This window comes from Pseudomonas carassii (assembly GCF_036324045.1).
Taxonomy (GTDB): Bacteria; Pseudomonadota; Gammaproteobacteria; order Pseudomonadales; family Pseudomonadaceae; genus Aquipseudomonas; species Aquipseudomonas peradeniyensis.
Map to the genome: position 1 here is coordinate 115344 of NZ_JAZDCT010000002.1, position 115343 is coordinate 230686.

Annotated in this window: 92 protein-coding genes and 1 pseudogene (2 of these 93 cut by a window edge); 47 read left to right on the plus strand and 46 right to left on the minus strand. The window is 64.8% G+C overall.

Annotation, left to right across the window (positions count from 1 at the left end; genetic code table 11):
- The 5 genes in view from V0R62_RS01955 to V0R62_RS01975 are tightly spaced (each overlapping or abutting the next) and all read left to right on the plus strand, a layout consistent with a single transcriptional unit that may run on beyond the window.
- Positions 1-6146, plus strand: the 3' portion of a protein-coding gene (locus tag V0R62_RS01955) for a non-ribosomal peptide synthetase (RefSeq protein WP_330102491.1). The gene continues 2830 nt to the left of window position 1, outside the view; the window shows 6146 of its 8976 coding nt (coding positions 2831-8976); its start codon lies beyond the left edge, outside the window; it ends in the stop codon at positions 6144-6146.
- Positions 6143-10258 carry an amino acid adenylation domain-containing protein gene (locus V0R62_RS01960; protein WP_330102492.1) on the plus strand — a complete coding sequence of 1372 codons (4116 nt, stop codon included), beginning with the start codon at positions 6143-6145 and terminating at the stop codon, positions 10256-10258. Before V0R62_RS01955 ends, V0R62_RS01960 begins: the two co-directional genes overlap by 4 nt.
- Entirely contained in the window at positions 10258-19275 is a 9018-nt protein-coding gene (locus tag V0R62_RS01965; protein ID WP_330102493.1) for an amino acid adenylation domain-containing protein, read from the plus strand. Before V0R62_RS01960 ends, V0R62_RS01965 begins: the two co-directional genes overlap by 1 nt.
- The gene (locus V0R62_RS01970; protein ID WP_330102494.1) at positions 19265-19948 is read left to right on the plus strand and encodes a hypothetical protein; all 684 of its coding nucleotides are present in this window, start codon (positions 19265-19267) and stop codon (positions 19946-19948) included. Before V0R62_RS01965 ends, V0R62_RS01970 begins: the two co-directional genes overlap by 11 nt.
- On the plus strand, positions 19930-20799 hold the full coding sequence (locus V0R62_RS01975) for a TauD/TfdA dioxygenase family protein (RefSeq protein ID WP_330102495.1): 870 nt from the start codon (positions 19930-19932) through the stop codon (positions 20797-20799). Before V0R62_RS01970 ends, V0R62_RS01975 begins: the two co-directional genes overlap by 19 nt.
- Here V0R62_RS01975 and V0R62_RS01980 read toward each other — a convergent pair.
- From V0R62_RS01980 to V0R62_RS02050, 15 genes are all read right to left on the minus strand, one after another.
- Positions 20796-21485, minus strand: coding sequence for a hypothetical protein (locus V0R62_RS01980; protein ID WP_330102496.1), 690 nt, complete (start codon positions 21483-21485; stop codon positions 20796-20798). The genes V0R62_RS01975 and V0R62_RS01980 overlap by 4 nt on opposite strands.
- On the minus strand, positions 21454-22488 hold the full coding sequence (locus V0R62_RS01985) for a GSCFA domain-containing protein (RefSeq protein WP_330102497.1): 1035 nt from the start codon (positions 22486-22488) through the stop codon (positions 21454-21456). The genes V0R62_RS01980 and V0R62_RS01985 overlap by 32 nt, the downstream gene beginning before the upstream one ends.
- Before the next feature lie 3 nt (positions 22489-22491).
- Complete coding sequence (locus V0R62_RS01990; protein WP_330102498.1) at positions 22492-23010, minus strand: GNAT family N-acetyltransferase; 519 nt, start codon at positions 23008-23010, stop codon at positions 22492-22494.
- Between the two features lie 76 nt (positions 23011-23086).
- Positions 23087-24136 carry a hypothetical protein gene (locus V0R62_RS01995; protein WP_330102499.1) on the minus strand — a complete coding sequence of 350 codons (1050 nt, stop codon included), beginning with the start codon at positions 24134-24136 and terminating at the stop codon, positions 23087-23089.
- A 29-nt stretch (positions 24137-24165) separates the two neighbouring features.
- Complete coding sequence (locus V0R62_RS02000; protein WP_330102500.1) at positions 24166-25977, minus strand: hypothetical protein; 1812 nt, start codon at positions 25975-25977, stop codon at positions 24166-24168.
- Positions 25978-25980: 3 nt separating this feature from the next.
- The gene (locus V0R62_RS02005; RefSeq protein ID WP_330102501.1) at positions 25981-27273 is read right to left on the minus strand and encodes a hypothetical protein; all 1293 of its coding nucleotides are present in this window, start codon (positions 27271-27273) and stop codon (positions 25981-25983) included.
- Positions 27274-27291: 18 nt separating this feature from the next.
- Positions 27292-28215: a hypothetical protein gene (locus V0R62_RS02010; RefSeq protein WP_330102502.1), complete on the minus strand. Its 924-nt coding sequence runs from the start codon at positions 28213-28215 to the stop codon at positions 27292-27294.
- Between the two features lie 57 nt (positions 28216-28272).
- Positions 28273-30660, minus strand: coding sequence for an Ig-like domain-containing protein (locus V0R62_RS02015; RefSeq protein ID WP_330102503.1), 2388 nt, complete (start codon positions 30658-30660; stop codon positions 28273-28275).
- A 10-nt stretch (positions 30661-30670) separates the two neighbouring features.
- Complete coding sequence (locus V0R62_RS02020) at positions 30671-31813, minus strand: hypothetical protein (protein ID WP_330102504.1); 1143 nt, start codon at positions 31811-31813, stop codon at positions 30671-30673.
- Positions 31792-33237 (minus strand): alkaline phosphatase family protein, encoded by a 1446-nt coding sequence (locus tag V0R62_RS02025; RefSeq protein ID WP_330102617.1) that lies wholly within the window; start codon positions 33235-33237, stop codon positions 31792-31794. Before V0R62_RS02025 ends, V0R62_RS02020 begins: the two co-directional genes overlap by 22 nt.
- Positions 33227-34459, minus strand: coding sequence for a metabolite traffic protein EboE (gene eboE, locus V0R62_RS02030; protein WP_330102505.1), 1233 nt, complete (start codon positions 34457-34459; stop codon positions 33227-33229). The genes V0R62_RS02025 and eboE overlap by 11 nt, the downstream gene beginning before the upstream one ends.
- Positions 34456-35340 carry a TatD family hydrolase gene (locus V0R62_RS02035; RefSeq protein WP_330102506.1) on the minus strand — a complete coding sequence of 295 codons (885 nt, stop codon included), beginning with the start codon at positions 35338-35340 and terminating at the stop codon, positions 34456-34458. The genes eboE and V0R62_RS02035 overlap by 4 nt, the downstream gene beginning before the upstream one ends.
- Before the next feature lie 25 nt (positions 35341-35365).
- On the minus strand, positions 35366-36139 hold the full coding sequence (locus tag V0R62_RS02040; RefSeq protein WP_330102507.1) for an EboA domain-containing protein: 774 nt from the start codon (positions 36137-36139) through the stop codon (positions 35366-35368).
- Positions 36136-37005, minus strand: a complete 870-nt coding sequence (locus tag V0R62_RS02045) for a UbiA family prenyltransferase (protein WP_408005619.1) — start codon at positions 37003-37005, stop codon at positions 36136-36138. Before V0R62_RS02045 ends, V0R62_RS02040 begins: the two co-directional genes overlap by 4 nt.
- 5 nt (positions 37006-37010) lie before the next feature.
- Entirely contained in the window at positions 37011-38885 is a 1875-nt protein-coding gene (locus tag V0R62_RS02050) for a 3-dehydroquinate synthase (protein WP_330102509.1), read from the minus strand.
- Positions 38886-39492: 607 nt separating this feature from the next.
- Here V0R62_RS02050 and V0R62_RS02055 point away from each other — a divergent pair.
- Complete coding sequence (locus V0R62_RS02055; protein ID WP_198743157.1) at positions 39493-39978, plus strand: DUF2846 domain-containing protein; 486 nt, start codon at positions 39493-39495, stop codon at positions 39976-39978.
- 43 nt (positions 39979-40021) lie between these two features.
- On the opposite strand, the gene V0R62_RS02060 is transcribed toward V0R62_RS02055, so the two are convergent.
- Positions 40022-40216 carry a hypothetical protein gene (locus V0R62_RS02060; RefSeq protein ID WP_198743158.1) on the minus strand — a complete coding sequence of 65 codons (195 nt, stop codon included), beginning with the start codon at positions 40214-40216 and terminating at the stop codon, positions 40022-40024.
- Between the two features lie 242 nt (positions 40217-40458).
- On the minus strand, positions 40459-43917 hold the full coding sequence (locus V0R62_RS02065; RefSeq protein ID WP_330102510.1) for an alkaline phosphatase family protein: 3459 nt from the start codon (positions 43915-43917) through the stop codon (positions 40459-40461).
- A gap of 315 nt (positions 43918-44232) precedes the next feature.
- Between V0R62_RS02065 and V0R62_RS02070 the strand changes: the two genes are divergently transcribed.
- Both V0R62_RS02070 and V0R62_RS02075 read left to right on the plus strand, forming a co-directional pair.
- A complete protein-coding gene (locus tag V0R62_RS02070; protein ID WP_408005620.1) occupies positions 44233-45426 on the plus strand; it encodes a DUF3142 domain-containing protein in 1194 nt (397 codons plus the stop codon).
- Complete coding sequence (locus V0R62_RS02075) at positions 45413-47560, plus strand: hypothetical protein (protein ID WP_330102512.1); 2148 nt, start codon at positions 45413-45415, stop codon at positions 47558-47560. The genes V0R62_RS02070 and V0R62_RS02075 overlap by 14 nt, the downstream gene beginning before the upstream one ends.
- Positions 47561-47603: 43 nt before the next feature.
- On the opposite strand, the gene V0R62_RS02080 is transcribed toward V0R62_RS02075, so the two are convergent.
- The 6 genes from V0R62_RS02080 to V0R62_RS02105 are packed head-to-tail and all read right to left on the minus strand — an operon-like array spanning position 47604 to position 53820.
- Positions 47604-49145 carry an ABC transporter substrate-binding protein gene (locus V0R62_RS02080; protein WP_330102513.1) on the minus strand — a complete coding sequence of 514 codons (1542 nt, stop codon included), beginning with the start codon at positions 49143-49145 and terminating at the stop codon, positions 47604-47606.
- A gap of 34 nt (positions 49146-49179) precedes the next feature.
- Positions 49180-50154, minus strand: a complete 975-nt coding sequence (locus V0R62_RS02085; RefSeq protein ID WP_330102514.1) for an ABC transporter ATP-binding protein — start codon at positions 50152-50154, stop codon at positions 49180-49182.
- Complete coding sequence (locus tag V0R62_RS02090; RefSeq protein ID WP_330102515.1) at positions 50151-51137, minus strand: ABC transporter ATP-binding protein; 987 nt, start codon at positions 51135-51137, stop codon at positions 50151-50153. The genes V0R62_RS02085 and V0R62_RS02090 overlap by 4 nt, the downstream gene beginning before the upstream one ends.
- Entirely contained in the window at positions 51134-51982 is an 849-nt protein-coding gene (locus V0R62_RS02095; RefSeq protein ID WP_330102516.1) for an ABC transporter permease, read from the minus strand. The genes V0R62_RS02090 and V0R62_RS02095 overlap by 4 nt, the downstream gene beginning before the upstream one ends.
- Complete coding sequence (locus V0R62_RS02100; RefSeq protein ID WP_330102517.1) at positions 51979-52926, minus strand: ABC transporter permease; 948 nt, start codon at positions 52924-52926, stop codon at positions 51979-51981. The genes V0R62_RS02095 and V0R62_RS02100 overlap by 4 nt, the downstream gene beginning before the upstream one ends.
- Positions 52927-52929: 3 nt before the next feature.
- Positions 52930-53820 carry a proline iminopeptidase-family hydrolase gene (locus tag V0R62_RS02105; RefSeq protein WP_330102518.1) on the minus strand — a complete coding sequence of 297 codons (891 nt, stop codon included), beginning with the start codon at positions 53818-53820 and terminating at the stop codon, positions 52930-52932.
- Positions 53821-53992: 172 nt separating this feature from the next.
- On the opposite strand from V0R62_RS02105, the gene V0R62_RS02110 reads away from it, so the two are divergent.
- The 4 genes from V0R62_RS02110 to V0R62_RS02125 all read left to right on the plus strand — a co-directional run bounded on the left by V0R62_RS02110 (position 53993) and on the right by V0R62_RS02125 (position 57025).
- Complete coding sequence (locus V0R62_RS02110; protein ID WP_330102519.1) at positions 53993-54754, plus strand: LuxR family transcriptional regulator; 762 nt, start codon at positions 53993-53995, stop codon at positions 54752-54754.
- Positions 54755-54852: 98 nt separating this feature from the next.
- Positions 54853-55752 carry a proline iminopeptidase-family hydrolase gene (locus V0R62_RS02115; RefSeq protein WP_330102520.1) on the plus strand — a complete coding sequence of 300 codons (900 nt, stop codon included), beginning with the start codon at positions 54853-54855 and terminating at the stop codon, positions 55750-55752.
- Between the two features lie 190 nt (positions 55753-55942).
- Positions 55943-56365: a PA0061/PA0062 family lipoprotein gene (locus tag V0R62_RS02120; protein ID WP_330102521.1), complete on the plus strand. Its 423-nt coding sequence runs from the start codon at positions 55943-55945 to the stop codon at positions 56363-56365.
- A 42-nt stretch (positions 56366-56407) separates the two neighbouring features.
- On the plus strand, positions 56408-57025 hold the full coding sequence (locus V0R62_RS02125) for a dTMP kinase (protein ID WP_330102522.1): 618 nt from the start codon (positions 56408-56410) through the stop codon (positions 57023-57025).
- Here the strand turns inward: V0R62_RS02125 and V0R62_RS02130 are convergent, their stop codons facing one another.
- Entirely contained in the window at positions 57026-57916 is an 891-nt protein-coding gene (locus V0R62_RS02130; RefSeq protein WP_330102523.1) for a LysR family transcriptional regulator, read from the minus strand.
- A gap of 106 nt (positions 57917-58022) precedes the next feature.
- On the opposite strand from V0R62_RS02130, the gene V0R62_RS02135 reads away from it, so the two are divergent.
- Both V0R62_RS02135 and V0R62_RS02140 read left to right on the plus strand, forming a co-directional pair.
- Positions 58023-59030 carry a zinc-binding alcohol dehydrogenase family protein gene (locus V0R62_RS02135; protein ID WP_330102524.1) on the plus strand — a complete coding sequence of 336 codons (1008 nt, stop codon included), beginning with the start codon at positions 58023-58025 and terminating at the stop codon, positions 59028-59030.
- A gap of 43 nt (positions 59031-59073) precedes the next feature.
- On the plus strand, positions 59074-59400 hold the full coding sequence (locus V0R62_RS02140; protein WP_330102525.1) for a putative quinol monooxygenase: 327 nt from the start codon (positions 59074-59076) through the stop codon (positions 59398-59400).
- Positions 59401-59414: 14 nt separating this feature from the next.
- Here V0R62_RS02140 and V0R62_RS02145 read toward each other — a convergent pair whose 3' ends face one another.
- A complete protein-coding gene (locus V0R62_RS02145) occupies positions 59415-60185 on the minus strand; it encodes an SDR family NAD(P)-dependent oxidoreductase (RefSeq protein WP_330102526.1) in 771 nt (256 codons plus the stop codon).
- Positions 60186-60293: 108 nt separating this feature from the next.
- Between V0R62_RS02145 and V0R62_RS02150 the strand changes: the two genes are divergently transcribed.
- The 3 genes from V0R62_RS02150 to V0R62_RS02160 are packed head-to-tail and all read left to right on the plus strand — an operon-like array spanning position 60294 to position 61533.
- The gene (locus tag V0R62_RS02150; protein ID WP_330102527.1) at positions 60294-60836 is read left to right on the plus strand and encodes a chalcone isomerase family protein; all 543 of its coding nucleotides are present in this window, start codon (positions 60294-60296) and stop codon (positions 60834-60836) included.
- A 2-nt stretch (positions 60837-60838) separates the two neighbouring features.
- Positions 60839-61375 carry a DUF3833 domain-containing protein gene (locus tag V0R62_RS02155; protein WP_330102618.1) on the plus strand — a complete coding sequence of 179 codons (537 nt, stop codon included), beginning with the start codon at positions 60839-60841 and terminating at the stop codon, positions 61373-61375.
- Complete coding sequence (locus V0R62_RS02160) at positions 61372-61533, plus strand: DUF2256 domain-containing protein (RefSeq protein ID WP_330102528.1); 162 nt, start codon at positions 61372-61374, stop codon at positions 61531-61533. Before V0R62_RS02155 ends, V0R62_RS02160 begins: the two co-directional genes overlap by 4 nt.
- Before the next feature lie 38 nt (positions 61534-61571).
- On the opposite strand, the gene V0R62_RS02165 is transcribed toward V0R62_RS02160, so the two are convergent.
- Entirely contained in the window at positions 61572-61790 is a 219-nt protein-coding gene (locus tag V0R62_RS02165) for a hypothetical protein (RefSeq protein ID WP_186713361.1), read from the minus strand.
- Between the two features lie 297 nt (positions 61791-62087).
- Here V0R62_RS02165 and V0R62_RS02170 point away from each other — a divergent pair, with 297 nt between their 5' ends.
- Positions 62088-62948: an RNA ligase family protein gene (locus V0R62_RS02170; RefSeq protein WP_330102529.1), complete on the plus strand. Its 861-nt coding sequence runs from the start codon at positions 62088-62090 to the stop codon at positions 62946-62948.
- A gap of 14 nt (positions 62949-62962) precedes the next feature.
- A complete protein-coding gene (locus V0R62_RS02175) occupies positions 62963-64108 on the plus strand; it encodes an AAA family ATPase (protein ID WP_330102530.1) in 1146 nt (381 codons plus the stop codon).
- 15 nt (positions 64109-64123) lie between these two features.
- On the opposite strand, the gene V0R62_RS02180 is transcribed toward V0R62_RS02175, so the two are convergent.
- Positions 64124-64693 (minus strand): hypothetical protein, encoded by a 570-nt coding sequence (locus V0R62_RS02180; RefSeq protein WP_330102531.1) that lies wholly within the window; start codon positions 64691-64693, stop codon positions 64124-64126.
- Between the two features lie 288 nt (positions 64694-64981).
- On the opposite strand from V0R62_RS02180, the gene V0R62_RS02185 reads away from it, so the two are divergent.
- Together V0R62_RS02185 and V0R62_RS02190 are read left to right on the plus strand one after the other, a co-directional pair.
- Positions 64982-66115 (plus strand): alanine--glyoxylate aminotransferase family protein, encoded by a 1134-nt coding sequence (locus tag V0R62_RS02185; protein ID WP_330102532.1) that lies wholly within the window; start codon positions 64982-64984, stop codon positions 66113-66115.
- 22 nt (positions 66116-66137) lie between these two features.
- Positions 66138-66689: a YdeI/OmpD-associated family protein gene (locus tag V0R62_RS02190; RefSeq protein ID WP_330102533.1), complete on the plus strand. Its 552-nt coding sequence runs from the start codon at positions 66138-66140 to the stop codon at positions 66687-66689.
- A gap of 40 nt (positions 66690-66729) precedes the next feature.
- On the opposite strand, the pseudogene V0R62_RS26705 reads toward V0R62_RS02190, so the two are convergent.
- Both V0R62_RS26705 and V0R62_RS02195 read right to left on the minus strand, forming a co-directional pair.
- Positions 66730-66849, minus strand: a pseudogene (locus V0R62_RS26705) (hypothetical protein); the annotation flags it as partial.
- 279 nt (positions 66850-67128) lie between these two features.
- Positions 67129-69402, minus strand: a complete 2274-nt coding sequence (locus V0R62_RS02195) for an FdhF/YdeP family oxidoreductase (protein ID WP_330102534.1) — start codon at positions 69400-69402, stop codon at positions 67129-67131.
- 324 nt (positions 69403-69726) lie between these two features.
- Here V0R62_RS02195 and V0R62_RS02200 point away from each other — a divergent pair, with 324 nt between their 5' ends.
- The 4 genes from V0R62_RS02200 to V0R62_RS02215 all read left to right on the plus strand — a co-directional run bounded on the left by V0R62_RS02200 (position 69727) and on the right by V0R62_RS02215 (position 74293).
- Entirely contained in the window at positions 69727-71133 is a 1407-nt protein-coding gene (locus V0R62_RS02200; protein ID WP_186732838.1) for a cytochrome ubiquinol oxidase subunit I, read from the plus strand.
- Positions 71134-71171: 38 nt separating this feature from the next.
- A complete protein-coding gene (cydB, locus tag V0R62_RS02205; protein ID WP_186732837.1) occupies positions 71172-72179 on the plus strand; it encodes a cytochrome d ubiquinol oxidase subunit II in 1008 nt (335 codons plus the stop codon).
- A 190-nt stretch (positions 72180-72369) separates the two neighbouring features.
- Positions 72370-73374: a GTP 3',8-cyclase MoaA gene (gene moaA, locus V0R62_RS02210; RefSeq protein WP_330102535.1), complete on the plus strand. Its 1005-nt coding sequence runs from the start codon at positions 72370-72372 to the stop codon at positions 73372-73374.
- Positions 73375-73393: 19 nt separating this feature from the next.
- Complete coding sequence (locus V0R62_RS02215) at positions 73394-74293, plus strand: bestrophin family protein (RefSeq protein ID WP_330102536.1); 900 nt, start codon at positions 73394-73396, stop codon at positions 74291-74293.
- A gap of 23 nt (positions 74294-74316) precedes the next feature.
- On the opposite strand, the gene V0R62_RS02220 is transcribed toward V0R62_RS02215, so the two are convergent.
- Genes V0R62_RS02220 through V0R62_RS02230 form a run of 3 tightly spaced genes read right to left on the minus strand, consistent with a single transcriptional unit; the run spans position 74317 to position 75985 of the window.
- Positions 74317-74568, minus strand: a complete 252-nt coding sequence (locus tag V0R62_RS02220) for a MoaD/ThiS family protein (protein WP_330102537.1) — start codon at positions 74566-74568, stop codon at positions 74317-74319.
- Entirely contained in the window at positions 74565-75068 is a 504-nt protein-coding gene (gene moaC, locus V0R62_RS02225) for a cyclic pyranopterin monophosphate synthase MoaC (RefSeq protein WP_330102538.1), read from the minus strand. The genes V0R62_RS02220 and moaC overlap by 4 nt, the downstream gene beginning before the upstream one ends.
- Positions 75065-75985, minus strand: a complete 921-nt coding sequence (locus V0R62_RS02230) for a LysR family transcriptional regulator (protein WP_186732834.1) — start codon at positions 75983-75985, stop codon at positions 75065-75067. The genes moaC and V0R62_RS02230 overlap by 4 nt, the downstream gene beginning before the upstream one ends.
- A 265-nt stretch (positions 75986-76250) precedes the next feature.
- Between V0R62_RS02230 and moaB the strand changes: the two genes are divergently transcribed.
- Both moaB and V0R62_RS02240 read left to right on the plus strand, forming a co-directional pair.
- Positions 76251-76790, plus strand: a complete 540-nt coding sequence (moaB, locus tag V0R62_RS02235) for a molybdenum cofactor biosynthesis protein B (protein WP_186732833.1) — start codon at positions 76251-76253, stop codon at positions 76788-76790.
- Positions 76772-77986, plus strand: a complete 1215-nt coding sequence (locus tag V0R62_RS02240; protein WP_330102539.1) for a molybdopterin molybdotransferase MoeA — start codon at positions 76772-76774, stop codon at positions 77984-77986. The genes moaB and V0R62_RS02240 overlap by 19 nt, the downstream gene beginning before the upstream one ends.
- 152 nt (positions 77987-78138) lie before the next feature.
- Here V0R62_RS02240 and V0R62_RS02245 read toward each other — a convergent pair whose 3' ends face one another.
- Together V0R62_RS02245 and V0R62_RS02250 are read right to left on the minus strand one after the other, a co-directional pair.
- Positions 78139-79515: an OprD family porin gene (locus V0R62_RS02245; RefSeq protein WP_186732832.1), complete on the minus strand. Its 1377-nt coding sequence runs from the start codon at positions 79513-79515 to the stop codon at positions 78139-78141.
- Between the two features lie 90 nt (positions 79516-79605).
- A complete protein-coding gene (locus V0R62_RS02250; RefSeq protein WP_330102540.1) occupies positions 79606-80505 on the minus strand; it encodes a bestrophin family protein in 900 nt (299 codons plus the stop codon).
- Positions 80506-80779: 274 nt separating this feature from the next.
- On the opposite strand from V0R62_RS02250, the gene V0R62_RS02255 reads away from it, so the two are divergent.
- The 7 genes from V0R62_RS02255 to V0R62_RS02285 all read left to right on the plus strand — a co-directional run bounded on the left by V0R62_RS02255 (position 80780) and on the right by V0R62_RS02285 (position 87860).
- Positions 80780-83104 carry an FdhF/YdeP family oxidoreductase gene (locus tag V0R62_RS02255; protein WP_330102541.1) on the plus strand — a complete coding sequence of 775 codons (2325 nt, stop codon included), beginning with the start codon at positions 80780-80782 and terminating at the stop codon, positions 83102-83104.
- 99 nt (positions 83105-83203) lie between these two features.
- Positions 83204-84595: a cytochrome ubiquinol oxidase subunit I gene (locus V0R62_RS02260; protein WP_330102542.1), complete on the plus strand. Its 1392-nt coding sequence runs from the start codon at positions 83204-83206 to the stop codon at positions 84593-84595.
- 14 nt (positions 84596-84609) lie between these two features.
- A complete protein-coding gene (gene cydB, locus V0R62_RS02265) occupies positions 84610-85626 on the plus strand; it encodes a cytochrome d ubiquinol oxidase subunit II (RefSeq protein ID WP_330102543.1) in 1017 nt (338 codons plus the stop codon).
- Between the two features lie 316 nt (positions 85627-85942).
- Positions 85943-86251, plus strand: coding sequence for a DUF3077 domain-containing protein (locus tag V0R62_RS02270; RefSeq protein ID WP_330102544.1), 309 nt, complete (start codon positions 85943-85945; stop codon positions 86249-86251).
- A gap of 145 nt (positions 86252-86396) precedes the next feature.
- The gene (locus V0R62_RS02275) at positions 86397-86648 is read left to right on the plus strand and encodes a hypothetical protein (protein WP_330102545.1); all 252 of its coding nucleotides are present in this window, start codon (positions 86397-86399) and stop codon (positions 86646-86648) included.
- 251 nt (positions 86649-86899) lie between these two features.
- A complete protein-coding gene (locus tag V0R62_RS02280) occupies positions 86900-87454 on the plus strand; it encodes a hypothetical protein (protein WP_330102546.1) in 555 nt (184 codons plus the stop codon).
- 34 nt (positions 87455-87488) lie between these two features.
- A complete protein-coding gene (locus V0R62_RS02285; RefSeq protein ID WP_330102547.1) occupies positions 87489-87860 on the plus strand; it encodes a hypothetical protein in 372 nt (123 codons plus the stop codon).
- Positions 87861-88036: 176 nt separating this feature from the next.
- On the opposite strand, the gene V0R62_RS02290 is transcribed toward V0R62_RS02285, so the two are convergent.
- Positions 88037-88774 carry a PA3715 family protein gene (locus tag V0R62_RS02290; RefSeq protein WP_330102548.1) on the minus strand — a complete coding sequence of 246 codons (738 nt, stop codon included), beginning with the start codon at positions 88772-88774 and terminating at the stop codon, positions 88037-88039.
- A 321-nt stretch (positions 88775-89095) separates the two neighbouring features.
- Here V0R62_RS02290 and V0R62_RS02295 point away from each other — a divergent pair, with 321 nt between their 5' ends.
- The 11 genes from V0R62_RS02295 to V0R62_RS02345 all read left to right on the plus strand — a co-directional run bounded on the left by V0R62_RS02295 (position 89096) and on the right by V0R62_RS02345 (position 100097).
- A complete protein-coding gene (locus V0R62_RS02295; RefSeq protein WP_330102549.1) occupies positions 89096-89386 on the plus strand; it encodes a c-type cytochrome in 291 nt (96 codons plus the stop codon).
- A gap of 56 nt (positions 89387-89442) precedes the next feature.
- Entirely contained in the window at positions 89443-89589 is a 147-nt protein-coding gene (locus V0R62_RS02300) for a hypothetical protein (RefSeq protein WP_330102550.1), read from the plus strand.
- Positions 89590-89696: 107 nt separating this feature from the next.
- Entirely contained in the window at positions 89697-90530 is an 834-nt protein-coding gene (locus V0R62_RS02305) for a phytanoyl-CoA dioxygenase family protein (RefSeq protein ID WP_330102551.1), read from the plus strand.
- A 12-nt stretch (positions 90531-90542) separates the two neighbouring features.
- Positions 90543-90959, plus strand: coding sequence for a RidA family protein (locus V0R62_RS02310; protein WP_330102552.1), 417 nt, complete (start codon positions 90543-90545; stop codon positions 90957-90959).
- Positions 90960-91082: 123 nt separating this feature from the next.
- Entirely contained in the window at positions 91083-91751 is a 669-nt protein-coding gene (locus V0R62_RS02315; RefSeq protein ID WP_330102553.1) for a TetR/AcrR family transcriptional regulator, read from the plus strand.
- Between the two features lie 185 nt (positions 91752-91936).
- On the plus strand, positions 91937-93412 hold the full coding sequence (locus V0R62_RS02320) for a flavin monoamine oxidase family protein (protein ID WP_330102554.1): 1476 nt from the start codon (positions 91937-91939) through the stop codon (positions 93410-93412).
- Entirely contained in the window at positions 93409-94077 is a 669-nt protein-coding gene (locus V0R62_RS02325; RefSeq protein ID WP_330102555.1) for a c-type cytochrome, read from the plus strand. The genes V0R62_RS02320 and V0R62_RS02325 overlap by 4 nt, the downstream gene beginning before the upstream one ends.
- Positions 94078-94233: 156 nt before the next feature.
- Complete coding sequence (locus V0R62_RS02330) at positions 94234-95814, plus strand: flavin-containing monooxygenase (RefSeq protein ID WP_330102556.1); 1581 nt, start codon at positions 94234-94236, stop codon at positions 95812-95814.
- A 42-nt stretch (positions 95815-95856) separates the two neighbouring features.
- Positions 95857-97503, plus strand: coding sequence for a 3-(methylthio)propionyl-CoA ligase (locus tag V0R62_RS02335; protein ID WP_330102557.1), 1647 nt, complete (start codon positions 95857-95859; stop codon positions 97501-97503).
- Entirely contained in the window at positions 97500-98462 is a 963-nt protein-coding gene (locus V0R62_RS02340) for an alpha/beta hydrolase (RefSeq protein ID WP_330102558.1), read from the plus strand. The genes V0R62_RS02335 and V0R62_RS02340 overlap by 4 nt, the downstream gene beginning before the upstream one ends.
- Before the next feature lie 54 nt (positions 98463-98516).
- Positions 98517-100097 (plus strand): GMC family oxidoreductase, encoded by a 1581-nt coding sequence (locus V0R62_RS02345; RefSeq protein WP_330102559.1) that lies wholly within the window; start codon positions 98517-98519, stop codon positions 100095-100097.
- Positions 100098-100355: 258 nt separating this feature from the next.
- Here V0R62_RS02345 and V0R62_RS02350 read toward each other — a convergent pair whose 3' ends face one another.
- The 9 genes from V0R62_RS02350 to V0R62_RS02390 form a co-directional block, all read right to left on the minus strand.
- Entirely contained in the window at positions 100356-101006 is a 651-nt protein-coding gene (locus V0R62_RS02350) for a hypothetical protein (protein WP_330102560.1), read from the minus strand.
- Positions 101007-101046: 40 nt separating this feature from the next.
- The gene (locus tag V0R62_RS02355; RefSeq protein ID WP_330102561.1) at positions 101047-101700 is read right to left on the minus strand and encodes a c-type cytochrome; all 654 of its coding nucleotides are present in this window, start codon (positions 101698-101700) and stop codon (positions 101047-101049) included.
- A gap of 10 nt (positions 101701-101710) precedes the next feature.
- Positions 101711-103204, minus strand: coding sequence for a flavin monoamine oxidase family protein (locus V0R62_RS02360; protein ID WP_330102562.1), 1494 nt, complete (start codon positions 103202-103204; stop codon positions 101711-101713).
- 37 nt (positions 103205-103241) lie between these two features.
- Complete coding sequence (locus tag V0R62_RS02365; protein ID WP_330102563.1) at positions 103242-103964, minus strand: hypothetical protein; 723 nt, start codon at positions 103962-103964, stop codon at positions 103242-103244.
- A 73-nt stretch (positions 103965-104037) separates the two neighbouring features.
- Positions 104038-105399: an NAD(P)/FAD-dependent oxidoreductase gene (locus V0R62_RS02370; RefSeq protein WP_330102564.1), complete on the minus strand. Its 1362-nt coding sequence runs from the start codon at positions 105397-105399 to the stop codon at positions 104038-104040.
- A 233-nt stretch (positions 105400-105632) separates the two neighbouring features.
- Positions 105633-106595, minus strand: coding sequence for a WD40/YVTN/BNR-like repeat-containing protein (locus V0R62_RS02375; protein WP_330102565.1), 963 nt, complete (start codon positions 106593-106595; stop codon positions 105633-105635).
- A 10-nt stretch (positions 106596-106605) separates the two neighbouring features.
- Positions 106606-109011: an efflux RND transporter permease subunit gene (locus tag V0R62_RS02380; protein WP_330102566.1), complete on the minus strand. Its 2406-nt coding sequence runs from the start codon at positions 109009-109011 to the stop codon at positions 106606-106608.
- Positions 109012-109019: 8 nt separating this feature from the next.
- Positions 109020-110666, minus strand: coding sequence for a DUF1302 domain-containing protein (locus V0R62_RS02385; protein WP_330102567.1), 1647 nt, complete (start codon positions 110664-110666; stop codon positions 109020-109022).
- A gap of 25 nt (positions 110667-110691) precedes the next feature.
- On the minus strand, positions 110692-112116 hold the full coding sequence (locus tag V0R62_RS02390; protein ID WP_330102568.1) for a DUF1329 domain-containing protein: 1425 nt from the start codon (positions 112114-112116) through the stop codon (positions 110692-110694).
- Between the two features lie 363 nt (positions 112117-112479).
- Here V0R62_RS02390 and V0R62_RS02395 point away from each other — a divergent pair, with 363 nt between their 5' ends.
- Positions 112480-113061, plus strand: coding sequence for a TetR/AcrR family transcriptional regulator (locus V0R62_RS02395; RefSeq protein WP_330102569.1), 582 nt, complete (start codon positions 112480-112482; stop codon positions 113059-113061).
- Here V0R62_RS02395 and V0R62_RS02400 read toward each other — a convergent pair.
- A complete protein-coding gene (locus V0R62_RS02400) occupies positions 113058-113930 on the minus strand; it encodes a crotonase/enoyl-CoA hydratase family protein (RefSeq protein ID WP_330102570.1) in 873 nt (290 codons plus the stop codon). The two genes, V0R62_RS02395 and V0R62_RS02400, sit on opposite strands and share 4 nt — an antisense overlap.
- On the minus strand, positions 113930-114907 hold the full coding sequence (locus tag V0R62_RS02405; RefSeq protein WP_186713324.1) for an NAD(P)H-dependent flavin oxidoreductase: 978 nt from the start codon (positions 114905-114907) through the stop codon (positions 113930-113932). The genes V0R62_RS02400 and V0R62_RS02405 overlap by 1 nt, the downstream gene beginning before the upstream one ends.
- 146 nt (positions 114908-115053) lie before the next feature.
- On the opposite strand from V0R62_RS02405, the gene V0R62_RS02410 reads away from it, so the two are divergent.
- A protein-coding gene (locus V0R62_RS02410; RefSeq protein WP_330102571.1) for a methyl-accepting chemotaxis protein crosses the window boundary here: on the plus strand, positions 115054-115343 show its start. The gene runs 1318 nt beyond the window's last position; only the first 290 of its 1608 coding nucleotides appear in the window; it begins with the start codon at positions 115054-115056; the stop codon falls past the right edge of the window.

Here is a 115343-nt window from a genome sequence, read left to right on the forward strand (position 1 = left end):
GCCAGGCCCGCGAGGTGACCGTGCAGGCCCAGGCTCACCAGGACCTGCCGTTCGAGCAACTGGTGGAGTTGCTCAATCCGCCGCGCAGCCTGGCCTACAGCCCGGTGTTCCAGGTGCTGTTCGCCTGGGAGCAGGACCAGGGCCAGACCCTGGCCTTGCCCGGGCTGGACATCAGCCCCTTGCCGTGCAGCCAGCCGGTGGCGAAATTCGACCTGCAACTGGCCCTGAGCGAATGTGATGGCCAGATTGTCGGTGGGCTGGAGTACGCCAGTGGGTTGTTCGAACGCGCCACCGTGGCGCGTATCGGCGAGTACCTGCGCCGCTTGCTGGAAGGCATGGTCGACAACCCCGGACAGTCCATTGCCACCCTAGAGCTGCTCGATGCCGCGCAGCGCGAGCAAGTGTTGGACCGCTTCAACCGCACAGTCCTCGACACCGCCAGTCAGCCGAATTGCATGGCGCGCCTGGCGGCCATCGCCCGTCAGAGGCCGGATGCCTTGGCGCTGGTCGCCGACGGGCAGTCGCTGAGTTATGCCGAGCTGGACCGCGCCGCCAACCGCCTGGCCCAGCACCTGGTCGCCCTGGGCATCGGCCCCGAGCAGCGGGTGGGCCTGTGCCTGGAGCGTTCGGCGCAGATGGTCGTCGGCCTGCTGGCGATCCTCAAGGCCGGCGCCGCCTATGTGCCGTTCGACCCGGCGTATCCGGCCGAGCGGCTGGCCTTCATGCTCGCCGACGCAGCGCCCAGCCTGGTGCTGACCCAGGCCTCGCTGCGTCCGAGCCTGCCGCAGGCGGTCGAGCTGCTGTGCCTGGACGCCGACGCCGCGCGCTGGGCCGACTGCCCGGACAGCGAACCGCAGGTGACGGTCCATCCCGAGCACCTCGGCTATGTGCTCTACACCTCCGGCTCGACCGGCCGCCCCAAGGGCGTGGCCCACAGCCGTCGGGCCCTGGACAACCTGATTGCCTGGCAACTGGAGGACGCACCAACGCCTTGTCGCGTACTGCAGTTCGCCTCGCTGAACTTCGACGTGTCGTTCCAGGAGATCTGCAGCACCCTGTGCCAGGGCGGCACCTTGCAGTTGATGAGCGAGGCCGAACGCAAGGATCTGGCCACCTTGCGTCCGACCCTGGTGGCCGAGAAGGTGGGGCGTGCGTTCCTGCCGTTCGCCGTGCTGCAACAACTGGCCGCCTTGACCGAGGCCGACGCGCCGATGCCGTCCGGCGGCTGCGAGATCGTTACCGCCGGCGAGGCGCTGCAGGTCAATGACGCGCTGCGCGCCTTCGTCCGTGGCTTGGGCGGTGCGCGCCTGCGCAACCAGTACGGGCCGACCGAGACCCATGTGGTCAGCCAGTTCAGCCTCGATTGCGCCGATGCCGAGCATTGGCCGGAGTTGCCGGCCATCGGCAAGCCGATTGCCAATGCCCGGCTCTACGTGCTGGACGGCGACCTGAATCCATTGCCGATGGGTGTACCGGGCGAGCTGTACATTGCGGGCGACTGCCTGGCGCGTGGCTACCTTAACCGCCCACTCCTGAGCGCCGAGCGCTTCCTGCCCGACCCGTTCAACCCACAGCCCGGCGCACGCATGTATCGCAGCGGCGACCTGGCCCGGCTGCAGGCCGATGGCAATGTGCAGTACCTCGGGCGCGTGGACCAGCAGGTCAAGCTGCGCGGTTTCCGTATCGAGCTGGGCGAGATCGACAGCCTGTTGCGCCAGCAGCCGGGCGTGCAGGATGTCGCCGTGCTGCTGCGCGAAGACATCCCCGGCGACCCGCGCCTGGTCGCCTACGTGGTGGGCAGCGGCGATCCGCAGACCCTGCGCGCCACCTTGCAACGGCAACTGCCCGAGCACATGCTGCCCAGCGCCTGGGTCAGCCTCGCGCAGCTGCCGCTGACCCGCAACGGCAAGCTCGACCGCCAGGCGCTGCCGGCGCCCGAGCGTGGTGGTGCGGCGCATTTTGAGCCACCACGCAACGAGACCGAACGGCGCATGGCCCAGGTGTGGGCCGAGGTGCTCAAGTGCGAGCGGGTCGGCATCCATGACAACTTCTTCGACCTGGGCGGCCATTCGCTGCTGGCCACGCGCCTGGTCTACGCGATCAACCAGCGCCTGGGCGCGCAGCTGTCGCTGAGCAGCCTGTTCCAGGCACCGGTACTAATGGATCTGGCCGCGCAGGTCGGGGTGACGCAAGAGGCACATGGCGAATCCCAGGGGCAGGCTCTGCAAGCCGACCCGGCCGGGCGCCATGCGCCGTTCCCGCTCACCGACATCCAGCAGGCCTACTGGTTCGGCCGTGAGGCCAGCGTCAGCCTCGGCGGGGTCAGCGCCCATGGTTACGAGGAGTGGCGCATTCCCGATTTCGATGTGCCGCGCTTCGAGGCGGCGCTGAACCGGATGATCCAGCGTCACGACATGCTGCGCGTGGTGTTCCTCGGCGACGGTACCCAGCAGGTGCTGGAACAGGTGCCGGTTTACCAGCTGGCCCGCCACGACCTGCGCGGCATGAGCGGCGAGGATGCCCAAAGTGCCCTGAGGGCCATCCGCGAGCGCCAGTCGCACCAGGTCCTCGACGCCAGCCGCTGGCCGTTGTTCGACTTCAGCGTGTCGCTGCTCGACGACGGCATCAGCCACCTGCACATCAGCCTCGACGCCCTGGTGGTCGATGCCGCCAGCACGCAGATCCTGGCCCGTGAGCTGATGGGGTACTACCACGAGCCCGAGCTGGAACGGCCCGAGCCGGGCGTGACCTTCCGTGACTATGTGCTGGCCGAGCGCCGCTTGCGCGCCGACTCCTCCTATGAACGCGCCCTGGACTACTGGCGCGGGCGGATCGAGACCTTGGCTCCGGCCCCGGACCTGCCACGGGTGTGCCAGCCAGAAAGCATCGCCAACCCGCACTTCACCCGCCGCGACCGCGACATGCCGGCGGCGCAGTGGGGCCGGCTCAAGGCCATGGCCCGACAGTTCGGCGTCACCCCGTCGGTAATGCTACTGACCGCGTTCAGCGAAGTGCTGGCGCTGTGGAGCCGACAGCCGCGCTTCACCCTCAGCCTGCCCCTGTTCAACCGCTTGCCGCTGCACCCGCAGGTGGATGCGATCATCGGCGACTTCACCTCCCTGGTGCTGCTGGAAGTGGCCATCGACGGCAACGCCAGCTTCACCGACAAGGCCCGCGCCGTGCAGGCGCGCCTGTGGCAGGACATCGACCACTCGCTGGTCAGTGGCGTGCGTGTGCTGCGCGAGCTGTCCCAGGCCCGCGGCGTGCAGCAGACGGCGATGCCGATCGTGTTCAACAGCACCCTGTCGGAAGCGGCGCCGGAGCTGGCCGAGTTCAACCTGGGCGACGCTCTTGGCGCGACGCTGGAACACAGCATCACCCAGACCCCGCATGTGTGGCTCGACCACACCCTGCTCGAACTCGAAGGCCGCCTGCTGTTCAACTGGGACAGCATCGACGCGCTGTTCCCCGAGGGCATGATCGGGCAGATGTTCGCCGCCTACAACGCGCTGCTCGACCGCCTGCTCGCCCCTGAAGCCTGGGCCGCCAGCACGCCGCAGTTGCTGCCTCAAGCGCGCCTGCCGCAGGCGCCGCCAGCGCCACATGATCTGCCGTTGCTGCACGCGCTGTTCGAGCGCCAGGCCCTGGCCACGCCAGAGGCCGTCGCGGTGCTGGGTGCCCGTGAACTGAGCTACGGTCAGTTGCGCCAGGAGGCCCGTCAGCTGGCCGTGCAGTTGCAATCCCGTGGCGTTCAGCCCAACCGGCTGGTTGCCGTGGTGATGGAGCGCGGCTGGGAGCAGGTGGTGGCGACGCTGGCGATCCTCTATGCCGGCGGTGCTTACCTGCCCATCGACCCGAGCCTGCCCGGCGCGCGCCTGCGCCATATCCTCGAACGCGCCGAGGCCAGCCTGGCGCTGACCCAGCCGTGCCTGCTGGAGCGGGTGGCGTGGCCGACGCAGGTCACCGTACTGCCGGTCAGCGACCAGATAGACAGCCCGGGTGAACCACTGCGCGACGTGCAGGTGCGCCCCGACGACCTGGCCTACGTGATCTACACCTCCGGCTCCACCGGCACGCCCAAGGGCGTGGTGATCGACCACCAGGGCGCGGTGAACACCTTGCTCGACATCAACCGCCGCTTCGCCGTGGGCCCGCAGGACCGGGTGCTGGCCATCTCGTCGCTGAGTTTCGACCTGTCGGTGTATGACTTCTTCGGCACCCTGGCGGCGGGCGCAGCGGTGGTCATGCTCGAACCGCAACTGAGCCTGGATCCCGCGCACTGGACCGCGTTGGTCGAACAGCACCGGGTCAGCCTGTGGAACTCGGTGCCGGCGCTGCTGGGCATGCTGGTGGAATACCTGGAGGGCGAGGGCAGGGCGATGCCGGCGAGCCTGCGCCTGGCCATGCTCTCCGGCGACTGGATCCCGCTGGCACTGCCCGAGCGCGCGCGGGTGTTGCGTCCAGGCTTGCAAATGATGAGCCTGGGTGGGGCCACCGAAGCGTCGATCTGGTCGATCGGCTACCCGATCGACCAGGTCGATCCGGCCTGGCGCAGCATTCCCTATGGCCAGGCGCTGGATCACCAGCGTTTCCATGTACTGGACGAGGCGCTGCAAGTGCGCCCGACCTGGGTCACCGGCCACCTGTACATCGGTGGCATCGGCCTGGCCAAGGGCTACTGGCGCGACGAGACGCTGAGCGCCAGGAGCTTCTTCGACCATCCGCTGACCGGTGAGCGCCTGTACCGCACCGGTGACCTGGGGCGCCTGCTGCCGGATGGCAACATCGAGTTCCTCGGTCGTGACGACAACCAGGTCAAGGTCCAGGGTTATCGGATCGAGCTGGGCGAGATCGAGGCGGTGCTCAACCGTCACCCCGGCGTGCACAGCGCGGTGGTGCGCATCCTCGGCGAGGCCCAGGCGCAGAAGCGCTTGGCCGGCTACGTGCTCAAGGCCGACCCGGCGCTGCAGGCCGGCGACTTTGCTGGCTACCTGGCCGACAAACTGCCGGCGTACATGGTGCCGTCGTCCTTCACCTTCGTGGAGGCCTGGCCGCTGTCGGCCAATGGCAAGGTCGACAAGGGCCGCCTGCCCGAACCCGAACAGGTCCAGGCCGGCGGCCTAGCGCTGGAACTCGAAGGGCCGCAGGAGCAGCGCCTGGTGGCCATCGTCGAGCAGGTGCTGGGCAGGGTGGATATTGCCGCCGACGCCAACCTGCTGAGCCTGGGCGCCACCTCCATCGACATCGTGCGCATCAGCAACGCGCTGTCGAGCGAGCTGCGCTTCCGCCCCCATGTGGCGAACCTGCTGGCGCAGCCGACCTTGCTAAACCTGTTGGCGCTGTACCGCCAGCGCCAGGAGCAGAGCGAGTCACCGAGTATCAGTGTCGACGCCGTGCTGGACGATCCGCAGCAGCGGGCGGCGTTCAAGGCCGAGCAGCGCGCACGGCGACACTTTGCCAGCGACACGCCGCAGGTGGCCCTGGCGCTGCCGGCCGATCCTGCTTTCGCCCGGCGCTACCGCGACTATCGCTCGGTGCGTCAGTACCTGGAACAGCCCATTGCCGAGCAGGCGTTCGCCGAACTGCTGGCGGTGCTGGCCCAGGGGCAGCTGGACGGTGAGGCGAAGTACCTGTTCCCGTCGGCGGGCGGCGCGTACCCGATCCAGACCTACCTCTACATCAAACACGGCCGGGTGCTGGGCGTGCCGGGCGGCGCCTACTACCACGATCCGCTCGGGCACCGCCTGGTGGCCACGGGCGCGGGCGAGCTCGATCCGGACATCTACGACTTCTTCGTCAACCGCCCGGTCTACGAGGGCGCAGCGTTTGCGCTGTTCTTCGTCGCCGACCTGGCGGCGATCCGTCCGCTGTACGGCGAGGGCAGCCATGACTTCTGCCTGATCGAGACCGGTGCCATGGCGCAATTGCTGACCATGGCCGCTGCCGACCTTGAACTGGGCCTGTGCGGCGTGGGGGCGGTGGAGGAGCGCCAGCTGGCCTCGCTGTTCGGCCTGGGGAGCAGCCATGCGCTGGTCTACTCGATGGTCGGCGGCCTGCGCGGGGGGCATGCGCCCCATCGCACGCAAACTGAAGTGCTCGCCTTCCCGGCGCAGGACGACAACGACATGGAGGAATTCGAAGTATGAACGCCCATCAACTGCTGGCGTTGTTCGATCGTCATGGCGTGGCCCTCGAGGTGGAGGGCGACAAACTGCGCTGCAAGGCGCCCAAGGGGTTCCTCGACGAAACCCTGATGCAGGCGTTGAAGACCCACAAGCAAGCACTGATCACCTTGCTCGCCGGATCCGACGACAACGCGCCGATCCCGCGTCGCCCCGATGACCAGGCCCGTTGCCCGTTGTCGTTCTCGCAACGACAGCTGTGGTTCCTCGACCAGCTGGAACCGGGCAATCCGTTCTATAACGTGCCCACGGCGGTACGCCTCAAGGGTCGGCTGGACGTGGCCGCGCTGGAACGTGCCCTGAACGCGCTGATCGAGCGCCACGCGATGTTGCGCACCACCTTCGCCAGCGTCGATGGCGAACCGCAGCAGGTGGTGCACGCCAGCAGGCCGCTGAGCCTGGCCGTGCTCGACCTGCGCGAGTTGCCCGAGCCCGAGCGTCAGGCCCGCCTGGCCGAAGCGGTCGATGCCGAGGCCCGCGCCCCGTTCGACCTGGCAAGTGGCCCGCTACTGCGGGCACGGCTGGTGCGGCTGGCCGACGAGGACCATGTGTGGCTGTACAGCGTGCACCATATCGTCGCCGATGGCTGGTCGATGGGAGTGATCCAGCACGAGATCGCCAGCCTTTACAGCGACTTCCTGCGCGGCCAGCCGCCGAGCCTGGTACCGCTGCCGGTGCAGTACGCCGACTACGCCTGCTGGCAGCGGCAACGCCTGGACGGCGAGGCGCTGCAGGGCCAGCTCGACTACTGGCGCCGTGCCCTGGCCGATGCGCCGACGCTGCTGGATCTGCCCAGCGATCGCCCGCGTCCACGGGTACAGCGTTTTGTCGGTGCCACTTTCAGTTCGACGGTGGACGGCGACACCCTGGTCGAGCTGGAGGCGCTGGCCCGGCATACCCAGGGTACGCTGTTCAATGTGTTGCTCGCCGCCCTGGACGTGCTGCTGTGGCGCTACAGCGGCCAACGCGACCTGTGCGTGGGCACGCCGTTCGCCAACCGGGGCAGGGCGGAGCTGGAGCCGCTGATCGGACACTTCGTCAACACCCTGGTGATCCGTCAGCGACTCGACCCGCAACAGACCTTCGCCGAGCTGCTGCGCGAGGTGCGGGCGAACATGCTGGAGGTCCATGGGCACCACGATGCGCCGTTCGACCGGGTGGTCGAGGCGCTCAACCCGCCCCGCGACCCGGGCTATTCGCCGCTGTTCCAGGTGATGATGGTGTTGCAGAACACACCCGGTTCCACGCTGGCCATGCCCGGCCTGGAACTGTCGCCTCATGGCACCGGCAGCGCCACGGCCAAGTTCGACCTGGCCATCGAGTGGGTGGTGCGCGACGGTGCCTTGCACCTGCTGGTCGAGTACAACACCGACCTGTTCGACCAAACCACCATCGAGCGCCTCAGCCGCCACTATCGTCAGTTGCTCGCCCAGGTGGCCGCCGAACCCAAGCAGCCGCTGCATGCGCTGTCGCTGATGGATGCCGGCGAGCGTGAAACGGTGCTGCATGCCTGGAACCAGGCGCCCGCCCTGCAGGCACCGATCGACTGCGTGCATCGCCTGGTCGAGACGCAGGCGGCGCGGCAACCGCAAGCCTGCGCGGTGGATTTCGAGGGCCAAACCCTCAGCTATGCCGAGCTCAATGCCCAGGCCAACCGCCTGGCCCGCCACCTGCGCACCCTGGGCGTTGGCCCGGATGTTCGCGTGGCCGTGTGCATGGAGCGCTCGCTGGAACTGCCGGTGGCACTGCTGGCGGTGCTCAAGGCCGGTGGCGCCTATGTGCCGCTGGATCCGGACTATCCGGTCGGGCGCCTGGCTCACATGCTCGGCGACAGCACCCCCGTGGCGCTGCTGACCCTGGGGGCGGCCCGGGCGACCCTGCACCAGGCCATGCAGGCCTGTGGCTGGGAGGCGCCGATGATCGACCTGCAGGCCGACGCGCCCGGCTGGGCTGAGCTGGCCGGCGACAACCTGGCGCCCCATGAGGTGGGCGTGACGCCCGAGCACCTGGCCTACGTGATCTACACCTCTGGCACTACCGGCCTGCCCAAGGGCGTGATGGTTGCGCACCGTGGGCTGGCCAACTTGCTGGTCTGGTGCCTGGGCGTCTGTGGCGAGGCCGGGACGATGCTGCACAAGATCCCGTTCGGCTTCGACGCCTCGGCTTGGGAGACCTTCTGGCCGCTGGCCAGCGGTGGCCGGCTGGTGATCGCCCGGCCCGGCGGGCATTTCGAACCGGGCTACCTGGCGCGGCTGGTCCGCGAGCAGCAGGTCACGGCGATGGTCTTCGTGCCGGCAATGCTGCAGCTGTTCCTGGAGGTGGAGGCGGCCAGCCAGTGCCACAGCCTGACCGACGTGTTCTGCGGCGGCGGCGAGCTGACGCCGGCCCTGGCGCGGCTGCTGCGCGCTCGCCTGCCGCAGGCGCGGCTGCACAATGTCTATGGTCCCACCGAGACCACGGTGATCAACAGCATCTGGACCCTGGCGCCGGGCGATGAAATCCCGGCGTTGCGCCTGCCGATCGGCAGGCCCATCGCCAACAACCGTTTCCATGTGCTCGACGCCTTCGATGCGCCGGTGCCGGCCGGTGTCACCGGCCACCTGCATATCGGCGGTGTGGGTGTGGCCCGCGGCTACCTGGGGCTGCCGGCGCTGACCGCCGAGCGCTTTATCGACAGCCCGTTCGTGGCGGGCGAGCGCCTGTACCGCAGTGGTGACCTGGCGCGCTACCGCGCCGACGGCCAACTGGAGTTCCTCGGCCGCGACGACTTTCAGGTCAAGCTGCGTGGCGTGCGCCTGGAACTGGGCGAGATCGAGACGCGGCTGCAGGCCTTTCCCGGCATCGCCTCCAGTGTGGTGCTGATGCTCGGCGAGCAGGCCCAGCACCAGCGCCTGGTGGCCTGCTGCGTGACGAGCGCCGCGCTGGACGAGCAGGCGGTACGCGCGCACCTGGCCGAAACCCTGCCCAGTGCCGTGCTGCCCAGTGCCTACCTGTGGCTCGACGGCATGCCGCTCACCGCCAACGGCAAGGTCGACCGCCAGGCCCTGGCCGAGCGCGCGGACCTTGACCTGGCGGCGCGCCAGGTCAACCTGAGCAGTCCCCGCGACCCTATCGAGCTGGCCCTCTACCAGATCTGGAAAAGCCTGCTGCTGGCGCCGCAGATCGGCATCCGCGACAACTTCTTCGCCGTCGGCGGCACCTCCATCGCGGCGATCAAGATGGCCTACCAGATCGGCCAGGCGTTCAATGTCGAGGTACCGGCCCGGGTGGTACTCGGCCATCCTACCATCGAAGCCCTGGGCGGTTGGCTGCGGGCCGGGTCCAGTATCCAGGTGGACAATGGCAACCTGATTACCTTCCGCAGTGGAGACGGGGAGCGCAACGTGGTGTGCATCCACCCGGCCGGCGGCACCGCGTTCTGCTACTTGTCCCTGGCCAAGGTGCTGCCCGAGGCGGTCGGCGTGTACGGCGTGCAGTCGCCAGGGCTCAACCCCGGGGAGGCCACCGAACCCACGGTCGAGGCGATGGCCGAGGCCTACCTGCGCCAGATCGAGCCATTGCTGGAGCGGCCGCTGGTGCTCACCGGGCTGTCGTTCGGCGGCCTGGTGGCCTACGAGATGGCCCGGCGCCTGCGCGAGGTCGGGCGGGCGTCGGTCAGCGTGGTGCTGCTCGATACCCAGGGCTCGGACGATCCGGCGTTCCGCGAGCAGATCAGCACCGTCGACATGGCCGAGTTCCGCGACAAGCTGGTGCGCTTCAACGGCATGTACCCCGGTATCGAGGACGCCCAGGTCGAGCGCTATTTCCACCTGTACAACCACAATCGCCTGGCCATGGCCGCCTACACCTGTCCGCCGCAGGCCGGGCGGGTGGTGCTGGTGCAGGCCCGTGAAGACCTGCCGCGTGGCCAGCTGCGCGCCTTGCGCGGGTTCTGGCGGCGTCGCGCCGCCGACGGCTACCTGGCCACCCTGGTGCAGGGCGGTCATTGGGACATGCTCGAAAGCGCCGAGATTCATCGGGTCTCACGGACGATCCAGCGCGAACTGCAACGTTTCGATGCCCAGGAGGGGAAATAATGAGCGTGCTCCAGGAAACCGTGCTCGCGCGTTTTGCCGCCCAGGTGCAACGAGATCCGCAGGCCCTGGCGGTGATCGATCAGCAGATGCACATGACTTACGCCGAGCTGGCCAGTGCCAGTGAGCGTATCGCCCGGGGGCTGCAGGCGCGGGGCGTATTGCCGGGCCAGGCCCTGGCGTTGTACCTGCCGCGCGGCTGGCAATGGCTGGCGGCACTGCTTGGCGCGCTCAAGGCCGGGGCCGTGGTGATGCCGCTGGACCGGGCCAGCCCCGCCGAGCGCCGCGGGCTGATGCTGGCCGATGCCGACTGCGTGGGCGTGCTCAGCCTCGCCGATGCGCCCCAGGGCCTGCCGGGATCGTGGGAGGCCAGTGTCGAGGCGTTGCTGGACCACCCGGACCAACCGGCCCAGCCGTTGCCGGAGCGCTTTGCCGAGGTCATGTGGCTGTTCTACACCTCCGGCACCACCGGGGTACCCAAGGGCGTGGAGGTCGGCGAGCGCGGGCTGCTGCGCCTGGCGCAGGCCGGCAGCTATATCGACATCCGCCCCGGCCAGCGCTTCGCCTGCCTGTCCAACCCGGCTTTCGATGCCTGCAGCTTCGAGTTGTGGGTACCCTTGCTCAATGGTGGTTGCGTCGTGATGGTCGCCGACGAGGACGTGCTCGACGCCCGCCGGCTGGCCCGGCTGCTGCAGGTACAGCAAGTCGATACCCTGTTCATCACGGTGTCGCTGTTCAACACCCTGAACGCGCAGTACCCGGCGTGCTTTGCCAGCTTGCGCCAGGTGCTGACCGGTGGCGAGCAGGTCAGCCCGGTGGCGGTGCGTGCCTGGTACCAGGCCAACCCGGACAGCGCCTGCCGCCTGTTCAACGTCTATGGCCCCACCGAGTGCACCACCTTCGCCCTCTGTCACCCCATCCCGCGCGACTTCAGCGGCGACAGCGTGCCCATCGGCCTGCCGCTGCCGGACACCGGCATGTTGGTGCTCGACCCACGGCAGCAGCCGGTGGCGCCGGGAGAAGTCGGCGAGCTGTACCTCAGCGGCAGCGGCGTGGCCCGTGGCTACCGCAACCGCCCCGAGGAGACCGCGCGCGCTTTCGTGCGCCTGCCGGCGCTGGATGGCGGGCGGCAGGTGCACTACCGCACCGGCGACCTGGTGCGGGTCAATGCCCAGGGGCGGGTCGAATGCCTGGGGCGGGTCGACCGGCAGATCAAGGTTCGCGGTTTTCGCATCGAGCCGGGCGAGGTGGAGCAGCGCCTGCTCGAACACCCCCAGGTGGCCCAGGCCTACGTCTGCAGCCGCCGGCAGGCCGCTGAGGACCATCAACTGCTGGCGTTCCTGGTGCCGTGCGGGGAACTGGACTATCGCGGGTTCGACGCCTACCTGCGTGCCCACCTGGCGTCCTGGATGCGCCCGCACCAGTTGTTCCGGGTGCCAGGCCTGCCGTTGACTGCCAATGGCAAGATCGACCAGGAGAGCCTGCTTGCCCAGGCCGACACGCCCTGGCGACCGCCTGTCGAGGCAGGCGAGCACTCGCCGGCACTGGACTGGCTGTTGCAACAGGCGCGCACGCTGCTCGGACAACCCGCCCTGGGTGGCCAGGACGACTGGCTCGGCAGCGGCGGCGATTCGCTCAGGGCCATGCGCCTGAGGTCGGCGATCCGTGACCGCTGGCAGCAGGAAATCAGCATGGCGACGTTGCTCGGCGAGCCGTTCGCGGCCTTGGCCGAGCGTCTGCAGAGCGGGCAGGGCAGGGCGTCGGCCTATCCCCCCGCGCCGGCCGCGCAAGGCGCCCGTCGCGGTCCGGCCAGCGCCGAGCAGCGCCGGCTGTGGCTGGAGCAGCAGCGCGTGCCCGACTCGACCGCGTACAACGTGCCCATGGTCCTGCACCTGGCCGCAGGCGCTGATCCGCAGGCCCTGGCCGAGGCGGTGAGGCGACTGGTGGCCAGGCACCCCGCGCTGCGCACGGCTTTCGTGGCGGGCGCCGACGGTCCGGAGCAGGTCGTCGCCGAGCAGGCGGCGGTGTGCCGGGTGCTGGCAGCGGGCGCGCTGGACGACAGCACCTGGCCAGCCTTCGCCAGCCTGGTGTTCGACACCCCGTTCGAGCTGGCAAGCCCCACACTGCTGCATGCCTGGGTGGCGCCACACGCCGACGGCAGCTGCCGCCTGCTGTTGAACCTGCACCATATCGTCACCGACGGCTGGTCGATGAACCTGCTGTTCGACGACCTGGCCAGCCTGTATCAGGATGTCCAACAGGGGCGGGAAACCACAGCAGCCACGCCGGCACTGGACACCCTGGACTTCGCCTTGTGGCAGCGGCAGTGGAGCGTCAGCCCGCACTACCGGGAGCAGCGCCGCGCCTTGGCCACGCTGCACGCCCGTCACGGCGAGGCGACCCCGCCGCGGCCAGCGAGGTACCCCGGACAAACAGGAGGTCAACTGTATCGCCAGCCCCTGGGCGAACGGCGCAGCGCCGCGCTTGATCGTTTTTGCAGCGAGCAGCGCCTGACCCGCTTCGACGTGCTGTTCAGCGTCTTTACCTGGAGCCTGCACGCCGTGGTCGGCTGCGAGCGCCCACGGATCGCCAGCCCGGTGGCCAACCGCCCGCTGGCCGAGTTCGAGGCCAGCGTGGGCATGTTCGCCAACACGGTGCTGATCCCGACCGATCTGCAAGGCACGCAAGCGCTGGGCGAGCAGCTGCGCCGACAGACCGCCACCGTGCGTGACGTGCTGGCCTTGCAGGATGTGGCCCTGGCCGATCTGGTCGAGGACCTGCGGTTGTCCTCCGACCAGGCCCTGTTCGACTATCTGTTCGTACTGGAGAACACCGACTACGCCAAGCTCGCTGCCGCCCCCCTGCGCGCCAGCCTGGAACCGTACCCGACACCCCAGGCCAAGTGTCCGCTGACCTTGCTGGTGGTGGGCGGCGAGGGGCCGCTGGAGTGCTGGTGGGAATACCAGCGCAGCCATTTCGACGCTCATGAGGTGGCCGCGCTGGACCAACTGCTGCAGCGGGGGCTGGATTTGCTGCTGGAAGACCCTCGGGCTACCCTCGACAGCCTGGTGGCGCCTTATCGGCAAAGCCTGCCGCCGACCAGCGAAGGCCTGGCCGCCACGCTGCCGTTCGCCACGCTGGCCGACTGGTTCGAGCATCAGGCGCAGCAGACCCCCGAGGTCACCGCGCTGGTGGCCGGACAGCGGCAGTTGAGCTACGCGCAACTGAATGCGCTGGCCGACACCCTGGCGACGACCTTGTCCAGCCAGCACCCACGCGACGAGTCGGCGACCATGGTGCTGTTCCTGGCGCCGTCGCTGGAGCATGTGGTGGCCTTGCTGGCCCTGGCCAAGCTCAATATCACCGCCGTGCCGCTGGACCCGAACTACCCTGTGGCGGTGCAGCGCCAGGTGCTGGCCCAGGCGCGCCCGGACTGCGTGCTGTTCAGCAGCGCCACCGAAACGGCCCTGGCCGCGCTGGACGTCGAGTTCCTCAGTCGTCACCGGGTGGACCTCGAGGCGCCGGCACAGGCCCTGGAGCGCCTGCGCCACAACGGCGAGCGGCCGCTATACACCTTGTTCACCTCGGGCTCGACCGGCACGCCGAAGGGGGTGCAGGTGGCCGACCGTACCCTGTGCAACCTGCTGCACTGGCAGCGCCACACCGGCCAGTTGCCGGCCCGCTCGGTAACCTTGCAATTCTCCATGCTGTCGTTCGACGTGGCGTTCCAGGAGCTGTTCGGCACCCTGTGTGGCGGCGGTTGCTACCACCTGATCGAGCCCCACTGGCGCCAGGACGCCCAGGCGCTGCTGGCGTACCTGCAGCAGGCACGCATCGAGCGGCTGTTCCTGCCCTGCGTGGCCTTGCAGCACCTGGCGCAGACCGCCGTCGCCCAGGGCATCTACCCTGCGGCCCTGCGCGAGGTGGTGACGGCCGGCGAGCAGTTGCTGTGCAGCGAAGCGTTGCGCAGTTGGTTCGGCGGCATGCCGAAGGCCCGCCTGTTCAACCACTATGGCCCCACCGAAACCCATGTGGTCAGCGCCTACCGCTTGCCAGCGCAGGTGAGCGACTGGCCGCTGCGCGCGCCAATCGGGCAGGCGGTCGACAATGCCCGGCTGCTGCTGGTAGACGCCTATGACCGTCCCGTACCCCCTGGCAACCAGGGCTACCTGCTGGTGGCAGGGGCGATGGTCGCCCGCTGCTACCTGGCAGATGCGGCGCTCAACGCCGAGCGTTTCGTCGAACTGCCCCAGGCCGACGGCAAATGCTGCCTGTATTACCGCACCGGCGACCTGGCCTGGGTCGATGCCCAGGGCTGCCTGCACTACGTGGGTCGCGACGATCAGCAGGTCAAGCTCAGTGGCCATCGCCTGGAACTGGGGCAGGTCGAGGCGGCACTGATGGCGGTGGCCGGGGTGGCCAACGCGGTGGTGACGGTGCAGGCCGAGCCAGCACGCCTCACCGCCTATCTGCAACTGACCGGCATGCCGCCCTCGGCGCAGGACCTCGATCGCCAGGTGGCGCGGCACTTGCCGGCCCATGTGCGCATCGACCAGTACCGGCGCCTCGACAGCTGGCCGCGCACGCCCAGCAACAAGGTCGACCGCAAGGCGCTGGCCGGGCAGGGCGAGGCCCTGGAGCGGCGGCGCGTGCAGGCAGCCATCTTGACCCCGCTGGAAAGCCAGCTGGCCGCGCTGTTCCGTGAGGTGATCGGCCACGACATCGAGCCGACGCAGACCTTCTTCGAGGCCGGCGCCACCAGCCTCGGCCTGATGCGCCTGCAGGCGCGCTACGCCCAGGCCTTGCCCGGCGCGCCGAGCATGGCCGAGCTGTTCGAGCACGTGACGATCCGTCGCCTGGCTGCGCACCTGACCCGTGCCGAGACCGCACCGGAATGCCGTGAGCGCGCCTCCACCCCAGGCGAACAGCCGATGGCGATCATCGGCATGGCGGTCAACGTGGCCGGTGCCCGCGATCTGGGCGAGTTCTGGACGATGGTCCAGGCCAACGCGCTGGGCATCGAGCACTTCCAGGCCGGCGAAGGCCTGGTTGGCGCACGCAGCCAACTGCAGGGCATGCTCGACTTCGACCCTGAGTACTTCGGCATCAACCGCCAGGAAGCGCGGCTGATGGACCCGCAGCAACGCCACCTGCTGATGGCCTGTGTGCAGGCCCTGCAGCACGCCGCCATCGTGCCGGCGGCAGGTGGTCCGCGCATCGGCCTGGTGGCCAGTTGCGGCGAGACCACCTACTTCCAGCAGCTGCTGCGCGACAACGGCGAGGGCGAGCTGCCGGATGGCTTCCAGCTGGCCCTGCACCACGACAAGGACTTCCTCGCCACCAAGGCCGCCTACCACCTGGACCTCACCGGGCCGGCGCTGAGCGTGCAGGCCGCCTGCGGCAGTTCGCTGATCGGCGTGCACCTGGCCTGCAACCTGCTGCGCCAGGGCGACAGCGACGTGATGCTGGCGGCCGGCGTGCTGATCGACCCGACCCTCAGCGACGGCTACCGCCACCGTTCGCAGCACATCTTCTCCCGCGACGGGCTGTGCCGGCCGTTCAGCGAGGATGCCAGCGGCACCCTCGGCGCCAGTGGCTACGGGGTGGTGGTGCTCAAGCCCCTGGCCCGCGCCCGTGCCGACGGCGACCGCATCTACGCGCTGGTGGAGGGCTCGGCGCTGAACAACGATGGCCGCGGCAAGATGAGCTACACCGCGCCGTCGGTAGCCGGGCAGGGCGCGGTGATTGCCCAGGCCCTGGAAAGGGCCGGGGTCGCAGGTGCCGACATCGGCTATGTCGAGGCCCACGGCACCGGCACCTTGCTCGGCGATCCGGTCGAGGTCGCCGCGTTGGCCCAGGCCTTCGGCGAGGCGCCGGCGGGCAGTTGCGCCCTGGCCTCGGTGAAGAGCCAGATCGGCCACCTGGGCGCGGCGGCCGGCGTGGTCGGGCTGATCCGCGCCACGCTGGCGGTGTACCACGGGGTGATCCCGCCGAACCTGGGCTTTTCCCGGATCAATCCGCAGATCGACCTGACGCGTTCGCCGTTCCATATCCCGACCACGGCACGTCCCTGGCCGGCGGGGCGGCGACGCATGGCCGGGGTCAGCAGCTTCGGCATCGGCGGTACCAATGCCCATGTGATCGTCGGTGCCGTGCAGGCGGAGCCACAGGACCCTGAAGATGCAACACCGTTGTTGCTGCTGTCCGCCCATAGCCGTGAGGCACTGGAACGCGACATCGCCGCCACCGGCACCTGGTTGCGCGCTAACCCCGGGCAGGCACATGCGGTGCTGCGCCACCTGCAGGCCGGTCGCCGGCAGGGGCGTTGGCGCTTTGCGACGCCGTACCGGGCGGGGGATGCCTTGCCGTTGTCGGCAATCCGCGAGGTCACGCCAACGCAGGCGCGGCTCAAGGCCAGCGAACACGTACCTGATGACCTGCTGAAGGCTTGGTACGAGGGCGCGCAGATCGAATGGCCGGGTCATTCGGCGCCGCCGCCCTGGAACCTGCCGCCTGCGTCATTCGATCTGCAGACCTTCCGCTTCCAAGGTCAAGCGGCAGCAGAACGCCAGCCACTGGCCGACTGGTTCCATCAACGACAATGGCAACGGGTGCGACGCTTGGGTACATCCATGGCGCAGGGTGCCCGGCAGACCCTGGTGGTGTGCGTCCGCGAGGCCGTCGATGACGCATTGCTCGCAACCCTGGGCCGTGCCTACCGGCGGGTCGTGCAGGTGCAGGCAGGCCAGGGTTACCGCCAGCTCGCCACGGACCGGTTTGAGCTCGATGTGCTCGACGTCCAGGCGCTGGGGCGGTTGCTCGAAGCACTGCCGGGTGAACTGGATTGGCTGCACGCCTTGCCTTTGTCGGTGACCGGCGCAGTCGAGGAACAGAGCCTGGCGGTGGCCCAGTGGGCCTGCCTCGACACGCCCAGCAGCCTGTTGCAGGCCTGGGGTCAGGCACCGCGAGACGCCGACCTGCGCCTGTGGCTGCTGTCCTGGCAAGCGTGCCCGGTGCAGGGCGCGGTGGCGCGTCCGGAGCTGGCGGCCCTGGCCGGGGTGACCGAAGTGGCGCCGCAGGAGTACCCGCTGCGCTGCCACTGGCTGGATTGCCCAAGCCCATCGCTGGGTGAGCATGCCAACGCCCTGGCCACGTTGTTGGCCGAGCCCGAGGCGTTGCCCCGGCGCATGGCGCTGCGCGAAGGCTACCTGTGGCAGCCGCGCCTGGTGCCAAGCCCGCTGCCGTCGCCCACAGCGCCAGGCCTGGCCGAGCGCGGCACGTACCTGATCCTGGGGGCTGGCGGCATCGGTCGCACCCTGTGCCAGCACCTGCTGCGCGCTGCGGACCGGCGCGTGGTGCTGCTGTCGCGTTCGCCGGTGCCGGACCTGGACCACGAGCGGGTCGATTGGGTGCAGGCTGATCTTGCCGATCTGCAGCGCTGGCCCCAGGTCCTCGAGGCACTGGCCCAACGCTACGGGCGTTTCGACGGGGTGATCCACGCCGCCGGCATCGGCGCTGGCAGCCTGATTCGGCAGCGCGATGCTCGGCAGATGGCGATCACCATGGCCGCCAAGACCCACGGCTTGCTTGCCGTGGAGGCGCTGATCGCACGGATGGCACCGGATTTCGTGCTGTACTGCTCGTCGATGTCTGCGCTGTTCGGCGGTGCCGGTCATCTCGACTACGCCGCCGCCAACGCCGTGCTCGATGGCTTCAGCCATTACCGCGCACCGGGCGACGAAGGCTGCCTGCGGCTGGGCATCAACTGGGATATCTGGCGAGATACCGGGATGGCCACGCGCGGCAACGGCAACGATGCGGCGCACCAGCAGCACCTGAAGGTCGGCCTGTCGGCGCAGGAGGGCTGCGAAGTGTTCGAGCGCGCCATGGCGGCGCAATTGCCCCAGGTGCTGGTCTCGACCACGGCACTGCACAGCGCCCGGCGTTTCTATCCGCGCCGTCATGGTGCCGTGGCCACACCGGTCGACGTGCAGCCGAGCCAGGACGATCTGGCGAAACGCCTGCGCGACTGCCTGTGTCAGTGGCTGGGCGTGGACTCGCTGGAGGAGGATGCCTCCTTGTATGACCTCGGCGCCGATTCCCTGACCCTGCTGGACCTGATCGACGAACTGCAGCGCGCCACTGGCGTGGTCGTGCAGCTGTCGCAGTTCAGCCCTCATGTGAGCCTGCGCGAGGTGCTGGCCCTGGTTCACGCCGACCCAGGCCAGGCCGAGTGCGGCAGCGACCCGTGGCGCGAGGCGCTGCGCATCGATCCGTGGCAACAGGGCGATGGTCGCCAATACCTGTACCTGATCCATCCGGTCGGTGGCGATGTCCAGGCCTACCGCGAGCTGGCCGCTACGCTGCACCCGGACCTGGGCGTGCGGGTGATCGCCGACCCGGTGCTGCGCCAGCCCGAATTGGCCAACCTTTCACTGACAGCACGGGCGCAGCTGTACCTGGAGGCGATACAGGCCGATCTGCCCGATGGCGCAAGCTGGGGGCTGCTCGGCTGGTCCTTCGGCGCCTGGGTGGCCCAGGCCATGTGCGCCTTGGCCCGCGAAGCCGGGCACGAGCCAGCGATGCTTTACCTGGTCGATCCACCCGCGCCGGACGCCGGGACGGAGTTGCAGCAGATCGACGAAGAGCAGATCCAGCAGGTGTTCGAACGGGAGTTCGCCCTGCGCAACGGCGAGTCGGACGGCGCGCGCTATCTGGAGCGCCTGGTGAGCTGCTGTCGCAACAACCTGGCAAGCATGCTGGGGCATGTACCGGCAACGCTGGCGGGCCCGACCGGGCGCCTGTTCATCGCCATGCACCCCAATCCCTATGGCATCGGCAGTGGCTGGCAGACCCAGGACTTGCGCCAGGCCTGGCAGGCCTTGCTGCCGGACCTGGACAGCTGGGCGGCGCTGGATACCGACCACTATGGCATCGTCACCGGCCCCTGGGCGCGGCAGATTGCCGAGGCGATCAATGCCGACCTGCTCCGGCAGGAGGAGGGTGTCCATGGTGCCTGAACACGCCACGCCACCAGCGTGGCTGAGCCTGCTGCTGCGGGTATTGGGGGCCGAGCCCTTGCCACAGCCGCAGGACCGTGAGGCTTACTGGCGCCTGCTGCACTTGTGGCAGGCCGAGGTGGTGCTGCCACGGCTCGCCGAGGCGCTCCCTGAACACGCCCCGGCAGTGCTCACGCTGCAACGCCTGCACCAACGTGCGAGCCTGGGCCTGCGTGGGCGCACCGGTGAGTGGCGGGCTGCGCTCAGGCCGGTGCTGTTGCCGACGTTTCGTCGGACCTACGACTTCGAGAGCGCCCATGCCCAGGCCTATGACAGCGCCCTGGCCTACGGCCAGGCGCCGTCCAACCAGGCCATGATCGCCGGGCAGTTCGGCGACGCCGAGGCATTCGCCCGACACTATGCACAGCTGAGTACCGAGGCCAACGCCCAGGCATTTGCCACGGCCAACGCGGCGGCCAGCAGTGAGGTCGCTGCCCGCGCCTATGCCAACGCTGACGAACAGGCGTGCGCCAGTGTCGTCGGCGCCTTGGCGCGGGTCTGCAGTTGGGCCTGCGCGAGCTCGACCGAGCAACGCATGACGCTAGTGACACAACTGGCGGCGGGGCTTCAGCGCCTGGCCAGCCAACTCAATCAACACACATCAGGGACGGAAGCATGGATCAACAGGGATTGAACGCCATCGAGCGGATTGCCGGCGCCCAACGCGCGCCGTACCGCAGTATCAACGTGGAACGACTGACGCCGATCATCGGCGCCGAGATCGGCGGGGTCGACCTGTCGCGCAGCTTGCCGCCGGAGCAGCTGGCGGAAATCCGTCGGGCGTTCCTGGAAAATCACGTGCTGGTGTTCCGTGACCAGCAACTGAGCGTCGAACAGCACAAGGCCTTCGGTCGCTTGTTCGGCCAGCTGCGTGCCTTGCCGCTGGAGGACATCGACGGCGACGACCCGGAACTGGTGGTGATCCGCGCCAACGCCCAGTCGCGCTTCGTCGCCGGTGAAACCTGGCACACCGACGGCACCGCCGACCCGGAACCGTCCATGGGCTCGATGCTGTATGTGAAGGAAACACCGGCCATCGGCACGGGCGGCGACACCCTGTTCGCCAACATGCACCTGGCGCTGGAGATGCTGTCGCCGGCGATGCAGGAGTTTCTCGGCACCTTGACGGCCATTCATGACGGCGAGATCCCCTGGAAGGGCTACACGCCGCCGCCGGGCCTGCCCAAGACCGAACACCCGGTGGTGGTGCGTCACCCCGAGACCGGACGACCTTCGCTGTTCATCAACTCGGGTTTCACCTCGCATATCGTGCAGTTGTCCGCCAGCGAGAGCCAGGTGCTGCTGGGGATGTTGTTCGACCTGGTGGCCCGCGAGCCGGTGCTCAGTTGCCGGGTACGCTGGGCACCCGGCACCCTGGTGTTCTGGGACAACCGCTGTACCCAGCACCATGCGGTGTGGGACTACTTCCCGCATTCGCGGTATGGCGAGCGGGTGACGATTCTTGGCGGGCGGCCGCAGGCCTAAACCATCTGCCGCAACAACTGGTCGAGCACCAGCTCGCCAAAGGCCAGGTTGCCATGCAGCGGGTCGTCGACTTCACAGAACTCGATCCGCTGCAGTCCCCTGTCGTCATTGGCAGCCTGCCGCACATCGACCAGCTCGACGCCCAGACCGCGCAGGCGCTCGACCAGCCGGGCCTGGGCGGCCATGAACACCCGCGCGTCGGACATCGGCGGCACCCGTTGCGGCGGCAGCACGGCGTATACCTTCAAGCCCAGGACTAGCGCCTGCTCGTAGAACGCCAGGGCAGGGCGCGACAGGGTGTCGATGATCGTGGCGAACAACGGGCCTTCGAGAAAACCGGGGTCGAACTCGCCGTCCGGTCCCTGGTAGCACAACCAGTTCTGGGTGGTGGCCAGGTAATGCACGCTCAGGCCGATGCTGGACACCAGCGGCCCGGGAATCCGCCCGAGGTTGGGGGCGTCGAGCTGGGCGAGGGCCTGGCGGTACAGGTGCTCGAGCTCGGGGTCGCGCATTGCCACGTCGTCCACCGTCAGGTGGAAGAAGTCGACGCCGAAATCGCGTCCGGCACCCAGCGGCCCACCACCGAACGCCAGTCCTCGCGCCCTGGCGGCCAGGCCGACGACACCGACATGGGAGTCGCCCAGCAGCAGGAAGCTAGGCGTAGTAGTCGAGTCTGGCGTCTTCACAGACAAGGTCCTCGCTGGCCAGGGATGGAGTGGCGGCGGGTGCTGCCGATAGGGTCTCGCCATCCAGGCCGGCAAAGAACTGGCGCATCACGAAGGCCACGCCCTCTGGCGTCACCTCGCGCTGGTTGGGGTGGTAGAACGCGCCCTTGAACGGCGTGCCGGTGATGATTTCGTAGGAGGGGAAGTAGTCCACCCCGGGGAGGTCCTGGCACAGCTGGCCGGCCACGGCGCGCAGCACCGACTTGGAATAGGTGGTGGCACTGAGCACATGTTCGCCAGTGGCGCTGGCGGTCAACGGCACCGGCGAGACGGTGAGCAGCAACTTCAGGTCCGGGTTCACCGTGCGCATCAGCGTGATGGCGTCGGCCATGGCCTGGCAGCTGTCGTTGAAGCCGAAGTTGCGGAACTCGTGAACGCGAGGGTTGAATTCACCGCGGACGGTGCCTGGGCACACCGGGTACAGCACGCCCGTGTCGCGGTTGGCCCAGGACTCGGTCAGGCCCAGGGTGAAGACGAACACCTTGGCGCGGTGCAGCGCCAGGCGAATGGCCGCCAGGGTCTGCTCCCGGGAGTCGAACAGGGCCTGCTCGCTGGCAAATCCGGTCGGGTCCAGCGCCGGTCGGAACGGGTCGAAGAAGCGCCCGTCGTGCTGCCAGGTTTCGCCTGACTGTGGCTGTCGGCCCAGCGCCCACTTCAGCCACTGGTGCAGCATCGCCGGGGTATAAAGGTTGCCGGTGCGGAACGAAAATACGCCGTACTGTTGTGCCGTGCGTGCCTGCTCGGCCATGGCGGCCGGCGCCGGCTCCGCGTCGAGCCAGTTCATCCCACGTGCCACCAGGGCCCGGCCGATATGTTGGGCGAAGCAGGAACCGGCGGTGACGATGGCGTCCTTGGCGCCGATCTCGAAGGCGGGCGACCACAGCTCAGCGATTTGCTCGACGGGCCGCTCGGCGATCGCCGTGCGCCAGAAGGCGCGGGGCGGCAGGCATTGGTAGGGGTTCATGGGCTATCCGTGCAGCTCGAGGCCGTAGATGAGGTCGTCGTGCCAGCGGCCACCGAGCCGGTAGGCTTCCGGCTCACGGCGGGCGAGGGTGAAACCGCACTTTTCCAGGACACGGCAGGAGGCCGTGTTGCCGTCGGTGACGGTGGCCTCGAGCGAGGTGAGGCCGGTGGCGCTGGCGAAATCCATGACAACCCGCAGCGATTCACTGCCCAGGCCCAGGCCGTGCCACTCGGGCAGCAGCAGATAGCCGCACTCGGCATGCCCTGGGCGCAGCACGCGCAGGCCGGTGACACCGACGTCCCGGCCGTTGGCCTTGTCGGTCATCACCAGGCACAGCCAGTGTTCCGCGTCGGGTGACCAATCCGGCAGGCGATGCTCGAACCCCCGGCGCACTTCACTTTCCGGCAGCTCGTCGAACACATGGCGCATGGTGTCTGGCTCGCGGTGGAGCCTGAGGAACAGCGGCCAGTCGGCTTCGGTCAGGGTGCGCAGGTACAACCGATCAGTGTGCAGCTCCAGCATCCGGTGCTCCTTGCGGGATTGGGAGGGCTGGAGGATTTGTACGCCGGGTTGCCGGGATGTTCAAGCCTGCAGTCACTCACAACTGCACCCGCCGAAGCTTGCCAGTCAACGGCACCATCTCGCCCCCTGGCGTCGGCAGTGCCCGCCCCACCAGCCCCATGCCTTCGCTCACCAATACCGCATCCTCTACCAGGCACAGGTTGGAAGGAGTGTCCAGGCCACGGGCGAGCACCGTCACCTGCTGCGTTTGCAGGTTGCAATGCAGGAGCCGTCCGCTGAAGCGGGTGAACCCGCCATGCCGCGGCTCGCCTTGCCAGTCAGGCGTCAAGGGTTGCTGCAGGCTGTCGCAGAGTTCCAGCACCAGTAGATTGCCTTGCCGGTCCAGTGCCAGGCCGGTGGGCAACTGCAGCCCAGCGATCACGATTTCGATCCGGCCACTGTCCGGCCAAACCCGGATCACCCGGCCGGCCTTGTCGGCGAAGTCGATGCCCCGGCGACCCGGGTCACCGTGCAGCTCGCCGGAGAACAGGCTGATCAGCACCGCGTCCGTGGCCGGCTCGTACACCAGCGTGACAGGCACGGCTTCCTGACCTTGGGCCAGTTCGGGCAACGCCACCAGTACACGCTCCTGCTGGCCGTCGGCGAATTCCACCAGCTGGTTGCTATCGGGCTTCACCGCCAGCCAGCTGCGGCGGGTCGGGTGATAGCACAACGCATTGAGGTTGCCGTGGCTGTGAAACACCGGCTCGGGCGGCGTGAACTGCAGGTCCAGCAAGCGCGAACCGCCGACGTAGTCGGTCTGGCTGGCCAGGCAACGGCCATCACCGCAGGCGATGTCCGACAGGCCCATGATCTCGTCGCGCCACATGCGTACCTGCATGTTCATGGCGCGAAAGCCCTGGGCCACGGATTCCCGGGACAGGTAGGCGCCGGGGACGCGCGGGTCCGGTCGCAGTCGGCTGATGCGGCCGCTGAAGGCCTGCTCGACCAGGCCTGAGCCGGCCTCGGCCAGCAGCAGGCTGCCATCGTCCTGCAGGCAGACGCCCCGGGGGTTGAGCAGTCCTTCGGCGATGAAGGTACTTGGACGAAGGTTTTCGTCAGGGTGTGTCGGAACAAGCACAGGCATGGGAACTCTCCGTGAACAAGGGATCGGCGCTACTGTGGCGGCTGCCAGGGCTCGCCGGTGAGATAGGCACGCAGCAGCGCCCGCTGGCTGGGCGACATCGAGCGCACCACCGGCATGAACAGCGTGGTGTTCTTGTAGGCATCCGCGGTGCGGGCGAGGATCGGCGCCTTGGTGGCCATGATCGCGTCGGGCTGGTTCAGCGGGACGTAGCGGGACATGGCGGGGAAGGCCAGGTAGTGGAACCGCAGCACGTTCGGGTACACCTGCTGCCAGGTGACACGGCTGCCCCTGGGGATGCCGAAGTCGGTCTGGGCGAACTTGCGGAAATTGGTGAAGTAGCTGCCAGCGGCCAGGCCGTTGACGCTGTAGCTCAGGGCGACGAAACCGGCCTGCGGGGCTATTGTGGGTCTGAACGTGATGGGTACGCTGACCGCCAGCTGGCCGGGGTTGACGTCCAGCGGTTTGGGTACCTCGATGAAGTCCCAGTTTTCTGGTGAGCCATATACCGGTCCTGAGGGGCCGGTGTCCAGGTAGATCGTGGTGGGGGTGGTCACCGGGCCACCCAGGTAACGGACCTGCAGCGTGATCGTCAGGCCGTTGGGGTAGTCCTCGGTGTAGACGTTGCGCTGGTCGGCGTAGACCCGATAGACCGACTCGCACGCATGCAGCAGGGTGCCGGCGACCGCGCCGGGCGCGTCGACGTGCAGGACCGAGGATTTCGCTGCCTGCTGCTGGCTGGGATTGAGCGGCAGGTCGACGATACCGCCATACACGTAGTAATTGAACAGTGGGTTGCTGTTCGGGTCGAGGGTGGCCAGGGGAACGGAGCCGGCGGTGAGGGTGACCGGTCCGTAGTTGGCGTTGGGTCCGATGGGGCTTTTGATGTCATCGCGCACGGCCCTGAAGGTCTGCTTCGGAATCAGGTTGACCATGTCGATGCTCAGCATGCCGTTGCCGCCCAGCTCGGCATAGGCCGTACTGCCGGTGCTCTGGTTGACCAGCTGGCGACCGGGCTGGCAGTTCAGCGGCTCGTTGGCGAAGGCCGGGGCCAGGGTGCCAATGACCCGGCCGATGCTCGGGTTGGGGGTATAGCGGCCCGCGGCGTAGTCGGCGTCCAGTTGCTCGGTGGTCATGGCCGGGCACATCTCGAACATCACGAAACGCAGCACGATCCCGGTCGCCCCGGGCGCCTGGATGATCGCGCGCAAGCCGGGGCTGTTGCGGTTCCAGCTGACGATGCTGCTGAGCGGGAAGGTCAGCTGGAAGGTGCCGCTCAGGCGGAACGAGCCTGGTGCGTCCATCTTCGCGGGCAGCAGCACACGTTTTTTCACGTCCAGGCTGCTGCAGACGGTGTTGCCGTGGATCAGCAGCTGGATATTGCTGTTGCCGCCGATCTGCAGGCCACCGACGAAGATCTGCGTGGTGGTGGTCGAGGTCGGGTCCAGGTCCACCATCATCGGCCCGGACACCGGCGCCTGCCTGGTCACCGGGTCAACCGAGCCGAGCAGGTAGACCGGTTGCCCCACCAGGTCACCGGTGGTGCCGACGTTGCCCGGACTACCCTGGGAACTGATCACGGCGTTCTGCAGGTCGACGACATGTTGCCCGTAGTGGTTCCAGCCGCCAGCGGTGTAGTAGTCACCTGTCGGCGCATTGAGCATCGCGTTCAACTGGTCGTCGGTGAAGGACTGGGCCCCCGGGGCCAGGGTCGATGTGGTCAGGTCAAATATCGGCCACGCCTTGTTGTTCTCGTAGGGGATGGTGGGCGAGTTGTTCGGCAGGCTGACATCGGTGCGGATGCCACCCCAGAAGTTCAGGCGCGGGCCATTCAGGATGCTCATGGTTCAATCCTCGTCCTTGATGGGTTTGCCCAGGGGCGAATGGGCGAATTTGAACAGGTAGGAGTAGTCGGACTTGTAGGGGCTCTTCACTGGCGTCGCCATGGAATGGCAGTTCATGCAGCTGCTGTTGGGCTGGATGTAGCTTTCCATGGTGACGTTGGCCGACAACGCGGGCGTCGGCTGGCCCAGCGGGTTGCCGGGGTTGTCGGGCATCAGCGGACGCTGGGTGGTGATCAGCTGGTAGTACTTCAGCACGCTGCGTTGCAGGCCCGGGGCGGCGCGGTAGCTGGCATTGACCTGCTGGGTGACGTCGGCGATCGGGGTGACCCGGTTCAGCGGGTTCGGGGTCTTGAAGGTGGTCCCGGGCCGGGGCACGCAGACCAGTTGCGTGCCCTGGGTCTGCCAGTTGCAGGGCGACTGGTTGAGGCTGGCGGCGGGCGCTGCGGGGTTGAAGTAGGCGTAGGCGGTGCCAGGGACCGGCTGGTCGACCCACTGGCCGTTCACCAGCGCCTTGGGCGGCACGTTGTCGACCTGCTCGAAGGTCGACCAGATCCATTGCGGATAACCGTTGGCCTTGGTGATGACATGCAGGCCCACCAGCCCGAGGAAGGCTTCGGTGACCCCGTTGCGCCGGCCCTGGTCGTCGAACGTGGCGATCCGCGCCAGCATGGTCAGGTAGCGGCTGGCGTTGTCCCGAGGGCCGAGAATGCGCCAGCTCGACTTGATCTCGATGACCCCGTAGGGGAACTGGATGTTGCGGGCCCTGGAGACAATATCGGCATTGTAGAAACGGTTGCCGACGATGTAGTTGTAGGACGCCTCGTTGGCCGAGATGTCGTAGTAGGTCGGGTTGCCGGCCTGGTCGATCAGCCAGCCGCCGACGGCCTGGTCGATGGCGTTGACCAGCGAGCTGTTCTTCAGCGCGGCGATGTTGATGATGCCCAGGCTTCGAGGGCCCAGCGGACTGTTCCAGGGGCCTGGATTGGCGCCGCCCGGCAGGAAGATCTCATCGACGGTCTTGTAGGTCTGCCAGACGGTGTAGCCGCCGTCCCCGGGCTGCCGGGTGCAGTCCGGATTGCCGCGCCTACGGTCCTGGGCGGGCCAGTTCAGGGCAATGAACAGCTGCCAGCTGTACTGGTCGAACTGCGCCTGGCCGGCTGTTGGGGCCGGCGCACTGGCAGGTGGCTGGCAGTTGAGCTGGGTGGCCAGGGGCGCTGGCAGGGCCTGTTCCCTGGCCAGCGCCGGCAGGCAGGCCATGCCCAGCAACATCACGGAAAAACGCATTATCGGTTTCATGGCGATCCCTCGCAGGACTCAAGGTTTGCGTTGCATCAGCTGGTTCCATTGCGCCTTGTGGCCGTTGCTTTGCGCGGCGGGTGGCTCGAACAGCTGGCAGGGCGGCGGGTTTGCCGGGCACATGGCGGCGACCCGCGCCCAGGTCTGGGCCGGGTCGGGCTTGACCATGCGAAAACCGGTGTAGTTCTGGCTGACGATCGGCGCATTGGCGACGCTGGCGTCTCCGGAAAAGTAGAATGACTGCGGTAGCCGGTAGGGCGGTTGGCCCGAGGCTTTGCGGTAGAAGGCGTAACCGAACAGGATCGGGCCCTGGGGCGAGTCCAGGTCCAGGGCGTAGGCCTGCACACTGGCGTCCAGGTGCTGACTGCGTGCGGCGCTGTAGGGCAGGTGCTTGATGAAATCCTGGCGCGGCGGATGGTTCATCGGCGAGAACAGGCAGCAGGCCGGCATGTCCTTGGGGCGGTCCTGCGGGTAGGTGAGGAAGTACGCTTTGTTGCCCAGCGAGACGAACGAGCAGGTGTAGTTGTTGTTGCGAATCGGGAAGATCGGCAGGCAGTACTTCTCGTAGTGCTCCATCATGGCGCCGAAGCCGTCGCCGTCCGGCGGGATGTAGGTGGTGTCGTAGTAGCTGGTACCGCGAGAGACCGTGTAGTCCGCCGGGCTCAGGGTGGCGGGCGGGTTGCTGTAGGGTGGCGGGTTCTTCTGGTAGTTGCGCATGACCCGGTACATGGTCCAGTCGCTGATCCAATAAGCTGGAAAGAACGGATCGGACGGGTCGCTCGCCGCGCGCTTGGCGATGCAGTTGCCGTTGCTCGCGTCGCATCCCTGGGTGTTGTGCACCCCCATCGTGAAGTAGACGGCGCTGTCGTCCGCCTGGGCGTAGAGTGAGGGGCACAGCAGCAGGATCAGCAGTAACAGTCGGTCGAGGATGCGCTTGTTCATTGGACACTCCTGTGAAGTGTGCCGGGTGACAGTCTCGTCACCCGGCGCTCCTGCCGGTCAGCCCTGCGGGTAGTCGCTCATGCTTAGCTGGATCGGTGGGTAGTTGCGTTTCACCAAGGCCTGCGCCCAGAGCTCCAGCACCGCCCGGCGGCTTTGCGGCATGTCCCGGGTGATCGGCATCGCCAGGGTGCTTTCCTCCTGGTACTGCTTGCTGATCAGCACGATGAGCTGGTCCACGGCGCCCTCTATGCGTGCCAGCGAGTTCAACGGCATGTACTTGTTCATGATCGGGTACATGTAGAAGAACGGCTGCAGGATGAGCGGGTAGATGAAGCGCTGCCAGATCTGCTGGCCGGCGTCCTGCTGCTGGTAGACCAGGTTCCAGGCGTCGACAAACGCCTGCTGCAGGTCCGGCTCCTGCGGCAGCACGCGCAGTGGCGCCAGGAAGTCGGTATAGGCCTGCGACAACTTGAAGCTGAACGGAACCTGCGGCGCCTGTCCGGCCTCATGGACGAAGAAGCGCAGGGTCGGGAAGCCCGGCGCCACGGCCTTGACGGTTAGCAGGGCAACCCCGTTGGCGTCGGTGGTGATCTGCGTGGTGCTGTACTGCACGTTGCCCTTCGGCTCATCCTTCAGTGTGCCCTGGCCCTGGATGGGGTTGGCGAACGCCAGGCTGGGGCTCAGGGCCACCGAGCCTGGTGTGGGCAGGTACTGCTGGTAGCTCACCGGGCTCATGCCGGCGGTCGAGCCGGCGAGGTGGGTTGCCGTGAGCCGGCGGCCCGTGCCTTCGCTCACCTGGCGGGTGAGCGAAGGGGTACCGACGAACTGCGGCAGGTTGGGGGTGTTGTTGGCGCGGTTGTCCGGATCGTCGAGAAACAGCGTGAAGTCAGCCGGGTTGCTGAACGCCAGGTAGTAGTCGGTGGTGCACATCATGTAGGCGTTGTTGTACTCGGCCACCGTCAGCACGGTGCCGGCCGGCGCGGGTAGACCGTCGTACTGCACCATGATCTGCAAGGTCTTGCTGTCACCGACGTCGATGAAGCTGGCGCTCTCGACCACCTCGGCGGTCCACATCTGCTGGGTCGCCGCCAGCACAGGCGTCGTGCCTTGTTGCTGCAGCTCCAGCGATCCGCTTTGCAGCTGTTTCTGCGCCTCGGCGCTCAGCGGCAGGTCGAGGATCCCCGAGCGTTGGTCGAAGGCCGCCTGCTGGTAGTCGTCATAGCCGAAACTGGCCAATGGCGTGAATTGCTCGCCCTGGCGTACCCCCAGCTGGTAGCTGCCGGCGTCGAACTTCGCCGCCACCGGTATCTGGGCTTTCGCGTCGGGCGCATAACTGGGGAACCCGTTGAGCAGGTCCAGTGACAGGGTGTTGTCATGCACCTGCGCCGAGATGACCCCCAGCGTCATCGGGCCTGCGTCTGCCCCGTTCTTTTTCAGCTGCACTGCCTTGCAAGGGACCAGCCGCCGCCCGGCCGGCGCCGTGGGAAACTCGTCGTCGAACCACAGGCCCAGGGTGCCGGCGGTGCGACTGTAGGCGGGGTTGAAGAAGATGCTGCCGACATTGTCCAGGCCTTTCTGGTACATCGCCTGCACATTGGCCAGATCCGCCGCTTCGGTGGAGTGGGTGTTGATGGGGGGTTGGTCGTTGAAGATGCCGTTCTTGTCGTAGCAAGTCAGGTAGGTGGAGAAGCGGAACATCAGCCCTTTGGCGTTTTGCTGTTCCATCTGTTGCTGCAGGTTCTGCAGCAGTTGCGAGTTGCCGATTGCCCAGCTCAGGTTCTCCTTCGGGAAACAGGTCTGCCAAGTGGTGGTCACGTAGATCAGCCCACCGAGGTTGGCCCAGTTGAAGTTCAGGAAGCGGTCGAGCATGCGGTGCTGGCGCTTGAGGGTCAGACCGCACTGGGCGTCCCCGAGCACCAGCCGGTCGAAATACAGCGCCGTGAAGGTGTTCTGCCAGGGACTGACGTCGACGAAGCGCGCCGGGGTGGGGGCGTCGCTACCGAACGGGTTGCCGAACAGATTATAGGTCTGGTTGATCAGCGGGTCCTGGCTGACGTAACCCCCACCGGGCAGTTCGCCACCGGTGATGACCGAGGCCGTCGCCGGGATGCTGGAGTCTGTCGGTGTGTAGTTGACGGTGCCACAGGCGTTGTCACCGAACAGGTTCCACTCACCGGGGATCATCACGCTGGGGTTCTGCGCAACGTTGCCCGGCACCTGGGTGACATAGGTCGGCGCCTCGAGCAGCACCTGCGGGGCGATCACCCAGGGCATAAGCTTGCTGGTGGCATTCGCCGGGTTGATCCCGTAGTACTCGAGGAAACGCCAGTTCAGGCGCATCTTCGAGGCATCGTAGAGTGGGAACATGTCGTTGTTGTTGGCGGTCGGCGGGCTCCAGTACATGTGGCCGCCCAGGTAGATGCGCGGAAAGTTCAGTACGCTCATGTCATGCTCCTTAGCGTTGCCACTGGGCGCGTTTCAGCGACCAGACAAAGTCCAGTTTGTTGTACCCGGCGAATTCGGACGCCGGCACCGGGGCGGTTGGGTAGACGATGCCGTCCTGCTGCTTCTGGGCGAAATTGAAGTAGCCCTTGGTCTTGGAGTACGCCGCCGTGCCGTGACAGGCGAAGCAGGACGACTGGCTCTGGAAGGCCGACTCGAGCTGGGAGTTGGCGAGCAGGGTCGGATTGGTCTCGGACTGGGTGCCGATCAGCTCGTATTGCGCCAGGTTCGGGTACATGGCCTGGAAGGTGGTGTTGGCCGTCTGCGCCGCCGGGGTCGGCCCGGTGCTGTTGCTCATCGGGGTGGGCGGAATCGCATTGGTCACGGTGTACTTGCCGTTGTTGCGATTCTCGAAGGTGGTCCAGACCCATTGCGGATTCAGCTTGTTGACCACGTGCAGGCCGCTGAGCGCGGCATAGCCGACCTGGTACTGGCCGTTGTCCTGCTGGTAGTAGGCCTGGGCGATGTAGTAACCATCGTCTTGCAGTTGCTGCTGGTAGCTCGGGTCGTTGCCGATCCACAGCCAGGCGGCCTTGAGCTCCCAGGCGGTGGAGGGAAAGTCCAGGTTGCTGGTCAAGGCGGCCTGGCCGTTCACGTTGTACACCTGTTTCTGCACGATGTAGTCGAAGGTGTCCTCGCCCATCAACAGCTGGAAGCGCACCGGCTGGCCCTGTTGCGCGGTCGGTACCGCGCCGCCCATCTCGAGGATCAGGCCATCCACCTGCTGGACGGCGTTCAGGTTGTGGAGCGTGCGGCTGAGGTCCAGGCCCTGTGCCTGGGCCGCCAGCAACACCGGAGCCGGCACCGGCTGGCTCTGGCCCCAGGGCAGCGGCGCGGCGCCATTGCTCAGGTAGACCTGATCCGAAGGCTTGAGGGTTTCCCAGACCCGGTTGGGGCTGTTGGACTCGACCGGCTGGTTCAGACAGACGAACCAGTTCCAGCTCATGGATTCGGGCCCCTGGGCGAACGCCTGGCGGGCCTGGTCGACGTTGCCGCCGAACTGCATGAACTGGTTGCAATCGAAGCTGTTGGTGCCCTCGGCCTGGGCCAGTCCGGCCAGTGCGCTGAGGACGGTTATTGAGATGGCTCGCCGCATGTATGCTCCTTGGCATTGGCCAGGTCGGTGTAGGGGTGCCCCAGGAAATGCTGCAGGAGCAGTTGTTTCACCGCCGTTGCCGCAAGGCGCTGCGGCAACGGCAGGTCACAATTGGTGATGAGCAGCGGACCCTCCCGGTCGCTGGCGGGCAGCCGGCCATGGCTGCCGCGCACCAGCGAGGTATCCAGCGGGATGAGGTCCATGTAGTAGCGAAAGCCGAGTTTTTTCTGCAGCAGGCGGCGCGCCACCCTCAAGCGGGGGAAACGGATGGCCGGGTCGATGAACAGCTCCAGCGGGTCGTAACCGGGCTTGCGATGGATGTCCACGGTGCGGGCGAAGTCCGGTGCCTTGCGCGCGTCGAACCAGTAGTGATAGTCGAACCAGTGGCCGGCGGCGGCCACGGCCACCAGCTCGCCGCTGCGCGGATGGTCCAGCTGCCAGGCCCGCTGCTCGGTCTTGTCCAGTACCCGCTCGATGCCGGGTTGGCGTTGCAACAGGGCCTTGACCCTGGCGATGTCCACGGGCTGGCGCACATAGATGTGGGCGATCTGGTGATCGACGACGGCGAAGGCATCGCTGGCACCCGGGTCGAGCAGTTCCCAGGTCAACGACTGACGCACCTGCAGCAGCCCTTCGGCGCGCAGCAGGCGATTGATGGACACCGATTGGCTGACCGCCTCGATGCCGTACTCGGACAGCAGCATCACCGCCGCGCCTTGTTCCTCGGCAAAGCGCAGCAGGCGCCCGACTTCGTGGTCGATGGCCCGCACCTCGTCGGCGATCGACGGATGACCCGGCCCCAGCCGTTGCAGGCAGTAGTCCAGGTGCGGCAGGTAGACCAGCTGCAGGTCCGGGTGATCGAGTTGGAACTCGGCGATGGCGCAGTCGACGATCCAGCGGCTGGAGGCAATGCCGGCGGCCGGCCCCCAGAACGCAGGGAACGGAAACTCGCCGATCTGCGCCTCGATCCGCGCATGCAAGGTTGCCGGTGACGAGTACAGCCCGAAAAGCTTGCGGCCATCGGCCGGGTAGTGCGGGCGCGGGGTGATGGCGGCGTCCACGTCCGCGTACATGTTGTACCACCAGAACAACTGGCTGCAGCGAAAGCCCGGCAGCTCGCGCTTGAGCGTCTGCCAGACCTTCTCGCCCTGGATCAGGGCATTGGGTTGTAGCCAGAAGCGCACCTCGGCCTGGTCGCGAAAATACCAGCCGTTGCCGACGATGCCGTGCTCGGCCGGTGACAGGCCGGTGAGGATCGAGGCCTGCACGGTGGAGGTGACGGCGGGAAACGTCGGTTGCAGGCTGGCCATCCTGGCCGATTGCAGTAACCGGTTGATGTGCGGCGTTGCCGCGCCGAGCAGCGCGGGCGTCAGGCCGACCACGTTGATCAGCAGCAACGGTTGACGTGGCGAGTCAGAGGGCATCGGCATGCACCTCCCGCGCCTGGGGTTGCAGGAGGCGGCGCTGGCGCAGCTGCTCCTCGACCCAACGCAGCTCGTCGCGGATGCCCCGGTGCTGGGCCTCTTCGTCGCAGGGTCGCAGTGGCGCGGGCAGTACGCCCCAGCTGTAGGTCTCCACCTCCAGCACTGGTCGCACATCCTCGTGCGCGGCCAGGAAATCGAAGGTCTGCGCCAGGGCCATCTGGCTGCCGCCGAGCTCGGGTAGCAGCAGGTGTTCGCTGAACAGCGGAATGTGGAAATGCACCCGCAGCTCCAGGTAGCGCGCAGGCTGCGCCGCACAGGCGACGAGCGCGGCCGGCAGGTCCGCCCAGCACTGGATGCGGCCCTGCACATCGCGCGCCTGCACCTGGTGCAGGTAGGTGGCTTCGGCGAAGCTGCCCAGCACCTCCAGGACCTGCGCGTAGCGGCTCGGATCCCGGGTCGGCAGGCGGCAGATCATCGCGTTGGACAGCTGGATCTTGCCGATGGGCACCCCGGCCTGGCGCAGGCTTTCCAGGGACTGCCGGCAGTCCTCGAACATTACCGCCTGGTGGCAGACGTCGAAACACAGCGCCAGGTAGTCATGATGCGGGTCGCTGGCCTGCCAGTGGCGGAAGAAGGCGATGGCCTGGTCGGTGCTCTGCAGCACGCAGTCCGGCTCCATTTCCAGGCATATCCCGATCTTCTTGCCGGTCTCCTGGTGCAGCCGGGCCAGTGCCGCCGTGAGCTGGCGCAGGTGTTCCTCGGCCTGTTGCTGCAGCGTCGGGTTCCAGTGGGCGGCGTAGCCCAGCGGCACGCTGGAGATCGCCCCCTGCGGGCACTCCGGCGGCAGGGCCTCGGCCAGCAGCCGCGCCAGGTCCAGGCTGTACGCCAGCCGTTGCGGCTCGGCCCAGCTGGGCAGGTAGACGGCGGCTTTTACCGTGCCCTCATGGAACTGCCCATAGGGAAAGCCGTTGAGCGAGGTCAGGCGCAGCCCGCTGCGCCGCAGCAGATCGAAAAACGCCCGGCGTTTCGGCGGCTCCCGCAGTTCGGTTGCGGCTGCGGCGCTGATCCACAGCCCGCTGTCCTGCTGGTCGAGCCCGCGCAGCCTGCGCACGCCCTGGAAGTGCCGGTCGATGGCGACACGCAGCGCGGCCAGGTCGCGGGCCGGGTGCACATTGGCGCAGTAGCCGAGCTGCGCGGCGGTCCAACCAAGGCCCAAGGTCATTTGATCACCGGATCCTGGCCACGCAGGGCCGAGTTCTCCTGCCAGCGGCGGCGCTGGTCGATGGGCAACGGCGTGGCGACCTGGGCCTTGTCCAGCTGGCCGCTCTGGGCGAAGAAGTCCACCGGGTTGTGGAACAGCACCTGCTCCACCTGGGCCTCGCTGAAACCGGCGGCCAGCATGGCCTGGCCGGTCTTGGGCACCTTCAGCGGATCGCTGATGCCCCAGTCGGCGGCGCTGTTGACCACCATTTTTTCGGTGCCGTACTCCTTGAGCAGGGCCACCATGCGCTGCTCCGACATCTTTGTGTTGGGGTAGATGGAGTGGCCGCGCCAGCAGTCGCTGTCCAGCACCAGCGGCAGGGTCAGTTCGTTGAGGTGGTCGATGATCACCAGATGCTCGGCGATCCCCACTTCGCGAATCACCGCCAAGGTGCGCTTGGTACCACCGATCTTGTCGCGGTGCGGGGTGTGCACCAGCACCGGCAGGTTGAACTGGCGGGCCAGTTCCAGTTGCAGGGCGAGAAAGCGGTCTTCTTCCGGTGTGATGTCGTCGTAGCCGATCTCGCCGACGGCGACCACGCCGTCCTTGACCAGGTAGCGCGGCAGAATCTCCAGCACTTCGTTGGCCACCGACAGGTCGTTGGCTTCCTTGGGATTCAGGCCGATGGTGCAGAAATGATGGATGCCGAACATGCTGGCGCGAAAACGCTCCCAGCCCAGCAGGATATCGAAGTAGTCGACGAAACTGCCAACGCTGGTACGCGCCTGGCCTTGCCAGAACGCCGGCTCGATCACCCCGGTGATACCGGCGGCGGCCATGTTCTGGTAGTCGTCGGTGGTGCGGCTGACCATATGGATATGCGGGTCGAAATACTTGGGCATGGTGAATCCTCGTCAGGGGAAGGCATCAGGTCTCGCGGCGCTCGGTCAGGTGGTCATGCCACGCCGGCGGCAGGCGTTTTTGCTGGTGAAGGCCGAGCAGGCGCTGGCGTTGCGCCGGGCTCAGCAGGTCGAAGGCGATGGCCAAGTGCAAACCGGGCGATACCGTGCGTGCGGCCGCAAGCTGTTCGTCCAGCAGGTCGAGGGCCAGCTGGTTCAAAGAGACGCCGTGACGCTGCACCAGGCCTTCCAGCCGCCGCACGTCCAGCCCCATGCCGAGCGCCTTCAGCACCAACTGATGGAAGGCCCGCTCCGGGTAGTGGCGGGACGGGTAGGGGGTGTCGAGGGCGAGGGCGGCAAACACTTCGCTGTTGCTGGTCCGCCCGGCCTGCAAGGCCAGCGGGACGCACAGCCCCGAGCTGTCGATCCAGTCGAGGGCCTTGAGCAGGGCGACCTTTTCCTGGTCGTCGCCCCACAGGAACAGTTGGCGCAGCAAGGGCAACTGAGCGGCCTGGGGCTGCTCCCCAAGGACCTGGGCCAGCAGCAGGGCGCGCGCCAGTTGCAGCTGACTCCACCCCTCATCGTCGAGCATGGCCCGCTCGTGAATACGCCGCTTGCACTGGCTGCTCAGCAGTGCCGCAGTGTTGGCATTTGGCGACTGTCCGAGGTGATCTTGAGCCTCATTCCACCATTGCAACTCGGCCGGTTCGAGCTGCGCGGCCAGGGCCTGGTGACGTGCGGCCAGGCAATCGTGGCGCATCTTAAGCGCCGCCGTTGTCGACGTAGCGATATCACTGTTCATGTCGGTTTGATCCAGCGCTGTAGATGTGGAAGCAGGAAGAACACCAGGACGCACAGCAGGCTGCCCATGGGCTGGTCGGCGACCGCCAGCACCAGGGCATCGAACAGCGGCAGGGCCGCCAGCCCCGCGCCGATGAAAGCGCGCACCTGCCGCCGGCTCGGGTCGGCCAGGTGCAGCCAGTAATGCCAGCCCAGCCAGCCCAGCCACAGCAGCAGCACCGGCCAGAACCACAGGGTGTCGGCGTAGGCCGCCAGGGCCAGCGGACTCAGCATCAGCACCAGGGGCAGGCGGCTGAGCAGCAGGTTGAGGTGCTCCTGGCGCGCCAGGTAGGTCAGGCCGCTGATGTACACGCCAAGCAGCAAGGCGCACAGCCAGATGGGCTGGGCCGGCATCGCCAGGCTGGCCGCCGCGGTGAGGTAGAGTGCAGAGCGGCAGGCGCCCATCAACCAGACGCTGTGGGCGTATTTCTTGTGCAGCAGGTTGTAGCCGAGGATGCAGCCCACCAGCAGGGTGACGCTGGCCAGCAGCCAATGCGGCTGCTCGATCAGCCGGCTCAGCCCAAGGGCCGCGGCGGCCGCCAGCAGTAACGCCAGCCAGGTCGCCAGGCGTACCTGCCGGCGGCTGACCAGGCCCAGGGTGATGGGCCGAGGGTTGTGATGCTGCTGGTCCCAGTCGGCATCCAGCAGGTCGTTGAGCAGCATGCCGGCCAGGTACAGCAGCGACAGCATGGCCAGCAGCAGGACCCACACCAGTGACGAGGGCGGTGCCAGGGCCCCGGCGCTGCTGGCCAACAGTGAGGCGGCCAGGGTGTTGGTCCATACCGTGGGCAGGTTGGAGACGCGGCCGACGGTCATCCAGGTCTTCATCTGGCTCATTGCGCGAAGCCTTCGCCGAGGGCGAGCGGGTTGCCGCGATAGCTGCCGAGGCGCAGCAGCGCCTGTTCCATCAGTCCATCATCGATCTCATGCAGGTCGACCGACGCGCCGATGCCGCTGAGCATGGGGATGGACAGCTGACCGCCCAGGTGCTGGCGAAACTCTTCAAGCCCGAGCAGCACCCGCGAGCGTCCCTGGCCATCCTTCAGGTCCAGCTCCGGCGGGCACAGATTGAAGCCGAGCCTGAGCAACAGGCTCAAGATCCGCTCGCTGTCAGCATCGCTCAGCAGCCCCAGGGCATTGGCATACAACCCGTCCAGGGCCATGCCCACCGCCACGGCCTCGCCATGGCGCAGCCGATGCTGGCTGAGGTTCTCCAGCCGGTGGGCGGCCCAGTGGCCGTAGTCCAGCGGGCGGCCATTGCCGCGTTCGAAAGGGTCGCCGGCGCCGGTGATATGCCCCAGGTGCAGCTCGGCGCAGCGGCGGATGGCATGACGGCTGGCCGGGTGGTCGAAGCGGGCGAGGGCGTCGGCCTGGCGCTCCATCCACTCGAAGAAGGCGCGGTCCTTGATCAGCGCCACCTTGACCGCCTCGGCCAGCCCGGCGATCTGGTCGCGATGGCCCAGGGTGGTCAGCAACTGGAAGTCGTTGATCACCGCGGAGGCGGGGTAGAAGGCGCCCAGCAGGTTCTTCTGGCCGAAGGCATTGATGCCGTTCTTCACCCCGATACCGGCGTCGTTCTGCGCCAGCACCGTGCTCGGCAGGCGAATCAGACGCATGCCGCGATGGAAGGTGGCGCAGGCATAGCCCACCGAGTCCAGCACCGCGCCACCGCCCAGGGCGATGACGCAGCAGTGGCGGTCCAGCCCATGGGCCAGCATGTCTGCATACAGCTGTTGCAGCACCTGGGCGTCCTTGCTCAGCTCGCCGGCCGGCACGGCGATCGGCGCCGCCTTCAGGTGCAGGTCGTCACCATGGGCGGCGAAGTACGCGTCGATCTGGCCCGGCAGGTGCGGTGCGCAACGCAGCAGTTGCTCATCGGCGAAAATCAGCACCGTCACCCGGCCATTGCGCTGGACGGTGAGCTGGTGATGCAGGCAGGGATTGAGCGGGTCGAACAGGTGGTCGGTGAACAGCACCGGATAGTCGTAGCTGACCGTGAAGCGCCCGCGCAGTGGCCGTGAGGGTTCGCGCCTGCGCAAGGCCTTGACCAGGCTGTACCCGGCGATGAACAGGCCGGGCAGGATCATGCTGGCGAGAATCGTCACCAGCAGTGCGTTCTGCTCGACGAGGAAGCTGCCGATGGCGCTGTAGGCCAACGCCAGGCCCGCGTTGGCCAAGGTGGTGACCAGCACGAAGGCGCGCAACGGATAGCGCTGCATGCCGGCGGCCACCACCGAGGTCTCCGCCAGCACCGGCACGCCGCGCAGGCAGACCAGCGACAGCGTGCCCAGGCGGTACCCCAGTTGCCCCGGCTGGCGTTGGTGCAGGCCAAGTCGACTGGACAGCACCCGCAGATACCCGGCACCCAGCGCGTAGCCCAGCCCGGCGCCCAGGCACAGGCCGATGAAAATCGTCAGGTAGCCGCCGACGCTGCCCAGGGTGGCCACGGCCAGCAGCGCCACCATGCTCGACGGCACGGGCAGTACCACGTCCAGGGCCAGCAACACGACCAGCAGCAGCGCCAGGTTGAGCATCTGGACAGGCGTCGAAGGGCGGTACAGGTCAAGGTGGGTGAGGAAACCCTGGATCTGCTGTTCGAACAACAGGAAGCTGGCAATTACCAGGCCAGAGAAACACAGCAGTGACAACCAGAAATGTGCGGCCGGCCCTTTTTCAAAGAGCGCGCGATAGCCATGGCTGCGCTTCATCAAGCGTCCCTCTTGTTGTTATGACTGAGTTCCGTTTCAGCAGTGACACGCAGCGGCGGGCGTCACCCGGAAGAATAAAGCCTCCTGCTCTGAGGGGAGGTCGTGTTGTAGTTATAGTGTCGGCAAAGACAATCACAAAACTAGTCGGTTGCTTCGCTTTTGCAAGGGTGAGCCCCCTTGAATCATTAGATGAAACGCATGTGTCTCGCGTTGTCATTAGAATGAATATGAATTATTAAATAAGGTTAGAACTTTATAAATAGTCAAATTGTCTATGGCTCAGAATGGCGGCTCAGGGTAAATGAAAATTAATAAGATTTGAGGTCTTCTATTTAATTTCCGAATATCCATAATTGAAATAACAAGATGCTTGCTTCGCTATTGATGGCATGTTTCGCGTAAATCAACTTTGCCCATGGGTGCGTCGACTTGATTTATATAAAATCAAGGCCGGCAGGTCGAGTGCGAGTCAATGGCGGATATCCCCTGGTTGGCATATTGAAAGGTGCTGATCCATGTTCTGCCAAGGCAGCCTGATTTGTGGCGATGGATGACTAATGTTAGATTGCCACCCCTTCGAAGGACCGCCAGATCGCCCAGGAGCCCCATGTCCCGCCTGCCAACCATCACCCTTGCCGCTGCCACCCTGTTGCTGGGGGCCTGCACGACCTTGCACAGCGGTGCCGAGTTCGCCCAGGTCGCGCCCATCAGGCAGGACGCCGCGCTTGTCTACCTGTACCGCTCCGGCATCCCCCCGTACTGGCGCAGCCCGACACTGGTCATCGACGGTAATGACGTCAGCGAAGTAAAGAACAGTTCCTTCACTTACTTCTACCTGCCCCAGGGGCAGCACAAGATCGCCACCCGCTGGGCTCTGGATCTGTACCCGTTGAATGCCGAAGGGACCCTGGACCTGCGCAACGGCCAGGCTTACTACCTCAAGCTCGGAGGCGGCATGCAGTTCACCCCGGGTATTGGTTCAGGCGGCCTGAATGTCGGCGTGTCCTCGAACCTGGGCCAGGTACCAGCGGTGACTGCAGTCCGGGAAATGCACGGCAGCATGTTTATTGGCAACACATTGCAGGCACAGTGAAACGGGGGCAAGGGACTGATTTACAGCCCTTGCTGTATCACGCTCAGAGTTCCCCTTTAGGTTGCTTGCTCCGCCCACCAAAGTAAAAACCGGTAATGCTTCCGATGATCGTCCCAGCAAAGGTCAATATCTTGTCCAAGTGCTCGGGAAAGAAAAATCCTGATAGCAACACAGCAAGAAATGCGCCGCCTGAACATATGATCGTCACCCAGGCGCCCATCAGCTTGTTGGTCTTCACCTCATTGGGGGCACTGCATCCATGGCCAGAGCATATCGAGCACGGAAGACCATATCTCTCGCTCTGTGAATCCTCCTCATCTGCATGTTTATTGCAGCTATAGCAACTATTACCATTCCTCCCTGCGCTGCAGGTGCCATGCCCCATACAGTGCCCACACAGGCGCCATCCCTCGAAAGGTGCGGGAATCTCTCGCGTTTCTTGATGCATAGGTACTCCTGCGTTGGTGAAAGCCAACAGCGCTAGGCTCTCAGCCATGGACAGGGCAAGCTGCGAATACTCTTTGGCCCCACAAGTTCGGGAGTCTGACCGGGGGATCGCGCTGCCAGTGCCACGCTGACGCTATCGAGCAACTTGTCAAAAGTAGGGGGGTGTGCAGAACCCCTGACCCTACGCAACTGCTCGACAAGAGAATAGGTAAAGGCACCATAGCTGGCCGCACCGGCTTCGTACTCACTCGCCTTCTGATTTTCCATCGCGGCAAAGAGCAGCAAGGGCAGGTACGGACCATGATGACCATAGAGACGCCCTTGACGCTGGAGCAGCCTTACATCATCAGAGCGCAGATCGATGGCGCTGCCTTGGGAGCGTCGCTGGCGCTGAAGCAGATGCCCCGCCTTGTCGGTCTGCTGAGTGAAGTCCCGATAACCTTCATCCCAGGCGTAGGGACGTTCATCCCATTCCCTGGATCCCTCGTCCCATTGCAGTGCGCGATGGCGGATATCGTTGGGCGCCGTGATGCCGCGCACGCGGCCATTGCCACGGGTCATACCACTGGCGTAGCAGCAGTCGAAAATCACGCTAAGTCGAGCCCCATTGCCATCAGGCGAGAAGGGCAAGTGGCTGTAGAACTGACGGAAGCGTTTGTCGGTGAAGTAGCTGGAAGGATCATTCCAGTCGAAATCGTACAGGACCAATGTTTCATCCATGCGGTCCGCTTCGCGGCTGGTGTTGCTAGCCGGCAGACGAGCGCCATGACCGGAGTAGAAGATGAGGCGTTCATCACCGGAGCGAGTGCCTTCAACCAGCCACTCGAGGCGCTCCTCGAAATTGGCGCGAGTGGCGCGGTTGTCATGCAGCAGACGAATATCGGCGGCGTCATAACCGCTCTCCTGGAGCATGCTGCTGATCAGATACGTATCGTTGATGCAGCCGTTGAGTCGCATCTCAGGGTCTGGATATTCATTGATCCCGACGATCAACGCCCGACGTTTGCGCTGGCCACTACGGGAAAGGAACACCGGCATTTCCAGAGCCCTGGTCGCCACGGATCCACGAGCAAGCTGAGGCCACAAGTCTTTCTGGCTGGTGTCATCGGCAAGATAAGCAGCGCCAGCATGATCGAGATCAAGCAAGTCGCTGCGCAGTGGAATTTCGAACTCCGTGGTCAGATCTATCCGCGCGGAGTCCGGCGAAGTGACACGACGAGTGAAAACACGATCATTGGGGTTGTACAGATGGTACCAGCGGCGGATGCCTCGACCGTTCTCATGCAAACGCATGACACGGCCGCCCCAGACTTCGCGCATGACGATCGGATGAGCGATCTGCGAGCCGAAACTCACGAAAACCCGACCATCGATGGTATCCAGCTTGGCGCCAGGCTTGGCGACGGCACGTCGAAAAGCGTCATAGCAGATCAGACTGCCCAGGCTATGGGCAAGAATGATCTGGGGCTGGACCTGCTCTATGCAGTCCAGCAAGCGTTCACACAGTTGTGTGCGTAATGTCGCATCCTCCAGCCACTGGACCGTCATACCGACAGTCCAGCGCAGTATGTTGTTGACGGAGATACCCCAAGAACGCGTTTGCGCACCTCTCCATTCACTGGTCTCGTCCAGCAGCATGGCCAGTCCGCGAGCAATCTGGGCGCTGTCCGGCCCTTTTCCAAACAGGTCGTCGTAACGCATGAACACAATGTCTTCAGCTGCGATGCCACGGCCATTACGCTCAAGGTTGACACTGATCGCGGAGCGCCACTGCCCTTGCCAACCGGGCTCGGAAGTCCACTCGTCCTGGGTGGCGTCACCATGGCCGACCCCATGCAGGCAAAGCACTCGCAATCGCCCGCTCTCGCCCCTGAACTGCCCATCCCGAGTGTCTCTGCGTCCGGTCGACATGAAAGGCGGATGGCTCGCGTTGAGCATCAGGTCCTGCAAGCGACGAAGCTTGGCCTCCAGCCGGTCCGGGCTCGACAATGCCCGCTCGCCACGGGCAAGGGTTGGCCTGGCTGGCTTGGCGCTGTCTTTCCAGGTCTGCTCCAGATTTTGGCCATCGAAATAGGCCAGGGTGGTATCCAGCACTTGACGGATGCTGGTGGCAAGGCCGGTCTCCACCTTGGGGGGAACGGTGTAGGTAGGGTCGGGGGTTATGGCGAGCTTGAACGACTTGTTGACCACTGGCGCCTTTCGCCAGATTGGCGCCTGACCAAAATGCTTCGCCTGGGTGACGCGGGCACCCAATCTCTGGCGCGGCAACTTGAAATGATCACACAGGAAGGCCAGCAAACTGGTGTGGTCGTAGTGTTCATCCTGGATGCCGGCACTCCAAGGCACCAGTCCGGGCTGCAGCCAGGGAGAGGCCAGAATCGCTGGCACGCGTACACCCAGTCGAGTGAATGGAGACATGCCAGTCCAGGATACATCCGCAGGCTGGTCATCCGGAGCGAGCGTCTGAGGCGGTATCACATGATCGTAGAATCCACCGTGCTCGTCATAAAGCAGCACGAACAGGGTCTTTTCCCAGACTTTCGGCTTGTCCAGCAATGCGTTGAACACCTCTGCAATGAACTGATCGCCAATACGCAAGTCTTCGGAAGGGTGATGCGAGTTGTTCGGTCCCAAAGTGTCGTAAAGGAGCCCGTAGCTTGGCTCGATCCATGCCAGTGCTGGCAGATCGTCTGCCTCGATCTCTTGCTTGAAACGTGTAATAGAGGCGTGGCGCAGTCCCTCCTTGACCAGGGTCGCGAGTGGAACCTTGCCGTTCGAGTAGATGCGTGCATCGTGACCATGCTCCTTGAGCAGGGAAAAGATGCTGTCCTCGCCAAACTGGGCGATCAGGCTCTTGATGCCGGCAAGCATGGTTCCCTCGCCGGGCATGAGGACGCGTCCATGGCAACTGCCGAGCATGGCAAAAAAGCGATTGGGCCAGGTCGGCCCCGGTACGGAGCAGAACCAGCGGTCACATACGGTGAAGTTCCGGGCCAGTCCCTGAATGGCAGGCAGCGGATCGTTGATTGGATTGGTAGCGAAGGGTATGAAGTTCATCGCCCGCTCGGCCATGGAATGTGCATGGACTTTGTAAACCTTGAGATCTTTCCTGGCCTTCTCATAGGCGTTCTGGGCAAAACCATGCATGGCCGGAGCTGAAAGATCGAGTGAGTACCCGTCGGTGAGTTGTTTGACCACATCCTCGTATTCATGGCCGAGGTCCACACCTTCGCGTTTCGCACCTTCAGCGACAGGTAGATAGGGCGGCGGTGCCCAAAGACTGAAGTCATTGGGCTGTTCTGCGGCCTGGGTAATGGTCATCGGAGCCCCACCGCTCGCCGGCAGCAGCTCATTGCTTCGCAAAGCCTTGCGGTCCACGCCTTCGCAAAGCGGATTGATGGACTTGAAATCCCCCAGCAGATGATCGAACGAGCGGTTCTCCATCATCAGCACAACGATGTGCTTGATCTGGCTTGGCCATGAGTTCGCCATGAGTCCTTTCCTCAATGAGTGGATAACATTGACGGGCGATGCATCTCGGTAGGGCGTGCATGTATGGTGCGCCCTCGGCTGATCAGTCGGCGTAGAGGTACGATGCATGGCATAACGCTAGTAACGCATGATTACCTTGTCCAGGCAGGACTCTCTGGTACCCGTTGATATCCATGTATCCGCCATGACTTCGCTCCATTCGCTTGAGCGGTGGTTTTCCTCTGCGGGAATGTGTCGTCGAGGTACTCTACTCAGGTAGAATCTGCCCTTTGCAAGGGCACCCCGTAGTGCTGAACAAAGGACTGTATGCCCGCCATCTCGCTCCTGCGCCGCCTTTTCGCCGGTTTCGCTCTCGCAACGCTAACCGGCTGCCAGCCCGAACCTGCACCGCCTCTCGACCAGCAGCTCTACATCTGGCAACGCCAGTGGCGACCGGCCCATGAACAGGCCCTGGCCGAAAGTCGCGCCGACTTCTCCACCCTGCGAGTGCTGGCCTTGCAGGCCCAGCCCAAGGCCGGCTGGAGCAGGGCGCTGGTCGGCCTGCCCAAGCTCAGGACCGATGGTCGCCCGGTGATCGCCGTGGTGCGTCTTGACGGTCAGCTACCCGCGCTCGACCTGCAGCAGGCCGGCACCCAGATCGCCCAATTGCTGGCCGACTGGCAGGCTGCTGGCTTGGCCCCAAGCGGGCTCGAAATCGACCACGACAGCGGCAGCGCCCGCCTGCCGGGCTACACAGAATTCCTCCTGAAACTGCGCGAGCAACTGCCGCCGGGCGTGAAACTGAGCATCACCGCGCTGCCGGCCTGGCTCGACAGCCCGCACCTGCCGGCGCTGTTGCAGGCGGTGGACAGCAGCGTGCTGCAGGTGCATGCGGTGAGCGATCCACGGCGGGGTCTGTTCGATCCGAACCAAGCAAAGAGCTGGGCCGAGCGCTGGAGTCGCGTCAGCGACAGACCGTTCTACCTGGCCTTGCCCGCCTACGGCGTCGCGCTGCTGCCGGACACCGGCGGTACGCCGGTGGTGGAAAGCGAAACCCCGCTTAACCGTGCCGGCGAGCGCCGCGAGCTGCTGGCCGATCCGCAGCAACTGGCGGACCTGGGCAGGCAACTGCGGGACAAGCCGCCCGCGCACTTGGCCGGGCTTATCTGGTTCCGCCTGCCGTTGCCCGGCGACCGCCGGGCCTGGAGCCTGACCACCCTGAAGGCGGTGGCGCGCGGCGACGCGCTCGCCAGTCAGTGGCGTGTCGAGCTGTCCGGGCAGCCCGGGCTTTATGACATCAGCCTGGTCAACGCCGGCAATCTCGACCTGCCGGTACCCGCGCGGGTGGAACTGAACGTCGAATCCTGCGACGCCGCGGATGGGCTCAACGGCTACCGCCTGCAGCAATCCCCGCAACACCTCGTCTTCAACCGCCAGTCCAGCGTGCGTGTGGCCGCTGGCGGCCAGCGCGTCCTCGGTTGGGCGCGCTGCCATGGAATCGAACAAGGAGCATGGAATGTCTACCCCTGACTGGCCCCGACGCCTGCTGTGCCTGTCCCTGAGCGTGCCGGTCGGCACGGCGCTGGCCTGTGGCCCGGACTTCCCGATGCGCCTGCTGGACGACCGGGCGCAGACCCTGGCCGAGCTGCCGGAGGGCAATTTCGGCTTCGAGGTGAATCGCCTCGGCGAGCAGCTGGCAGGCCTCAAGCCCACCACCGAGATGACCCTGACCCCTTACTGGGACAGTGACGACAACGACCGGCCTTATCGTGAGCAGCGCAGCCGTATCGAGGCCAGCGAACTACCGGAATCGCTGCGCGAGAAGGTCGCGCAACTGCGTGCCCTGGAGGATCCACAACAAGTGCTGGAGCAGGGCGCCGAACTGCCGGATGAACTGCGCCTGTACATTGCCGGCGCGGTGGCTTTCGACAGCGACGATCACGCCCTGGCGGCGGGCTACTTCGCCAAGGTGCTGGCCCTGCCTGCTGAACAGCGCAAGCTGCGCAGCACCTGGGCGGCCTACTCGTTGGGGCGGGCCTTGATGGCCCGCAGCTTCGAGGCCAGCGATGATCCGCAACAGACACCGCAGGCCCTGCAAGCCCAGGCGCGCGAAGCTTTCCACCAGGCCCGCACGCTCAGCGCCGAAGGCTTCAGCGACCCGTTAGAGCTCGGGGTGGCCAGCCTTGGTGAGGAGGCCCGTCTGGCCAAGCTCGCCGGCGACTGGAACAGCGCCATCCAGCTGTATGCCAGCCAGAGCCGTCTGGGCTCGGGCAGCGGCTACAGCTCGCTCAGGCAGCTTGCCGACGAACTGGTGAGCCTGCCGGATGAGCAACTGAAGGCGCTGCTGGCGCAGCCAATGCCGCGCAAGCTGCTCACCGCCTACCTGCTCAGCCATGTCGGCTGGGACTACGACGGTCAGCCGCCAACCCAGGCCCGGCGCCTGCCCGCGTTGCTGCAGGCCAGTGTCGGCGGCAAGCTGGAAGACGCCGACCGCCTGGCTGCGTTGACCTACCAGCAAGGCAACTATGCCGCGACCAGAAGCTATCTGCAGCAGGCAGGCGACACCGGACTTGCCTGGTGGCTGCGCGCCAAGCTGGCCTTGCGCGACGGCGACAAGACCCAGGCTGCGGCTGCCTATGCCAAGGCCGCCGCCGCATTCCCCCGCGAAGAGTCGTGGGGTTCTCGACAGACACCCGATTGGGACTACGAAAGCGTGAAGCCCGGCTGCCGGGTAGAGGGCGAGGGCGCGATCCTGGCCCTTGAGCGTGGAGACTACCTGCAAGCCTTCGACCTGCTGTACCGCAGCCAGGAGATCTACTGGCAGGACACGGCCAGCGTGGCCGACCGCGTGCTGACCCTGGATGAGCTCAAAGGCTATGTCGATGCCCATGTGCCGGCACCGCCAGCGCCCAAGGTGGAAGAGGGCGGTTACGTGCCGCGCCCAGTGGCGACACAGCTGCGCGAGCTGCTGGGTCGACGCCTGCTGCGCGAGGGGCGCTATGACGAAGCACCCGGCTACTTCGCCACGCCACAGTTGCAGGCCGACGCCAAGGCCTACGGCCAGCACCGCCAGGATGCCGTCTCGCGCTGGACCCCCACCGGCCGCGCCGAGGCTCTGTACGCTGCGGCAAGCCTGGCGCGCAGCGCGGGCATGGAGATTCTCGGTTATGAAATGGCCCCCGACTATGCCTGGCTGGGCGGTGGCTACAGCCTCGGTAATGCCGAGGTGAAGCCAGGGCCTTTCCTGGCCGCTGGCGAGGTGCAGCGCCAACGGGCGACCGAGGCCAAGCCCGATCAGCGATTCCACTACCGCTATGTCGCCGCCGACCTGGCCAACCAGGCCGCTGACCAGTTGCCACACAGCAGCCAGGCCTTTGCCGCGGTGCTGTGCACGGCGGCCGGATGGGTGCCCGGCAGCGAACAGGAAAGCGCGCTGTACAGGCGCTACGTGCAGCAAGGGCCGTTCGTGCAGTGGGCGGAGGATTTCGGCAAGCAATGCGAAGAGCCCCGGTTCGACCAGGCCAACAAACGCTACCTGACCGAGAAGCTGGACAGCGTGCGCACGGCGTTGCGGCCGTACAAGGCGCAGGTGCTGCCGGTGGGGTTGGTGGTGCTGGCGGGGGTTGCCTGGGCTTGGATGCGGCGGCGCAAGGCAAAGGCTTGAAATGAGATCGAGCGCCGCGAGGGCGGCGCTCGATTAACCGCCGTCAGTTCTGCGCGGTCTTCTGGCCGGGCTCCAGCTTCACCGTCTCCTCCAGGGTGAAACGCCCCAGCGGGTTCTGCAGGAAGTTCTGGATATTGCTGCGCGAGATGTTGATGTACGGGCTGTAGTACAGGTCGATCCAGTGCACGTCCTGCTTGGCCAGCTTCTGCAGATCCTCATACATCTGCTTGCGCTTGATCGGGTCGGTTTCCACCCGGGCCGCGGCCACCAGGTCCTTGACCTTGTCGTTGTGGTAGCGGGTCATGTAGTTCATGTTGGTGTCGTGGCCCAGCACGAAGGTGGTCTTCTGGTCCGGGTCGAGCACGTCGTTGGTCCAGTACATCACCGACAGGTCGTAGTCGCCGTCGACCAGCATCTGCCAGCTCTGGGTCGGGTCGACCTTCTGCAGGTTGGCGGTGATGCCGACGTCGGCCAGTTGCTTCTGCACCAGCACGGCGATCTGCTCGTCGGCCTCGTTGCCGGCGTTGACCACGTAGTTGACCTTCAGTCCCTCGGCGCCGGCTTTTTTCAGCAGCTCGCGGGCCTTGGCCGGGTCGAACGGGCGTTGCGGGTTGTTGGCGTTGTGGTAGAGCGCGCCCTTGGGAATATACGAGTAGGCCATTTCGCCGTGGCCGAAGGTCACGGTGTCCACCAGTGCCTTCTTGTCGATCGCCAGGTCGATCGCCTCGCGCACTTCCTGTTTGCCCAGTAGGCCCTTGGAGTGGTTGATCAGCAGGTGGTCTTCACGGGTCGAGGGGTCGATATGGATGGTGATCTTCTTGTCCTTCTGCAGCTCGTCCACCTGGGTGAACGGCACAAAGATCGCCGAGTCCAGTTCGCCGGCCTGGACCTTCATCATGCGCGTGCGGTCATCCGGGATGGAGATCCACTCCACGCCATCCAGGCTGACCTTGTCGGCCTGCCAGAACTCCGGGTTCTTCTCCAGGATCACCCGGTCGCCCCGTAACCATTCCTTGAGTTTGAAGGCCCCGGACACTACCGGGTTCTGTGCGTATTCCTCCTCGCCGAGCTTGTCCATGGCCTTTTTCGACAGGATCGAGATATTGGCGGTGGCGAGCTGGGCCAGGAACGGCACCGACTTGCTGTGCAGGGTCACCACGAGGGTATGCGGGTCGGCGGCCTTGGCGGTGTCGATGATCTTGTACGAGTCGGCCCAGAGCGAACCCGGGTTGTCGCGGATACGCAGCAGGGAGAAGGCGGCGTCCTCGGCGGTGATCGGCGAGCCGTCGGAGAACTTGGCGTTGCGCATCTTGAAGGTGTAGGTCAGGCCGTCGTCGGAGACCTTCCAGCTTTCGGCCAGGCCCGGCACCAGCCGGGTGCCGCTGTTGTCGACGCGGATCAGTACGTCGTAGACGTTGGCGAACACCCAGCTGTCGCGGTTCTGCGCGCTCTTGATCGGGTCGAAGGTGGTGCTTTCCTCACGGCAGCCGATGGTCAGCACGCCGGCTGCCTGGGCCATGCCGCTGGCCAGGGTGCTGGCGGCCAGTATGGCGGCGGTGAGAAGTTTCAATGCGGCGGGTTTCATGCTCAAGCTCCGTTTGATGGTCATGGTGGTGAAGTCAGCAGGGCAGTTGCGGATGCACGCAGGCGTGGCGCCGGGCGCCCTGGATATGCTCGGGTGGCGCGGTGTCGCTGCAACCGGGCAGCGCATGCCGGCAACGCGGATGGAAGGCGCAGCCGGAGGGCAGGTTCAGCGGGCTCGGCGGCTCGCCGGCCAGCGGGTCCTGCGGCAGGCGTCGGGCCGGGTCGATGTCGGCGATGGACTGGATCAGCGCGGCGGTGTAGGGGTGGCGCGGGGCGGTAAAGACCTCGTGCACCGGGCCTTCCTCGACGATCTGCCCCAGGTACATCACCGCCACCCGGTCGCACAGGCGGCGAACCACGCCCAGGTCGTGGGTGATGAACAGCAGCGCCAGGCCCATGCGCTCGCGCAGCTCCAGCAGCAGGTTGATGATCTGCCCCTGGATCGACACGTCCAGCGCGGCGACGCATTCGTCAGCGACGATCAGCCGGGGGTCGACGGCCAGGGCCCGGGCGATGCCGACCCGCTGGCACTGGCCACCGCTCAGCGAACCGGGACGCCGCTCGGCCAGCTCGGCGCGCAGGCCGACCAGCTCGAGCAGTTCGCCGACCCGGGCCGGAATCTGCGCGGTAGGCACCTTGCGCTGCACCTGTAGCACCTCGGCGAGGATCTGGCCGATGCGCTGGCGTGGATTGAGCGCGCTGTACGGGTCCTGGAAGATCATCGCGGTCTCGCGGCGCAGGCGGGCGATATCCGCCGGGTTGCCCTGGTTCATGTCGGTGCCGTCGAACAGCACCTGGCCGCCGCAGCTCGGGGTGAGCTGGAGGATGGCCCGGGCCAGGGTGCTCTTGCCGCAGCCCGACTCGCCCACCAGGCCCAGGGTTTCGCCAGCGGCGAGGTTCAGCGAGGCACCGTTGACCGCGCTGACCTTGCGTGGGCGCAGGTTGAGCAGGCCGCTGCCGGCGGCGGGAAACTGCACCTGCAGGTCCTTGACCTGCAACAACGGGGTCATGACAGGCCTCCGGCCAGCAGCGGGGTATGGCAGGCCAGGCGGTGGCCGGGGCTTGCCTCCAGCAGTTCGGGCAATTGTTGTCGGCAGAGCGGCATGGCCTGTGGGCAACGCGATTCGAAACGACAGCCTGGCGGCAGGTCATCAAGCAGCGGAGGCTGCCCGGCGATGGTGGTCATGCGTAATGCCTCGGGCTGCGCCGCAGGATGGCAAGCCAGCAGCCCGGCGCTGTAGGGATGCTGGGGCCGGGCCAGCATCTCGTGCTTGGCGCCGTGCTCACAGAGGCGCCCGGCGTACATCACGGCAATGCTGTCGCAGGTCTGCGCCACCACGCCCAGGTCGTGGCTGATCAGAATCATCGACAGGCTGCGGCGGTCGCGCAGCTCCAGCAGCAGGCGCAGGATCTGCGCCTGCACGGTGACATCCAGGGCCGTGGTCGGCTCGTCAGCGATCAGCACCTTGGGGTTGCAGCCCAGGGCCACGGCGATCATCGCCCGTTGGCGCATGCCGCCGGAAAACTCGTGGGGGTAGTTGTCGACCCTGGACTTCGGGTCGGGGATACCGACCTGGCGCAGCACCTCGATGGCCTCGGCCCGGGCCTCGCGACGCGAAGCACCCTGGTGCAGGCGGATGCCCTCGGCGATCTGCTCGCCGATGCGCATCAGCGGGTCCAGGTGGCTGCTGGGGTTCTGGAAGATCATCCCCAGCTCACGGCCACGCAGGCGGCGCATGCCGGCTTCGTCCAACTGCAGCAGGTCATGGCCCGCCAGGCGCACGGCCTGGCCCTCGACCCGCAGGTTCGGCGCCGGCAGCAGGCGCATCAGGCCCCGGCAGGCCAGGGTCTTACCCGAGCCGCTTTCGCCCACCAGGCCGAGGATCTCGCCTTCGCCAAGGTCGAAGGACAGTCGATCGACCAGGGTGATATCCCGTTGGCCGGCGCGGGCGATGACGCTCAGGCCGCGAACCTGGAGCAGGGGCTGGGTCATGAGCGGTCTCCCAGGCGTTCGGCGACACCGTCGGCCAGCAGGCTGAAGCCCATGGCCAGGGTCACCACTGCCAGGCCCGGGAAGGTGCAGATCCACCAGGCGCTGGTGATGAAGCTCTGCCCTTCGGCGACCATGGTGCCCCATTCCGGGGTCGGCGGTTGCACGCCGAGGCCCAGGTAGCTGACAGCGGCGCCGTTGAGCAGCACCAGCACGGCATCCGACATGCAGAACACCACCGAGCCGAACAGCGCGTTGGGCAGCAGGTGGCCGAACAATGTGCGTCGGTGACTGAAACCCAGGCTCCTGGCAGCCAGGGCGAAGTCGCTCTGCTTGAGCACGAGGATCTGCGAGCGGATCAGCCGTGCATAGGACACCCAGCCGACCAGCGCCATGGCGATGTAGAAGCTGCCCAGGCCCGGGCCGAGAATGGCCATGATCGATAGCATCAGCACCAGGAACGGAAAGGCCAGGACGATGTCGATCAGGCGCATGCAGGCGTTGTCCAGCCACCCGCCGACGTAACCGGACACCGCGCCGATGCAGGTGCCGAGCAGGAACGGGAAGATCACGCCGATCAAGGCCATCTGCAGGTCGACACGGGCGCCCCAGATCACCCGCGAGAGCACGTCACGGCCAAAGTTGTCGGTGCCGAAGGGGTGCGCCAGGCTGGGCGCGGCCAGGCGCAGGTCGCCGTTCTGCAGCAACGGATCGAACGGCGCAACCCACGGCGCGAACAGCGCCAGCAGGCACCAGCCGAGGACGATGGCCAGGCCGAAGTACAGGGTCAGGCGGCCATCGCCGAGGTTCCAGGACAGGCGCGCGCGCAGGGCGAAGGTGGCGCTCATTGGATCTTCACCCGTGGATCGAGGACGGTGGTCGCCACGTCGGCGAGGAAGTTCACCGCCACCGTGGCGCAGGCCAGCACCATGGCCACGCCCTGGACCACCATGTAATCGCGGGTGAAGATGCCGCGCACCAGCAGCTGGCCGACGCCCGGCAGCGAGAACAGGCTCTCGATCACCACCGTGCCGCTGATCAGCCAGCCGATGTTGACCGCCAGCAGGTTGATGGTCGGCACCATGGAGTTGGGCAGGACATGCCGGTGCAGGATCGCCCCTTCGCCCAGCCCCCGAGCACGGGCGGCGGTGACATGGTCGGCCTGCATTTCCAGCAGGATACTGGCGCGCAGGTTGCGCACCAGCACCGCCGACAGCGCCAGGGCGATGGTCAGGCAGGGCAGCACCAGATGATGCAGCTTCTCGGCCCAGGTGCGGCCATAGCCGGACACCGGGAACAGCCCCCAGTGCACGCTGAACAGCAGGATCAGCATCAAGCCCAGCCAGAAGGCAGGCAAGCCGAGGCCGGCAGTGGTGAACAGGCGGATCAGGTTGTCGGCCCAGCCGCCCTTGCTGCGGGCGGCGAGAATGGCCAGCGGCACGGCGATCAACAGCGCCAGGGCGACGCTGCCCAGCACCAGCATCAGGGTCGGCTCGATGCGACTGGCGATCAGCGGCAGGGCGTCGACCTTGTACAGCAGCGACTTGCCCAGATCGCCATTGAGCAGGTTCTTCAGGAAGTACAGGTACTGCACCCAGATCGGCTCGTCCAGGCCGAACTGGGCGCGGATCTTCTGGATCGCGTCCGGGGTGCTGCGCGCGCCCAGCAGCACCCGCGCCGGATCGCCCGGGATCGAGCGCACCAGCACGAAGGTGATGATGCTGATGCCCAGCAGCACCGGCAGCAGTTGCAATGGACGGATGAGGACGAACCGGTAGCGGGCCAGGCTCATCGATCAGCCCCGGTTGCGTTGCAGGAAGTCCAGCAACACCGGGAAATAGGCCTGGGGCTCTTCGTAGAACGGCATATGGCTGCTGTTGGGGAACACGTGCAGCTCGGCACGCCCGTGCAGTGCCAGTTTCATGCGCATGGCGCAGGCCGGGGTCAGTTCGTCGTGCTGGCCGGTGGTGATCAGCACCGGCATGCGGAACGCGCCCATCTGTTCGAGGCGGTTCCAGTCCTTGAGGTTGCCGATATAGAGGAACTCGTTGGGGCCCTGCATGGTGGTGTAGGGGCCCATGTTCCAGTCGCCCAGCGAACGCTGGATCGGCGCCGGCCATTCATCGAGCCGGCAGACGTGGCGGTAGTTGAGCAGGGTGATGGCGGCCTGGTACTGCGGGTGGTTGAGGGTACCCATGGCCTCGTGGCGCTGCATCATCGCCACCGTTTCGCTGCCCAGGGCGCCGCGCAGGCGTTCCAGCTCGGTGATCAGGTGCGGAATGTCGCCGACGGTATTCTCGAGAATCAGACTTTTCAGCGACTGCGGGTGATGAATGGCGTACTCGATCGCCAGCCAACCGCCCCAGGAATGCCCCAGCATGTGCACACGGCCCAGGTCCAGGGCTTGGCGCACCTGCTCGACCTCGGCCACATAGCGGGTGATGTTCCACAGGCTGTCGTCATCGGGACGATCGGAGGCGCCGGTGCCCAGCTGGTCGAAGGCGACCACGCGGATACCCTTGTCCTTGAGCCAGGCATGGGCGTCGCGCAGGTAGTCGCAGGGCAGCCCCGGACCGCCATTGAGGCACAGCAGCACCTCGTCCCCTTCACCAAAGCTGTACACCACGAGATTGTGGCCATCGACCGATACGTTGAACTGCTGGTCAGGTTGTACCTCACGCCACATCGCTACTCTCCTGTTGGCCATGGCTTGCAGCTGTAACTAGCGCAGGAGTTTTCGTCGCCTACAAGCTAGTGTTTCCTATAGGTTTCGTATGGCAGTCCCGCGCCAAGCCGTGGCATTCTACGTGCCGGACTTCGAGATGGAAATCCAAAAGGAATCACAGGGAGTGTCAGGTATGCAGGCCAAGATGGCTGAACTCAATGCCCGTCTGGCGTCGGACAACAGCCTCGACGAACAGATGGACAGCGTTGCCGAGCTGGCGGCGCAACTGGGCTTCGATGCCCTGGTGTACGACTACAGCCCGGTGCCGCTGGATCATGTCGGCGAGCTGATCACCCCGAGCGTGGTCCGGCTGCGCCAGACCCCGAAGGACTGGCAGGACCTGTGGTGCTCCGAGGGTTTCTACCAGATCGACCCGGTACAGCAGGTGGCCGTGTCCTCTATCGCGCCCTTCGTCTGGTCCTACCTGCCCAAGGGCGAGACCGTCCTGCAGCGCCACATCGACCAGCGCCACGCCCCGGTGGTCGGCTACCTGCACGACGCGCAGCTGACCTGCGGCGTGACCGTGCCCATCCACCTGCCCCGCGGCGGGCTGGCGACCCTGACCGGCCTGCGCCCCCAGGCCAGCCAACGCGACCTGGACGACGCCCGGGAACACCTGGGCGATTTCAGCCTGATCGCCCATGCCCTGCAGGAGGCGGCCTATCCCTTGCTGGCCAAGGCGTCCGCCACCCGCGCCATCCGCCTCACCCGCCGCGAGGTCGAGTGCCTGCGCTGGGCCGCCGAAGGCCTGACGGCGGGTGAGATCGCAGAAAAGCTCAACCGTTCGCTGGCGACGATTTCCCTGCACCTGACCTCGGCCATGCACAAGCTGGGGGCGAAAAACCGTGTCCAGGCAGTCGCACGGGCCGTGCATTACCGGCTGTTGGATCAATGAAGAAACAAAAAAGGTCGAAAACCTAGAGAACTCTCTAGTTATGCCGCGCCACGCGTAGGGTTATTGTGTGCTCCATGATTCGCACGGAGCCGGATGACATGGAACTCACCCAATCGCGTGAAGGTTTTGCCCCTTTCGGCGACTACCAGACCTGGTACCGCGTCACCGGTGACCTGGATTGCGGCCGCACCCCGCTGGTCATCCTGCACGGTGGCCCGGGTTGCACCTTTGATTATGTCGACGCCTACAAGGACGTCGCGGCCGGGGGCTATCCGGTCATTCACTACGACCAGTTGGGCAATGGCCGCTCGACCCACCTGCCGCAGAAGCCGGCGTCGTTCTGGACGGTCAAGTTGTTCCTCGAGGAACTCGACAACCTGCTGGAGCATCTGGGCATCAGCGAGCGCTACGCGCTGCTGGGCCAATCCTGGGGCGGCATGCTTGCCAGCGAGCACGCGGTGCGCCGGCCACGGGGCCTGCGTTGCCTGGTGATCGCCAACTCGCCGGCGGACATGCGCACCTGGGTGCGCGAGGCCAACCGCCTGCGCGAAGAGCTGCCCAAGGAGGTCCAGGACACCCTGTTGCGCCACGAGGCCGTGGGCGACTACACCGCGGCCGACTACATCGCCGCCACCCGGGTGTTCTACGATCGCCACGTGTGCCGGCTCAAGCCCTGGCCGGAAGAGGTGGCACGCACCTTCGCCCAGGTGGAGGCCGACCCGACCGTGTACCACGCCATGACCGGGCCGAACGAGTTCCATATCATCGGCAGCACCAAGGACTGGACCATCGTCGACCGCCTGCCGCAGATCAACGTGCCGAGCCTGCTGATCTCCGGGCGCTATGACGAGGCAACGCCGCTGGTGGTCAAGCCGTACCTTGACCTGATCCCGGGCATCCGTTGGGCGTTGTTCGAGAATTCGAGCCACATGCCCCATGTGGAAGAGCGGGTGGCGTGCATGGGGACGGTGGTGAAGTTCCTCGACGAGAGCCTGTAGCCCGTAACATCCGACAGTTTTCCCTTCCTCAGGCCTGTGCGGGCGTTGCCCGGCGGGCCTGAGTTTTATTCCCCGCCTGGTTGCAAGCCCGCTCCCACGCAGTTACCGCTAGTCCCTGATCCCGAACCTGGCGATTAACAGCCCGACGCCCCGGCGCTATCCTTGAATCATGCCCCAAGGACCACTCACCATGCGCCGGCTGCTACTGCTGTTGCTGATCACCGTCATCCCCGGCTGCCAGGCCCCCATGCCAGCCGCCAACCCCGAGATGGCCTGGGTCGATCTCTCGCTACCATTCCCCAACGACCGCGTCCTGCTGGCCGAACGCCTGGACAAGCAGCGCCTGGAGGAGGGCCGTTTCTTCCAGGTCACTCCCGGCAGCCATGAGCTGGTCGTCAGGTTCGACTACGAAACCAGTGGCGGAGGCGGGTTGAGCATGATGGGCGGCACCACCGTCCGCCAATGCTATCTGACCCTCGACTACGCCCATTTCCAGGCCGGTCAGCGCTATCTGCTTGAAGCCCGCTCCATGGCCCTCACACCTGAGGCGAGGCTGTACAATGCCGCCCGGGAGATCGTCGCAGAGGTCAGCGAGTTCTACTGCCTGATGTAAGCCAATGCCTGTCGATGAAGGAAACCAATCGTTGTGTGACGCATGAATCGTTCGCTGTTCATTTCCCTGGACGGGCCCAAGGGCACCGGCAAGACCACGCTGCTGGAGTCCGTCACCCAGGCGCTGAGAGCGGACAACCGGAAGGTGATCCGCATCAGCGAGAAGAAAAGCGATCCCTATCGGGGCGAAACCATGGTCCTGGTCAACCAGTTCGTCAGGGACCCCTGCCGGGACCTGGAGATGAAGGTCTGTGAGCGTCTTGCGCACAGCCGGGCCTGGATTTCCCAGCATGTGCTGGCCCGGCAGCCCAAGGACAGCATCATCCTGATCGATCGCTGGTACCCGTCCGATGCCGCGTTTCGCCGGCTGGTGCCGTTTACCGAGATCCTACGGCTGAACATCGAACGTGGTGTGCGGGTGCCGGACTTGCATGTGGGCGTTGTCACCGACGCTGAAATATCCTGGGACAGGGCAGCGGCGCGCACGCGTGGCTTGGGCAGTACCGTGATGCATGAACTGCAGGAGCACGTGGCCTGCACGCAAGCTTTCGAGCAAGCCGTTACTGATCATGGTTGGGTCTTGTGCCGTAATGAAGGCACTCTGGAAGAGGCGACACAGCAGGTGGTATCGGCTATCCAACGCGTGCTGCCGGCAGGCTGATCAGTAGCGTTCGAGCGCGGTGAAACGGCTCGACAACCAGGCGTGCAGCTGTTTCACCGCAGGCGACAACTGCTTGCGGTGCGGGCACACCAGGCTCAGCGGCATGGTCGGCCCGGGGTGATCCTGCAACAGCACGACGAGCCGCCCCGCCAATACGTCGTCGCTCACATCCAGCCAGGACTTGTAGGTGATCCCTTCGCCCGCCACGGCCCAGCGCCGGGCGATATCGGCATCGTCGCAGAACAGGGCGCCGCGCACCTGCACGGTCTGCGTCCCCAGTTGCCACTTGTCGTATACCCGGCCCTGTTGCATGTACAGCAGGCACTGGTGCTCGCGCAGCGCCTCGGGCGTGTGCAGCGTGCCTTGCCGCGCCAGGTACTCGGGCGAGGCCACCAGCACCTTGCGGTTCCACGGTGCCAGTGGCAGGGCGATGTAGTTGGCGTCGGCATTCAGGCCGTAGCGGATGGCGATATCCACCGGGTCGCGGAACAGGTCGGCGATCTGGTCGGAGAGAAACAGGCGCAGGTTCAACTGTGGGTGCTCGCGGCGAAACGCCGTAAGCCAGGGCAACAGCACGTTGCGCCCCAGGTCAGACGGCGCGGCCACCTGCAACGTTCCGCTTAGCTGGGCGCTTTCCCGTTGCAGGTTGTCCCGCCCTTGCCGGAGCGCTTCCAGGGCAGCCAGGGCCGAGGGTAGGTACTGCTCGCCCTCGGCCGTCAGGCGCAGGCTGCGCGTGGTGCGGGCAAACAGCCGTACATCCAGCTCACGCTCCAGGCGCTTGACTGCCTCGGCCGCCTGGCCGGGCAGCAGGTCGGCTTCGTGGGCGGCTGCGGTAAAGCTGCCCAACGCGGCGCTACGCACAAAGATGCCCAGGTCGTCGAGACGGATCATTTTCACTCCTGAAATGAAAGTGTTCACGGGCTCAGCCCGTTTTTCCAAAGTACCGGACACGCCAGACTGGATTTACGAATCAAACCATATCCAGCAGCGAGTGCCTATGAAAGCGATCGGTTACACCCAGAACGGCCTGCCCATCGAAGACCCTGCGTCCCTTCAGGACATCTTTATGCCCAGGCCTAGTCCAGGGCCCAGGGACATCCTGGTGGAGGTCAAGGCCGTGTCGGTCAACCCCGTCGACACCAAGGTGCGCGCCGGCACTTTCACGTCTGAGCCGAAAATACTCGGCTGGGACGCGGCCGGTATCGTCCGTGAAGTCGGCCCCCAGGTGACCCTGTTCAAGCCAGGCGACCAGGTGTACTACGCCGGCTCCATCGCCAGGCCCGGCAGCTACAGCGAATATCACCTGGTCGACGAACGCATCGTCGGGCACCAACCGCGCAGCCTGGATGCGGCGCAGGCGGCAGCGCTGCCGCTGACGGCCATTACCGCCTGGGAGTTGCTGTTCGACCGCCTAGGTCTGGTCGAAGGCGGCGGGGAGGGCGATGCCCTGCTGATCGTCGGCGCCGCCGGCGGTGTCGGTTCGATGCTGGTGCAACTGGCCCGGCAACTGACCCGCCTGACGGTCATCGGCACGGCCTCCCGCGCCGAGACCGCCGACTGGGTGCGCGAACTGGGCGCCCATCACGTCATCGATCACAGCGCGCCGCTGAAGGGGCAACTGCAGGCCCAGGGGATCGAGTCGGTCAGCCATGTCGCCAGCCTCACCCATACCGAGCAGCACTTCGCGCAACTGGTCGAGGTGCTGCGGCCACAAGGTCGCCTGGGGGTGATCGACGACCCGCAGACCCTGGATGTCATGCCGCTCAAGCGCAAGTCGCTGTCGCTGCACTGGGAGTTGATGTTCACCCGCTCGCTGTACCAGACCGACGACATGCTGCGCCAGCACGAGCTGCTCGAACGGGTGGCCGGGCTGATCGACCAGGGCATCCTGCGCACCACCCTGGGCGAGCATTTCGGTGCCATCAATGCCGCCAACATGCGCCGTGCCCATGCGCTGGTCGAGAGTGGCAAGTCTCGCGGCAAGATCGTTCTGGAAGGCTTCTGAAGCCAGTCTTTTCAAGGTATCCGCAACTGATCAGGAGCTTGATATGAACCAACAAGACCATCCCCTCGTTTCCCTTGCCATCCTCAAGGCCAAGCCAGGCCAGGCCGCGTCGCTGAAAGCGGCCTTGCTGGCCTTGATCGAGCCGACCCGGGCGGAACCCGGCAACCGCGAGTACATGCTGTTCGAGCGCAGCGATGAGCCCGGGGCGTTCTATATGCGCGAGGCGTTCGACAACCAGCAGGCCCTGGACACGCACCTGGCCACTGCCCACTTCCAGCGCTTTGCCGAGCAGGCCGACTCGTTGTTGGCGGAGCCGCTGCAACTGATCTTCCTCGATCCGGTGTCCACTGCCGTCGCACCTCATCCCTGACGAGCACCTGCGAATCACCAGGGAACGGGGCTGCCATCCCAGGCCCAGAACGTACCGGTGTCTGACGGCCCGTGCCGGCCGACGAGTTCGAGGATGCAGCTGGCGGCAAACGCGGGCGCGAACAGCTTGTCGCGGGGCACATTGCCCTGGAAGGGGCGTGACAGCCGGGTATCGGTGGTCCCGGGGTGCAAGGCAAGCACTGTCGAGGCGGGGTTGAGCCGCTTGAGCTCGATGCTGGCCGTGCGCAACAACTGGTTGAGCGCGGCCTTGCTGGCGCGATAGCTGTACCAGCCGCCCAGGTGGTTGTCGTCGATCGACCCGACCCGCGCCGACAGCGCGGCGAAGGTGACGGGCTGCCGGCGCAGCAACGGCAACAGGTGCTTGAGCAGCAGGACAGGGGCGAAGCAGTTGGTGGCGAAACTGGCCTGCAACCCCGCCAGATCCAGTTGCGCCAGCGATTTCTCGGCCCGCGCCGGCGGCGCTTGCAGCACTCCGAGGGTACTGATGACCAGGTTCAGCTGATCGCAGCAGCCACGGGCCCGGTCTGTCAGTGCTTGCAGCGCCTGTTCGTCCCGGGCGTCGCAGTCGAGGCGAAGCAAACGGCGGCCATGCGTCTGGGCCAGGACATCCAGCTCAGGGTTGCTGGTTGCCTGCCGCGAAACAGCGAGCAACAGCCCAACGTCATCGCGTGCCAGCAGTTGCGAGCACAGGGCAAGGCCGATGCCCTGACTGGCGCCGCAGACCAGCACGTTGGCGGGTGCATGGAGATGGGGGATCAGGCTCATTGGGCGATCTACCTGATATGTGCAGGTGACCCTTAAATCTATACATGATTTGATTAATCTGTACAGAAAACTAGTCTTGTATAAGTTAAGTCTTCCTGCAGATTCGTCATGGCATTCCTTGCGCGCTTGGCCTGTCTCTGCCTGCTGCTGACGTCGACGCCAGCAGCTATCGCGGACTGGCGTGCAGCGCTGCCGGCGGCCCAGCAACTGGGCGGTGGCGACTTCACCTGGTTCGGCCTGCGGCTGTACAGCGCACGCCTGTGGACCGAGGGGCCGCGCCATGACTGGAACCAGCCGTTCGCCCTGGAACTGACCTACCACCGCTCATTGTCCCGGGACACGTTGGTGCAAGCCAGCCTTGAAGAGATGCGCCGCCTCGGCGCCGGTCGCGTGACGCCGCAACAGCTCGAGGCCTGGGCCAAGGTACTGCAGGAGGCATTCGTGGACGTGCGCCCCGGCATGCGCATCACTGGCTTGTACCTGCCGGGGCAGGGCGGCCGTTTCTATGTCGATGACCAGCCCACCCGCACCCTTGCCGACCCGGCCTTTGCCCAGGCGTTCTTCGCCATCTGGCTGGACCCGCGGGCCCGGGACGCCCAGTTGCGCCTGGAACTGCTCGGCCTGGCCGGCAAGCCCCGAGGAGGATCATGAACATGCACAGAACGCTGTTGCTGGCAGCCTGCCTGGTGCTGGGCAGCTGTGGCAATGTCGAAGTCGAGCGCTACGCCGCCGAGCAACCCCGTTTCGACCTGGCGGCCTTCTTCTCGCGCCCGGTGCAGGCCTGGGGCATGTTCCAGAAGCGCTCCGGGGAAGTGGTGAAGCGCTTTCACGTTCGCATCGACAGCCGCCGGGAGGGCGAGCGGCTGATCCTCGACGAGCAGTTTCTTTATAGCGACGGCACACGGCAGCGGCGCACCTGGACGCTGGTGCCGGACGGTCCCGGCCACTGGCGCGGCACCGCGGGTGATGTGATCGGCGAGGCTCGCGGTGAAGTGGCCGGTAACGCACTGCGCTGGCGCTACACGCTGGATCTGCCCGTGGACGGGCGGCACTGGCAGGTGGAGCTGGACGACTGGATGTACCTGATGGATGAGGACACCCTGATCAACCGCTCGCGCATGAGCAAGCTGGGGGTGGAGATCGGCCAGATCACGCTGTTCTTCCGCCGGCTGCCGGAGGGGGCTCCATGACTCGGCACACACCCGTCGAGCGCAGCAAGATCTGCGCGGCATGCGGCCGGCCGTTCAGTTGGCGCAAGCGTTGGGTGCGGTGCTGGGAGGAGGTGAAGTATTGTTCGCAGCGCTGTCGCCGCTCGGCGCCACGGCGCGGGACACGGCAGCAAGGGTAGGGCGGTCGCAAGACCCGATGCCGCGCCGCCCGGACGCGTCAGTCTTTGCTGGCGTTGAGCTTGCGCAGCTCATCGTAGGTGGCGGACTGGACGAACCAGAAGCCGGAAACGATGCACCAGCCGAGGCTGCCAACCACGAACACACCCAGGGCTGGCAGGAATCCGCCGGTGAACAGGGTGATGAGGGCGAAGAGCCAGATAACGGCCAGGGAGATGTAGAGGACGATGTTGTTGACGCTGATGACGAAGTCTTTCACGAAGCATGTTCCTTGCGGGATTTCAAAAGATTGCCCCTCCAGGGGCACGCGGATGCTATCACATTGATGCCATCGAGGGCTTGACCCGCTACCGATACCTGCTGTTGAATATGCGCCCTCGAATCCCCGCAACCTTTTGCCAAGTGGTGAAGCCAGTGCCCTGCGCCATCAAACACGCCTGATACCGACGACGGTCCATCGTGCCTGATGGCTGCCCGTGCTTGCGCGCGGCGGCGCTTCATCCTCGTACCTGCCTGATCCTGTCGTCGGTTTTTCCCTATTTCCAAGGAGAAACCCATGAACATGGATTTTCGTGCCGACGCACATTCCCTCGAACTGCTCAAATACCCCCGCACACCCCATCTGCAAGGCTCGCGCCTGCAGGACGGCGACAGCGATGCCGGCCAGGTGGCCTATGGTTCGTTGGCTGGTCAATGGCTGGTGGTGGAAGAGAAACTCGACGGCGCCAACGCCGGCATCAGCTTTAGCAACGGTGGCGAACTCCGCCTGCAATCGCGTGGCCACTACCTCACCGGCGGTGGCCGCGAGCGCCAGTTCAACCTGTTCAAGCAATGGGCCGTGGCCCACGAGCACTGGTTACTGGAGCGTCTTGAAGACCGCTTCGTGCTGTATGGCGAGTGGCTGCACAAGAAGCACTCGGTGTTCTACGACCATCTGCCGCATTTCTTCTGCGAGTTCGACGTGTGGGACCGCGCCACGGGGCTGTTCATGTCCACCGCGGCGCGCCGCCGCCTGCTCGCTGATGGACCGGTGCTGTCGGTGCCGGTGCTGTACGAAGGCCCGGCACCACGCCGCTACGCCGAGCTGATGGCGTTGCTCGGCGACTCGCTGGCCAAGACCGCGCAATGGCGCGAAGTGTTCGAGCAGGTGGTGCGCCGCGAAGGCCTCGACCTGGCCCGTGCCTGGCGCCAGTGCGACCGTTCGAGCCGCATGGAGGGGCTGTACCTGAAGCTCGAAGACGAGCGCCAGACCCTGGGCCGGCTCAAGTGGGTGCGCCAGGACTTCGTCCAGGCCATCCTCGACGCCGACCAGCACCATGCCAACCAACCGTACATACCCAATCAACTGGCCGCCGGCGTCGATCTCTACGCACCGCGCCTGTCCCTGGACTGGCACGGCGCACGCCGCGGCGACTGAAGGAGCTTCCTGAAATGGACATTCGACAACTGCAACAACTGGTGCCCGACCCCGGGCAGGATATGGACAGCGCCGCTTGCCTGGCGGCCATCCCGGCCCTGGCACGCCTGGCCGACACCCCGCAGGATCCGACCTATCACGCCGAGGGCGATGTGTGGGTCCATACCCGCCTGGTGGTCGAGGCGTTGCTGGCACAGATCGCCTACCGCGACGCCAGCGCCGAGCAGCGCTTCGTGCTGTTCTTCGCCGCCTTGCTGCATGACATCGCCAAGCCCGACACCACGGTGATCGACCCGCAGACCGGGCGTATCGGCCAACCCGGCCACTCGCGCCGAGGCGCGGTGGATGCGCGTCTGCTGTTGTGGCGCGCCGGCGTGCCGTTCGCACTGCGCGAACAGATCTGCCGGATCATCACCGTGCATCAACTGCCGTTCTTTGCCCTGCAGGGCGATCGCAGCGGGCGCAGCGCGGAGTTCCTGCTGCACAAGCTGTCCTGGGAACTGCCGGTGTGGATGCTCTGCGCGGTGGCCGAGGCCGACATGCAGGGCCGCCACTATGCCGGCAAGGCCGATGTGCTGACCGCCATCGAACTGTGGCGCGAGCTGGCGGCAGAGGAGGGGTGCTTGTACGGCCCACGGGCGTTTGCCGACGACTACACGCGCATTCAGTACCTGCGTGGTGCCCGCGTGCATCCGGACTATGCGCTGCACGAACCCCAGGGCTCCCAGGTGGTGATGCTCTCGGGCCTGCCAGCCAGCGGCAAGGACACCTGGACCGCCCGACACCACCCGGACCTGCCGGTGGTGTCGTTCGACGACGCGCGCCATGCCCTGGGCCTGCGCCACGGCCAGAACGAAGGCGCCGCCGCCCACTACGCCATCGACCGGGCCAAGGCGCTGTTGCGCGAGCGCAGGCCCTTCGTGTGGAACTCGACGCACCTGTCGGCGCAGATGCGCAGCCGTACCCTGGACTTGCTGTATGGCTATGGGGCGCAGGTGGATATCGTCTACCTGGAGCGGCCGGAGGAGGAGATCATGCGGCGTAACCAGCGACGCGATACGTCGCTGCGCAATGACGATATACGGCGGATGCTGTTCAAGTGGGAGGTGCCGTTGCCGACGGAGGCGCATCGGGTGAGGTATGAGGTGGTGACGGGGTGAGTGGCACCCGATCGATCAGTAGATGGCCACTGGGTTGATATTGACCTGCGTCGAACCCTTGTACAGCGGCTGGCCCAGCACGAACAGGAACTCGAAGGCCTTGTCGCGCACCACGCCGCGGGTGACCATTGGCGGCACTTTTTCCACGCCGAGCTTGGTCACGCCTTCGACGGTGACGAAGTCGGCGGCCTTGTTGCCGTTGTAGTAGACGTTGTCGATACCGATATGGCCGATGCCGTTGAGCTGGGTGCCGACGCCGGTCCAGCCGTTGACCAGCTCGTCGTTGAAGCTGAACTTGTTCTTGCCCAGGGTCTGGCCGGCCTGTTCGCCGGGCTGGATGTTGTAGAGGTGGAAGCTGCGGTGGCGGAAGGCGGGCAGGTCCTTGCTGACCGGGACGGCGAGGGGGTAGGCCTTGCCGGTCTTGACCAGGGTGATGGCTTGCTTGACCACCTCGGGGGTGAGGAGGTTGGCGGCGCCGATTTCGTCGTTTGGGCCGTAGGGGGAGGATTGCCAGTCGGCGGCCAGGGTGGATTGGGCGGTGGTGGCCAGGGCTAGGGTGAGTAGCAGGGGCTTGAAGTAGCGCAATTCTTGGGCTCCTGAACGGGAAGTGATGTCAGGGGCGGATTCTGGGTGGCGGTGGGGATGGGAAAAAGTGGTGGGTGGGACAAGGAGTTTTGCGTGTGAGGCAAGGAAGTGGACATCTCTGATGTTCATGCAGGGGAAGCTGTTGGGACTTCAACCAGTGGGCGCTTCCCTGATTTAAGTCAGGCAGGGGGCCAGGCTGGCGATGCGGTGTGCCTGATGCATCTTGTTATTTGCAATAGCTTAGGGCAGGGTCGATGCCATGGACCTCTCTGCCAAAGGAACCGCACCATGTCGAAGATCTATCCCGGTATCGATCCCGAAGGGCTGGTCGAGTATTCGGTGGTCTACACGGACCGCTCGCTCAACCATATGTCCCAGTCGTTCCAAGGTGTGATGAAGAACATCTCAACCACCCTGAAACAGGTCTACAACGCCCAGGCTGTTGCAGTGGTTCCGGGCAGTGGCACGTTCGGCATGGAAGCGGTAGCACGGCAGTTTGCCACCGGCCAGCAATGCCTGGTGATACGCAACGGCTGGTTCAGTTATCGCTGGAGCCAGATCCTCGAGATGGGCAACATCCCGGCGGCCACAACGGTGCTGAAAGCCCGGCCGGTTGAAGCGGGGCGCCAGGCTGCCTATGCCCCGGCCCCTCTGGACGAAGTGTTGGCGGCCATTGCATCGCAGAAGCCGCAGATTGTCTTCGCCCCCCACGTTGAAACGTCATCAGGGATCATCCTGCCCGATGAATACCTGCGGGCCGTGGGTGACGCCGTGCATGCGGTGGGTGGCCTGTTCGTGCTGGACTGCATCGCCTCAGGCGCGATCTGGGTTGATATGCACAAATGCGCGGTCGACCTGCTGATCAGCGCGCCGCAGAAAGGCTGGAGCGCCTCACCTTGCTGCGCCCTGGTGATGCTCAGTGCTTTGGCCCTGGAGCGCATCGAATCGACGCAAAGCACCAGCTTCGCCTGCGACTTGAAAAAGTGGCTTCAGATCATGCAGGCCTATGAGCAGGGCGGCCACGCCTACCATGCGACCATGCCCAGCGATGCCCTCGCGCGGTTCAACGAAGTGATGAAAGAGACGCAAGCCTACGGTTTCGACAAGGTCTGCGACGAACAACAGGCCCTGGGTGATCGGGTGCGCGCAATGATGACCCGCAAAGGTATCAAGAGCGTGGCTGCGGCAGGCTTTCAGGCACCTGGCGTGGTGGTGAGCTACACCGATGATGCCGATATCAAGAGTGGTAAGAAGTTTGTCAGCCACGGCCTGCAGATTGCCGCCGGCGTGCCGTTGCAATGCGACGAGCCGGCCGACTTCCAGACCTTTCGCATCGGCCTGTTCGGGCTGGAAAAGCTGCACAATATCGAGCGTACGGTCAGCACCCTTGAGCAGGCGCTGGACGAGGTGATGGTGAACTAGGCGCTCGGTGGGAGAACTTGCCATGGCAACAGACGATGCGAGGTCCCGATTCGAGGCCAAGCTTCTTCGTCCGGCAAAGCCCGGTGATGACAGGTCGTGGGCGTTTGCAGTTCTTCCAAGGGACGCGAGTGAACGGCTTCCGAGGCGGGGAAGGACGAGCGTTGAAGGCACGATCAATGGGCATCCTTTTCGGGCAACCCTGGAGCCCGATGGTCAGCTGAGCCATTGGCTGAAGGTCAGTAGCGATTTACTCGAAGCGGCGGGTGTGGCCGTCGGCGATATCGTTACCCTCGAACTCGTCCCTGTGAAGAAGGAGCCCGAGCCTGATATCCCAGCGGATTTCGAGAAAGCCTTGGCAACCATGCCTGAGGCTCAAAAGGTTTGGAACGCTACGACGACCCTCGCGCGGGTGGACTGGATCCACTGGATTACTTCAGCGAAGCAACTCAAGACGCGTGAAAAGCGAATAGGTGATGCCTGCGATATGCTTGCGACCGGTAAGAAGGCGGTTTGCTGTTTCGACTCGTCCGGCTACTACAGCAAAGCATTTCGGGCGCCCGAGGCGGAAAATTGACCCGTGGTGCAGCTCGGGAACATCCAGGGGCGCAACCAGCCCTATGTTGACGACAAGAGAACTTCTCGATGTGCTTCTGGTACTCGTTGAGGGTGGTGGCGCCGATCAGACTCAGCTCGCCTCGAGCCAGCGCTGGCTTGAGCACATTGGCGATGTGCATTACAGATCTCACAGAGCGTGGCCATGATCGTAAAGCTCCATGGTTGGCGGACAGGTCGGACTGACGTGTTCAACCTCTGATGGAAGACGACGCCTCACCAGGTAGGATGTTGGGGGCGCACAACGGGTAGGTAGGCGCATTTTCAGATGTATTGTCGCTGCAACAGTTCACCTGAGTTGCGAACGCAACTCAGGCCCGAACGGCGCGACATCTAACCGACGAATGACATGCCGGGCAGCGCAACGAAAGGGCGCCTCATGCGCCCATCTTGATCGTTGTTTAGTTGAGCTCAGAACGCATCACTCGCACCGGCACCGACTTGTACGACGGCGTTCCGCTGTCAACATCGATGTAGTCCAGCGGCACCAGCTGGTTAGCCTCGGGGTAGTATGCCCCCACCGAGCCGGCGGAAATTTTGTACTCGATGGCGGTGATCCGCTCGTAGCGCATCTTGCGGCCATGGCTGACGGTCTCGATGTCGACCAGATCGCCGTGAGCCAGGCCGCGCGCCTGCAGGTCGACGGGATTCATGAACAGCACGTCGCGGCGACCGAACACCCCACGGTAACGGTCGTCCATCGCATAGATGGTGGTGTTGTACTGGTCGTGGCTGCGCAGGGTGATCAACCGCAATACATCGTCACCGTCGACTTCCTTGTCTTCGTGCAGGCCCGGGAATACGAAGAATTCGGCCTTGCCCGACGGGGTCATCCACTTACGGTCGCAGGCTGGCAGCGGCATGCGGAAGCCGCCCGGTTCGCGGATACGCGCGTTGTAGTCGTCGAAGCCTGGTAAGGTCTTCTCGATCAGGTCGCGGATCTTGTCGTAGTCGGCAGCCAGCTCCAGCCAAGGCACTGGGCTGCCTGGAAGGGTCGCGTTGGCCATACCGGCGACGATGGCCGGCTCCGATCGCAGGAATTCCGACGCGGGGTTCAGCTTGCCCGCCGAGGCATGAACCATCGACATGGAGTCCTCGACGGTGATCGACTGTCGTTCACCGTTCTGCACATCCAATTCGGTACGCCCAAGGCAGGGGAACAAGTAGGTTTCCTTGCCTACTAGCAAGTGGGTGCGGTTGAGCTTGGTACCGATGTGCACGCTCAGATCCAGCTTGCCCATGGCAGGGAAGCACTGGCCAGGGTCGGGCAACGCCACGGCGAAGTTGCCGCCCAGGCAGATCAGCGCCTTCGATGTGCCGGCGATCATTGCCTGCATGGCCTGTACCGAGTCATGCCCATGTTCTGCCGGCGGCTTGAAACCTAGTACCTGCTCAATCTTGTTCAGGAAATCGGCCGGGGGCTTCTCTGTAATACCCACCGTACGGTTGCCCTGCACATTGGAGTGGCCACGCAGCGGGCAGATGCCGGCACCGGGCTTGCCGATGTTGCCGCGCAACATCAGCAGGTCGCAGATCAGCCGGACGTTGGCCGTGCCCTCGTTGTGCTGGGTTATGCCCATGCCGTAGGTGACGATGGTGGCGTTGGACTTGGCGTAGGCCGCCGCGACCTTTTCCATTTCGGCCTTGCTCAGGCCACTGGCGTGTTCGATGTCGGGCCACGTGGTCGCCAGTAGGTCGGCCTTGAGCGCCTCGAAACCGTTGGTGTGCTGTTCGATAAACTCGTAATCGAGCACCTGGCCGAGCGAGTCCTCCATCTCCAGCAGCGACTTCATCACCCCCTTGATCGCGGCGGCATCGCCACCGGCCTTGACCTGCAGGTAGGTCGAGGCGATCCGGGTGGAGCCGTAGGTGGCCATCTCAATCATGTCCTGCGGGTCGGCGAAGCGCTCCAGGGCCCGTTCGCGCAGAGGGTTCAGGACCATGATCGGTACCTTGCGCCGCGACACCTCGTGCAGCGTGCCCATCATCCGCGGGTGATTGGTGCCGGGGTTGTGACCGATGGAGATCACCAGCTCGCAGGTATCAAAGTCGTCCAGCGACACCGAGCCCTTACCCATACCAATGGAACGCGGTAGCCCGACACTGGTCGGCTCGTGGCACATGTTGGAACAGTCGGGGAAGTTGTTGGTACCCAGCGCCCGGGCGAACAGTTGGTACAGGTAGGCTGCCTCGTTGGAGGCACGCCCAGAGGTGTAGAACTCGACCTGGTTCGGTTCCAGGCCTCGGAGGATCTCGCCAATGCGGGCGAAAGCCTGTTCCCACTCTACCGGCTTATAGGTGTCGCTGGCGTGGTCGTAGACCATCGGATGGGTCAGCCGGCCGAGGTCTTCCAGTTCGTAGTCGGTGCGGTGCAGCAGCGTGGCCACCGGATGATTGGCGAAGAACTCGGGTGGGACGCGCTTGTTGGTCGCTTCCCAGGTCACCGCCTTGGCGCCGTTCTCGCAGAACTGGAAGGTCGACTTGTGCTCCTTGTCGGGCCAGGCGCACCCCGGGCAATCGAAACCGTCGGGCTGGTTGGTGCGCATCAAGGTGATGGGGGCTTTGAGCGTGTCCATCTGCTCTCGCACTGCCGTCGCGGTCGCTTTCAGCGCACCCCAGCCACCTGCGGGGCCATCGTAATTACGAACACCTGGTACCTTGCGTCGATTAGCCATGGTTGCTCCGAAAACGATTTATATTTAATTAATATAAAGCCGTATCAAGTAGTAGGATTCCGCTATTTCGGCCACAGGAACACGCATCATTTAGGACAGTAAAAAGATACAGCTTCATTGAGGAAAGGCAAATTAAGTTTCAGGATCCAATGTGGTCACTATTTTATCCTAAATTCTTCCAGGCTTTTTTCGCGCATGATCTATCCTCCACACACTACGCTACCCATCATGAGCTCGATGGAAAGTTGGTCATGTCCAGTCAAATATGATGCATCTGATTCGCATTTGCGAATTTGCCCCAAATCCAGCTGAGGCAGAGAAAGCATGGACACATACAATACGTTGGCGCTCGATCTGGCACGGTTACAGTTTGCCTTCACTGTCGCTGTTCATATAATTTTTCCTGCGATCACAATAGGGCTTGCTAGTTACCTCACCGTATTAGAGGGGCTCTGGCTGAAGACCGGTCGTGATGTGTATCGCGAGCTGTATACGTTCTGGATAAAGATTTTTGCCTTGAACTTCGGCATGGGTGTAGTTTCCGGACTGGTGATGGCTTACCAGTTTGGCACCAACTGGTCCCAATTTTCCTACTTCGCTGGAGGCATTACCGGCCCTCTACTCACTTATGAAGTATTGACCGCGTTCTTCCTTGAAGCGGGCTTCCTCGGCGTGATGCTTTTCGGCTGGGATCGTGTGGGGCGAGGGCTGCACATGTTCGCCACCGCCATGGTTGCGATAGGCACATTGATCTCCACGTTCTGGATCCTCTCCTCCAACAGTTGGATGCACACACCTCAGGGCCATGCAATCATCGACGGCCGTGCTGTCCCAGTGGACTGGCTGGCGGTCATTTTTAACCCGTCGTTCCCCTTCCGCCTGGCGCACATGGCAATCGCCGCGTTCCTGGCTACCGCGTTCTTCGTTGGCGCTTCCGGGGCTTGGCATCTGCTGCGTGGCAAGAACATCGAATCAGCCCGCACCATGTTGTCGATGGCCTGTTGGATGGCCCTGGTGGTGGCACCGATCCAGGCCGTAGTCGGTGACGCCCACGGCCTGAATACCCTGGAGCACCAACCGGCGAAGATCGCCGCTATCGAAGGACACTGGGAAAACATTCCCGGTGAGCCGTCGCCGCTTATTCTGGCCGGCTGGCCGGATATGAAAGCTGAGAAGACCCACTACGCCATCGAGGTGCCCTACCTAGGCAGCCTGATCCTGACCCACAGCCTCGATCGCCAGATCCCGGCGCTGAAGTCGTTCCCGCCTGAGGATCGCCCGAACTCCACGGTGATCTTCTGGACCTTCCGGCTGATGGTGAGCATGGGCCTGCTGATGATCCTCGCCGGGCTCTGGAGCCTGTGGCTGCGCCGTGGCGACCGGCTGCACACCACACCGCTGTTCCTGAAGTTCATGCTATGCATGGGGCCGTCCGGTTTGATCGCTCTGCTGGCGGGTTGGGTGACCACCGAGATGGGCCGCCAGCCTTGGGTCGTGTACGGACTCATGCGGACAAAGGATGCGGTATCACCACTGACCGTGGGAGAAATGAGCATTAGCCTGATCCTATTCGTGCTGGTGTACTTCGTGCTGTTCGGTACCGGTATCACCTACATGCTCAAGCTGGTGCACAAAGGGCCTCATCCACACGAGGCTGCGCCCTCGACCGAAGGCGCAGCCGGCCAGTCGAATACGCCGGCACGCCCTATGTCCGCAGCAGACGATCATTGAGCGTGCAGAATACGATTGGAACTTGAGGAGCGACTGCTATGGGCGTCGATATCACGCTGATCTGGGCATTGATCATTATTTTTGGGGTCATGATGTACGTCATCATGGACGGATTCGACCTCGGCATCGGCATTCTCTTCCTGGCGATCAAGGACAAGGAAGAGCGCGACGTCATGATGAATACCGTCGCGCCGGTGTGGGACGGCAACGAGACTTGGCTGGTGCTGGGCGGTGCGGGCTTGTTCGGCGCCTTCCCACTGGCCTATTCAGTGATACTCAGCGCACTCTACTTGCCGCTGGTACTGATGCTGTTGGGCCTGATCTTCCGCGGCGTGGCCTTCGAGTTCCGCTTCAAAGCCAGCGAGCGCAGCCGCCATTGGTGGGACAAGGCCTTCATTGGCGGGTCGATCGTCGCCACCTTCACCCAGGGCGTTGCCCTGGGTGCATTCCTCGATGGTATTCCGGTGGAGAACAACATGTATGCTGGCGGCCCACTCGACTGGTGTCGGCCGTTCCCTCTATTTTGCGGCTTTGCGTTGTTACTGGCTTATGCGCAACTGGGTAGCACCTGGCTGATCATGAAGACCGAAGGCCGCCTACAGGAAGAGATGTACCGTTACTCGTCCTATTTCATCTGGGGCCTGCTGGGTGTCATTGCCGTGATAAGCGTGTGGACACCGCTCATCCACCCAGAAATTGCCCAGCGTTGGTTCAGCCTGCCCAACCTGTTCTACTTCCTGCCGGTGCCATTGCTTCTGCTGTTCTGCTTCATCGCCACCTTGACCACGCTGGCACACCGGGCCACCGCTTCGCCCTTCCTACTCACCTTGGTAGTGATCTTCCTCGGCTACAGTGGCCTGGGTATCAGCATCTGGCCGAACATTATCCCCCCGTCGATCACCATGTGGCAGGCCGCATCCCCCGTGTCCAGCCAACTATTCGCGCTGATCGGCGCGCTGTTCATCTTGCCGTTCATCCTGGTGTACACCGCCTGGAGCTACTACGTATTCCGCGGTAAGGTGAAAGTGGGTGATGGTTATCATTGATCGGCTTGCCGCCCCGCCACACTCGAGTGGCGGGGGAGACATAAGTCGATAATTGACAGCCATAAAGTATCGTTCCCAGACGTAAGGGCGAATCGCGGAATATGTAAAACTTTCCCCGGCTAGCGCCAAATGCCGTACATCGGTGCACAGAGAATAGTTAGGTTATAAGTGCCGGGAGGGGCCATGAGAATTGAATCTTCCAGCGAAACAACTCATCGACGGGTTCAACAGACGAATCGACTATCTGCGCATTTCCGTGACCGATCGTTGCGACTTTCGCTGCGTCTATTGCATGTCGGAGAATATGAAATTTCTTCCTCGGCAGAACATACTGGCGCTGGAAGAAATTATTCAGGTGGCAGAGCGCTTTGTCGCACTGGGAACTCGAAAGATTCGTCTTACCGGCGGTGAACCGTTAGTTCGCCAGGGTATCGTGGAACTTTGCGCGCGCATCGCAGCGATCCCAGGCCTGGACGAACTGTGCATGAGCAGTAACGGCTCCCAGCTCAAGCACTTGGCCAAACAGCTGTATGACGCCGGGCTGTCACGATTGAATATCAGCCTCGATAGCCTTGATCATGAACGTTTCAAGGTTTTGACGCGAACCGGCGACCTGCAACAAGTCATCGCAGGAGTCGACGCGGCTCGTCAGGCGGGCTTTCGCCGCACCAAGTTGAATTGCGTAGTGCTAAAGGGGCGAAACGACCACGAGATTCTTGATCTCGTTCGATTCGCCATTGATCGTGAGCTCAATATTTCCTTCATCGAGGAAATGCCACTCGGAGTCATCGACGAACACTCGCGAAGCGCATCCTACTGTTCGAGTGATGAGGTGCGGGCGCGCATTGCTGAGCACTACACACTGCACGACACAGTGGAATCAACATCTGGCCCCTCTCATTACGTACGTCTTGCCGAAGCTCCAGATATCAGAATTGGCTTCATTTCTCCTAATAGCCATAACTTCTGTGGCGATTGCAACCGCGTGCGGTTGACCGCTGAAGGACGACTTTTACTGTGTCTGGGCAACGAGCATTCGAAAGACCTCAAGGAGGTGCTTCGTTCACATCCAGGCGACACATCGCAACTGGACGACGCCATTCTCGCGGCCCTGCCCTTGAAGCCTTACGGTCATCACTTCGATGTCGGCGGTGAGGTGCAGATCCTGCGCTTCATGAACATGACCGGCGGTTGACCGCTCTTTCGAGACGCCCATGATCGTTCAGAACCAACCTAACATGCTGCGAGTCATGTTCACGCTCAAAGGGTCTGTCGCCAAACGTATTGTCGTGCGCAGCTTGCTGGTCACCCTCCTGGCATCTCTCATTGTCTTGATCGAGACTCAGCACCCGGCATTTTTCTCCAAGGTGAATGCCACACCGTTCACCTTACTCGGGCTGTCACTGTCCATCTTCATGAGCTTTCGCAACAACGCCTGCTATGACCGCTGGTGGGAAGGGCGTAAGACCTGGGGTGTGATCATCATCGAAATGCGGACATTCATCCGTGAGAGCGTGGCGATCCCCGATCAGGCACTCAGAGAAAGCCTGTTGCGTAACCTCTGCGGATTCGCCCATGCTCTCAACGCCCGCCTGCGTAACGAAGACGAGCTCAGTGTTGCCCAACCCTGGCTTGCCAATGACGTACCAATTGTCGTGCACAATATTTCCGACGGCATCCTACAGCACACGGGTAAGGTCTGCTCCCAACTCGCCGAGGACAAGCTCATCAGTGAGTGGCGATATATATTGTTGGAGCAGCGCCTGAGTGCCTTCACCGATGCGCAAGGCATCTGCGAACGAATCAAGGCAACCCCGATACCCTTTCCATATACGCTGTTGCTGCACCGCACCATTTACATCTTCTGCATACTGCTACCCTTCGCCATGGCCGAGCCCCTAGGCTGGATAGCGCCCATTTTCACTCTGATCGTGAGCTACACATTCTTCGGACTGGATGCGATCAGCAATGAGTTGGAAGATCCTTTTGGACGTGATGAAAACGACCTGCCTACGGATGCAATGGTACGTGTAGTTGAGCGGGATGTACTTGGTGCTCTTGGTTGCAAGGATCTGCCGCCGCCATTACAGCCGATGGGGTACGTACTTAGCTGATCGCCCACCTGGCGCGCAATGGCCTAACCCCCTGTGACGGGGGGGAAGAAGGCAATGTCGTCACCGTCGCACAACGGCTCGTCCAATGTGCACAGTTCCTGGTTACGTGCGCACATGAGGTTGGCCTGGCCGAGGGTTTGCGCCCATGGGCCACCGCGGCCGGCAAGCCGCTCGCGTAGGTCGCGCAGGCAGGCCATCGCGGGCTCCCAGGCTACGGTTTCGCCGTCGCTGCCCAGCAGCTCGCGGTAACGCGCGAAGTAGTGCACCTGGATCATGGTCCCACCTCGGCCTGGTATAGCCCCGAGCGCCCGCCGGACTTGTGCAGTAGGCGCAGCCAGTCGATCTGCATGCTGCGGTCGACGGCCTTGCACATGTCGTACAGGGTCAGGGCGGCCACGCTGGCGGCGGTTAGCGCTTCCATCTCGACGCCGGTCGCACCGTTAAGCGCGACGCTGGCGATGATCCTCACTGAGTCCGGCGCCACCGCCTTGAGCTCGACGCTGACCGCGGTCAGCAACAGCGGGTGGCACAGCGGGACCAGTTCGTGGGTGCGCTTGGCGGCCATGATCCCTGCGATCCGCGCCACCGCGAAGACATCGCCCTTGGGAGGGCCGCCGGCGCTGATCAGGGCCAAAGTTTCCGGCTTCATGCGCACCCAGGCTTCGGCTATGGCTTCCCGGCGGGTGTCGGGTTTGTCGCTGACATCGACCATGTGCGCATGGCCGCGGCTGTCCAGGTGTGTCAGGGCGTCGGGAGAGGCGGCGGTATCGTTCATGAGAGTTCCAGAGGCTGGGGAGAGGGCTGAGCCTGCGGGCACAGCAGCAGGCGGGCTTCGGCGAAGCACTGCTGTGCCAGGGCCGAGCGCGGTTCGCTGCGACGAAGCAGCAGACCCAATGGGGCACGGATGCTGGCATCGCTGATCGGGTGGATGTGGATGTGTTCGCTAAGTCCTTCCAGGCCGTGGTCCAGCGGCATGATTGCGCAGCAAAGACCAGCGCAGACGCCCTGAACCAGCTGGTAGGTGGAGTCGCTTTCGAGGATCGGTTGAGGGTGGAGTCCTCGGCTGCGAAAGCTCAGGTCGATGGACTGGCGATAGTGCATACCTTGGGACAGCAGCCCCAGCGGAAGACCGGCCAGGGCCTCCCAGGTCAGACATGGGCTGTCGAAAGCGAACCACCGAGTGTCGTACAACAGGCCCATGCGTGTGGCACCCAACTCGATCACGTCGAAGTAACTACGGTTGATCTGGTCGAGATAACAGATGCCAAGGTCGAGCTGGTTGCGGCTCAGGCCGTCAGTCACCTGTTCCGAGCTCAGCGATAACAGCTGCACCTGTAGTTGCGGGTAGCCGTCGGTCAGTGGCTTGAGCAAGTCCATCAGGTTGAAGCTGGACAGCGGCACCATACCGATGCGCAGCCTGCCGACAATACGTCCACGGCAACTGGCGGCCTCGGCTTGCAGGCCGTCGTAGGCTGCCAGCAACGTGCGGGTCCAGGCCAGAATGCGTTCGCCGGCTTCGGTAAATCCCTCGAAACGCTGGCCGCGAGCAACCAGCATAAGGCCTAGTTCGTCTTCCAGATTGCGCAGTCGCATCGACAGGGTCGGCTGTGTGATATGGCACAAAGCAGCGGCCTGACCGAAATGTCGGGTCTGGTCCAAGGCAATAAGGAACTTAAGCTGTTTGATATCCATGGGTCGCCTTGCCGATTGATTTAAAAAAGCGAAAACAGCGATGCATGGCACTTGAATGTATGAGTGAGGCCAGGCTTCAGGGCGATAAAAAGTAAAGCGAAGATTAAATATCGTCCAATGAGAAATTACTAAGAAGTGATAGAGGGGACTGATGATGAAGGGCGATAGAGGCCGCTTATGACATATTGAGTATTATCGATTGGACGTGATGTCGGGGACGCTCTAGTTTCTCGAGCATATTGTCGAATTATCAGAGTGCCAAGATATGAGTGCCAAACCCGATGCTGTATTTGTCCCACTGAATATTGCCGTGCTGACGGTCAGCGATACCCGCACGTTCGAAACAGACACCTCCGGCGAGCTGCTGGCCAGTCGCGCGGTGGATATGGGCCACCGCCTGGTGGCCAGGGCGTTGCTCAAGGACGATCTGTACAAAATCCGTGCACAGGTGGCCGGCTGGATCGCCGACGAGGGTGTGCAGGTGGTGCTGATTACCGGTGGCACCGGTTTCACTGGGCGCGACAGCACGCCGGAGGCGGTCAGTTGCCTGCTGGACAAGCATATCGACGGTTTCGGCGAGTTGTTCCGCGCCTTGTCGATCCTCGACATCGGCACCTCCACAGTACAGACCCGCGCCCTGGCGGGCCTGGCCAATGGCACGCTGGTCTGCTGCCTGCCGGGCTCCACTGGTGCCTGCCGCACCGCCTGGGAGGGTATCTTGGTCGAGCAACTTGACGCACGGCACCGTCCGTGCAATTTCGTGCCGCATCTGAAGGCAGCTAACCTATGCGGGACGCGCTCGTGAGCGGGCTGATGGCGGTGGACGAGGCGCTGCGCCAGCTACTAGCCCTGGCCAGGTCCGAGCCGTTCACCGCCGTCGAGCAGGTGGCATTGCGTGGGGCCGACGGCCGGGTATTGGCCGAGGACTTATGCGCAGCGATCGACTTGCCGCCCTGGGCCAACAGTGCCATGGACGGTTACGCGTTGCGCTTGGACGACCTGGTGGCGCAGCCATTGCGGGTGTCGCAGACGGTGTTCGCCGGGCAGGCGCCCGAGCCGCTGCAGGTAGGTACCTGTGCGAGGGTGTTTACCGGGGCGCCGGTGCCCGCAGGGGCTGACTGTGTGCAGTTGCAGGAGAACTGTGAGGTCGACGCGCAAGGGCGGGTGCGTTCGCTCGACGCATTGCGCCGTGGTGACAATATACGCCCGCAAGGCAACGAGATCCGTGCTCGGGCGCCTTTGCTGGCAGCGGGTACGGTGCTCAGCCCGATTGCCCTCGGTGTGCTGGCGTCGCAGGGTTTTGCCCAGCTGCCGGTGCTGCGCCGGCCACGGGTCGCGCTGCTTTCCAGTGGTGACGAGCTGGCGGGTGAAGGCGCGGCGCTGGGGCCTGGGCAGATTTACGACAGCAATCGGGTGGTGCTGGCTGCGTTGCTCGAACGGCTGGGGTGCGAGGTGATCGACTTGGGCTGTGTGCCGGACGATCCGCTGCGGCTGCGCGCGGCGCTGACCGGGGCCGAAGGTGCCGAGCTGATCATCAGTAGCGCGGGTGTGTCGGTCGGGGATGCCGACTGCATCGGCGCGCTGTTGCGTGAGGATGGCGAGGTGAAGCTGTGGAAGCTGGCGATCAAGCCTGGCAAGCCGTTCACCTTCGGCCATGTGGGCGCGGTCCCGCTTTTAGGGTTGCCGGGCAATCCGGGGTCGGCGCTGGTCACGTTCCTGCTGCTGGCGCGGCCTTACCTGCTGGCGCGGATGGGCGTGGAGCGGGTCGAGCCGCTGCGGGTGCCGGTGGTGGCGGGGTTTAACTGGCCCAAGGCTGGCAAGCGCCAGGAGTACCTGCGGGTACGGCTCGATGGCGGGCGGGCGCGGTTGCTGGAGAACCAGAGCTCCTCGACACTGCTCAGCGCGGTGCTTGGGGATGGGTTGCTCGAGGTGCCGGCGGGGGAGACGTTCGAGGCGGGAGATGTGCTGGATTTCATTGGGTTTGCGGGGGTTGGGGTTTGAGTTTTTTCATGCCTTGGATGATTTGTTGAATTCAGGGTTCGACGAGAGGGTTTCAGCGTTCTCAAGATCGAGCGCCGCGCGGGCGGCGCTCGATCTCAAGAGCACAGCAGGACTATCGCCAAGCACGTCGAAGCCCTGCCGCGCCAATCCCATCACATCAACGGCAGCGTATAACTCACGATCAACCGATTCTCATCCTGATCCCGCTGCGCCGCATACCCCGCCACGGTCCCGGCCGGCAGCCCGCTGCGCAGGCTGGCATTCTTCCACGCCAGCCCCAGCCCCTTGAACGGCCCGGACGGCGTGACATAACTTAGCGCGATGTCCCGCTCCCACTCACCACGATCAGCATGGGCCGTGTCGATCGAGTCCCCCTTCAGATACAGCACACTGAAGTTCAACCCCGGCACCCCGGCCGCCGCGAAGTCGTAGGTATACCGCGCCAGCCAGGTACGCTCCCCGGCTCGGTTGAACTTGAGCAGCTGCGCATCGGTGACCAGGTAAGTGCTGGTGCCCTCGCCATCGCCGCGGTTCAGGTAAGGGAAGTCGCTCTCACCAGTCAGTACCTGGTACCCCGCGCCCAGGCTGTGCCCGCTCAGGCTGTAGGTGAACATGCCGCTGTACACCTGGTTGTCCACCTCGCCCTTGGTTACGTTGCCACCGTAGTAACCGCTGCTCAGGTAGTTGTCCTTGCGCCCGGCGGCGCTGGCGTTCTTGCCGTCGCTGTCGCTGAGGAACACCCGCAGGTCGGTCTTCAGGTTGCCCGGCCCCAGCGGCAGGTTGTGCACCAGGCCGAAGAAGTGCTGATTGTAGAAATCGTCCAGCTCGCCGTAGTAGTACTGCAGCAACAATTGCTTGCTGGCCTTGTAGTCGGCACCCGCGAAGTAGAAGTGGTTGCTGTCGCGGCTCTTGGCGGTGCTGCCGTTGGCCCCGGCGATGCTCAGGGCGCGCAGGTCGGTGGAGTTGCGCCCGCGGGTGTGCTCCAGCTGGCCGGCGGTCAGGGTCAGGTTGGTGAAGTCGTTGGACGTCAGCTGGGCGCCTTCATAGGTCAGCGGCAGCAGGCGTGCATCGTTGGACACCACCACCGGCAGCTTCGGCTGCAGGGTGCCGTAGCGCAGCTCGGTGCGGGCGATGCGCATCTTCGCGGTCAACCCGAGGCTGCTGAACTCATCCACCGCCGAACCATCGTGCTCCAGCGGGAAGATCGTGCCGGGCTGGCGCTCGACATTGGCCTTGCCGGCCTTGCTGCCGCCATCCAGGCGCACGCCCAGCAGGCCCAGGGCGTCAACGCCGAAGCCGACCGTGCCTTGGGTGTAGCCCGAGGCGTAGTTGAGCATGAAGCCCTGGCCCCATTCGTTCTGCTTGCTCGGCGCGGCGCTGCCGTTGCGGTTGTCGGTGTCGATGTAGAAGTTGCGCAGGGTCAGGCTGGCCTTGCTGTCTTCGAGGAAACCAGCGGCGTGGCTGCACAAGGGCGCGAGGCCCGCCAGGGTGGCCAGGGACACGGCCACGGAGAGGGTGGTGCGTTGCATGGGTGCTGCTCCATTGTTGTGATAGGTTGACGCGCACGCGAACGCCGCCGGCCAGTGGCGCTGGCCGGGGTGGGCAAGGGGTTCGGGGGGTCAGCTGAGGATGTGGTCCACCGGCTGCAGCGCCGGCGGCAACTCGGTGCAGCCCAGGGCGCCGAGCACGTCGCGCTCGACGGTGCGCACGATGGCGTCCAGGGGCAGGTCGTTCTCGTCGCGGCCGAACGGGTCTTCCAGTTCGTCGCTGATGGCGTCCAGGCCGAAGAAGGTGTAGCTGACGATGGCGGTGAACAGCGGCGCCAGCCAGCCCAGCGGCTCGGCCATGGCGAACGGCAGCAGCACGCAGAACAGGTAGATGGTGCGGTGCAGCAGCAGGGTGTAGGGGAACGGCAGCGGCGTGGCCTTGATCCGCTCGCAGGCCGCCTGCGCCTCGGACAGGCCCTTCAGGCGCTGTTCCAGGGTCACGTAGCGCCATTCGCTGATCTGCTGGTACTGGGCCAAGCGCGAGATGCGCGCGCCCAGCGATTGCAGGATGCTGTCGCTGAGGTTGTGCGGCGGCAGGCTGGCTGCATCGCCAACCCAGGGCGTGGCGGCCTTGAGCTCGTCCTCGCCGCGCAGCCGTGCGCCGAGGGCATGGGTGTAGCCGCACAGTCCGCGCAGCAGCAGGGCGCGCTGCTCGGGGTTGGCGATCACGCAGCTGGCACGTATGAACGAACGCACCTCGATGACCACCTGGCCCCAGGCCTTGCGGCCCTCCCACCAGCGGTCGTAGCAGGCGTTGTTGCGAAAGCTCATGAAGATCGACAGCGAGATGCCCAGCAGGGTGAAGGGCGTGGCATTGACCTTGGCGTAGAAGGCTGGGTGCAGGGTCTCCACCAGCACGATCAGCGAGGCCAGCGCGCTGACCATGAGGGTGCGTCGGGCGATGCGCCGGGCAATCGACCCTTTGAGGGTGATCAGCACGTTCAGCAGGTTGGGTTTGGCGTGGACGATCATGGCAATACCCGCGGGTTCATCAGGCGAAGTTGGAGCGCGGCAGCAGACTAGAAAGTGCAGGTAACAGCGTCCAATCATATTTAATGACCAGTTGATCGGAAATTTCTATCACGGCCCGTGATAGAGAATGCCGATGAAGTCTTAATTACTTTCGATTTGACGCTAGTGCACCGTGAAAATAGCCTGCACGGGTCAGCAGTGTCGAAGTTGATTGTTTGAACTCAATAAAACTTCGAACTTGTTAATTAGCCTGCCGCGACCAAGGGTGATCCTGATGAGCGACGAAGAACATATTAGAAGTTACAATGGACCGGCCGCCGGCTGGGGCGCGCTGATGGGCGTGACCAAGGCCTGGTTGGGCAGCGAGAACGCCGTCAAAAACGTCCGTGCGATGCTCAAGACCAACCAGAACAACGGCTTCGACTGCCCGGGCTGCGCCTGGGGCGAGTCGCCCGAGAACGGCATGGTCAAGTTCTGCGAGAACGGCGCCAAGGCGGTCAACTGGGAGGCCACCGGCCGCTCGGTCGATCCCGATTTCTTCGCCAGGTACAGCGTCAGCGCCTTGCTCGAACAAAGCGATTACTGGCTCGAATACCAGGGCCGTCTGACTCACCCGATGCGCTACGACGCCAGCACCGATCATTACGTCGAGATCAGCTGGGAAGAGGCCTTCGCCCTGGTCGCCAAGCATCTGAACAAACTCGAGTCGCCCGATCAGGCCGACTTCTACACCTCGGGCCGGGCCAGCAACGAAGCGGCGTTCCTCTACCAGTTGTTCGTGCGTACCTATGGCACCAACAACTTCCCCGACTGCTCGAACATGTGCCACGAGGCCAGCGGCCTGGGTATGTCCAGCACCGTCGGGGTGGGTAAGGGCACCGTGGTGTTCCACGACCTGGAGCTGGCCGACGCGATCTTCGTCATTGGCCAGAACCCCGGCACCAATCACCCGCGCATGCTCGAGCCGCTGCGCGAGGCGGTGGAGCGCGGCGCCCAGGTGGTGTGTTTCAACCCGCTCAAGGAGCGTGGCCTGGAGCGCTTCCAGCACCCGCAGCACCCGTTCGAAATGCTTAGCAACGGTTCCGAACCGACCAACACGGCGTACTTCCGCCCAGCCCTGGGTGGGGACATGGCGGCTATCCGTGGCATGGCCAAGTTCCTCCTGCAGTGGGAACGCGAGGCCCAGGCCAACGGCATGCCGGCGGTGTTCGACCACGCCTTCATCAAGGCCCATACCCATGGTATGGACGACTACCTGGCGCAGGTGGACGCTACCTCCTGGGAGCACATCGTCGAGCAGTCGGGCTTGAGCAAGGCCGAGATCGAGCTGGCCGCACGCATGTACCGCAAGGCCGAGCGGGTGATCATGTGCTGGGCCATGGGTGTCACCCAGCATCGCCACTCGGTGCCGACCGTACAGGAGATCGTCAACCTGCAACTGCTGCGCGGCAACGTCGGCCGCCCGGGCGCCGGTCTGTCGCCAGTGCGCGGTCATAGCAACGTGCAGGGCGACCGCAGCATGGGCATCGACGAGAAGCCGCCGACCTGGTTGCTGGACAACATCCAGCGTCGCTTCGGCATCGAGGTGCCGCGCGGCCATGGGCACAACGCCGTGCTGGCGATCCAGGCGATGGAGGAGCACCGCACCAAGGTGTTCATCGCCCTGGGCGGCAACTTCGCCCAGGCTACGCCGGACACCCCGCGCACCCACGCGGCGCTGCGCAACTGCGAGCTGACCGTGCACATCTCGACCAAGCTCAACCGCTCGCACCTGGTCACCGGCCGCGATGCGCTTATACTGCCGTGCCTGGGCCGCACCGAGATCGATATCCAGGCCGAAGGGCCACAGGGCGTCACCGTGGAAGACACCTTTAGCATGGTGCACATCTCCCATGGTCAGCTGAAGCCGCGCTCGCCACTGCTGCGCTCGGAACCGTCGATCATCGCCGGCATGGCCAAGGCCACCCTGGGCGACCGGCCGATCAACTGGGACTGGGTGGTGGCCGACTATGCGCGCATCCGCGACCTGATCGCCGATACCATCCCCGGTTTCACCGATTTCAACGCGCGCCTGGAGCATCCTGGCGGTTTCTACCTAGGCAACTCCGCCGCCGAGCGTGAGTGGAACACTGCCAGCGGCAAGGCGCAGTTCACCGCTACCCAGCTGCCCGCGCAACTGGTCAACGAAACGGTGCTCGCCCGTGGCGAAAAGCCTGACCTGATTTTGCAGACCCTGCGTTCGCACGATCAGTACAACACCACTCTGTACGGGCTGGACGACCGCTACCGCGGTGTGTTCGGCCTGCGCGAAGTGGTCTTCGCCAATGCGGCCGATATCCAGCGGCTGGGCTTCGCGCCCGGTGACAAGGTGGACATGGTATCGCTATGGGAGGACGGCCTGGAGCGTCGGGTCAGTGGCTTCACCCTGGTGGCCTACGACATTCCCGCCGGCCAGGCGGCCGCCTACTACCCGGAGACCAACCCGTTGGTACCGCTGGAAAGCTACGGCGACCAGACCTTCACCCCGACCTCGAAGTTCGTCGCCATTCGCCTCGAGCACGCGCAAGCGGATGTCTTGATTCACGCCGTCAGCGCATAACTCTCGACCGTTCAAATCAATCGACTGCAGGCCCCCGGGTATGCGGCGCCGTACTAGCCGCCGCCTGGGAGGAACCTGTCTGTCCACAAGGATATCGTCATGTCGAATCTGGGTGCACTGGACCTGGCAAGGCTGCAATTCGCCTTCACGGTCTCGTTCCACATCATTTTCCCGGCCATCACCATCGGCCTGGCCAGCTTCCTGGCCGTGCTCGAAGGCTGCTGGCTGAAAACCGGCTACTCGGTATACAAGGACCTCTACAAATTCTGGTCGAAGATCTTCGCCGTCAACTTTGGCATGGGCGTGGTCTCGGGCCTGGTGATGGCCTACGAGTTCGGCACCAACTGGGCGCGTTTCTCCGACTTCGCCGGCAGCGTGACTGGGCCGTTGCTCACCTACGAGGTGCTCACCGCGTTCTTCCTCGAAGCGGGCTTCCTCGGGGTGATGCTGTTCGGCTGGGGCAGGGTGGGGCGCAAGCTGCACTTCTTCGCCACGGTGATGGTGGCCATCGGCACGCTGATCTCAATGTTCTGGATTCTCTCCTCGAACAGCTGGATGCAGACCCCGCAGGGCATCGAGATCGTCGATGGCCGGGTGATGCCGCTGGACTGGTTCAAGATTGTCTTCAACCCGTCGTTCCCTTACCGCCTGGCGCACATGGCGCTGGCCGCGTTCCTCTCTACCGCGTTCTTCGTTTCGGCCTCCGCGGCCTGGCACCTGCTGCGCGGGAGCAATACGCCGCAGATCCGTAAGATGCTGTCGATGGGCATGTGGATGATCCTGGTGGCAACGCCGGTGCAGGTGGTGGTCGGTGACGCCCATGGACTGAACACCCTGGAGCATCAGCCGGCGAAAATCGCTGCCATCGAGGGTCACTGGGAGAACAAGCCGGGCGAAGCCACGCCGTTGGTGCTGTTCGGCCTGCCGGACATGGCTGCCGAAACCACCCGCTACAGCCTCGAAGTACCGTACCTGGGCAGCCTGATCCTGACCCACAGCCTGGACAAGCAGATCCCGGCACTCAAGAGCTTCGCCAAGGAGGACCGTCCCAACTCTACGATCATCTTCTGGAGCTTCCGGGTCATGGCCGGCCTGGGCATGCTGATGCTGGCCTGCGCGCTGCTGGCCCTGGTGCTGCGTCGCAACGGAGCGCTATACCGTAACCGTGCCTTCCTCTGGTTCGCCCTGCTGATGGGGCCGTCGGGGCTGATCGCCCTGCTGGCCGGCTGGTTCACCACCGAAGTGGGCCGTCAACCCTGGGTAGTCTACGGCATGCTGCGCACCACTGAAGCGGCCTCCAACCACAGCACCGTGCAGATGAGCATCACCCTGGCGACCTTCGTGGTCATCTACTTCTCGGTGTTCACCGTGGGGATCGGCTACATGATGCGCCTGGTGCGCAAGGGCCCGATTGCGCACGAGGAACTGCCGAACCCCGACCAACCGGAATCGCTGGCCACCGCGCGTCGCCCGCTGTCCGTCGCCGACTGAGAAGGAGCAGGCACATGGCAATTCAAGGTATCGATATTTCGGTCATCTGGGGCGTGATCATTGCCTTCGGGTTAATGATGTACGTGATCATGGACGGCTTCGATCTTGGGCTGGGGATTCTCTTCCCGCTGATCAGTGATTCCAGCGATCGCGACGTAATGATGAACACCGTGGCACCGGTGTGGGACGGCAACGAGACCTGGGCGGTGCTGGGTGCGGCGGCGTTGTATGGCGCCTTCCCGCTGGCCTACTCGGTGATCCTTGAGGCCCTCTACCTGCCGCTGGTGCTGGTGCTGGCCGGGCTAATCTTCCGCGGCGTGGCCTTCGAGTTCCGCTTCAAGGCCCACCCGAACAAGCGTCACCTGTGGGACAAGGCGTTCATCGGCGGCTCGGTGTTGGCGACCTTCTTCCAAGGCGTGGCCATTGGCACCTACATCAGCGGCATCGCGGTGGTGGACCGACAATTCGCCGGCAGCGGCTGGGACTGGGTCGCGCCGTTCCCACTGTTCTGCGGCGTCGGCCTGCTGCTGACGTACGCGCTGCTGGGCAGCACCTGGCTGCTGATCAAGACCGATGGCATGCTCGAGTCGCGCATGCGCCACTACAGCCGTCCGCTGACCTACCTGCTGGCGCTGGTGATCGTGGTGATCTGCGCCTGGACCGCCTGGCTGCATGACGACATCGCCCAGCGCTGGTTCGGTGCCAGTCACTGGCTGCGCTCGGTACTGATCGCGGTGCTGGCGGTGGTGGCCGTGGTGGTCATCCAGAAGACCCTGCGCAAGCGCCACTCGCACCTACCGTTCATTGCCGTGGTGGGGCTGGTGTTCCTTGGTTACCTGGGGCTGGCGATCAGCATCTGGCCGAACATCGTGCCGCCGAGTCTGACCCTGTGGCAGGCCGCCGCTCCGCTGACCAGCCAGCTGTTCGCGCTGATCGGGGCGCTGTTCATCATCCCGATCATCCTGGCCTACACCTTCTGGAGCTACCACGTGTTCCGCGGCAAGGTGCAGCCGGGGGATGCCTATCATTAATTGTTGAGTGGTCAGCCACGCTTCTTCGGGGTCTACGGACCTTGCAGAGGCGTGGCTGTTTGCGATGCTTTGTCTGTGCCTTAGCGCTTGTTCGGGCGCAAGACCGAGCAGACAGGCGATGCGGCGAAACCATAAACCACTACAGCTCAAGCGGTTGCAAGCTAAAAATGGGTCAAAGACAGGCCGTTGCTGATAGAAGGATTGCACGTTGTCGCTTATGGCGGCTGTACGTGGGGCACCTCGTGTGCGCCGGGTTCCTTCATTGATGTTCACCGATCAGGCCCCGCGCCGTTCGCGGGGCCGCAGGAGGAATGCTATGGATAAGGAATTGCAAACCCCACGCATCAGCAAGCTCGCAACCACCGGCGTCGGGCATTTTGGCGAGGCTGGAGAGGAGGGCGGTCAAGACCCGCTGTTCCGTGTTGTGGCGGGCCATTCGGTGGACCATGCGGTTGAGCAGGCGACCGTGCTGATGTGTGCAGTGCACAAGATCAGCGATCTGGCCATGGCGGAGACGGATCATTTGCCGACGTTGCTGACGGCGGTGCATTACCTCAGTGGCATGGCCAAGGCGCTGGCTCAGGATGTGAATCATGGATTGATGGTGGGGCTGAGGGTTGAGTAGGAATGCGGTGGCCGCTGTGGTTGGTGTCAGTCTGTTAGACCCGGGGCCGTTTTGCGGCCCATCGCCGGCAAGCCGGCTCCCACACCGACCGCTCAGCATTCAGAGTGCGTTACTGATCGACTTCTTCGGGGTGCCAAGGCAGATCATGGTGGTGCCGGAAGAAGATCTGGTGGTGCTCAGGTATGTGCGCGACAGCAGCTATGTCACGCGTGAAGCCGCGGGCACGTACACAGGGCCGCAGAACGGGCAGCTTGTGCACACGGAATACTGGGAAGATGTGCAGCACTCAGGCAGTTGTCAGATCGATGTGTTCGTCAACAGAGCACGGCTGGTGCAGAAGGTACGCACGAAGGGGCGTTGCGCAGTTGTCGAGATGGCGTCGGTAGCTCGAGCGTGATCTGGCAGACGCAAACCACAGGTGATCGACTCAAGAGGCCACCTCTCATAACACGCAATTTAACATAATATACATTATGCGTATCATGGTATGAGTTAACCAGCCCGTGGGTGGTCAGATTGCAAGTCAGGTTCAGCCCTCGATTACCGTGCTCCAGCTCGTATAGGCATCGCTTGGCGATTCATCCCCCGCATGCTTGAATGCCGGCCTTTGGCAACGCTGTTGCTTCCTCTCGGCGCCGGAGAAACGGAATGTGGCTTTGTACAGACTGGAAAATTGACTGGGATGCAATCAGCGCTGTGGCGACTGCCGCTGCCGCAGTCATTGCTCTGTGCGTTTGGCTTTACGACAAGCATCAACGGAGGCTTGAACGCAAGGCCAGTGCTAGGCTTCTTGCTCAGATCATGACAACGCCAGTCGGAGCTGCACACGTTCAAATCTCCAAATTCAGAAGCGATCTCTTCCCAGCAGGCAGCGATCCACTATTTGGAACCTTGCGTGAAGACAAAGCTGCCCGACAGAGACTCGCCGAAAAGGCATCGGCAATTACCATTGAGCTTCCATCCCAGTTCTTGGATAAGGCTGACTTCTTTAGCGAAGCTATGAGCAGCAGCCTGGCAAACGCTTTTTCCGAAGTAAACCGCTTAAAGCAGTTCGTTGGCCTGTTCGGTGATCTGTCAGATCAAGAACAACAAGAAGTGATTGACGTGCATTTAATGACGGTTCTCAACCAAATCAAAGAGGCCGAGAGAGCTGCTGAGACTGCCTTCCAGGCTCTTCTAGTGGTTGGGCGGACCACCCGATAACAGCACCCCCACCCTCAGCCAAAAAGGCCAAGCCATGCCGGACCTAGAAAAGCTCGCTGTGACAGCGAGCTATGACGCACGCACCGATTTAATCACTGTATTGCTGCTGACAGGCGCTGAGTTATCGTTCAAACCAGGAGTCACGGAAGAGCTGGTCGGGCTCTCACAGGCAGGGCTAGCGACGATTCAAGTCAGCCAAGACGGCGAATTTATCGAGTTCCTCGACGGCCGAGTCGATGTGTACCTGCCCGTAGTGATCGAAGGAGCACGCGCAGGCCTTTCCAGCGTTAGAGGCAGACTGATTGCAACGACAGCGCAAATGGATCTGCTGATTGGTAACGATCGGAAGCACCCACTGTGGCACTGCCTGCAAGAGCTGAAAAGCTGCTTAGGGTACGACTACTAGATAGAAGAGAAATCGTCTCCAGCGGCTTATGTGGCCAAACATTACGCCGTAAGGACATAGCTTGGCATCGCGCACGGCGCGATCAGAGAGCGAGAGTATGCGTAGATGCGTATTGAGCATCACGCCCAGAGGGAGGCGATTTTCAGCCTCCCTCAAAGCCCTGATGCCAATCCAGCTCACTGGAACGTCAGTTCTTCCGGTACCCCATACCGACCACCGTCATAATCCAGATTGAACGTCTTTGTCGACGTACTGCTCTCGATCTCCTGGCAGTCATCCTTGCCTTTGAGCACGCTCCGACTCCCGGTCGTGATCTCGGTAACCCGCAACCTGCTGAAACCATCCTTGCCAGGCTTGCCAATCGCCAGTGTCCGCTTTGTCTCGCCGAACTCACCGGCGCAGGCACCATCCCATTCGCCGTGACCCTTGCTTACAACCAGGTCTCCCATGACCTGGCGCAATTGCGAACCGTCGTTCACATAGAGACTCAGGGTCTCGCTGCTGAACGGATTGACCCGCGACGAGCCTGTGTGACGAATGCGCACGCCAAATGCCCGCAGCCCAGGCGCTACCTGATAACGCGCCGTGTCCAGTGTCAGGCCTGAAAACTGCACCGCGTCGGAGACGATCGCAGCCTCCTGGTAACTGTGGGCAATGACCTTGCCGCTGGTAGCATCGGCCACCAGTACATCCAGGCCGTAATCGCCTTGCCCGTACTCATCGACGTTCACCATCAACGGCAAGGCTGCCAGTACCTGGCTGGCGTCTGCAGGATTGACCTTGCACACCGCAAATTCGCTGGCGAGCTTCAAGGTTGGATGCAGGTCCTGGGCCCAGGTCTGCAGGTGCTGCGTACAGTCGCCCCAGGCGATCATGGGCGCAAACAACAGCGGTATTACGGTAAGTCCACGCATGGAGATGTCTCATTCCTTTGACGGTTTTTCAGGGTATGTGAACTGGGCGCTAACTTCACATGACCGGCAGGCTCCTGCAACACGTCTGTGTGCCCTGCCCGACCATTGATAACCAATAATTATAACTCAACTAAATATTCATTTAGTTGAGTTATATAAACAGCCCGCCCTCGGTACGCCTGCACTGGCACGCTTCGCCAAGCTCTCCACTATCGGTTCTGCCTGCCCGCACCTCCCCCAGGGCACTCCTGCCCTCTTGCAGACGGATCTCGGCTGAATTAGCATAACTATCGTTATAATAACAATACCGAGACCAAACCCATGAAAAGACTCCTCCCGGCATTCCTCCTCCTGACGCTCGCTCCCCTCGGCCACGCCGCACAGGATCCCCAGGCGGTATTCGCGCGCAGTTGCCAAATGTGCCACAACGGACAGTTGCCGACGGCCCCCAAGAAAGGTGATCCGCAGGCTTGGAAGCCCCGCCTGGCCCAAGGCAAGCATGTATTGGTCAAACATGTCACCGAGGGTTTCAACGCCATGCCGCCCCGCGGACTGTGCATGGATTGCAGCGCCGAAGACTACGCGGCGGTGATCGACTGGATGTCCAGGTAACCCGACTCGTCCATTACGCCAATCAACACCGGGCCTCCCCGGTGCTGGAGCCTGCCATGCGTCGAATACTGCTCCTGGGCCTGGTCGCCTGCATGGTGGCCGGAATTGTCTGCGCGCTGGATGCAACCACGCTGATCGGGCCTCTGCATCCCTGGCCAGTTGGATTGATTTCCGGAGTCGGCGAGTTGTTTCGATCGCCTTGAGCTGGGCCTCATGACACGGCTCAATTTAATAATAACAATAGTTGTGTTAAATCAATTCACGCACTAGCCTAACCCAGACCTGCACACCCCACATCAGGAGCACACTGATGCAAGACTCGCTGAGCAAGGCGTTTCATCAAGATGGTGCGGTACTGGTCAAAGGCCTGCTGACCCCAGAGCAACTGGCTCGCTGCCGCGAAGCCTTCGACTGGGCGGTGGCCAATCACGGCCCCCACGCCACCCGCATGTTCGCCGGCACCACCCAGCAATCCCACGTCGACAACGCCAACCCCAAGGCCAAGGACAAACTGGAAGCACTGGTGGCATCACTGCCCTTCGGCGAGCTGTTCGCGCGGGTCTGGGGCTCGCGCCAGGTCTGGTACTTTGCCGAAGAAGTGTTCCTCAAGGCCGGTGGCCATGGCGCGCGCACGCTGTGGCACCAGGACACCTCCTACCTGCCCTGGGCTGGCAACCACTGGGGCAATGCCTGGGTGAGCTTCGACGCGGTGCCCAAGCAGAACGCGCTGGAAATCATCCGTGGCTCGCACCGTGGGCCACGTTATGACGGCACCACCTTCGCCGACCCTGACGACCCTACCCAGCCGCTGCATGGCAACGGTGCCCTGCCCCGCCTGCCGGATATCGAGGCCGAGCGCAGGCGTAACCCGCAGGCCTACGACATCCTGTCCTGGGCCACCGAGCCCGGCGACGTGGTGCTGCTGCACCCCGGCTCCCTGCACGGTGGCGCACCGGTGGATGCGGCGTTTCCCAGCCGGCGCACCTTTGTGTTCCGCTTTTTCGGTGACGACGCCACCTTCAGTCCACTGCCGGCAAAAAGCGCTGCGCGTTACCCCCGGCAAGGCGTGCTGTTCACCGAGGAACTCGGGCACCTGGTGGCGGGCGATGCGTTTCGTCATCCGACCTTTCGCCAACTGATCTGAGAGGCAGCGCCCATGAATACGCATAATCTGAAGCGTCAGCCGATCAATCCGCCGCACACCCAGGTGTTCTACGACACCTTTCATTTTGCCCAGGCCACCCGCGTCGGTGACCTGATCTGGGTCTCCGGCCAGGTGGGCCTAGACAGCAACATGCAGCCTGCTGACGGCATCGAGGCCCAATCAAGGTTGGCCTTCCAGGCACTGGAGCGGGTGCTCGAACATGCCGGGGCCCGGCTCTCGGACGTCGTCGAACTGACCACCTACCATACTCGGCTGCAGGCCGAGATCGCGACGTTCGCCCTGGTCAAGGACGCCTACTTCCCCGCACCCTACCCTTCCTGGACTGCCGTCGGCGTGACCGAGCTGGCCCTCCCCGGGCTGTGTGTCGAGATCCGTGCGGTTGCCGTGGCGGGGTGCGACGCAAGCTGACCGGCCCCTGCCCTTAGCGGTCAGGATGATGTATTTTCGCAACATGCCTCTGCCGCGCCGTTGACGCCGGCAGGGGACGCCGAGCGACGATCCCGACCGAACCAGACAACTTCACGAGCGCCCATGCCTGACTCCCAGATCCGCACCGCCAATGCCTCGAACAGTTCGCCCGCCACCCCTGCGGCCCGCCGCGGACGACCGATAGGTGACCGCGACGCGAAACGGGCCGAACTGCTGGCGGCGGCAATCCTGGTTATCGCCCAGGAGGGCTATGCCGGTGCCTCCATGCGCCGGGTCGCACAGCAGGCCGGGTGCACCACCGGGGCGGTGACCTATTACTTCGCCAACAAGGAAGAGATGGTCTGCGCCGTGGCCCAGAGCCTGTTCGATCAGTTCGACGCCTTGCTGGAAAACCATCATGAAGTGGCGGACATCAGTGCGGTCATCCAGCAATGGCTGCAAGGGTTCAGCAGTGACGAGTCGTATGGCTGGCTGGCCTGGCTGCAACTGCTCAACCATGCCCAGCACGAGCCGGCCTTCGCCGGGATCATCAGGCACCGCTACGCTCGCTTCCGCCAGGTGTTCACCACCGTGCTGGAAAACGGCCAGCGCCAGGGCCGGATCCGCGACGACATTGCCGCCGATCTGCTGGCTGACCAGATCAGCGCCATCAGCGACGGCTGGATGATGATGTGGCCCATCGAGCCGCAGCGCTTCAGCGGCGAGCGCATGCAAGCCCTGCTCGATGCGCTGATGGCCCTGATTTCGCCGCCTGCCGGCAAACGCAAGTAACCCCGCATTCCTCCCGAGCATGGCCCGCAATGGGCCATCCCGTGCCTTCACCGCACCTCTTCCCGCCCTCCTCCGATCGCCGTTCTACCGCTGCGCGGAAACTTCGCTTTGCATCGTGACGACGCTGGGTTAATTTACATAACTACGGTTATCTAAATTAAAACAACAGCGTTGACCGAGGCACTATGGACCCTGAAAACAAAGTGTTGTCATCGCAACGGCGGCGCCTGCTGGTGCAGGCGCTTGCCGGCGCGACCCTGATGGGCGGTGTGGCACTCAGCGGGCGGGTGATGGCGCAGGCCTTGCGTGGCGCGCCGGAAAACGTCCTGGACGTGGCGATCATCGGCGCCGGGCTGGCCGGGCTCACTGCCGCCCGGGACCTCCAGCGCGCGGGCTGCGAAGCCTTCGTGGTGCTGGAGGCGCGGGACCGGGTGGGCGGCCGTACCTATAACCACGACCTTGGCAACGGCGTGGTCTCCGAGGCCGGCGGCCAATGGATCGGGCCCAACCAGACGGCCATCTTCGACCTGCTGCGCGAGCTTGGCATCGACACCTTCCCCACCTACTACCAGGGCAGGACGGTCTACCAGGTGAAGGATGCCCTCTACGCGCAGGATCTGAGCAGCGGCCAGAATCCCGGTTCACCGATCGTGCACAAACTCGACGCGCTGGCCCGCACCGTGCCCAGCAAGGAGCCCTGGACCGCGGCGGACGCCGAACGGCTCGACCGGCTCTCGGTCGGCCAGTGGCTGGCGCAGCAAGGCGTCGACAATGTGGAACGGCTCAGCTTCGACACCTCCATCGGCCTAACCACCGGCACACCCCCCGCCAACCTGTCACTGCTGCACTACCTGTCCATCGTCAACTCCGCCGACAGCAGCATGGAAAAGCTCGAGGGCTTCAAGGGCGGTGCCCAGGAAACCCGTATCGTTGGCGGTTCCCAGGTGGTCAGCCAGCAAATGGCCCAGGCCATGGGCGAGCGGGTGCGGCTGGCCTGCCCAGTGCGCAGGATCGTCGGCTGGGATTGCGACATCGTCGAGCTGCATACCGACCAGGGTGTGTTCCGTGCGCGCCAGGTCATCGCCGCGCTGCACCCGGGGCTGTGTCAGCAGATCGAGTTCGACCCGCCGCTGCCCGAAGGCCGCGCCCAATTGCAACGGCTCTGGCCCTGCCATGCGCCGATGCGCAAGACCGTGCATGTGTACGAACGACCGTACTGGCGCGACAAGGGCCTCAATGGCCAAGTCTCCCAGGCCGATGGGCCGCTGATTCTGTCCTACGACAACTCGCCGCCGGATGGCAGCGTCGGCGTGCTGGCGGCGTTCGTGCGCACCGCGCAGTTGCCCCAGGATGCGGACCGCGCGCGCGACACGCTGTCGGCCATCTATGCCGAGGCCCTGGGCCGGGAGGGCCTGCATCCCACCCAGTTCCACGACCACGACTGGGGCAAGGTCGATGGCTGGAGCCTCACCTGCGTCGGTTCCATCCCGCCGGACTTTCTCACGCGCTGGGGACGTTACCTGAAGCCCGCAGTTGGCCGGCTGATCTGGTCCGGCACCGAAACCGCCGATATCTGGGCCAGCGGTATGGACGGCGCGGTGCGCTCCGGCCATCGCGCGGCACTGGAGGCGCTGCAGGCGCTCAGCCGGAGGTCGGCATGATGAAACGACTCCTGTTGGGCGGTTCCGCACTGCTGGCGGCTGCTCTGGCCACCGCGGCGATCACCCTTGGCCCAGAGCTGTGGGCCGGCTACCGCTTCATGACGGCGCTGGACCAGCATTATGCCGAGTCCGCTGCCAAGGTCGGGCCGTGGCCGCAGATCCAGGAAGCCTGCACCGTCTGCCATGGCGTCGGCGGCCAGCCTCGGGACGGGCAGTACGCCGCCCTTGCCGGGTTGCCGGCCGCCTACATCAGCGCGCAGTTGCAGGTCTTTGCCAGCGGGCAGCGCCCCAGCGCCCAGATGGGCCCCCTGGCCGCCAGCCTGAGCGCGGCGCAGATCGACATGCTGGCGAGGTACTTCGCCAGCCAGCCCGCGACCACCAGCGAAATGCCTGACCCGGACGAGGCACTGGCCAGGCGTGGACAAGCGGCGATTGCCGCCCGCGGCTGCGCCAGTTGCCATGGTGAGACCCTGGCCGGCGGCGCCCTCGGCCCGCGCATCGCCGGTCAGGGCAAGGCCTACCTGCTCGACCAACTGCAAGCCTTCCGCCAAGGCCATCGCCAGGATCCGACTCAAGGCATGAATGCCATTGCAGCAACGCTGGCGGACGATGACCTGCAGGCCATTGCCCACTACCTGGCCAGTCAGGCACCCGCCAGCCGCTAGGTTTCCCAGGCTTTCCGGTCAGGCAAGGAGGCCTGGTCGAAAGCCTGCACGGCCTCGCGCCATTCACCGGACGCATATTACAATAACAACTGTTGTGTTTAATTGTCCGACGATCTACAGTCGAGCAAAACAACAACAGCTTCAGGAGATCAGCGCATGAAAGACTCCATGAGCCATCCTGCCTCGGACACGGTCGATGCGCCTGTCCCCGCTGCCCGGCTTGGCCACTCTCAACCCACCAGCCACCTGCATTTCGACACCCTGGTCATCGGCGCGGGGCTTTCCGGCATCGGCACTGCCTGCCATCTGACGGAAGCCTTCCCCCACCGCAGCCTGGCCATTCTCGAGCGCCGCGAGCGTATCGGCGGCACTTGGGACCTGTTCCGCTACCCGGGCATCCGCTCCGATTCCGACATGCTCAGTTACGGTTACCAGTTCCGCCTGTGGGACAGCCCGAAAGTGCTGGCCGATGGCGCTTCAATCCGCCGCTATATCCAGGACACTGCCAAGCAGTACGGGATCGCCGACAAGGTCCAGTACGGCCTCAAGGTCACCAGCGCCAACTGGAACAGCCAGCAGCGCCTGTGGCACTTGACTGCAGTGCACGAGGCCAGTGGCGGCGTGCGTCATTTCAGCTGCAAGTTCCTGCTGTGCTGCACCGGGTTCTTCAACCATGACCAAGGCTTCCTGCCCAGCTTTCCCGGCGAGGAGGACTTCCAGGGCGTGCGCGTGCATCCACAGCACTGGCCCGAGGACCTGGACTACAAGGGCAAGCGCGTGGTCGTCATCGGCAGTGGCGCCACGGCCGCCACGCTGATCCCGGCCATGGCCGACGACACCCGGCATATCACCATGCTGCAGCGCTCGCCCTCGTACATCTACTCGATTCCCTCGGCCGACAAGATCACCCAGGTGTTGTCGCATCTGATGCCCCGGCGCTGGGCCAACCAGCTGGCACGCAAGCGCAATATCGTGCTGTACCGTGCCGTTTACCTGGCCTGCCGGCGCTGGCCAAAGCTGATGCGCCGGGTGATTCTCGGCCATGTGCGCCGGCAGATTGGCCCGCAGGCCGACATGCGCCACTTCACCCCCAGCTACATGCCCTGGGACGAGCGGCTGTGCGCGGTACCCGACGGTGACCTGTTCAAAGCTATCCGCAGCGGCAAGGCCTCGGTCGAGACCGGAATTATCGAACGCTTCACCCACAACGGCATCCTGTTGAAGTCCGGCCAGGTGCTGAGTGCCGACATCATCGTCACCGCCACTGGCTTGCGCCTGCAGACACTGGGCGGGATGAGCCTGTCGATGGATGGCGTGCCCTACCAGCTCGGCGAACACCTGACCTACAAGGGCGTGCTGCTGGAAAACCTGCCCAACCTGGGCTGGATCTTCGGTTACACCAACATCTCCTGGACCTTGAAACTGCACCTCACCGGGCAGTACCTGTGCCGCCTGTTCAGGCACATGGAGCAGCACGGTTTCGATGTGGTGACGCCCAGCGACAGCGACGGCAACGCGCTGGACGCCAGCATCATGAACACACTCAAGTCCGGCTACCTCACCCGCGACCAGCACTTCCTCCCGCGCCAGGGCAAGGCCTATCCCTGGCATGTGCCCATGCACTACGGCCGCGACCGCAAGATGCTGCTGGAAGACGCCGTCGAGGATGGCCGCCTGGAGTTCCTCCGTGCCCGCCAGGGCGGCGCCGAGGCACAGGTTTCGCGAGCCGCCGGCTGAATCGCTGACGAACAACAACACAGATCAAAGGCGAGACACACGATGCAAGGTCAAATGATGACGCTGCCGCTGACCATTCCGTCATTGCTCGAGCACGCGACCCGCTATCACGGCGACACCGAGATCGTTTCCTGCACCCATGACGGTCCCGTGCACCGCTACACCTATGCCGATGCTCACCAGCGCGTCGGTCAGGCCGCCGGCGCCCTGGCGCGCCTCGGGGTTCGGCCGGGCGACCGGGTGGGCACCCTGGCGTGGAACGACCATCGGCACTTCGAACTCTATTACGCGGTCTCGGGCATGGGCGCCGTGCTGCATACCGTCAATCCACGCCTGTTCCAGGAGCAGGTCGCCTGGATCATCAGGGATGCCGAAGATGCCGTGGTGTGCTTCGACCCGGGCTTTGCCCCGCTGGTCGAGGCCCTGGCCCTGGAGTGCCCCGGGGTCCGCTACTGGGTGGCGCTGACCGATCGCGCACACCTGCCGACACGACGCATTCCCAACCTGCTGTGCTACGAGGACCTGCTGGCCACGCAGCGCGAGGATTTCGCCTGGCCGGCGCTGGACGAAGGCTCTGCGGCTACCCTGTGCTACACCTCCGGAACCACCGGCAATCCCAAAGGGGTGTTGTATTCGCACCGTTCGACCCTGGTGCACGCACTGTGCTGTGCCTTGCCGGACGCCCTGGCGCTGTCTTGCCGCGACGTCGTCGCGCCGGTGGTGCCGATGTTTCATGTCAACGCGTGGGGTCTGCCGTACTCGTCGACACTGGTGGGCGCCAAGCTGGTGTTGCCCGGTTCCGCGCTGGACGGCAAGAGCCTGCATGAGCTGTTCGAACGAGAGCAGGTGACGTTCTGCGCAGGCGTACCGACGGTATGGTCGAGCCTGCTGCAGCACATGCGCCAGGTCGGTCGCAGCCTGCCGAGCATACAGCGCATGGTCGTCGGCGGCGCCGCCTGCCCGCCGGCGCTTATGCGTAGCTACGAGGAAGAGTTCGGTATCCATGTCGTGCACGCCTGGGGCATGACCGAACTGTCCTCGATGGGTACTGCCAACACGCCGAAAGCCGCGCACCAGGCGCTTGACGACGAGGCCCGCTTCACCCTCGCCGCCAAGCAGGGGCGACCACCGTTCGGTATCGAACTCAAGACTGTCGACGACCAGGGCAACACCCTGCCCCAAGACGGACGCAGCGCTGGTGCGCTACTGGCCAGGGGGCACTGGGTGCTCGAGCGCTACTATCGCGGCGACGTCAACCCGCTGCAGGATGGCTGGTTCCCCACCGGCGACGTGGCCACCCTCGATGCTGATGGCTTCATGCAGATCACCGACCGGGCCAAGGACGTGATCAAGTCCGGCGGCGAATGGATCAGTTCCATCGAGCTGGAGAACCTCGCCATGGGCCACCCCGCCGTGGCCGAAGCCGCCGCCCTGGGCATCGCCCACCCGAAGTGGGATGAGCGTCCGTTGCTGGTGGTGGTCGCCCGGCCCGGTCACAGCACCAGCCGCGAGGAGCTGCTGGCCTGCTACACCGGCAAGGTGGCGCGCTTCTGCATCCCTGATGACGTGGTGTTCCTCGACGCCCTGCCCCACACCGCCACCGGCAAGGTCAGCAAGGTGCAGTTGCGTGAACAGCTGCGCGACTATCGTTGGCCGGGCGTGCCCGCCGAAACGCAGGTGGCGCCATGACGGCCTATGACCGCGTCGAGGCGGCCCGCCAGATGATCGACCCACGCCAGGGCCGTTGGCGTAATCGCCTGCTGACCCTGCTGCTGCGCCTGACAGTGAAGTCGCGCCACGGCCTGCACATCGAGATCGAGGAACTGCGCAGGAAATTCGCCCTGCTCGATCGCCCGGCCGCCAAGGACATCCCCGGCGATGTCCAGCGCCAAGCCGTGTCGTGCAACGGCGTTGCCGCGCAATGGCTGATCCCCAGGCACCACCGCCAGGAGCGTGTGCTGCTGTACCTCCATGGCGGCGCCTTCGTCGCCTATACGCCGGACGCCTATGCCGCCATGGTCGCCAGCTGGTGTCGCCCGCTGAAGGCCCGGGCGCTGATGGTCGACTATCCGCTGGCACCGGAACATCCCTTCCCCGCCGCCCTGGACCAATGCCTGGAGGCCTATTGCTGGCTGCTCGAACAGGGTGTCCGGGCCCAGGACATCGTCCTCGTCGGCGACTCCGCCGGGGGCAACCTGGCCATGGCCCTGTTGCAACGGTTGCGGGACGCCGAGCAGCCCCTGCCGGCCTGTGCAGCAATGCTCTCGCCGTTCCTGGACCTGACCCTCAGTGGCACCAGCGCCCTGGGCAATGCCCGTCACGACCCGATCTTCACCCTGCCCTTCGCCGTTGGCATACGCCGCTTCTATGCAGCCCCCGAGCAGTTTGCGGATGCCTCGGTATCACCGCTGTTCGGCCGTTTCGAAGGCCTGCCGCCATTGCTGCTGCAGGTGGGCAGCAGCGAGATGCTGCTGGACGACGCGGTGCGTGCCGCGAACAAGGCCGTGGCCGCCGGCGTGCCAGTGCGCCTGGAGGTCTGGCGCAACCTGCCCCACGTGTTCCAGCTGATCCTCGCCCTGCCCCAGGCCCGCGCGGCGGCCGGCAACCTCCAGCGCTTCATCATCGAGCACACCACCTGGGGCGGCTGAGCCCGCCCCAGGCCCGTCTGTCTCCTCCTCTACAGCCTCTTCGAGAACACTACGATGGAATTCGACTACCTGATCGTCGGCGCCGGCTCGGCCGGCTGCGTGCTTGCCAACCGCCTGAGCGCCGATCCGAACACCCGCGTCTGCCTGCTGGAAGCCGGGCCCGAAGATACCTCGCCGTTGATCCACACCCCGGTAGGCGTGGCGGCGATCCTGCCGACCCGGCATGTCAACTGGGCGTTCAACACCGTCGCCCAGCCCGGCCTCGGCGGGCGCGTGGGCTACCAGCCACGGGGCAAGGTGCTCGGTGGCAGCAGTTCGATCAATGGCATGGTCTACATTCGTGGCCACCACGACGACTACAACGATTGGCAGGCGCTGGGTAATGACGGCTGGTCGTTCGCCGATGTGCTGCCGTACTTTCGCAAGAGCGAGATGCACCACCGTGGCACTGGCGACTATCACGGCGGCGACGGTGAGTTATACGTCGGCCAGGGGCATCGCCACGCGGCGACCAAGGCTTTCGTCGAGGCGGCGGTCCGCGCCGGCCATGCCTACAACGCTGACTTCAATGGCGAGCGCCAGGAAGGCGTCGGCTATTACGATGTGACCATCCGCGACGGCCGCCGCTGGAGCGCCGCCACCGCGTTTCTAAAGCCCGTGCGCCAGCGCGACAACCTCAAGGTGGTGACCAGGGCCCATGCCGAGCGGATCCTGTTCGAAGGCAAGCGGGCTGTCGGGGTGCAAGCCCTGGTGGCGGGTCATCGAGTGACGTTCAAGGCGCGCAAGGAAGTGCTGCTGGCCGCCGGGGCCTTCGGCAGCCCGCAACTGCTGATGCTCTCCGGTATCGGCCCGGAAGCCGAGCTGCGGCCACAGGGCATCGCCGTGCGCCATGAGCTGCCGGGCGTCGGCCGCAACCTGCAGGATCATCCTGACGTGGTGGCGTGCTACCGGAGCAGCGACACTTCGCTGCTGGGCGTGTCGCTCGGCGGCAGCGTGAAGATGGGCAAGTCCCTGGTCGAGTACCTGCGCCATCGCCGTGGCCTGTTGTCCAGCAACGGCGCCGAGGCTGGTGGCTTCCTCAAGACCGATCCTCACCTGGCGCGCCCCGATATCCAGCTGCACGCGGTGGTCGGCACGGTCGACGACCACAACCGCAAGCTGCACTGGGGCCATGGTTACAGCTGCCACGTGTGCGTGCTGCGACCCAAGAGCGTCGGCAGTGTCGGCCTGGCCTCGGCGGACCCGAGTGCCGCGCCGCGGATCGATCCGAACTTCCTGAGCCACGAGGATGATGTGCGCACCTTGCTCAAGGGCTACCGCATGACCCGCGAGATCCTCGGCCAGTCGCCCATGGCCCGCTATGAGCTGGAAGACCTGTACAGCAAGGGCCTGGAGAGCGACGAGCAACTGATCGAGCTGCTGCGCCGGCGCACCGACACCATCTACCACCCCGTGGGCACCTGCAAGATGGGCCGCGATGAGCTGGCGGTGGTCGACAACCAGTTGCGCGTACAGGGTATCGAAGGCCTGCGGGTAATCGATGCCTCGGTGATGCCGACCCTGGTCGGCGGCAACACCAACGCGGCCTCGATCATGATTGCCGAGCGCGGCGCCGACTGGGTGGCGTCGGCCTGAAGCCGAGCCTTTGCAATTGACCCAGGGGCGCTCAGCGCCCCTTTTTCCTCCCCACGATGGCAATCCCTCTGTAGGAGCGGCCTTGTGCCGCGAAAGGGCCGCAGAGCGGCCCCAGCGATATAGGCATGAACGCTGAGATCCTGGGGCCGCTACGCAGCCCTTTCGCGGCACAAGGCCGCTCCTACAACGGTACGCGTAGATCCCAGAAGCAAAAAAAGCGCCCCGAAGGGCGCAAAGGGCGTCGATTCTGTTGCCGCTTCAGCGCGCCAGCGCCCTCCTGGTCTTGGCGCGCTCCAAAGCGAAGTAGGCGTAGTACATCTGCGCCATCATGTACGACCAGGTAGCCAGGGCCAGGGTCAGGAACACCACCTTGGTTTCGTCGCCCGGGATCGGGAAGAAGTCGTAGATGACCGCTACCGCCATCCCCAGCACCCCGGCCAGCGCCATGCCCAGGGCGTGGCCGTGCTCGCCCAGGCCCACCAGGCGGGCGATGAAGTAGACGACATACACCGTGTACCCGGCCCACATGGCCACGTAGAAGTACGGCAACGGCGCGACCATGAAGTCGGCCTTGATCAGCACGAAGGTCGCCGCGAAGGTGACCGCGAAGATCAGCGCGTCCTTCCACGCCGAAGGCTTGTAATCGTGGGTTACCGCCATCAGCCCAAGCACCGCGACGATGGGGATGCCAAAGCCGCGGGAGAAGGCGTCGCAGAAGAACGAGATGCTGTACGGGACTTTCCACTGCGTCAGCAGGTAGAGCAGGAAGTTGCTGGCCGAGAAGGCCACGATCAGGCACTCCAGGCCCAGCAGGTAGTTGCCTCGGCGCAGGAACTTCACGCCATAAATGCCGCCCGAGGCGATCAGCAGGACGCACGACAGCAGCGCAAGGACATCTCTGAATTCCATGACTAGGGTCTCTCTGGTTGTTGTTGGAAAGCGCGCCGGCTCATTTAGCCGGCGGCGCGAGTGTCGCGAGGTAATGGGACAGTGCCTGGCGGTCCTGCGTCGTGAGGTTGGCGACGATGGCGGTCATCGCGCCGCTCGGGTCCACCCGCCGCCCTTCGGCGAAGGCGTCCAGCTGCGCCTGCAGGTAGTCGACCCCCTGCCCGGCCAGGCGCGGGAAGTTGCCCTGCCCCATCAGCTGCGCGCCATGGCAGGCCGTGCAGGCACCTCCCTTGGCAAGCTGCTCACCCCGCGCATGCAAGGCGGGATCGGGTTTGACTCCGTGATTGGCCACGACGGGTTGTCGGGCGTAATAGTCCGCGAGGAACGTGATTTCGTCCGCGCTCAGGATCTGCGCCATGGGCTGCATGTTCGGGTAGACGCGCTGGCCGTTGGCAAAGCTGTGCAGCTGGGCCGTGACATAGGCCGCCGGCTGTCCCGCCAGGCTCGGGTAGCGCTGGTGCAGCGAGCTGCCGTTGGCGCCATGGCAGCCGTTGCAGCCGTCGAACACCTGGGGCCATGGCCCGTTCGCATCGTGGGCCTCGGTGACCGAATCGACATAGCTGACCAACTGGTACAGGCCGACCAACTCGCGCCCGTAAAAGCCAAGCCCAGTGACGATCAACAGGGAGAACAGCAGCAGTAGTTTCTTCTTCATGGCTATTCCCCTAAACCTTGCGCAACGCGTTGAGCGCCTGCAGCGCGCCCTGGTGGCCGGAGCGCACCGCGCCATCCATGTAGCCGGCCCAGATCTCGGCGGTTTCGGTGCCCGACCAGATAAGGCTTCCGCACGGCGGACGCAGCGATTCGCCGTGGGTGGTCCAGAACCCCGGCGGGATCGCCGAGACGCAGGTAAGGCTCCAGGGGTCGGCCAATCCCCAGTCATGGTCGTAATAGGCCACCGGGTTCAGCGCCTCGTCACCCAGCGACCTGGCGTAGATGCGGGCCAACGCGCGCTGGGCATCATCGTGCCCGGAGGGCAACTGGGCGTTGAGGACGAAGGCGTTGATAACCCCGATCTCCCCCCCGGGCGGCGAATTGTCCCAGGCCCAGAGCACGGGGCCGTTGACTTCATGGGTGTGCCCATTCAAGCCCTTTTCCCGCCAGAACGGCTTTGGGTAGACCATGGCCGTCTTGCGTGCCGGGCTGTGGGCCGGCCAGGCCCGTTGCAGGGCCGCACGCCCCTCGGGCAGCGGCGGATCGAAACTGACCTGGTTGCACAGCGCCGGGTGGATGGCGACGATCACCCGGCGGGCGCGGATCGGCCCGTGGTCGGTGTGCAACGTGGTGATCTCACCGTTCCAGCCGGATATCCGCCGCACCGGGCACTCCAGGCGCACCTTGTCACCCAACTGCTGCGCCATGCGAGTCGAAAGGATCTGCGAACCGCCCACCAGGCGCGTGCCCTGGGCGCTGTCCTTGATCGAGTCGAGCTGGTGGTAGTCGCAGTTCGCCGAGTTGACCATGGACAGGAAATGCAGGAAGCCCATTTTCGAAGGCGTCACCCCACAGGTGAGGGCGAAGCTGGTGTCCCAGCCTTGGCGATCTTCAGGCTTTATTCCCTGCCGCGAAAGCCAGTCGCCCGCCGAGAGCTTGTCCAGCTCCGCAGCCCTGGCGGACGTCCAAGGGGCGCCGGACGGCACTTCGCGCGACAGTTCACTGATCCGCGCGCTGATTTCTTCATTGGTACCGAACGTACCCTTGAGGTCGATGGCCAGGCGGCCCTGCTCGCCCCCCAGGATCACGGTCTTGCCTTGGTGAAAGGTGGGAAAGGTGCCGACTTCCAGCTCGCGGCACAGGTCGGCCACCGCCGTCTGGCCGGGGCCGATCCACTGACCGCCGACTTCCGAGATGAAACCGGAACCCAGGTCATGGTTGAGCGTTCGGCCGCCAACCCGGTCCCGCGCCTCCAGGACCAAGAAGGAATTGCAGCCGGCATGCTGCAAGTCGCGGGCGGCCGTAAGCCCGGCGAGCCCCGCGCCGATGATGACGATATCGAGGATGCCGTTGTTGCCGGGCACTGCCATGTCCGTGCTTTCATCGGCGCCCGCCAACCCGACATGCAGGCCCAGGCCGCCGACAGCCGCCGAGGCCCCGGCGAACTTCAGGAGTTGCCGCCGTTTCAGTTCGAACGGCGACGCAGAGGGGGGCTTTTCAGCCATACAGGTAGCCTCACAATGTTGTTTTTGTAGGTATCGCTCAGGCCCGAGCGCCCATCGCCAGGGTCGTCGCACGGCGATGCAGCTGCAGGCCGAACATCAGCATCCACAAGGGGAAGACCACCACCGCCAGCACCAGGCACAGGTAGGTGACCGGCTCCAGGGCCGCGAAGAAGCCGCTCAGGAAGAACAGGCCAAAGCACCAGCCCACCAGCGCCAGCGGCCAGCGGATCGAAGGCCCCCAGCCGGCCTGCTTGAGGTGCTTGCCGACGACCATCCCCCAGAACAGCACCACGGGCCCTTCACACCACCACAGGCCGCGCTGGCTGCCGACGGCGATGGTGGTCCAGGCGGTTTCGGCAGCCGCCTTGGCGGCCTCGCCGCCGGCGCCGTGAAGCTGCGCCAGCGGGTGTAGTACCGCCAGTTGCAGGCCGGCGCCGATCACGCCGAGCGCCACGTACAAGGTGATGGCCAGCACCGCCATGTCACCCAGGGCACCGGCTTCTTCGCGAAAACGCCGCCACAGGTAACCACCGATCGCCAGCAACGGCAGGTAGAAGCCGAGGATGTCGGCGAACATCGACAGCCTGAACAACTCCCGTTGTTCGTCCGCCAGGGTCAGCATCGTCGCGCCGCGCAAGGTCACCGCCATGTCGGCGTCGGTGAGCAGGGCCATGCTGGCCACGTTGAGGTAGGCGAACAGCCCGCCCAGGATCGCCGCCCAGGCGGTCAGCCGGGCGGCTTCGTTGCAATCGCTCTTCATGTTTTCTCCATCGGTGGGGTGCAGGCGGTCGACGCCAGGCCACAGGGCCTGACGGCAAACCACTGTGTTCGAGTCAGTTCGTCGCGTGGGCGCGAACCTTGCGGTTCAGGTGGCGGTCAAGCCCGTTGGCGCCGCACAGCGCCGCCTTGACCGCGCACCACTGCAACGGCTCGGGCAGCGTGGTCGGCGTCTTGTGGCGCAGCGCGGTCAACAGAGGGTGCTCGATGCCGGCGATCCGTTCGGCCAGCAGGTGGCCGATCAGCGACTGGGTGCCGACGCCATGCCCCGAGCAGCCGGCGGTGTAGTGAATGTTGCGTTGAGTACCGGTCTCGCCCACCACCGGCAGGGCGTCGTAGGCCAGGCTGATGTAGCCGCTCCAGCAGGCGCGAATGGCCGTGCCGCGCAAGGTCGGGAAGCGCTCGTCCAACGCTTGGGCCAGGGCGGCATAGGCTGCGGCGTCCGGGACGTTGGGGGTACGCGAGCCATAGGCGTAGCCCAGCTGCTTGGTGGTGATCAGCAGCGAGTTGCGGGCCGTCAGGCGGTGGCTCTCCATGGTCCAGTGCGGCGTGACCAGGCCCTCGCGGTTCGGCCAGCCGAGGGACGCCAGCTGCGCCGCGGACAATGGTACGGTCTCCAGGGCCGAAACCCGCATCGGCACCACCTTGTCGCGCAACAGGCCGAGCTGCGGGGTGTAGGCGTTGGTGGCGAAGACCAACGTGGGCGCACGGGCGCTGCCGCGCTCGGTGCGGCAGGTGATGGTCGTGCCCTCGCTGTACGACAGCAGCGTGGTCTGCTCGAACAGCTTCACACCGCTGCGCAAGGCGGCGCGGCGCAGGCCCAGCACGTACTTGCCCGGGTCCAGGGTGCCGCCGTGCTGGGTACAGCCGAACAGAAACGCTGCGGGGATGCCCCGTGCACGCATCTCGTCGGCGTCGACCTGGCGCGTGACCGAGCCCAGCTTCAGCCCGAGCTCCATGCTCTTGCGCAGCCTGCCGGCCTGGGACGGGTGCACGGCGGCGCGGATGATCCCGGAGGGGGTGTAGTCGCAGTCAATGGCCAGTTCGCCCAGACGCCTTTCCACATAGGCGACGCCCTCGTCGTAGAACGCCACGACCTTGCGCGCCTGCTCCAGTCCCAGGCGCTTGTGGAACAGCTCGAACTCCACGCCCATGCTGCCGGCCAGGTATCCGGCGTTGCGCCCGCTGGCGCCGAAACCTGCGAACTCGCGCTCCAGCACCACGACGTTCGCCCCCAGGGCCCGCAGCTCCAGCGCGGTGGAGAGACCAGCGAAACCGGCGCCGATGACAATCACGTCGGCGCTGATATCGCCTTCCAGGGACGGCTGCAGGTCATCCGGTTGTTCCACCCAGCCACCGAGCAGGCGGAAGCCTTCGCCGTGTGTTGGTTGACGGTCGATTCGCTTGGAGACTTGCATGGCTACCTCCGCAATTCTGTTGTTGTTTTTATCGACTTTACTGCTGGCAAAAATTAAACACAACAACTGTTATGTTTATATTTTGAATTTGACGCGAGCCCCTGTAGGAGCGGCCTTGCGTCGCGAAAGGGCCGCAAAGCGGCCCCGGCGATCTTTGCTCAACGCTGAAATCCTGGGGCTGCTGCGCAGCCCTTTCGCGGCGCAAGGCCGCTCCTACACGGGATCGCGTAAAATCAGTGCGCTGGCGGCACCACACCCCGCCGCGAAAACAACACAGGTTCACCCTGCTCGCCGATCAACGCCGTCGTCAGCGACACACTATCGGCACCGCGCTGTTCTTCGAATGTGTCGCCCCCGTCCTGGCTTTCGACCCGCAAACCATCCAGCCCCACCACCAGCACTTGCTGCCCCCGCACCTGGATACCGGTCACCGAACTGCGACTGCGCAGCGGTATGCGCTGCCAGGCCGTGCCATCCGCCGCCCCCCGCAGCAAGGTGCCGCGCTGCCCGCCGACCAGCAGACGGCCATCGGGCAGCACCGCACCGGTCCACAGCGAGCCCTCGTAGCCGGAGTCCAGGTAACGCCAGGTCAGCCCCTGGTCGTCGGAGCGCAGCAGCTGGCCGTGCTCGGCAGTGGCATAAAGGCGGCCATGACCGTCGGCGAACAGCCCGATCAGGTTGAGGTCGGCGCGCTTTGCCCCTGGCGGCGCCGGCAGCGTCTGTTCGGTCCAGGTCGCCCCGCCGTCACCGGTGGTCAGCACCAGCGACCAGAGCCCGACGGCAACGCCGTGCCGCGCATCGAAAAAGTGCACGGCAAACAAGGGCCGATCCTGTTCGCTGGCCAGGCGCTGCAGCGACCAGTGCTCGCCGCCATCGGTCGTCGCCAGGATCGCGCCCCACTGCCCCACCGCCCAGCCATGCCGGGCATCGACAAAACTCACCCCGGTCAGCGCGGTGGACAGCGGCACCGCGCTGGCCTGGCGAAAGCTGCGGCCCTGGTCGTCCGACAGCAGCACCATGCCGTGGTCACCCACGGCGACCAGCCGGGCCTGGGCCCGGGTCGCCCCAAGCATCATCGCCTGGGGCGCATTGGCGGCCACGGCGGCGGGTTCGGCCTGCAAGGTGCCGCCCTGCGCCAGGCACAGCGGCAGCCAGGCGAGCAGCGCGGCGCCCAGGCATGTCTTCAGGTAGTCCATCTCGATCTCCTCAATGCGCCAGGGCGCCGATCATGCGCACCGGGCGCTTGCGCGGGAACATGCGCTCCAGCCACACGGCAAACGCCGGCAGCACGGTCATGGCCATGACCATGTTGACCATGAACATGAAGGCCAGCAGCTTGCCCATGTCGGCCTGGAACTTGAGCGCGGAAAACGCCCAGGTAGCCACGCCCACCGCCAGGGTGATGGCGGTGAAGATCGTTGCCATGCCCACCTCCTGCAGCGCCTGCTGCACGGCAGTTTCGATGTTTCGGCCGTGGGCCAGGTGCAGCTGGATGCGGTTGTAGATGTAGAAGGCGTAATCGACGCCGATGCCCACCGCCAGCACCATTACCGGCAAGGTGGCAATGGTCAGGCCGATCTGCAGTTCCTTCATGAACCCATAGCCGATGAAGGTGCCGATGGTCAGCGGCAGGCAGCACACCAGCACCGCCCGCAGGTCGCGATAGACCGCCAGCACCAGCAAGGCGATGGCCGCGTAGACGTAGAGCAGCATCGGCGTCTCGCTGCGCTCCACCTCCTCGTTGATCGCCGCCAGCACCCCGGCGTTGCCCGAGGCCAGGCGCACCGTGATGCCCGCCTGCGGGTAGCTGGTACGGAACGCCTTGGCCGCCGCGATCACCTGGTGCAAGGTGGTGGCCTTGTGGTCGGCCAGGTACAGGTGCACTGCGGTCATGCTGCAGTCGGAACGCATCAGTCCCGGCGTGCGTGCCACCTCGGCGGCCAGCGAGGCGTAGTTGACCGGATCGATCGGCACCGCGCTCATCTTCGGATTGCCTTCGTTGTAGCCCTCGTTGAACTGGCGCATGGCGGTGGAGAACGCGGCCACCGACAGCACCCCGGGTACCGCCTCCATGGCCCAGACGAAGCGGTCCTGGTACTGGCCGAGGGCGACATCCTCGCAAGCGTTGCCGGCTGCCTGGGTCGGGTCGATCTCGAAGACCACGCTGAGCCAGTCCAGGCCGATGTCGTAGTTGCCGGCGATGGCCACCGCGTCGCGGTTGAAGCGCGAGTCCTCGCGCAATTCCGGCGCTCCGGCCTGCAACGAGCCGACCACACGGTCGCGGCTTTGCCAGGCGGCCGTGGCGAACACCAGCAGCGCGAGCCCCAGCACCCAGCGTGCGTTGCGCCATTGCGCCAGCCGGGCCAGGCCCTGCAGCCAGCGGGCGCGGCGCCGGCGTGATGCCTCCTCGGCAACCGCGTAGCGTGCATCGACTTTCAGCATCGAGGCGACCAGGGGCAGCATCACCAGGTTGGTGACGATCTTGAAGGCCACGCCCAGGGACGCGGTGATCGCCAGTTCGCGGACCATGGGAATCGGGATCAGCAGCAGCGTGACGAAGGAGACGAAGGCCGTCACCAGCGCCAGTGTCCCCGGTACCAGCAGGCCGCTGAAGCTGGCCCGCGCGGCCTGTTCGACGCTGCGCCCGTCGGCAATCTCGCGCACGATGTAGTTGATCTGCTGCACGCCATGGGACACGCCGATGGCGAACACCAGAAACGGCACCAGCACCGCCAGCGGGTCGAGGCCATAGCCCAGCAGGCGCAGGCTGCCGAACTGCCAGACCAGCGAGGTCAGCGAGCAGCCCAGGGCCAGCAAGGTGAAGCGCAGCGAATGGCAGTACCAGTACACCGCGATCGCCGTCAGCAGCAGCGCCAGCAGGCAGAACTCCAGCACCGCCGCCGCGCCGTCGGCGATATCGCCGATCTGCTTGGCGAAGCCAATGATCTGGATCTCGAAATCCTGGTCCTCGAAACGCTGGCGGACCTGCTGTTCCAGAACCTGGTTGTAGGCCACGTAGTCCAGTCGCTGGCCCTGGGCGTCGAACTCGTCGAGCTCGGCGGTGACCATCGCGCTGCCCTGGTCGCGGGAAACCAGGGTGCCGATGAAGCCGCCCTGGGCGGTGGAGTCGGCGATGCGGGCGATCGCCTGGGCATCGAGGCGCTCGGGGGTCACCGTCCCCGGCACCAGCGGGTCGGCGCGAAAGCCCTCCTCGGTGATTTCGCTCACGAAAGCGTTGGGCGTCCACAGCGACCGCACGCTGCTGCGCGACACATTGGGCAGGAAGGTGACCGCCTGGGTGACATCGGCCAGCCGGCGCAGGCCGGCTTCGGTCCAGATGCCGCCCTGGCGGGCCTTGACCACGATCGTCAGGCGGTTGGCCCCCAGCAGGTCCTTGCGGTACTGCTCGAAGGTGCGCACGTATTCATGGCCGATGGGCAGCTGCTTCTCGAACCCGGCCTCCATGCGTAGCTGCACGGCGAACCAGGCCATGCCCAGGGTGAACAACGCCAGCAGCGCCAGGACCAGTCGTCGATGGTTGAACAGCCGGCCCTCGATGCGTGCCAGCAGACCGCGCAGCGGAGTTTGCGAAAGGTGTACAGGACTATTCACGGCATGCCTCACAGGGTGCGCGACAGCACGAAACCGACGTAGTCGCGGTCACGCAGCAACTGGTCATAGGGCGTGTCGCCGCCCATGAACTTCGCGTAGTTGACCGAGATCTGCCAGCTGGCCGGGTTGCGCACGAAATTCAGGTACAGGTTCATGCTGCTGGCGTCCTCGGTGAAGGTCGCCGCCAGGTTCGGCGTACGCCCGCCCAGAGAGCGGGAGTAGAAGATCCCCGGGGTGACCTGCCAGCCCGGCAGCAGGGTGCCGTCGTAGGTCAGGCTGAAGTCCAGGTTGATTCCCGAGGAGGTCTTGTCGCCCCGCGCCCTGGGCGCGCTCGCCGGGTCCAGCTGCCAGGTGTTGGCCCCGGCGGCGATGACCTCGCCGTCATAGCTGTCGTGCAGCCCCGGGTACTTGATGACCACCAACTCGGTCAGCAGGCTCCCGGTGCTGGCCCCGGTGAGCTCGAGCAGCCCGGGCGAGTTGGACGGCGTCATGCTGTACAGCCCGGTGAGGTGCCACTGGAACTTCTTCTCGTCCTTCCAGCATTTGCCGCGGTTGTTGCCGCACAAGTCGAGCACCGGGTTGAGCGGCACCGCGTCCCGCGGACGGTAGGACAGCTCGGTGCCCACCGCCCAGTCGCCGATCGGCAGGTTGGCGCTGATGCCGTAGAGCATGCGGTCTTCGGGGTATTCCCATTGCTGCGCCACGGCAAAAGTGTCCGGATCGAGCAGCCGCGTGGTCAGTGAAGGCAGCTTGTCGTGGTAGCGCATCACGTAGAGGCCGAGGTTGAGGTCGGTGTCCTGCGGCTGCCAGCGCAGCGACACACCCCATTGACCGCTGTCGCGGGCATCCTTGTCGTCGAAGCCGTAGGTCTTCATGCCGCTGCCCAAGGCTGAGCTGGTGGACCAGTAGCTGCCCACGGGCGGGATCTCGCTCTTGTTCCAGGCGAACTGGTAGTAGGCCTCGATGTTGAAGCCGCTGCCCAGGCCCGAGGCGAGGCTGAGCATGGGCGCCGGCAGCACCGCTTCCTTGAGCTGCACGCCGGGGCGGGCCAGGGCCTGGAGGTCGTAGGCGTTGGTGTTGTTGATGCCGCCCTGCACGAACAGGCTCTCGCCCCAGTTGATGACCTGGTTGCCCAGGCGCGCCCGCACCCGCTGGTCGCCCACGTCGAAGCCCTTGCTCACCCACAGGTCGAGCAGGCGGGCGCGGAAATCCAGGTCGTCACGAGCCGAGCGGGTCAGACCGTCGTTGCCCACCTCGGACGGGGTATTGAAGGACAGCGCGCCGCTGGTGTCGCTGGCGGCGAAGTCGCGGATCCAGCTGCCGCGGGCCATGAAGGTGAAATCCTCGGGCAGTTTCAGCAGCAGCTCGTGGGTGCCCTTGAGGTAGTGGGTGAACAGGTCGCCCTTGTCGTAATTGAGATCGCCCTGGTCACCGATGCCTGAGGTCTGCGCCAGGCAGCCGGCGGGCGGATGGTGGCCACCGGTGCCCTGGTTGATCAGGTTGCAGCCCTGGGACTCGGTACGCAGGCCCAGGCCATAGGAAATGGTCGAGTCGAACGAGCCGCGGATCGACTCGGTTTCGAAGGTGAAGCCCATTGCCAGAGGGGTCATGCACGCAACAGCAAGGCCAGAAACTTTTGTGATTGTTCTTTTCATGTCGGCGCTCGTGGTCGGAGGTGGGTCAACGTTCGCTGATGGCTCGCAGGTTGTCGGAGGTATAGAAATCACGCTTCAGGCGCGGGTTACCGGCGTCATCGGCGAGCCAGCGGTGGTCTTTTTTGCCAACCCCTATGGAAGTCATGTCGTAGAGGTAGCGGCCATCGACCAGGTTGTACTGGACCTGGGCCTCCATATCGCAGGCGCCGGTTTCGTACACGGGGATGGTGAAGCCCTCGCGGACCTTCCAGATCTGCCCCTGCTTGTCGTAGTCCACCGCCATCAGGCCGTTCCAGCTGTCCTCGTCGATGTAGAACACCCGCTTGGGCGCCTGGTGACGCATGCCCTGGCGCACGTTGGCCTCGACCACCCAGACCCGGTGCAGCTCGTAGCGGCGGGACTCGGGGGCGATGAAGTCCTGCTTGGCGACATCCTCGATCCGCGCCGAGCCGTCGTAGGCGCCGAAGGCGTTGTAGGGCACCAGCAGCTCTTGCTTGCCGACCAGCTTCCAGTCGAAGCGGTCCATGGGGCCGAAGAACACGTTCGATTCGTCGATGGTGTACTGGTTGTCCAGGCCGATCTGCGGTGCGTCGTAGGAATACGAGGGCATGCGCCGTACTCGGCGCTGACCGGGGAAGTAGTAGAAGGTGGTGGCCTGCTCGCCGGCCTTGGTGGTGACCACGCCGGCCTGTCCGGCCAGGGCGGCGGGCTCGTTGTAGGAGAAGTAGGTGGCCATCTCCAGGTGGTCGAAGGACGAGAACAGCGCACTGCCCTTCGCGCCCCAGGGGGTGTAGGCGAACCAGTCGGTGGAGGTGCGCAGCCATTCGCCGCCGCCCTTGCGCGGCGAGATACCGGAGATGGTCTTGGCCATATCGAAGCCCACGCCGCGATAGCGCATCTTCATGTTCCACATGACCTCGGCACCGCTCTTGGGCATGGGGAACGGAATACCGGGGACATGGGCCTCCTGCAGGGCCAGGCCATCGCCGTCGAGCTGGGCGAAACCGACGTTGCTGCGGGTGTTGGCGGCGACGAAGTCCGGCACGCCACAACTGCGCCGGGTCGGGTAGACATCCATCCGGTAGCCCGGGATCTTCTTGAACAGTGCCAGCTGGCCGGGCGAGAGCTTGCTCGCATACTGGGCGACATTGGCCGCGCTGATGCTGTACAGCGGCTTGTCATCCTTGAACTTCCAGCGCTGGCCACGTACCTCGCCATAGCTCCAGCCCGCGTCCTGCCGACCCGGCGGCGTCCAGGCCGGGATCGCGCCATCCGCGCTGGCGGCAACCTCCCCACCCAGCGGCGTCAACGTGGTGCCGAGTTGCGCGGCGTCCTGCTGCGCCGCCTGGGCCGAACACAAGGCCAGCGATGCGGCCAGTGCCGTCAACCACTGCCTGACTTCGCCAACCGCCGGGCGGCTGGCATCGGGGCGCGCAAACACGTGTTTCATTGCAAGGTCCTCATGGGCTCTGACCGTTCGCCACCGCCTGGCCACACCAGGTGGATCGGGCAGCGTCGGTCACGGTTCGAAGAACTTGGTCAACTGACCAAGTCAGACGACCAGAGCAAGCCACATGCCAACCTAACCTTGAGGAATATTTACTTTGTATATCATCCCCTTACATATTTTATAACAATTGATACGTGATACCTGGCGACACGCTCGCACCAGCTTGTGCCAGGGCGCGCACCAATATTGTGAATTTACGAAACGACTGTTACCTATTTGCTTCCGGCCGTCCTGCCAGCCCCCTGACGTTGCGGTGGCACCTGCGCTAGTATTCGCCGCGTGATGACAGCAAGGAGAAGGTTCATGGCCAGACTGGGCGCAGAATTGCGCAGGCAGGAATTCGTCAAGGCGGCGGTCAAGGTGATCGCCGAACATGGCGCGGCCAACGCCACCACGCGGCGTATCGCGGCGGCCGCCGGGTATCCGCTCGCCTCGCTGCACTATGTGTTCAAGACCAAGGACGAATTGTTCTATGCGGTCTATGACTCGCTGTTCCAGCTGCCTCAACAGTCGCTGGACCTGGTGCCGTCCGACAGCGACCCGGCGCAGACCGTCGCCGGCATGCTGCGCCAGGTGGTGGCCTGGATCACCGGTAACCCGGACCTGGCCCGGGCGCAATCGGAATTGTTCTTCTGGACCATCCGCAACCAGCCGCAGATGGCCACGCGGATCTACGGCGTGGGTGTCGAGGCCACCGAGCAGGCGCTCGCCCAGGTGGTCGGCGAGCGCCTCGACAGCGACGCCTTGAAGGCCGCCAGCCGCATGCTCATCCTGCTGTTCGACGGCCTGTTGGTGGCCTGGTGCGCCCATGGTGACCTGGAGCGCCTGCAGGCGGAGACCGAAACGGCCTGCAAGGCGCTGACACTGATGGTGGCCTACGCCTAGTGCCAGGGATAGAACGCCGGCAACCGTGACGCCCGCCCGGTAAAGTCCGGCTCGCGCTTTTCCAGAAAGGCCCGTACACCTTCCTTGCCATCGGCCTGGCTGGTGTGGAACATCGCCAGTGACTCGATGTCGTTGGCGGCCATTGGATCGTCCAGGGCACTGTTGCGGTAAAGCATCTGCCGAATCAGCGCGATCGACACCGCCGAGCGCCCGGCCACCAGGGACAGGGCGAATGCCCGCGCCTGTTCCACCAGGGTCTCGGCCGGCAGCAGTTCACGGACCAGCCCTTTGTCGAGGGCCTCCTCGGCGTCGAAGATCTCGGCCCGGTACAACCACTCCAGCGCCTGTGGCAGGCCGACGATGCGCGGCAGGAACCAGGTGGAGCAGCCCTCCGGGGTAACCCCCAGCTTGCCGAACACAAAACCGAACCGGGCCTGGACGCAGGCCAGGCGCACATCCATGGGCAGCAGCATGGTCGAGCCCACACCGATCGCCGGACCATTGATCGCGGCAACGATCGGCTTGAGACAAGCCAACATTGCCTGCGCCACGCGCCCGGCGGTATCCCGCACGCCGCGCAGAATATGCGGCAGGTGCCCGCGCTCGCGCAGGTCCTCGAGGGTTGGCGCCTGGCTCTCGTCCAGGCCGAAGACATTCCCCTCCACCGCCAGGTCCATGCCGGCGCAAAAGCTGCGTCCCTCCCCGGTCACCACGATGGCCCTGACCGCATCGTCCCGGCTGGCACGGCCATAGGCATCGACCAGTTCGTCGCACATCTCGACGGTAAAGGCGTTGAGCCGCTCGGGCCGGGCCAGGGTCAGCAGCAGGATGCCGTCTTCGCCCAGTTGGTAACGGATGTTGTGGTACATCAGTTGCCCTCCCCGACCAGGCCTGCGCCCCGGCGGATCGCCTGGCGACAGTCCGCGACGATCCGCTCGAGCAGTTCGGCGCAGCTGGGAATATCGTCGATCAGGCCGATCGCCTGGCCCGCCCAGAGGATCCCGCCGTCCACCTCGCCGCTTTCCAGTGCGGCGCGGCCCCGCGCACCGGCCACCAGTGGGCGGATATCCTCGAACTGAGTGCCTGGCTGGCCCTCGATCTCCACCACCTCCCTGGAGATGGCATTGCTGAACACCCGCCCGGTGTTACGCAGGGAGCGGAAGATCAGCCGGGTGTCGCGCTCGCTGCCGGCGGCGATGGCCGCCTTGATCGTCGGGTGGATAGGCGCCTCGCGGGTGAGCATGAAGCGCGTGCCCATGTTGATGCCTTCGGCGCCCAGCATCAGCGCCGCGGCCATGCCGGCGCCGTTGGCGATGCCGCCCGAGGCCAGGATGGGGATACGCAGGGCCGCCGCCGCCGCCGGGATCAGCACCAGGCCCGGCACGTCATCCTCGCCCGGGTGGCCGGCGGCCTCGAAGCCGTCGATGCTGACCGCGTCGACCCCGGCCCGCTCGGCGGACAGCGCGTGGCGCACCGAGGTGCACTTGTGGATGATGCGGATGCCCGCCGACTTGAACCGTTCGACCAACTCCGCAGGGCTGCGGCCGGCGGTCTCGACGACCTTGACGCCGCTTTCGATGATCGCCGTCGCGTAGTCCGCATAGGGCGGCGGCGTGGTTGTCGGCAGGATCGTCAGGTTCACGCCGAACGGCTGCCCGGTCAGGGTCCGGCAGCGGGCGATCTCCGCCGCCAGGGCGTCGGGGGTCGGCTGGGTCAGCGCAGTCAGGATGCCCAGGCCGCCGGCATTGGAGACCGCGCTGGCCAGTTCGGCGCGCCCGACCCACTGCATGCCGCCCTGGACGATCGGGTAGCGGGTGCCTGTGAGCGCTGTAATTCTTGTTTGCATGGAGCTTCCTCACGCTTGCTGGGAGTGACAAAAGTTAAGATAACCATTGTTATGTTAATCATGCCCGCTCCCCGACCGCAATGCCCCGTGCATCGTCCGGCCAGCCATCTATGCTCAGCAGACCCACCCCACGGAGCCTGTTCGAAATGGACATTCGCCAGAAAACCATCGGGTTCGGTCTGGTCAGCATCCTCGCCGCGCTGTTGCTCGGCGGCAGCGGCCTGCTCGCCGAGCATGACCAGAACCAGGCACTCAAGCGCAGCGAGGACAGCATGGCCGCCCTGCGCAATCACATGGAAGGCGACATGATGCACGACGCGCTGCGCGCCGACGTGCTGGCCTCCCTGCTGGTCAAGCCGGGCGACACGGACACTGCCAACCAGGTGCTGGCCGACCTCGACGAGCACGCCAAGTGGTTCCGCAGTGTCATGCAAAG

Excerpts from the sequence above, each read along its gene's own strand:
- V0R62_RS01960 (WP_330102492.1), top strand. The coding sequence starts at position 6,143 with ATGAACGCCCATCAACTGCTGGCGTTGTTCGATCGTCATGGCGTGGCC.
- V0R62_RS01965 (WP_330102493.1), top strand. The coding sequence starts at position 10,258 with ATGAGCGTGCTCCAGGAAACCGTGCTCGCGCGTTTTGCCGCCCAGGTG.
- V0R62_RS01970 (WP_330102494.1), top strand. The coding sequence starts at position 19,265 with ATGGTGCCTGAACACGCCACGCCACCAGCGTGGCTGAGCCTGCTGCTG.
- V0R62_RS01975 (WP_330102495.1), top strand. The coding sequence starts at position 19,930 with ATGGATCAACAGGGATTGAACGCCATCGAGCGGATTGCCGGCGCCCAA.
- V0R62_RS01985 (WP_330102497.1), bottom strand. The coding sequence starts at position 22,488 with ATGAACCCCTACCAATGCCTGCCGCCCCGCGCCTTCTGGCGCACGGCG.
- V0R62_RS01990 (WP_330102498.1), bottom strand. The coding sequence starts at position 23,010 with ATGCTGGAGCTGCACACTGATCGGTTGTACCTGCGCACCCTGACCGAA.
- V0R62_RS01995 (WP_330102499.1), bottom strand. The coding sequence starts at position 24,136 with ATGCCTGTGCTTGTTCCGACACACCCTGACGAAAACCTTCGTCCAAGT.
- V0R62_RS02000 (WP_330102500.1), bottom strand. The coding sequence starts at position 25,977 with ATGAGCATCCTGAATGGCCCGCGCCTGAACTTCTGGGGTGGCATCCGC.
- V0R62_RS02005 (WP_330102501.1), bottom strand. The coding sequence starts at position 27,273 with ATGAAACCGATAATGCGTTTTTCCGTGATGTTGCTGGGCATGGCCTGC.
- V0R62_RS02010 (WP_330102502.1), bottom strand. The coding sequence starts at position 28,215 with ATGAACAAGCGCATCCTCGACCGACTGTTACTGCTGATCCTGCTGCTG.
- V0R62_RS02015 (WP_330102503.1), bottom strand. The coding sequence starts at position 30,660 with ATGAGCGTACTGAACTTTCCGCGCATCTACCTGGGCGGCCACATGTAC.
- V0R62_RS02020 (WP_330102504.1), bottom strand. The coding sequence starts at position 31,813 with ATGCGGCGAGCCATCTCAATAACCGTCCTCAGCGCACTGGCCGGACTG.
- V0R62_RS02025 (WP_330102617.1), bottom strand. The coding sequence starts at position 33,237 with ATGCCCTCTGACTCGCCACGTCAACCGTTGCTGCTGATCAACGTGGTC.
- eboE (WP_330102505.1), bottom strand. The coding sequence starts at position 34,459 with ATGACCTTGGGCCTTGGTTGGACCGCCGCGCAGCTCGGCTACTGCGCC.
- V0R62_RS02035 (WP_330102506.1), bottom strand. The coding sequence starts at position 35,340 with ATGCCCAAGTATTTCGACCCGCATATCCATATGGTCAGCCGCACCACC.
- V0R62_RS02040 (WP_330102507.1), bottom strand. The coding sequence starts at position 36,139 with ATGAACAGTGATATCGCTACGTCGACAACGGCGGCGCTTAAGATGCGC.
- V0R62_RS02045 (WP_408005619.1), bottom strand. The coding sequence starts at position 37,005 with ATGAAGACCTGGATGACCGTCGGCCGCGTCTCCAACCTGCCCACGGTA.
- V0R62_RS02050 (WP_330102509.1), bottom strand. The coding sequence starts at position 38,885 with ATGAAGCGCAGCCATGGCTATCGCGCGCTCTTTGAAAAAGGGCCGGCC.
- V0R62_RS02055 (WP_198743157.1), top strand. The coding sequence starts at position 39,493 with ATGTCCCGCCTGCCAACCATCACCCTTGCCGCTGCCACCCTGTTGCTG.
- V0R62_RS02065 (WP_330102510.1), bottom strand. The coding sequence starts at position 43,917 with ATGGCGAACTCATGGCCAAGCCAGATCAAGCACATCGTTGTGCTGATG.
- V0R62_RS02075 (WP_330102512.1), top strand. The coding sequence starts at position 45,413 with ATGTCTACCCCTGACTGGCCCCGACGCCTGCTGTGCCTGTCCCTGAGC.
- V0R62_RS02080 (WP_330102513.1), bottom strand. The coding sequence starts at position 49,145 with ATGAAACCCGCCGCATTGAAACTTCTCACCGCCGCCATACTGGCCGCC.
- V0R62_RS02085 (WP_330102514.1), bottom strand. The coding sequence starts at position 50,154 with ATGACCCCGTTGTTGCAGGTCAAGGACCTGCAGGTGCAGTTTCCCGCC.
- V0R62_RS02090 (WP_330102515.1), bottom strand. The coding sequence starts at position 51,137 with ATGACCCAGCCCCTGCTCCAGGTTCGCGGCCTGAGCGTCATCGCCCGC.
- V0R62_RS02095 (WP_330102516.1), bottom strand. The coding sequence starts at position 51,982 with ATGAGCGCCACCTTCGCCCTGCGCGCGCGCCTGTCCTGGAACCTCGGC.
- V0R62_RS02100 (WP_330102517.1), bottom strand. The coding sequence starts at position 52,926 with ATGAGCCTGGCCCGCTACCGGTTCGTCCTCATCCGTCCATTGCAACTG.
- V0R62_RS02105 (WP_330102518.1), bottom strand. The coding sequence starts at position 53,820 with ATGTGGCGTGAGGTACAACCTGACCAGCAGTTCAACGTATCGGTCGAT.
- V0R62_RS02110 (WP_330102519.1), top strand. The coding sequence starts at position 53,993 with ATGCAGGCCAAGATGGCTGAACTCAATGCCCGTCTGGCGTCGGACAAC.
- V0R62_RS02115 (WP_330102520.1), top strand. The coding sequence starts at position 54,853 with ATGGAACTCACCCAATCGCGTGAAGGTTTTGCCCCTTTCGGCGACTAC.
- V0R62_RS02120 (WP_330102521.1), top strand. The coding sequence starts at position 55,943 with ATGCGCCGGCTGCTACTGCTGTTGCTGATCACCGTCATCCCCGGCTGC.
- V0R62_RS02125 (WP_330102522.1), top strand. The coding sequence starts at position 56,408 with ATGAATCGTTCGCTGTTCATTTCCCTGGACGGGCCCAAGGGCACCGGC.
- V0R62_RS02130 (WP_330102523.1), bottom strand. The coding sequence starts at position 57,916 with ATGATCCGTCTCGACGACCTGGGCATCTTTGTGCGTAGCGCCGCGTTG.
- V0R62_RS02135 (WP_330102524.1), top strand. The coding sequence starts at position 58,023 with ATGAAAGCGATCGGTTACACCCAGAACGGCCTGCCCATCGAAGACCCT.
- V0R62_RS02140 (WP_330102525.1), top strand. The coding sequence starts at position 59,074 with ATGAACCAACAAGACCATCCCCTCGTTTCCCTTGCCATCCTCAAGGCC.
- V0R62_RS02145 (WP_330102526.1), bottom strand. The coding sequence starts at position 60,185 with ATGAGCCTGATCCCCCATCTCCATGCACCCGCCAACGTGCTGGTCTGC.
- V0R62_RS02150 (WP_330102527.1), top strand. The coding sequence starts at position 60,294 with ATGGCATTCCTTGCGCGCTTGGCCTGTCTCTGCCTGCTGCTGACGTCG.
- V0R62_RS02155 (WP_330102618.1), top strand. The coding sequence starts at position 60,839 with ATGCACAGAACGCTGTTGCTGGCAGCCTGCCTGGTGCTGGGCAGCTGT.
- V0R62_RS02160 (WP_330102528.1), top strand. The coding sequence starts at position 61,372 with ATGACTCGGCACACACCCGTCGAGCGCAGCAAGATCTGCGCGGCATGC.
- V0R62_RS02170 (WP_330102529.1), top strand. The coding sequence starts at position 62,088 with ATGAACATGGATTTTCGTGCCGACGCACATTCCCTCGAACTGCTCAAA.
- V0R62_RS02175 (WP_330102530.1), top strand. The coding sequence starts at position 62,963 with ATGGACATTCGACAACTGCAACAACTGGTGCCCGACCCCGGGCAGGAT.
- V0R62_RS02185 (WP_330102532.1), top strand. The coding sequence starts at position 64,982 with ATGTCGAAGATCTATCCCGGTATCGATCCCGAAGGGCTGGTCGAGTAT.
- V0R62_RS02190 (WP_330102533.1), top strand. The coding sequence starts at position 66,138 with ATGGCAACAGACGATGCGAGGTCCCGATTCGAGGCCAAGCTTCTTCGT.
- V0R62_RS02195 (WP_330102534.1), bottom strand. The coding sequence starts at position 69,402 with ATGGCTAATCGACGCAAGGTACCAGGTGTTCGTAATTACGATGGCCCC.
- V0R62_RS02200 (WP_186732838.1), top strand. The coding sequence starts at position 69,727 with ATGGACACATACAATACGTTGGCGCTCGATCTGGCACGGTTACAGTTT.
- cydB (WP_186732837.1), top strand. The coding sequence starts at position 71,172 with ATGGGCGTCGATATCACGCTGATCTGGGCATTGATCATTATTTTTGGG.
- V0R62_RS02215 (WP_330102536.1), top strand. The coding sequence starts at position 73,394 with ATGATCGTTCAGAACCAACCTAACATGCTGCGAGTCATGTTCACGCTC.
- V0R62_RS02220 (WP_330102537.1), bottom strand. The coding sequence starts at position 74,568 with ATGATCCAGGTGCACTACTTCGCGCGTTACCGCGAGCTGCTGGGCAGC.
- moaC (WP_330102538.1), bottom strand. The coding sequence starts at position 75,068 with ATGAACGATACCGCCGCCTCTCCCGACGCCCTGACACACCTGGACAGC.
- V0R62_RS02230 (WP_186732834.1), bottom strand. The coding sequence starts at position 75,985 with ATGGATATCAAACAGCTTAAGTTCCTTATTGCCTTGGACCAGACCCGA.
- moaB (WP_186732833.1), top strand. The coding sequence starts at position 76,251 with ATGAGTGCCAAACCCGATGCTGTATTTGTCCCACTGAATATTGCCGTG.
- V0R62_RS02240 (WP_330102539.1), top strand. The coding sequence starts at position 76,772 with ATGCGGGACGCGCTCGTGAGCGGGCTGATGGCGGTGGACGAGGCGCTG.
- V0R62_RS02245 (WP_186732832.1), bottom strand. The coding sequence starts at position 79,515 with ATGCAACGCACCACCCTCTCCGTGGCCGTGTCCCTGGCCACCCTGGCG.
- V0R62_RS02250 (WP_330102540.1), bottom strand. The coding sequence starts at position 80,505 with ATGATCGTCCACGCCAAACCCAACCTGCTGAACGTGCTGATCACCCTC.
- V0R62_RS02255 (WP_330102541.1), top strand. The coding sequence starts at position 80,780 with ATGAGCGACGAAGAACATATTAGAAGTTACAATGGACCGGCCGCCGGC.
- V0R62_RS02260 (WP_330102542.1), top strand. The coding sequence starts at position 83,204 with ATGTCGAATCTGGGTGCACTGGACCTGGCAAGGCTGCAATTCGCCTTC.
- cydB (WP_330102543.1), top strand. The coding sequence starts at position 84,610 with ATGGCAATTCAAGGTATCGATATTTCGGTCATCTGGGGCGTGATCATT.
- V0R62_RS02270 (WP_330102544.1), top strand. The coding sequence starts at position 85,943 with ATGGATAAGGAATTGCAAACCCCACGCATCAGCAAGCTCGCAACCACC.
- V0R62_RS02275 (WP_330102545.1), top strand. The coding sequence starts at position 86,397 with ATGGTGGTGCCGGAAGAAGATCTGGTGGTGCTCAGGTATGTGCGCGAC.
- V0R62_RS02280 (WP_330102546.1), top strand. The coding sequence starts at position 86,900 with ATGTGGCTTTGTACAGACTGGAAAATTGACTGGGATGCAATCAGCGCT.
- V0R62_RS02285 (WP_330102547.1), top strand. The coding sequence starts at position 87,489 with ATGCCGGACCTAGAAAAGCTCGCTGTGACAGCGAGCTATGACGCACGC.
- V0R62_RS02290 (WP_330102548.1), bottom strand. The coding sequence starts at position 88,774 with ATGCGTGGACTTACCGTAATACCGCTGTTGTTTGCGCCCATGATCGCC.
- V0R62_RS02295 (WP_330102549.1), top strand. The coding sequence starts at position 89,096 with ATGAAAAGACTCCTCCCGGCATTCCTCCTCCTGACGCTCGCTCCCCTC.
- V0R62_RS02300 (WP_330102550.1), top strand. The coding sequence starts at position 89,443 with ATGCGTCGAATACTGCTCCTGGGCCTGGTCGCCTGCATGGTGGCCGGA.
- V0R62_RS02305 (WP_330102551.1), top strand. The coding sequence starts at position 89,697 with ATGCAAGACTCGCTGAGCAAGGCGTTTCATCAAGATGGTGCGGTACTG.
- V0R62_RS02310 (WP_330102552.1), top strand. The coding sequence starts at position 90,543 with ATGAATACGCATAATCTGAAGCGTCAGCCGATCAATCCGCCGCACACC.
- V0R62_RS02315 (WP_330102553.1), top strand. The coding sequence starts at position 91,083 with ATGCCTGACTCCCAGATCCGCACCGCCAATGCCTCGAACAGTTCGCCC.
- V0R62_RS02320 (WP_330102554.1), top strand. The coding sequence starts at position 91,937 with ATGGACCCTGAAAACAAAGTGTTGTCATCGCAACGGCGGCGCCTGCTG.
- V0R62_RS02325 (WP_330102555.1), top strand. The coding sequence starts at position 93,409 with ATGATGAAACGACTCCTGTTGGGCGGTTCCGCACTGCTGGCGGCTGCT.
- V0R62_RS02330 (WP_330102556.1), top strand. The coding sequence starts at position 94,234 with ATGAAAGACTCCATGAGCCATCCTGCCTCGGACACGGTCGATGCGCCT.
- V0R62_RS02335 (WP_330102557.1), top strand. The coding sequence starts at position 95,857 with ATGCAAGGTCAAATGATGACGCTGCCGCTGACCATTCCGTCATTGCTC.
- V0R62_RS02340 (WP_330102558.1), top strand. The coding sequence starts at position 97,500 with ATGACGGCCTATGACCGCGTCGAGGCGGCCCGCCAGATGATCGACCCA.
- V0R62_RS02345 (WP_330102559.1), top strand. The coding sequence starts at position 98,517 with ATGGAATTCGACTACCTGATCGTCGGCGCCGGCTCGGCCGGCTGCGTG.
- V0R62_RS02350 (WP_330102560.1), bottom strand. The coding sequence starts at position 101,006 with ATGGAATTCAGAGATGTCCTTGCGCTGCTGTCGTGCGTCCTGCTGATC.
- V0R62_RS02355 (WP_330102561.1), bottom strand. The coding sequence starts at position 101,700 with ATGAAGAAGAAACTACTGCTGCTGTTCTCCCTGTTGATCGTCACTGGG.
- V0R62_RS02360 (WP_330102562.1), bottom strand. The coding sequence starts at position 103,204 with ATGGCTGAAAAGCCCCCCTCTGCGTCGCCGTTCGAACTGAAACGGCGG.
- V0R62_RS02365 (WP_330102563.1), bottom strand. The coding sequence starts at position 103,964 with ATGAAGAGCGATTGCAACGAAGCCGCCCGGCTGACCGCCTGGGCGGCG.
- V0R62_RS02370 (WP_330102564.1), bottom strand. The coding sequence starts at position 105,399 with ATGCAAGTCTCCAAGCGAATCGACCGTCAACCAACACACGGCGAAGGC.
- V0R62_RS02375 (WP_330102565.1), bottom strand. The coding sequence starts at position 106,595 with ATGGACTACCTGAAGACATGCCTGGGCGCCGCGCTGCTCGCCTGGCTG.
- V0R62_RS02385 (WP_330102567.1), bottom strand. The coding sequence starts at position 110,666 with ATGAAAAGAACAATCACAAAAGTTTCTGGCCTTGCTGTTGCGTGCATG.
- V0R62_RS02390 (WP_330102568.1), bottom strand. The coding sequence starts at position 112,116 with ATGAAACACGTGTTTGCGCGCCCCGATGCCAGCCGCCCGGCGGTTGGC.
- V0R62_RS02395 (WP_330102569.1), top strand. The coding sequence starts at position 112,480 with ATGGCCAGACTGGGCGCAGAATTGCGCAGGCAGGAATTCGTCAAGGCG.
- V0R62_RS02400 (WP_330102570.1), bottom strand. The coding sequence starts at position 113,930 with ATGTACCACAACATCCGTTACCAACTGGGCGAAGACGGCATCCTGCTG.
- V0R62_RS02405 (WP_186713324.1), bottom strand. The coding sequence starts at position 114,907 with ATGCAAACAAGAATTACAGCGCTCACAGGCACCCGCTACCCGATCGTC.